General features: G+C 65.4%; 90 protein-coding genes and 1 riboswitch. Of the genes, 51 read left to right on the plus strand and 39 right to left on the minus strand.

The genetic code is table 11. From position 1 onward, the window contains the following. The coding region (locus ACH13J_RS06880; protein ID WP_397542581.1) for an ABC transporter transmembrane domain-containing protein at nt 1-986 on the minus strand (986 nt) is incomplete at its 3' end. A 172-nt stretch (nt 987-1,158) separates the two neighbouring features. On the opposite strand from ACH13J_RS06880, the gene ACH13J_RS06885 reads away from it, so the two are divergent. Together ACH13J_RS06885 and ACH13J_RS06890 are read left to right on the plus strand one after the other, a co-directional pair. Beyond that, nucleotides 1,159-1,968, plus strand: coding sequence for an MlaA family lipoprotein (locus tag ACH13J_RS06885; protein WP_397542582.1), 810 nt, complete (start codon nt 1,159-1,161; stop codon nt 1,966-1,968). Beyond that, nucleotides 1,946-2,563, plus strand: coding sequence for an ABC transporter substrate-binding protein (locus tag ACH13J_RS06890; RefSeq protein ID WP_397542583.1), 618 nt, complete (start codon nt 1,946-1,948; stop codon nt 2,561-2,563). Before ACH13J_RS06885 ends, ACH13J_RS06890 begins: the two co-directional genes overlap by 23 nt. A gap of 4 nt (nt 2,564-2,567) precedes the next feature. On the opposite strand, the gene ACH13J_RS06895 is transcribed toward ACH13J_RS06890, so the two are convergent. Next, nucleotides 2,568-4,706: a PBP1A family penicillin-binding protein gene (locus tag ACH13J_RS06895; protein ID WP_397542584.1), complete on the minus strand. Its 2,139-nt coding sequence runs from the start codon at nt 4,704-4,706 to the stop codon at nt 2,568-2,570. Nucleotides 4,707-4,951: 245 nt separating this feature from the next. Between ACH13J_RS06895 and ACH13J_RS06900 the strand changes: the two genes are divergently transcribed. From ACH13J_RS06900 to ACH13J_RS06910, 3 genes are all read left to right on the plus strand, one after another. Beyond that, nucleotides 4,952-5,290, plus strand: coding sequence for a P-II family nitrogen regulator (locus ACH13J_RS06900; RefSeq protein WP_397542585.1), 339 nt, complete (start codon nt 4,952-4,954; stop codon nt 5,288-5,290). A 20-nt stretch (nt 5,291-5,310) separates the two neighbouring features. Next, nucleotides 5,311-6,648: an ammonium transporter gene (locus ACH13J_RS06905; protein ID WP_397542586.1), complete on the plus strand. Its 1,338-nt coding sequence runs from the start codon at nt 5,311-5,313 to the stop codon at nt 6,646-6,648. Nucleotides 6,649-6,788: 140 nt separating this feature from the next. Beyond that, a complete protein-coding gene (locus tag ACH13J_RS06910) occupies nt 6,789-7,064 on the plus strand; it encodes a hypothetical protein (protein WP_397542587.1) in 276 nt (91 codons plus the stop codon). Nucleotides 7,065-7,077: 13 nt separating this feature from the next. Here ACH13J_RS06910 and ACH13J_RS06915 read toward each other — a convergent pair whose 3' ends face one another. Further along, nucleotides 7,078-7,455, minus strand: a complete 378-nt coding sequence (locus ACH13J_RS06915) for a rhodanese-like domain-containing protein (RefSeq protein ID WP_397542588.1) — start codon at nt 7,453-7,455, stop codon at nt 7,078-7,080. A 14-nt stretch (nt 7,456-7,469) separates the two neighbouring features. Continuing rightward, nucleotides 7,470-8,369: an MBL fold metallo-hydrolase gene (locus ACH13J_RS06920; RefSeq protein WP_397542589.1), complete on the minus strand. Its 900-nt coding sequence runs from the start codon at nt 8,367-8,369 to the stop codon at nt 7,470-7,472. A 143-nt stretch (nt 8,370-8,512) separates the two neighbouring features. Here ACH13J_RS06920 and mutL point away from each other — a divergent pair, with 143 nt between their 5' ends. After that, nucleotides 8,513-10,360 carry a DNA mismatch repair endonuclease MutL gene (gene mutL, locus ACH13J_RS06925; protein WP_397542590.1) on the plus strand — a complete coding sequence of 616 codons (1,848 nt, stop codon included), beginning with the start codon at nt 8,513-8,515 and terminating at the stop codon, nt 10,358-10,360. Nucleotides 10,361-10,441: 81 nt separating this feature from the next. Next, complete coding sequence (gene rmuC / locus ACH13J_RS06930) at nt 10,442-11,845, plus strand: DNA recombination protein RmuC (RefSeq protein WP_397542591.1); 1,404 nt, start codon at nt 10,442-10,444, stop codon at nt 11,843-11,845. Between the two features lie 48 nt (nt 11,846-11,893). Here rmuC and ACH13J_RS06935 read toward each other — a convergent pair whose 3' ends face one another. The 6 genes from ACH13J_RS06935 to ACH13J_RS06960 all read right to left on the minus strand — a co-directional run bounded on the left by ACH13J_RS06935 (nt 11,894) and on the right by ACH13J_RS06960 (nt 18,076). Further along, nucleotides 11,894-12,346 carry a transglycosylase SLT domain-containing protein gene (locus ACH13J_RS06935; RefSeq protein ID WP_397542669.1) on the minus strand — a complete coding sequence of 151 codons (453 nt, stop codon included), beginning with the start codon at nt 12,344-12,346 and terminating at the stop codon, nt 11,894-11,896. Between the two features lie 155 nt (nt 12,347-12,501). Beyond that, the gene (locus tag ACH13J_RS06940; RefSeq protein WP_397542592.1) at nt 12,502-12,879 is read right to left on the minus strand and encodes a hypothetical protein; all 378 of its coding nucleotides are present in this window, start codon (nt 12,877-12,879) and stop codon (nt 12,502-12,504) included. An 11-nt stretch (nt 12,880-12,890) separates the two neighbouring features. Then, nucleotides 12,891-13,664 (minus strand): DUF6478 family protein, encoded by a 774-nt coding sequence (locus ACH13J_RS06945; RefSeq protein ID WP_397542593.1) that lies wholly within the window; start codon nt 13,662-13,664, stop codon nt 12,891-12,893. A 100-nt stretch (nt 13,665-13,764) separates the two neighbouring features. Further along, nucleotides 13,765-14,460 (minus strand): hypothetical protein, encoded by a 696-nt coding sequence (locus ACH13J_RS06950; RefSeq protein WP_397542594.1) that lies wholly within the window; start codon nt 14,458-14,460, stop codon nt 13,765-13,767. Further along, entirely contained in the window at nt 14,441-16,198 is a 1,758-nt protein-coding gene (gene ilvD, locus ACH13J_RS06955; protein WP_397542595.1) for a dihydroxy-acid dehydratase, read from the minus strand. The genes ACH13J_RS06950 and ilvD overlap by 20 nt, the downstream gene beginning before the upstream one ends. A 207-nt stretch (nt 16,199-16,405) precedes the next feature. Further along, complete coding sequence (locus ACH13J_RS06960) at nt 16,406-18,076, minus strand: tetratricopeptide repeat protein (RefSeq protein WP_397542596.1); 1,671 nt, start codon at nt 18,074-18,076, stop codon at nt 16,406-16,408. 111 nt (nt 18,077-18,187) lie between these two features. On the opposite strand from ACH13J_RS06960, the gene ACH13J_RS06965 reads away from it, so the two are divergent. The 3 genes from ACH13J_RS06965 (at nt 18,188) to ACH13J_RS06975 (ending at nt 21,385) form a co-directional block, all read left to right on the plus strand. Continuing rightward, complete coding sequence (locus ACH13J_RS06965) at nt 18,188-19,069, plus strand: CPBP family glutamic-type intramembrane protease (protein ID WP_397542597.1); 882 nt, start codon at nt 18,188-18,190, stop codon at nt 19,067-19,069. Between the two features lie 61 nt (nt 19,070-19,130). After that, nucleotides 19,131-20,114 (plus strand): acetyl-CoA carboxylase, carboxyltransferase subunit beta, encoded by a 984-nt coding sequence (gene accD / locus ACH13J_RS06970; RefSeq protein WP_397542598.1) that lies wholly within the window; start codon nt 19,131-19,133, stop codon nt 20,112-20,114. Continuing rightward, nucleotides 20,111-21,385 carry a glutamate ligase domain-containing protein gene (locus ACH13J_RS06975; protein WP_397542599.1) on the plus strand — a complete coding sequence of 425 codons (1,275 nt, stop codon included), beginning with the start codon at nt 20,111-20,113 and terminating at the stop codon, nt 21,383-21,385. Before accD ends, ACH13J_RS06975 begins: the two co-directional genes overlap by 4 nt. A 15-nt stretch (nt 21,386-21,400) precedes the next feature. On the opposite strand, the gene ACH13J_RS06980 is transcribed toward ACH13J_RS06975, so the two are convergent. Both ACH13J_RS06980 and ACH13J_RS06985 read right to left on the minus strand, forming a co-directional pair. Then, nucleotides 21,401-22,258, minus strand: a complete 858-nt coding sequence (locus tag ACH13J_RS06980) for an SDR family oxidoreductase (protein ID WP_397542600.1) — start codon at nt 22,256-22,258, stop codon at nt 21,401-21,403. Nucleotides 22,259-22,267: 9 nt separating this feature from the next. Then, nucleotides 22,268-22,714, minus strand: coding sequence for a VOC family protein (locus ACH13J_RS06985; RefSeq protein ID WP_397542601.1), 447 nt, complete (start codon nt 22,712-22,714; stop codon nt 22,268-22,270). 112 nt (nt 22,715-22,826) lie between these two features. Here ACH13J_RS06985 and ACH13J_RS06990 point away from each other — a divergent pair, with 112 nt between their 5' ends. The 3 genes from ACH13J_RS06990 to ACH13J_RS07000 all read left to right on the plus strand — a co-directional run bounded on the left by ACH13J_RS06990 (nt 22,827) and on the right by ACH13J_RS07000 (nt 25,682). Next, nucleotides 22,827-24,296, plus strand: a complete 1,470-nt coding sequence (locus ACH13J_RS06990; RefSeq protein ID WP_397542602.1) for an AMP nucleosidase — start codon at nt 22,827-22,829, stop codon at nt 24,294-24,296. A 130-nt stretch (nt 24,297-24,426) separates the two neighbouring features. Continuing rightward, a complete protein-coding gene (locus ACH13J_RS06995; protein ID WP_397542603.1) occupies nt 24,427-24,714 on the plus strand; it encodes an HU family DNA-binding protein in 288 nt (95 codons plus the stop codon). A gap of 80 nt (nt 24,715-24,794) precedes the next feature. Next, nucleotides 24,795-25,682 (plus strand): EamA family transporter, encoded by an 888-nt coding sequence (locus ACH13J_RS07000; protein WP_397542604.1) that lies wholly within the window; start codon nt 24,795-24,797, stop codon nt 25,680-25,682. Between the two features lie 24 nt (nt 25,683-25,706). Here the strand turns inward: ACH13J_RS07000 and ACH13J_RS07005 are convergent, their stop codons facing one another. The 8 genes from ACH13J_RS07005 to ACH13J_RS07040 all read right to left on the minus strand — a co-directional run bounded on the left by ACH13J_RS07005 (nt 25,707) and on the right by ACH13J_RS07040 (nt 31,870). Continuing rightward, the gene (locus tag ACH13J_RS07005; protein ID WP_397542605.1) at nt 25,707-26,693 is read right to left on the minus strand and encodes a hypothetical protein; all 987 of its coding nucleotides are present in this window, start codon (nt 26,691-26,693) and stop codon (nt 25,707-25,709) included. A 68-nt stretch (nt 26,694-26,761) separates the two neighbouring features. Beyond that, nucleotides 26,762-27,703, minus strand: coding sequence for an AEC family transporter (locus tag ACH13J_RS07010; RefSeq protein ID WP_397542606.1), 942 nt, complete (start codon nt 27,701-27,703; stop codon nt 26,762-26,764). Further along, entirely contained in the window at nt 27,700-28,806 is a 1,107-nt protein-coding gene (aroC, locus tag ACH13J_RS07015; RefSeq protein WP_397542607.1) for a chorismate synthase, read from the minus strand. Before aroC ends, ACH13J_RS07010 begins: the two co-directional genes overlap by 4 nt. Before the next feature lie 428 nt (nt 28,807-29,234). Then, the gene (locus ACH13J_RS07020) at nt 29,235-29,792 is read right to left on the minus strand and encodes a F0F1 ATP synthase subunit B (RefSeq protein ID WP_397542608.1); all 558 of its coding nucleotides are present in this window, start codon (nt 29,790-29,792) and stop codon (nt 29,235-29,237) included. Nucleotides 29,793-29,796: 4 nt separating this feature from the next. Continuing rightward, entirely contained in the window at nt 29,797-30,357 is a 561-nt protein-coding gene (locus ACH13J_RS07025) for a F0F1 ATP synthase subunit B' (protein ID WP_397542609.1), read from the minus strand. Between the two features lie 85 nt (nt 30,358-30,442). Further along, nucleotides 30,443-30,679: a F0F1 ATP synthase subunit C gene (locus ACH13J_RS07030; protein WP_397542610.1), complete on the minus strand. Its 237-nt coding sequence runs from the start codon at nt 30,677-30,679 to the stop codon at nt 30,443-30,445. Nucleotides 30,680-30,726: 47 nt separating this feature from the next. Beyond that, complete coding sequence (locus ACH13J_RS07035) at nt 30,727-31,518, minus strand: F0F1 ATP synthase subunit A (protein WP_397542611.1); 792 nt, start codon at nt 31,516-31,518, stop codon at nt 30,727-30,729. Further along, nucleotides 31,508-31,870, minus strand: coding sequence for an AtpZ/AtpI family protein (locus ACH13J_RS07040; protein ID WP_397542612.1), 363 nt, complete (start codon nt 31,868-31,870; stop codon nt 31,508-31,510). The genes ACH13J_RS07035 and ACH13J_RS07040 overlap by 11 nt, the downstream gene beginning before the upstream one ends. A gap of 261 nt (nt 31,871-32,131) precedes the next feature. Between ACH13J_RS07040 and ACH13J_RS07045 the strand changes: the two genes are divergently transcribed. Next, nucleotides 32,132-32,461: a metalloregulator ArsR/SmtB family transcription factor gene (locus tag ACH13J_RS07045; protein WP_397542613.1), complete on the plus strand. Its 330-nt coding sequence runs from the start codon at nt 32,132-32,134 to the stop codon at nt 32,459-32,461. Further along, nucleotides 32,451-33,449 carry a glycosyltransferase 61 family protein gene (locus ACH13J_RS07050; protein WP_397542614.1) on the plus strand — a complete coding sequence of 333 codons (999 nt, stop codon included), beginning with the start codon at nt 32,451-32,453 and terminating at the stop codon, nt 33,447-33,449. The genes ACH13J_RS07045 and ACH13J_RS07050 overlap by 11 nt, the downstream gene beginning before the upstream one ends. Before the next feature lie 96 nt (nt 33,450-33,545). Here ACH13J_RS07050 and ACH13J_RS07055 read toward each other — a convergent pair whose 3' ends face one another. Together ACH13J_RS07055 and ACH13J_RS07060 are read right to left on the minus strand one after the other, a co-directional pair. Then, on the minus strand, nt 33,546-34,433 hold the full coding sequence (locus tag ACH13J_RS07055; RefSeq protein WP_397542615.1) for an EamA family transporter: 888 nt from the start codon (nt 34,431-34,433) through the stop codon (nt 33,546-33,548). Continuing rightward, complete coding sequence (locus ACH13J_RS07060) at nt 34,430-35,311, minus strand: LysR substrate-binding domain-containing protein (RefSeq protein ID WP_397542616.1); 882 nt, start codon at nt 35,309-35,311, stop codon at nt 34,430-34,432. The genes ACH13J_RS07055 and ACH13J_RS07060 overlap by 4 nt, the downstream gene beginning before the upstream one ends. 122 nt (nt 35,312-35,433) lie before the next feature. Between ACH13J_RS07060 and ACH13J_RS07065 the strand changes: the two genes are divergently transcribed. Continuing rightward, nucleotides 35,434-36,024 carry an NAD(P)H-dependent oxidoreductase gene (locus tag ACH13J_RS07065; protein WP_397542617.1) on the plus strand — a complete coding sequence of 197 codons (591 nt, stop codon included), beginning with the start codon at nt 35,434-35,436 and terminating at the stop codon, nt 36,022-36,024. 21 nt (nt 36,025-36,045) lie between these two features. Here ACH13J_RS07065 and ACH13J_RS07070 read toward each other — a convergent pair whose 3' ends face one another. Beyond that, nucleotides 36,046-36,804: a hypothetical protein gene (locus tag ACH13J_RS07070; RefSeq protein ID WP_397542618.1), complete on the minus strand. Its 759-nt coding sequence runs from the start codon at nt 36,802-36,804 to the stop codon at nt 36,046-36,048. A gap of 277 nt (nt 36,805-37,081) precedes the next feature. On the opposite strand from ACH13J_RS07070, the gene ffh reads away from it, so the two are divergent. The 12 genes from ffh (at nt 37,082) to ACH13J_RS07130 (ending at nt 44,971) form a co-directional block, all read left to right on the plus strand. Further along, on the plus strand, nt 37,082-38,578 hold the full coding sequence (gene ffh / locus ACH13J_RS07075) for a signal recognition particle protein (protein ID WP_397542619.1): 1,497 nt from the start codon (nt 37,082-37,084) through the stop codon (nt 38,576-38,578). Then, entirely contained in the window at nt 38,575-39,144 is a 570-nt protein-coding gene (locus ACH13J_RS07080; protein WP_397542620.1) for a GNAT family N-acetyltransferase, read from the plus strand. The genes ffh and ACH13J_RS07080 overlap by 4 nt, the downstream gene beginning before the upstream one ends. After that, nucleotides 39,141-39,665, plus strand: coding sequence for a GNAT family N-acetyltransferase (locus tag ACH13J_RS07085; RefSeq protein ID WP_397542621.1), 525 nt, complete (start codon nt 39,141-39,143; stop codon nt 39,663-39,665). Before ACH13J_RS07080 ends, ACH13J_RS07085 begins: the two co-directional genes overlap by 4 nt. Nucleotide 39,666: 1 nt before the next feature. Beyond that, a complete protein-coding gene (locus ACH13J_RS07090; protein WP_397542622.1) occupies nt 39,667-40,272 on the plus strand; it encodes a GNAT family N-acetyltransferase in 606 nt (201 codons plus the stop codon). Beyond that, on the plus strand, nt 40,265-40,561 hold the full coding sequence (locus ACH13J_RS07095; RefSeq protein ID WP_397542623.1) for a chorismate mutase: 297 nt from the start codon (nt 40,265-40,267) through the stop codon (nt 40,559-40,561). Before ACH13J_RS07090 ends, ACH13J_RS07095 begins: the two co-directional genes overlap by 8 nt. Nucleotides 40,562-40,610: 49 nt before the next feature. Beyond that, complete coding sequence (gene rpsP, locus ACH13J_RS07100; protein WP_397542624.1) at nt 40,611-40,982, plus strand: 30S ribosomal protein S16; 372 nt, start codon at nt 40,611-40,613, stop codon at nt 40,980-40,982. A 19-nt stretch (nt 40,983-41,001) separates the two neighbouring features. Next, complete coding sequence (bluB, locus tag ACH13J_RS07105) at nt 41,002-41,631, plus strand: 5,6-dimethylbenzimidazole synthase (RefSeq protein WP_397542625.1); 630 nt, start codon at nt 41,002-41,004, stop codon at nt 41,629-41,631. A gap of 1 nt (nt 41,632) precedes the next feature. Next, on the plus strand, nt 41,633-42,136 hold the full coding sequence (rimM, locus tag ACH13J_RS07110; protein ID WP_397542626.1) for a ribosome maturation factor RimM: 504 nt from the start codon (nt 41,633-41,635) through the stop codon (nt 42,134-42,136). Nucleotides 42,137-42,182: 46 nt separating this feature from the next. Beyond that, complete coding sequence (gene trmD, locus ACH13J_RS07115; protein WP_397542627.1) at nt 42,183-42,989, plus strand: tRNA (guanosine(37)-N1)-methyltransferase TrmD; 807 nt, start codon at nt 42,183-42,185, stop codon at nt 42,987-42,989. 348 nt (nt 42,990-43,337) lie between these two features. Next, nucleotides 43,338-43,730, plus strand: coding sequence for a 50S ribosomal protein L19 (gene rplS, locus ACH13J_RS07120; RefSeq protein WP_397542628.1), 393 nt, complete (start codon nt 43,338-43,340; stop codon nt 43,728-43,730). An 11-nt stretch (nt 43,731-43,741) separates the two neighbouring features. Next, nucleotides 43,742-43,963 carry a 50S ribosomal protein L31 gene (gene rpmE, locus ACH13J_RS07125; protein ID WP_397542629.1) on the plus strand — a complete coding sequence of 74 codons (222 nt, stop codon included), beginning with the start codon at nt 43,742-43,744 and terminating at the stop codon, nt 43,961-43,963. A gap of 198 nt (nt 43,964-44,161) precedes the next feature. After that, a complete protein-coding gene (locus ACH13J_RS07130; protein WP_397542630.1) occupies nt 44,162-44,971 on the plus strand; it encodes a division plane positioning ATPase MipZ in 810 nt (269 codons plus the stop codon). A 12-nt stretch (nt 44,972-44,983) separates the two neighbouring features. Here the strand turns inward: ACH13J_RS07130 and ACH13J_RS07135 are convergent, their stop codons facing one another. The 4 genes from ACH13J_RS07135 to ACH13J_RS07150 form a co-directional block, all read right to left on the minus strand. Next, nucleotides 44,984-45,847 (minus strand): EamA family transporter, encoded by an 864-nt coding sequence (locus ACH13J_RS07135; RefSeq protein ID WP_397542631.1) that lies wholly within the window; start codon nt 45,845-45,847, stop codon nt 44,984-44,986. A 93-nt stretch (nt 45,848-45,940) separates the two neighbouring features. Next, entirely contained in the window at nt 45,941-46,513 is a 573-nt protein-coding gene (locus ACH13J_RS07140) for a DUF308 domain-containing protein (RefSeq protein ID WP_397542632.1), read from the minus strand. A 136-nt stretch (nt 46,514-46,649) separates the two neighbouring features. Then, the gene (locus ACH13J_RS07145; RefSeq protein ID WP_397542633.1) at nt 46,650-47,060 is read right to left on the minus strand and encodes a VOC family protein; all 411 of its coding nucleotides are present in this window, start codon (nt 47,058-47,060) and stop codon (nt 46,650-46,652) included. Beyond that, complete coding sequence (locus ACH13J_RS07150; RefSeq protein WP_397542634.1) at nt 47,057-47,473, minus strand: VOC family protein; 417 nt, start codon at nt 47,471-47,473, stop codon at nt 47,057-47,059. The genes ACH13J_RS07145 and ACH13J_RS07150 overlap by 4 nt, the downstream gene beginning before the upstream one ends. A 75-nt stretch (nt 47,474-47,548) precedes the next feature. Here ACH13J_RS07150 and ACH13J_RS07155 point away from each other — a divergent pair, with 75 nt between their 5' ends. From ACH13J_RS07155 to ACH13J_RS07180, 6 genes are all read left to right on the plus strand, one after another. After that, the gene (locus tag ACH13J_RS07155) at nt 47,549-48,319 is read left to right on the plus strand and encodes an aldolase/citrate lyase family protein (protein WP_397542635.1); all 771 of its coding nucleotides are present in this window, start codon (nt 47,549-47,551) and stop codon (nt 48,317-48,319) included. After that, entirely contained in the window at nt 48,312-49,256 is a 945-nt protein-coding gene (locus tag ACH13J_RS07160) for a glucokinase (protein WP_397542636.1), read from the plus strand. Before ACH13J_RS07155 ends, ACH13J_RS07160 begins: the two co-directional genes overlap by 8 nt. Before the next feature lie 132 nt (nt 49,257-49,388). Continuing rightward, nucleotides 49,389-50,174 (plus strand): hypothetical protein, encoded by a 786-nt coding sequence (locus ACH13J_RS07165; RefSeq protein WP_397542637.1) that lies wholly within the window; start codon nt 49,389-49,391, stop codon nt 50,172-50,174. 83 nt (nt 50,175-50,257) lie between these two features. Further along, nucleotides 50,258-52,216 (plus strand): DNA topoisomerase IV subunit B, encoded by a 1,959-nt coding sequence (parE, locus tag ACH13J_RS07170; RefSeq protein ID WP_397542638.1) that lies wholly within the window; start codon nt 50,258-50,260, stop codon nt 52,214-52,216. A gap of 2 nt (nt 52,217-52,218) precedes the next feature. Next, a complete protein-coding gene (locus ACH13J_RS07175; protein ID WP_397542639.1) occupies nt 52,219-52,698 on the plus strand; it encodes a hypothetical protein in 480 nt (159 codons plus the stop codon). Nucleotides 52,699-53,008: 310 nt separating this feature from the next. Further along, nucleotides 53,009-53,683 carry a hypothetical protein gene (locus ACH13J_RS07180; protein ID WP_397542640.1) on the plus strand — a complete coding sequence of 225 codons (675 nt, stop codon included), beginning with the start codon at nt 53,009-53,011 and terminating at the stop codon, nt 53,681-53,683. Between the two features lie 44 nt (nt 53,684-53,727). Here the strand turns inward: ACH13J_RS07180 and ACH13J_RS07185 are convergent, their stop codons facing one another. Both ACH13J_RS07185 and ACH13J_RS07190 read right to left on the minus strand, forming a co-directional pair. Beyond that, nucleotides 53,728-54,132, minus strand: a complete 405-nt coding sequence (locus tag ACH13J_RS07185; protein ID WP_397542641.1) for a c-type cytochrome — start codon at nt 54,130-54,132, stop codon at nt 53,728-53,730. Nucleotides 54,133-54,193: 61 nt separating this feature from the next. Beyond that, nucleotides 54,194-55,768: a lysine--tRNA ligase gene (locus tag ACH13J_RS07190; RefSeq protein ID WP_397542642.1), complete on the minus strand. Its 1,575-nt coding sequence runs from the start codon at nt 55,766-55,768 to the stop codon at nt 54,194-54,196. 121 nt (nt 55,769-55,889) lie between these two features. Between ACH13J_RS07190 and ACH13J_RS07195 the strand changes: the two genes are divergently transcribed. The 3 genes from ACH13J_RS07195 (at nt 55,890) to ACH13J_RS07205 (ending at nt 57,044) form a co-directional block, all read left to right on the plus strand. Then, the gene (locus ACH13J_RS07195) at nt 55,890-56,315 is read left to right on the plus strand and encodes a tellurite resistance TerB family protein (protein WP_397542643.1); all 426 of its coding nucleotides are present in this window, start codon (nt 55,890-55,892) and stop codon (nt 56,313-56,315) included. Then, the gene (locus tag ACH13J_RS07200) at nt 56,315-56,728 is read left to right on the plus strand and encodes a L,D-transpeptidase family protein (RefSeq protein WP_397542644.1); all 414 of its coding nucleotides are present in this window, start codon (nt 56,315-56,317) and stop codon (nt 56,726-56,728) included. The genes ACH13J_RS07195 and ACH13J_RS07200 overlap by 1 nt, the downstream gene beginning before the upstream one ends. A 79-nt stretch (nt 56,729-56,807) precedes the next feature. Beyond that, on the plus strand, nt 56,808-57,044 hold the full coding sequence (locus tag ACH13J_RS07205) for an Lrp/AsnC ligand binding domain-containing protein (RefSeq protein ID WP_397542645.1): 237 nt from the start codon (nt 56,808-56,810) through the stop codon (nt 57,042-57,044). A 20-nt stretch (nt 57,045-57,064) separates the two neighbouring features. Here the strand turns inward: ACH13J_RS07205 and ade are convergent, their stop codons facing one another. Continuing rightward, a complete protein-coding gene (ade, locus tag ACH13J_RS07210) occupies nt 57,065-58,759 on the minus strand; it encodes an adenine deaminase (RefSeq protein WP_397542646.1) in 1,695 nt (564 codons plus the stop codon). A gap of 145 nt (nt 58,760-58,904) precedes the next feature. On the opposite strand from ade, the gene ACH13J_RS07215 reads away from it, so the two are divergent. The 4 genes from ACH13J_RS07215 to ACH13J_RS07230 are packed head-to-tail and all read left to right on the plus strand — an operon-like array spanning nt 58,905 to nt 62,822. Next, nucleotides 58,905-60,341 carry a UbiA family prenyltransferase gene (locus tag ACH13J_RS07215; protein WP_397542647.1) on the plus strand — a complete coding sequence of 479 codons (1,437 nt, stop codon included), beginning with the start codon at nt 58,905-58,907 and terminating at the stop codon, nt 60,339-60,341. Continuing rightward, the gene (locus ACH13J_RS07220) at nt 60,338-60,769 is read left to right on the plus strand and encodes a GtrA family protein (RefSeq protein ID WP_397542648.1); all 432 of its coding nucleotides are present in this window, start codon (nt 60,338-60,340) and stop codon (nt 60,767-60,769) included. The genes ACH13J_RS07215 and ACH13J_RS07220 overlap by 4 nt, the downstream gene beginning before the upstream one ends. After that, nucleotides 60,766-62,088, plus strand: coding sequence for an FAD-binding protein (locus ACH13J_RS07225; RefSeq protein WP_397542649.1), 1,323 nt, complete (start codon nt 60,766-60,768; stop codon nt 62,086-62,088). Before ACH13J_RS07220 ends, ACH13J_RS07225 begins: the two co-directional genes overlap by 4 nt. Next, a complete protein-coding gene (locus tag ACH13J_RS07230; protein WP_397542650.1) occupies nt 62,085-62,822 on the plus strand; it encodes an SDR family oxidoreductase in 738 nt (245 codons plus the stop codon). Before ACH13J_RS07225 ends, ACH13J_RS07230 begins: the two co-directional genes overlap by 4 nt. A gap of 9 nt (nt 62,823-62,831) precedes the next feature. Here the strand turns inward: ACH13J_RS07230 and ACH13J_RS07235 are convergent, their stop codons facing one another. Beyond that, entirely contained in the window at nt 62,832-63,902 is a 1,071-nt protein-coding gene (locus ACH13J_RS07235) for a tetratricopeptide repeat protein (RefSeq protein WP_397542651.1), read from the minus strand. Between the two features lie 274 nt (nt 63,903-64,176). Between ACH13J_RS07235 and ACH13J_RS07240 the strand changes: the two genes are divergently transcribed. Next, nucleotides 64,177-65,607 (plus strand): hypothetical protein, encoded by a 1,431-nt coding sequence (locus ACH13J_RS07240; protein WP_397542652.1) that lies wholly within the window; start codon nt 64,177-64,179, stop codon nt 65,605-65,607. A 65-nt stretch (nt 65,608-65,672) separates the two neighbouring features. Here ACH13J_RS07240 and ACH13J_RS07245 read toward each other — a convergent pair whose 3' ends face one another. The 8 genes from ACH13J_RS07245 to ACH13J_RS07280 form a co-directional block, all read right to left on the minus strand. Continuing rightward, nucleotides 65,673-66,659 (minus strand): SUMF1/EgtB/PvdO family nonheme iron enzyme, encoded by a 987-nt coding sequence (locus ACH13J_RS07245; RefSeq protein ID WP_397542653.1) that lies wholly within the window; start codon nt 66,657-66,659, stop codon nt 65,673-65,675. A gap of 14 nt (nt 66,660-66,673) precedes the next feature. Continuing rightward, nucleotides 66,674-68,410, minus strand: a complete 1,737-nt coding sequence (locus tag ACH13J_RS07250) for a hypothetical protein (RefSeq protein ID WP_397542654.1) — start codon at nt 68,408-68,410, stop codon at nt 66,674-66,676. Between the two features lie 528 nt (nt 68,411-68,938). Continuing rightward, a complete protein-coding gene (locus tag ACH13J_RS07255) occupies nt 68,939-69,703 on the minus strand; it encodes a 3-oxoacyl-ACP reductase (RefSeq protein ID WP_397542655.1) in 765 nt (254 codons plus the stop codon). Continuing rightward, entirely contained in the window at nt 69,700-70,389 is a 690-nt protein-coding gene (gene tenA / locus ACH13J_RS07260) for a thiaminase II (RefSeq protein ID WP_397542656.1), read from the minus strand. Before tenA ends, ACH13J_RS07255 begins: the two co-directional genes overlap by 4 nt. After that, entirely contained in the window at nt 70,386-71,189 is an 804-nt protein-coding gene (gene thiD / locus ACH13J_RS07265) for a bifunctional hydroxymethylpyrimidine kinase/phosphomethylpyrimidine kinase (protein ID WP_397542657.1), read from the minus strand. Before thiD ends, tenA begins: the two co-directional genes overlap by 4 nt. Beyond that, nucleotides 71,186-71,797 carry a thiamine phosphate synthase gene (thiE, locus tag ACH13J_RS07270; protein WP_397542658.1) on the minus strand — a complete coding sequence of 204 codons (612 nt, stop codon included), beginning with the start codon at nt 71,795-71,797 and terminating at the stop codon, nt 71,186-71,188. Before thiE ends, thiD begins: the two co-directional genes overlap by 4 nt. Then, nucleotides 71,794-72,582 carry a hydroxyethylthiazole kinase gene (gene thiM, locus ACH13J_RS07275; RefSeq protein ID WP_397542659.1) on the minus strand — a complete coding sequence of 263 codons (789 nt, stop codon included), beginning with the start codon at nt 72,580-72,582 and terminating at the stop codon, nt 71,794-71,796. The genes thiE and thiM overlap by 4 nt, the downstream gene beginning before the upstream one ends. A gap of 61 nt (nt 72,583-72,643) precedes the next feature. After that, nucleotides 72,644-72,742, minus strand: a riboswitch (TPP riboswitch). A gap of 41 nt (nt 72,743-72,783) precedes the next feature. Further along, nucleotides 72,784-74,226 carry a DUF6880 family protein gene (locus ACH13J_RS07280; RefSeq protein ID WP_397542660.1) on the minus strand — a complete coding sequence of 481 codons (1,443 nt, stop codon included), beginning with the start codon at nt 74,224-74,226 and terminating at the stop codon, nt 72,784-72,786. A gap of 219 nt (nt 74,227-74,445) precedes the next feature. Between ACH13J_RS07280 and ACH13J_RS07285 the strand changes: the two genes are divergently transcribed. The 9 genes from ACH13J_RS07285 (at nt 74,446) to ACH13J_RS07325 (ending at nt 90,441) form a co-directional block, all read left to right on the plus strand. Further along, nucleotides 74,446-75,600: a tyrosine-type recombinase/integrase gene (locus ACH13J_RS07285; protein WP_397542661.1), complete on the plus strand. Its 1,155-nt coding sequence runs from the start codon at nt 74,446-74,448 to the stop codon at nt 75,598-75,600. Nucleotides 75,601-75,720: 120 nt separating this feature from the next. After that, entirely contained in the window at nt 75,721-76,593 is an 873-nt protein-coding gene (locus tag ACH13J_RS07290) for a WYL domain-containing protein (protein ID WP_397542662.1), read from the plus strand. Beyond that, complete coding sequence (locus ACH13J_RS07295; RefSeq protein WP_397542663.1) at nt 76,590-77,198, plus strand: DUF1819 family protein; 609 nt, start codon at nt 76,590-76,592, stop codon at nt 77,196-77,198. Before ACH13J_RS07290 ends, ACH13J_RS07295 begins: the two co-directional genes overlap by 4 nt. Nucleotide 77,199: 1 nt before the next feature. Next, nucleotides 77,200-77,802 carry a DUF1788 domain-containing protein gene (locus ACH13J_RS07300; protein WP_397542664.1) on the plus strand — a complete coding sequence of 201 codons (603 nt, stop codon included), beginning with the start codon at nt 77,200-77,202 and terminating at the stop codon, nt 77,800-77,802. Nucleotides 77,803-77,806: 4 nt separating this feature from the next. Further along, nucleotides 77,807-81,322 carry a BREX system P-loop protein BrxC gene (gene brxC, locus ACH13J_RS07305; RefSeq protein ID WP_397542665.1) on the plus strand — a complete coding sequence of 1,172 codons (3,516 nt, stop codon included), beginning with the start codon at nt 77,807-77,809 and terminating at the stop codon, nt 81,320-81,322. Continuing rightward, nucleotides 81,322-84,819: a BREX-1 system adenine-specific DNA-methyltransferase PglX gene (gene pglX, locus ACH13J_RS07310; protein ID WP_397542670.1), complete on the plus strand. Its 3,498-nt coding sequence runs from the start codon at nt 81,322-81,324 to the stop codon at nt 84,817-84,819. The genes brxC and pglX overlap by 1 nt, the downstream gene beginning before the upstream one ends. Further along, nucleotides 84,816-87,311, plus strand: coding sequence for a BREX-1 system phosphatase PglZ type A (gene pglZ, locus ACH13J_RS07315; RefSeq protein WP_397542666.1), 2,496 nt, complete (start codon nt 84,816-84,818; stop codon nt 87,309-87,311). Before pglX ends, pglZ begins: the two co-directional genes overlap by 4 nt. Before the next feature lie 8 nt (nt 87,312-87,319). Next, nucleotides 87,320-89,419, plus strand: coding sequence for a BREX system Lon protease-like protein BrxL (gene brxL / locus ACH13J_RS07320; protein WP_397542667.1), 2,100 nt, complete (start codon nt 87,320-87,322; stop codon nt 89,417-89,419). Beyond that, nucleotides 89,416-90,441, plus strand: coding sequence for a DUF4236 domain-containing protein (locus tag ACH13J_RS07325; RefSeq protein ID WP_397542668.1), 1,026 nt, complete (start codon nt 89,416-89,418; stop codon nt 90,439-90,441). Before brxL ends, ACH13J_RS07325 begins: the two co-directional genes overlap by 4 nt. The last annotated feature ends 333 nt before the right edge of the window (nt 90,442-90,774 follow it).

Consider the following 90,774-nt stretch of genomic DNA (forward strand, 5'->3'; position numbering starts at 1 on the left):
GGCAACGCGGTTCGCGCCGGCGGGGGCGGCGCGGCGGCCAGAAGCTCCACCAGGTTGCGCCACCCCCCTGCCGCGGCCTGTACCGTCGGCCACTGCGCCACGGCCTGTTCGACCGGGGCCAGCGCGCGCCCCAGCAGGATCGACCCGGCGATCATGGCACCGGCGGTAAGCTCGTCCTGCAACACCAGGTAAGCGCCCAGCCCCAGCATTGCGGATTGCAGGAAAAGACGAAACACACGCGCGGCCATCGTGAACGTCCCGCCAAGGTCGGCGGTCGCCACCTGTGCCGACAGGGCGCGACGGCGCGCGGCCTGCCAGCGTTTGTAGCCGGCATCGCGCATGCCCATGGCCTGCACCAGCTCCCCCTGCGCACGCAGCCGGCCGGCCATCGCCTCTGCCTCGGCGCTGGCGTCGGCCGCGGCATGCGCCGGGCGGCGGGTGCCCACCTGGTTGAGGATCGCGAAGAGCACCAGCACGCTCCCGCCGGTCGTGGCCAATGCGCCCAGCCACGGATGGAACACGAAGATCCCGGCAAGCAATACAGGTGTCCACGGCAGATCGAAAAATGCCAACAGGACCGGAGACGCCATGAAGCGCCTGATCGACTCGAGATCTGTCAGACCCGTAGCGCAGCGCGCGTCTGCCCGCGGGGCCGATGTTTGCATGACCGCGTCGAATACCCGCCGCTCCAGCCGGGATTGGAACCTTGCGGCGGCACGGTTCATGATTCGGCCCCGGGCGTAGTCGAGCACGCCCATCATGGCGAATAGGAACACCACCAGCACCGAAAGCGCCACCAGCGTCTCGATGGACCGGCTGCCCAGAACGCGGTCATACACCTGCAGCATGTACAGCGGGCCGCTGAGCATCAGCAGGTTCACGAAGACGCTGAACAGGCCCACGGCCCAGTAGAGCGCGCGGCCCTCGGCCCGGGCGGCGCGGAGCTCGTCCCGTGCCACGCTCAGTCTTCGGGCAGGTGGGGGCATGGGGGCGTCCATCCTTTCGGTCCGCACCGTGCGTGCTTGCAAAAACGCCGGGCGCCTGCGATAGAGTCGCTGTCGCCCGAGTGCCACAGTCGCGCGGCGTTCCGGTGGCAGTGTCTGGGTCTCAGGCTTCAACAATTTATCTGATGATTCCGTTAATCCGCGGCCGTTCCATTTGACCGATATCGCATCTCTCCGGCCCAGAGGCCCCGCCCGCCGCCTTCTCGCGGCGCTCGCGCTTGCGACGCTGCCGGCCTGCACCACGCCCGGCCCCGGGCATCCGCCGGGGGAACCCTTCGACCCCTACGAGGAGAGCAACCGAGAGGTGCATGAGTTCAACCGCGGCCTCGATCGCGCGCTGATCCGTCCTGTCAGCCGCGGATACAGCCGCGCGTTACCCGACGACATCGAAACCGCGGTCGGGCGGTTCGCCTCGAACCTGTCGCTGCCGCAATCGGTCGTGAACAACATACTTCAAGGCAACATGCGCGGCGCCACCGAGGATACCTATCGGTTCCTCGTCAACACCACCGTGGGGCTGGGCGGGTTCTTCGACCCGGCGACAGAGCTGGGCATGCCCGAGGCGACAGAGGCGGATTTCGGCCAGACCCTGCATGTCTGGGGCGTTCCCGAGGGGGCGTACCTCGTATCGCCCGTGCTGGGCCCCTCCACCGAGCGGGCCTCGGCCGGCAAGCTGGTCGATCTCTTCACCAATCCCCTCGGCTACGTGATCGACACGCCGGAGCGCTATTACGGGACCGCCGCGCGCATCTCCAACGGCCTCAGCCAGCGCGCGCGCTACAGCCAGACCATCGACTCGGTGCTCTACGACAGCGCGGACGGCTATGCGCAGATGCGGTCACTTTATTATCAGAACCGCAGGTTCAAGCTGGGCGGATCGGCAAACGGTGCCTATGTAGAGGACTACGATGACCCCTATGGCGCGACCTACGAGGATCCCTATGACGACCCGTACGCCGACTGAGCTGTCCCGCCGGCACCTGATCGTGACCGCCGTCGCCTCGGCCGGCCTGTCCGCGGCTCCACGCCCGCTGCTGGCGCTGACCGATTCCACGGCGCGCGCCCTGATTGACAAGGTGGTGGCGGAAATCAACGCCGTCATCGGGTCGGGCAAATCGGAATCGGCCATGATCCGCGACTTCGAGCGGATCTTTGCCCGCTATGCCGATGTGAACATCATCGCGCGATCGACACTCGGCGCCGATTCCCGCCGCGCCTCCGCCGCGCAGATGAACGCCTTCGTCGATGCATTCCGCGGCTATGTCGCGCGGAAATACGGCAAGCGTTTCCGCGAATTCATCGGCGGCGAGATCGAGGTCGAGGCCGTGCGCAAGGTCAAGTCGTGGCACGAGGTGAAATCCACGGTCTACCTGCCCGGCCAGAAACCGTTCGAAGTGCTGTTCCTCGTTTCCGACCGCTCGGGACAGGATCTTTTCTTCGACATGGTGATCGAGGGCGTAAGCCTGCGGCTGAGCGAACGCACCGAGATCGGAGCGATGCTCGACGCCAACAGGGGCAGCATCGACGGGCTGATACAGGATCTGCGCCGGGCGGGCTGACCCCTCAGCGGTCGCCGCCTCCGCCCAGCAAGTTGCGCAGGATACGTTCCACGGCATTGCCGCGCGGCTGTCGCTCGCGCTGACCCGTGCCTTCCATCTCCTCCCGGCGGTCCAGTTCCGACGGGCGCTGCATCGGCAACGGGCGCGGCTCCAGCCCCTCGTGCACACGCTGCATCGTCTCGCGCCATATCTCGGCGGGCAACCCGCCGCCGGTCACGCCGGTGAGCGGCGAGTTGTCGTCGTATCCCATCCACACACCGGCGACGTAGTCGGCGGTGAAGCCCAGGAACCACGCGTCGCGCGCGCCCTGTGTCGTGCCGGTCTTGCCGGCGGCCTGAACATCGGGCAGACGCGCGCGGCCGCCGGTGCCGCCCTGAACGACCTTGTGCATCATCCATGTCAGCTGTCGCGCGGCGTCCTCGCGGATGACGCGCTCGCCGATCCCGCCACCCGCGCCAATGAGGGGCGTTTGCTCGCCCAGCAGCTTCAGCTCTATCAGCCCGTAGGGCGTCACCGATGAGCCGCCGTTCAGGATGCCGGCATAGGCGCCCGTCATCTCCAGCAGGGTACTCTCCGACGCGCCGAGCGCCAAGGCCGGGCCGTCGGCCAGATCGCTTTCGATCCCGAAATCGGAGGCGACCTTGCGCACCTTTTCGCGTCCCACCGATTCGGACACCTTTACCGCCGGCACGTTGAGCGAGCGGCTGAGCGCCTCGGTCAGCGTCACGCGGCCGTAATGCTCGCGGGTGTAATTCTCGGGGCACCAGCGCCCGGACCCGGGAATATCGAGGCAATAGGGCTCGTCCACCACCGTCGAAAGCGGGCTGTAGCCCAGCTCCAACGCGGTTGCGTAAACGAAAGGCTTGAACGCCGATCCGGTCTGGCGGCGGGCCTGCGTGGCACGGTTGAACGCACCCGTCACCCTTGTCTTGCGACCGCCGACCATCGCGCGCACGGCCCCGTCCGCCGACATCACCACGATCGCCGCCTGCGCCTCGGAGCCTTCCTTGACCTTCTCGTCGAACACGGTCTTCATCGCATCCTCGGCGGCGCGCTGGATGCGCTGGTCGAGCGTGGTTCTTATGATCACGTCCTCGGTGGTGTCACGTGTAAAGAAATCGGGGCCCGATTCCATGACCCAGTCCGCGAAATAGCCGCCGGTGCGCGATTCGGCGGCCTCGGACAGGGTCGCCGGGTTATTGCGGGCCGTGCGCGCCTCGGCCTCGGTCAGGTATCCCTGCTCGGCCATAAGGCGCAGCACCGTCGCCGCCCGGTCGCGCGACCGTTGCAGGTCGGTCGTCGGCGCCAGCCGCGACGGCGCGGTCAGCAAGCCGGCCAGGATTGCGCTCTCCTGCGCGGTCAGCTCGGCGGCATGCTTGCCGAAATAGCGCTGCGCAGCAGCCTCGGCACCGAACGCGCCACTGCCCATGTAGGCGCGGTTGAGATAAATCGACAGGATCTCGTTCTTGGTATACTTGGCCTCCATCGCCAGCGCATAGACGGCCTCCTTGGCCTTGCGCCAAAGCGTCGTCCGGCGACAGTCCCGGACGTATTCCCGCCGGGTTTCCCATTGGTCAGGGTCGTAGGCGACCCCTAGGCACAAGAGCTTGGCCGTCTGCTGCGTGATGGTCGACCCGCCGTGGCCGCTGAGCGGCCCGCGCCCCTCGGCCAGGTTGATACGGATGGCGCTGGCGATGCCCCGCGGGCTGATGCCCACATGCCAGTAGAACCGCTTGTCCTCGGTCGCGATCACGGCATTCTTGAGATGCGGGCTGACCGTGTCGGCGGTGACCACCCCGCCGAATTGGTCCCCGCGCCAGGCGAAGACCTCGCCATCGCGGTCTCTCAGCGTGACGGAGCCGCGCGCCCGCCCGTCCAGCAACTCTCGCACGTCCGGCAACGTGGTGTAGGTGTAGAATACCGACAGCCCGACGATGAGCGCCACGACCATCGTGACCCGCCATGTCAGCCCCCAGAGGATGCGGCCGAAGAAACGCAGCAGCGCGCCGACAGGCCCGGAAGACCGGCGCGGGCGGCGCGCCGGCGCCTTCTTGCGCCCGCCGCGACGGGTCTTTTTCGGCGGGGTTTTCTTGCGTCGTTTCTCCGCGACGAGGCGCGGCGTCTTGCGACCGGTCTTGCTCATGCTTGCCCCATTCGGATCCTGCCCGACGCACCGATACTAACCACCGCCGTTCCCAAAGTTGAGCCTGCCTTCCGTTTTTGAGATGCCCGCTTATTAGGCATTTGGAAATTTAAGACCAATTTTTGTGCAATTTCCACCGGCAATCCGGGCCAGAACCGGGGCTGTGTCTTTCCGGCGCCGCGGCACCCGGCTTTTCTGCAAGTGCGAAATTAACCCTTGCCCAAAGAATCCGAAAGGGGTGTCAAGTGAAACTCATCATAGCGACCATCAAGCCGTTCAAGCTTGAGGATGTCCGCGAGGCGCTGACGGAAATCGGCGTGCGCGGCATGATGGTGACCGAGATCAAGGGCTTCGGCGCCCAGTCCGGTCACACCGAGATATACCGCGGCGCCGAATACGCCGTGAACTTCGTCCCGAAAATCAAGCTCGAAGTGGCCGTGTCCGACGCGATGGTGGACCAGGTTCTCGATGCCATCGCCAAGACCGCCCGTACCGGCAAGATCGGCGACGGCAAGATTTTCGTTCTCGACCTTCAACAGGCCATGCGCGTGCGCACCGGCGAAACCAACGAAGACGCGCTTTGACGCGCGCGGGGGAAATGACAATGACCATCACACGTTTCACGAAACTGGTCCTGACGGCGGGCGCGCTCATCGCGCTGCCGCAGATCGGCGCCGCACAGGAAGCGGCCGCGCCCGGGTTCGACGAGATCGGCCCGTATATCATGACGACCCTGCTGTTCTGCATGGCGGGCTTTCTGGTGTTCTTCATGGCCGCCGGTTTCGCCATGCTCGAGGGCGGGCTCGTGCGTTCCAAGAACGTCACGATGCAGATGACCAAGAATATCGGCCTGTATTCGCTGGCCGCGATCATGTACTGGCTGATCGGCTTCAACCTGATGTATCCGGGCGACGGCTGGATAATGCAGGGCTGGGTCGGTCCGTTCTTCTCGACCACCGTGCTTGATCCCGTGGGTGTCTCGGCGGCGAACGCGGCGCTCGATTATGCCTCGATCGGGTCGGACTTCTTCTTCCAGCTGGTGTTCGTGGCCGCCACGGCCTCGATCGTTTCGGGCGCGCTGGCCGAGCGGATCAAGCTGTGGCCGTTCCTCATCTTCGTCATCCTGCTGACCGGTGTTCTCTACCCAATCTCGGGGTCGTGGCAGTGGGGCGGTGGCTGGCTGGCCGAGGCCGGCTTCTCCGACTTCGCCGGCTCGACCGTGGTGCACTCGGTGGGCGGCTGGGCCGCGCTGGCCGGTGCCATCGTGCTGGGACCGCGCCTTGGCAAGTACGGCAAGGACGGCAAGGTCAACCCGATCCCGGGCTCCAACCTTGCGCTGGCCACGCTTGGCACCTTCATCCTGTGGCTCGGCTGGTTCGGCTTCAACGGCGGCTCGCAGCTGGCCATGGGCACGGTCGGGGACGTCTCGGATGTCAGCCGCATCTTTGCCAATACCAACATGGCCGCAGCCGCGGGGGCCGTCGCCGCACTGATCCTGTCGCAGGTGATGTACAAGAAACCCGACCTGACGATGACGCTCAACGGTGCGCTGGCGGGTCTGGTGTCGATCACGGCCGAACCGCTTGCGCCGACGCTCTTCGGCGCCCTGTGGATCGGCGCGATCGGCGGCGTGATCGTGGTGCTGACGGTTCCGATGCTCGACAAGTTCAAGATCGACGATGTCGTGGGCGCGATCCCGGTGCACCTCTTCGCCGGTATCTGGGGCACCATCGCGGTGGTCTTCTACAACGACGCGGCGAACATCGCCACGCAGCTTCTGGGGATCGTCGCCTACGGGGTCTTTACCTTCGTCGCCAGCCTCGCGGTCTGGTTCGTCATCAAGGCCGTGATCGGCATCCGTGTCGAGGAAGAGACCGAGATCAACGGCCTCGACATGAGCGAGCTGGGCATGGAAGCCTATCCGGAGTTCTCCAACGCCTGAACCGGGCGTCTTTCCTGGAGCAACTTCAGCCCGGGCTTCGGCCCGGGCTTTTTTTGTTCACTCCCCCTGCAGCGAATTGTCGCTGGCCCGACACCGGGAGCGCGTTAGCTTTCGCGAACGCAAAAAAGGGAGATGGCGGTATGGATGGAAGCATACTGGGACAGGATGACGCCGCGGCAGAGGCGCTGCGCCAGCAACATGTGCACGACCGCGCCCTCGCCTCGATCCGGCAAGAACAGCGCCGGAACGAGGCGGGAGGCTATGCCGTGATGGGCGCCGCTGCCGCCTTCGGCGAAGCCGTGCGCCCCGGTCGCTGGCTCGCCCTTGCCGCGACCGCGGCAAGGGTCTTCTGCATCGGGCTGATGACCGCGGTAATCCCGCTCTACCTGTTTTTGACAGTGTCGCCCGGCGGGTGAGGCGTGTCTGTGCTCACGGCTCGATCAGCTTGGGAGAGCCGGTCGCAAGGTCGGTGCCGACATAAGGCAGCTTTGCCTCTTTCCACGCGGCAAACCCGCCGCCCATATGCGCGACTTTCTTGAACCCGGCCTCGATGCACTGGCGCGCCACCTTCTCCGAGCGGACCCCCGACCCGCAGTGAAACACCAGGCGTTTGTCCGACTGCCCGGGCAGCTTGCGCGCCTCGAAGAAGGGCAAGGGCAGCAAAAGCGCGCCGCGTATGTGCTCGAAGGCGTATTCCTGCACGGTACGGACGTCGATCAGCGCGATCTCGTCCCGGTCAAAGGCCGCGGCGACCTCTGCCGCGTCCCATGTCTCCAGCGTTGCATCGCCCACGGTCTCGGTTTTCATTGCGTTTCTCCCGATCAGAACTTGTTGGCAGGTATCTTGAAGTAGCTGTGCCCGTCGGACTCTGCCTCGGGCAGGCGGCCGCCGCGCAGGTTCACCTGCAAGGCATAAAGCATGCGCCCCGGCAGCGGCAGGGTCTCATCGCGCGCATCCCGCAGCTTCACGTAATCTTCGCGCGGTGCGCCCCCTCCCACATGCGGGTTGTTCGCCCTGTGCTCGGCCACGGTCGCCTCCCACGCCGGGTCGGTACGATCGCCAACCGGCGGGTAGTCGTGCCCGATGAAAAGGCGCGTATCGTCCGGCAGCGCAAGGATCTGCTGCAGGCTGTCGTAAAGCATGTCGGATGACCCGCCTGGGAAATCCGCACGGGAGGTGCCCACATCCACGTGCATGAAGGTGTCATGCACGAACGCGGCATCCTTGCCCACGACATAGGTGATAGACCCAAGGGTGTGCCCCGGTGACAGCATCACCCGCACGTCGAGATTGCCGATCCTGAACGTGTCGCCGTCGGCGAACAGACGGTCGAAATCGCGGTTGGGGTCGAACACGTCGTGAAGGTTGTAGTAATCCCCCCACAGCCCGGCGATCTCGTGCACTTTCTCGCCTATGGCATTCGGGGCGCCGGTCTTGTCGCGCAGCCAGTGCGAGGCCATGAAATGGTCCGCATGCGGGTGAGTGTCGAGAACCCATTCAACCTCGAGCCCATTGTCCTTGACGAAATCCAGCGCAGCCTGGGCGCTGTCTGTACGGGTGCGCGCATGCGCGGGGTCGAAATCCAACACCACGTCGATCAGCGCGGCCTTGCCGGTTTCCGGGTCGGCGGCCACGTACTGAATGCTCCCGGTGTCCGGGTCGTGAAAGCCGGTGACCTCGGCAGATCCCGCACCTTTCGACGGGCTTGTGCGATGGAACATCTTCAACTCCTTTCCTGCTTTCGAATTCACGTAATTGAATGTGGCTCCGATCCAACCCCTCGCCACGCGGAATTTCAGTTCGCCCCGGTCCGGGCCAGATGCTATCTGGCAGAATCGTCCGGGAACATGCTAGGTATAGCGCAATGAACAACATGACGCGCAACATAAGCCACGGCCGACCCGTCATCCGCCAGCTGGACGAGACCGCCGCGAACCGGATCGCCGCCGGTGAAGTCGTGGAACGCCCGGCCTCGGCCGTCAAGGAACTGGTGGAAAACGCACTCGATGCGGGGGCCACCCGCGTGTCGGTGGAGTTTGCCGACGGCGGAAAGACACTCATCCGCGTTGCCGACGACGGGTGCGGGATGGCCGCTGGCGACCTGCCGCTGGCGCTGGCGCGGCACGCCACGTCCAAGATCGACGGCTCGGACCTGCTCAACATCCGCAGCTTCGGCTTTCGCGGCGAGGCGCTGCCCAGCCTTGGTGCCGTCGGGCGGCTGACCATAACCTCGCGCGTCGCCGGGCAGGAGGCGGCCGAAATATCCGTGTCCGGCGGCCGGGTGAGCGGCCCGAAACCCGCCGCGCTGAACACGGGCACGACCGTTGCTTTGCGCGACCTTTTCCATGCCACGCCCGCGCGGCTGAAATTCATGCGCTCGGACCGGGCCGAGGCGCAGGCGATCACCGACACGGTCAAGCGTCTGGCGATGGCCGCGCCCTATGTCGGGATCACCCTGCGCGACGTGTCGGGCGGGGCCGAGGGGCGCGTGACCTTCCGTGCCGATCCCGAAACCGGCGACATGTTCGACGCGCTGCACGGCAGGCTCGCCCGTATCCTCGGCCGCGACTTCGCCGAGAACGCGCTCAGGATCGACGCGGCGCGCGACGGCCTGCGCATGACCGGCTTCGCCGCCCTGCCGACCTATGCCCGCGGCTCGGCCGTGGCGCAGTATCTCTTCGTCAATGGCCGGCCGGTCCGCGACAAGATGCTGACCGGGGCGTTGCGCGCCGCGTACCAGGATCTGCTCAGCCGCGACCGGCACCCGGCGGCCGCGCTTTTCATCGACTGCGACCCGACGCTGGTGGACGTCAACGTCCACCCGGCCAAGTCAGAGGTGCGTTTCCGCGACCCCGGCGTGGCGCGGGGACTGATCGTTTCCGGCCTGCGCCATGCGCTGGCCGAGGCGGGGCACCGCGCGGCCTCCACCGTTTCCGACGCGGCGCTTGGCGCAATGCGGCCCGAACCGGCCGCGCCCCGCGTCTACCAGATGGACCGCCCGTCGCCCGCGGCGCTCGCAACGGCCCGCGAGGCACAGGCGCCCGGCTTTGCCGAGCTGCAGGACAGCTACAGCGGTCGGGTCGAACCGGCCGAAACCATCGCGCAGGACTCCGGCACGCTGACGGAACAGGCCCGGCCGCTTGGCGCCGCAAGGGCGCAGCTCCACGAGAACTACATCGTCGCCCAGACAGAGGACGGCCTGGTGATTGTCGACCAGCACGCCGCGCATGAACGGCTGGTCTATGAAAAGCTGAAACGCCAGATGGCCGACAACGGGGTGCGCGCGCAGGCGCTGCTGATCCCCGAGATCGTCGAGCTTTCCGAAACCGGGGCCGCCCGCCTGCTGGACGAGGCCGAGGAGCTTGCCAAGCTCGGCCTGACGGTCGAGCCCTTTGGCCCCGGCGCCATCGCCGTGCGGGAAACCCCGGCGATCCTCGGGCCTTGCGATGCGGGCGCGATATTGCGCGACATCCTCGACGAGCTGACGGACGGAGACGACAGCCTTACCCTACGCTCGCGTATCGAGGCGATCCTGTCGCGTATCGCCTGTCACGGCTCCGTGCGGTCCGGGCGGCGCATGTCGGCCGACGAGATGAACGCCCTGCTGCGCGAGATGGAGGCGACCCCGCATTCGGGCCAGTGCAACCACGGCAGGCCCACCTACGCCCATCTCAGGCTGTCGGACATCGAGAAGCTCTTCGGGCGTACATGATTTCCGCTCGCCCTTGGCAGGCTGGTTGACTTTGACGTGCGCCAAAACGATTTTTGCCAGCATCGCTAATGGAGTTTGCACGTGCAGGTTGAATTGCTTGATTTCGATGTGGTGAACGGCTTCGCCCTCGCAGGGTTGGTCCTTGCCCTTGTCATACTGCTCATGGCGGTCAGGGCGACCAACCGGCAGCGCGATACCATCGCGCGGTTGCGCGAGGAAATCGCCGGACAGAAACCCAGCGTCGATCGGCTCCCGGAAATCGAACAGGAACTGCGGACGGCCAACGAGGCGCTTCAGGAAAAACGTATCGAGAATTCCCAGCTCGAGGGGCAGCTCGAAACGCTGCGCAAGAGCCACGAGGCGCGACTCGAGGAAATACGGGTAATGAAGCGGGAGCTGGAAGAGAAGTTTTCCAACCTCGCCTCGGGTGCTCTGAAATCCAATTCCGAGCGTTTTCTGGAGCTGGTTTCCGAACGCTTCAAGCAGCACAATTCCGCGGCCGAGGAAGACCTGACCAAGCGGCAGACCGCGATCAAGGAGCTGGTGAAGCCGCTCGATGAGAAGCTCGGCAAGTTCGACCAGCGCATCAGCGAGATCGAGAAGGCCCGCAACGAGGCCTACGGAGCCATCAAGACGCAGGTTCTCGAACTGGCGGAAAGCCAAAAGATACTGGGGCAGGAAACCCGCCGCCTGGTCCAGGCGCTGCGCGCGCCCAAGACCCGCGGACGCTGGGGCGAGATGCAGCTTCGACAGGTTTTCGAGATGGCGGGCATGGTCGAGCATGTCGATTTCCTGTCCGAAAGCTCGGTCGAGACGGCCGAAGGGCTCCGCCGGCCGGACGCGATCGTGAACATTCCCGGCGGAAAGAACATCGTGATCGACGCCAAGACCCCGCTGGAGGCGTATCTCGACGCGCTCGAAAGCCCCACGCCGGAGCAGCAGCAGGAAAACATCGCCCGCCATGCGGCTCAGGTGCGCCAGCACGTCAAGCTTCTGTCGTCCAAGTCCTACCAGGAATCGATCCAGACGACGCCGGATTTCGTGGTGATGTTCATTCCCGGCGAAACCTTCGTGGCCGCGGCCGCCGAGAACGACGCGGGGCTGATCGAATATGCCTTCGAGAGAAAGGTCCTGATCGCATCGCCGACCACGCTCATGGCGCTGATCAAGGCCATCGCCTATGGCTGGCAGCAGGAAAAGATGGCCGAGAATGCGGCCGAGGTACAGAAACTGGCCAAGGACCTTTACGACCGGCTCGGCACCTTTGCCGAACATCTTGAAAAAACCGGCAAGAGCCTTCGTCAGTCCGTCGACAACTATAACAAGGCCGTCGGCTCGCTAGAGGGGCGGATCCTCCCCGCGGCACGCAAATTCGAGGCCATGGGCGTGGTGGCCAACAAGTCTGAGATCGACGCGCCACGCATGGTGGAACAAGAACCGCGCAGCCTGACCGCCGCCGAGTTCAACGAGATCGACAACAAATAGAAACCGCTGCCCGCATCGGCAGGATCGAAACCTGTTTGGAGGGCCGCTTCACGCCCGGCAATGCCGGGCGATCTCGCGGTCGCGCAGGCCGGTCTCGACCAGCAAGCAGCGGTCGCGCGCCTCGTAGTAATAGCCGCGCGCATACCACATGACGGCCTCGTCCATGTCACCGTCCGACACCATCCATGCCCCGCGCAGGTATTTCACGCCCCATTTCAGGTTCGTGGCGGGGTCGAGAAGATCGGCGTCCCGCCCGGCAAACCCGATACCGCGCGCCGTCTCGGGCAGGATCTGCATCATGCCGTAATAAGGGCCGTTGCGCGCCCGCGGGCGATAGTCGCTTTCGCGTTGCACCACCTTGTGCACCAGCGCGCGCGGCACCTCATAGTCATCGGCATAGGCATTGATCAGGGCGCGGATCCGCGGCGTCTCGCCGGGATAGAGCGGCGCCGCCGCCCGCGTCGAAAGCTCGGGGTCTCGTGCCCCGCCACACGCCGACATGGCCGAAACGGCGAGAAGCACAAAGGCATGGCTGATCTTCACTGTCCGGTCTCCCGTTGCCGTCCCGCACGCAGACAACGATGAAATCCGGCCGCGTGGCAAGAGGCGTGTGGCGCATGGCCGGGGCACGGCAGGTTTCCGCCCGCGCGTGGCGGTCAGGTCGTCTCCAGGCAGTGCCGGCGAAAGGCGCGTTTGAGCAGATCCAGTTCCTCGCGCAGCAGCGTGACCTCGGCGCGGATGTCATAGCTGAGCGCATCCCCCGACATCAGCGAGAAACTCCCGATCGTCTCGCCGTCGGCGCGGTCCTGCATGACAAAGGTCTGCACCCCGTCGGCGATCACGCGCGGGGGTATCGGCACGCGCAGAACCCACAGCCCCTCGTCGGGGCGCGGGATCACCTCGACGCCCTCCAACGGCTCCTGCAAGTGGGTCACCACGACATCGGGGGGCTCCGTCCCTCCGCCCTCGCGGGTCAGGATGCCCTCCCACACGCCTTCGAAAAGCCGGGTCTTGGTCAGTGTCAGGTCGCTCATCGCTTGCCCCTTCAGAATTCCGCCCGCGGCCGCCGGCTCAGCGTCAGATCACGCACCGTCACCTGGCTCATCTGCGGGTTCTCGAAGATGAGATCGATCCACGCACGTTCTATCCGCTTCTCGTTGAGCTTGGAGTATGCAAGGTCGAACTCGACCATGACAACCTCCTCGGTCAGCGGCAGCTCGCGCACGATCTGCTCGGTGTTCGGTCCGTGCTTGATGTTGAGCCGCGCGAATATCTCCAGCGGCTTCTCCATCTCGACGATCGTGTCCACGCGGATCAGGTGGGAGCGCGTCAGCCCGTCCACCGCCGCCTGCGGCAGGTCGAGCACGAGCGACAGAAAGGATCCGTCAAAATTGAACACGTCCATGCGCAGCCCGAACGGCGCAAGATCCTCCTCCCGCCGGTTTCGGATCTGGCGCAACGACAATTCCGAATGGCGGCAGTCATGGAACAGGATCAACTCGTCGCCAAGCCGTGTATTGCTCTCCACCGAGGACCGGCCCGGCACCGCCAGCGGCTCGCGCCATAGTGCCGGCCGCCATGCCCAGTCCGTGCCATGCGGCTTGGGAAAGGTTCTCGTGCCGATGACCGGCAGGGCCAGCCTGTAGTCGGCCGCCGCGATGAATTCATTGAGTTCGTGGCGCAGCCTGCGCGCCTCCGCGCGCTTGCGTCTCAGCTGCGCGACGGGATAGGCGCCGGCATGCTTGGCGGCCCGGCGCCAGAGGGTCAACGCCCTCCGGTTCGCGAACCATTCTAGCCATGAGCCGCCGCTGTCCGCCATTCCGGGTCCGCTCTTCCAGTTCCGCCCGCCTTCGCTGCCGATCCTGTCATAGCATCATTGCGAATCCTGAAACAATCTGTGTCGAACGATCCGCGCGCGGTCAGGTCTCGTCCTTTTCCGGCGCCGGTGTGTCCCCGGATCGCGCGGGCACAAGCTCCGGGCTGGCTTGCCGCATCCGGCGCGCCACGTCGGTCAGAAGGCCCCGCCCCCCCGGTCCGGCCATCGCGCTGTCCGATTTCGCGTAAAGGGCCAGCGCGACCAGATGACCGTTGAGCCGCATCCCCGCGCGCCAATGACGGGCATCACCCCCGGGCAGGATCCGGTCGCCCCCGCTGGCGAACTGCACGACCGTCAACTCCGCGCTCTCATGCGCCGCCAGAACCTCGGCCGGCGCCATGCTGCGCGCGATCTGCTGGGCGGTCGGCGCCGCGGGCACCTCCCCGTCCGGCGGATCGGGCAGGACCGAAACGGTTATGAGCACCGGCTCCACCGCCTCTCCGCGCATCCCGCTCAGCGACTCGCAGCTGGCAAGCAGCACGAAACCGCCATTGTCCCGCCGGCGCAGTGTGCGGCGGTCGATGCAATAGCCCCGCGGTCCGCGCACAACCACGTCCCCGTCGTAAAGTGCAACCTTGCGCAGCACCTTTCTTCCCTCGTCCTCCTTGCCGGAGGCGAGAAAGCCAAGCGCGCCGGTGTCGGAGCCGAGGCAGCCGGCAAGCAGCAGCACCGAGGCCAGCATCCCGGCCCTGAGCATCCCCAACGCGCCGGGCCGTCTGTCAGATGTCCATGTAGACATGCCGCTCGGCCTTGCCGCCGGGATGGGTGACCGCGCCCTTGTAGGTCTCGCCCACGAGCCGAGCGAATTTCCAGATCGCGCCCGAGGCATACATCGTCTCGCGCGGGCCGGCCCAGCCCTGCTTGCGCCGGGCCAGTTCTTCGTCGGACAGGTCCACGCTCAGCTCTCCCTTGATGGCGTCGATGGTGATGACATCCCCGGTCTCGATCAGCGCGATCGGACCGCCATGCGCCGCCTCGGGCCCGACATGGCCCACGCAGAATCCCCGCGTCGCGCCGGAGAAGCGCCCGTCGGTAATGAGCGCCACCTTCTTGCCCATGCCCTGCCCGGACAGGGCGGCGGTGGTGGCCAGCATCTCGCGCATGCCGGGGCCGCCCGCCGGCCCCTCGTTGCGGATGACGATCACCTCGCCTTCCTCGTACTGCCGTGCCTTCACCGCCTCGAAGGCGTCCTCCTCGCATTCGAACACCCGCGCCGGCCCGGTGAAGACCTGGTTCTCCGCAGCGATACCGGCCACCTTGACGATGGCGCCGTCGGGGGCAAGGTTGCCCTCCAGCCCCACGACACCGCCGGTCCTGGTGATCGGGGCGTCGATGGGATGGATCACGCGGCCATCGGCCTCGCGGTCGATCCGGTCCAGCTCCTCTCCTATGGAGCGTCCGGACGCGGTGACGCAATCCTCGTGGATGAGACCCGCCTTGCGCAGCTCCTTCATCACCACGGGGATGCCGCCGGCATCGAACAGGTCCTTGGCCACGAACTGCCCCCCCGGCTTGAGATCGACGAAGTAGGGCGTGTCGCGGAAGATCTCGCACACGTCCTGCAGGTAGAAGTCGATCCCCGCCTCGTGGGCGATGGCCGGCAGGTGCAGCCCGGCATTGGTCGACCCGCCGGTGCAGGCCACCACACGCGCCGCGTTTTCCAGGCTCTTGCGCGTCACCACGTCGCGCGCGCGTATGTTGCGGTCCAGCAGGTTCATCACCGCGTGGCCCGACGCCTCGCCATACTGGTCGCGGCTCTCGTAAGGCGCGGGCATGCCCGAGCTGTTCATCAGCGCCAGCCCGATCGCCTCGCTCACGCAGGCCATGGTGTTGGCGGTGAACTGGCCGCCGCAGGCCCCCGCGGAGGGGCAGGCCACGCGCTCCAGCATGGCCAGCGCCTCGTCCGACAGCTCCTTGTTCTGGTGACGGCCCACCGCCTCGAACATGTCCTGCACGGTCAGGTCGCGGGTGCGGAAATCCTCGGGAATCTCGTCAACCTGCGGCGCCTTGCCCGGCAGGATCGAGCCGCCGTAGATGAACACGCTTGGCACGTTGAGCCGCACCATCGCCATCATCATCCCCGGCAGCGACTTGTCGCAGCCCGCCAGCCCCACCAGCGCGTCGTAGCAATGCCCGCGCATGGTCAGCTCCACGGTGTCCGCGATCGCCTCGCGGCTGGCCAGCGACGAGCGCATCCCCTCGTGGCCCATGGCGATACCGTCCGTGACGGTGATGGTGGTGAACTCGCGCGGCGTGCCATGCGCCTCCTTGACGCCACCCTTGACCGCCTGCGCCTGCCGGGCCAGCGCGATGTTGCACGGCGCGGCCTCGTTCCAGCAGGTCGCCACGCCCACCAGCGGCTGGTGGATCTCCTCCTCCGTCATCCCCATGGCATAGTAATACGACCGGTGCGGCGCCCTCGCCGGGCCCTCGGTCACGTATCGGCTGGGCAGCTTGCTCTTGTCGAACTTCGTCATCTGGGGACCTCCTGGAGCGTGATCGCAAAAGGTCTAGGATAGAGCCGCGCGGTGGGCAAGCGTGTTATCCCTGCCCCGGCGCACGCCCGCGGCCTCGGACCCGGGCATTTCCGCGACGGCGGCAAGGCCCGGCCGCGCGCGGGCATCTTCTTGGCCGAAATACCCCGGGGGTGAGGCCGCAAGGCCGAGGGGGCAGCGCCCCCTGCCCTACTCCGCCGCCCGCAGCGCGGCCTGCGCACAGAAGCACGAGGCGGCAACCGTCCTGTCCGCGCGGGCCTGCGCGAGGTCGAGGCGCTGGCGCACCTGCACGATCTCGACCGTCTCGCCACGCGCCTTGAGGCAGTCGTGCAGACCCTTCAGGCTCCAGACATTGTCGGGGTGCACCGTGGCGCGCGACAGCTGCCCGCCCAGCCCGAGATCCTCGCGAAAGAGCGCCTCGGCCTCGGCCACGCGGTCCTGTTCCAGCAGCAGCGCGCCCAGCGCGTGGCGGGTGGGCTGCATCCAGCCCCACGGCTCGTCGTAAGGCAGGGTATCGTCCAGCGCGACCGAGCGGCGCAGCGCCGCGAAGGCCTCGTCATACCGCCCCTCGCGGTAGAGGATCTCGCCGCGCAGCATCTCGGCCCCGATGGCCAGCAGGTCGACCACCTTGTTGTTGTGCACCAGCCGGCTTTCCGGCACGCGCGCCATCGCCGCGTGGTAAAGCTTCTCCTCGGCCAGCGCCGCGTCCACCTCGCCCAGCGCCGCATGGCCGATACCGCGCGCGTAATGCACATGGGCGGCCAGAGTGCAATAAAGCTCCGGGTCTTCCGGCAAGGCCAGCTCCGTCGCCTCGCGCCACCGGCCGAAGCGCACCAGAACATGCGGCTCGAAGCTCAGATACGCCTCGAAGTAATCCGCCATCGGCGGGCTTTCCATGCGCAGCATGTCCTCGGGAACGGTCGCCTCGGCGCCCCGAACGGCCCGCAGGGCGGGCCCGATCTGGCCCAGCAACATCGCGCCGTAGATGACGAAATGGTAATCGTGCAGCCGATAGCCAGAATAGATGTTGAACGCGCCTTTCTCGCGCCAGTATTTCTCGTCAGCCGCGACAGCGGCCTCGTTCCAGTCCACCACGTTCTGATACTGGCCGCACAGCACGTCGATATGGGTGGGCATGTGGATGAGGTGGCCGGCATCGGGCACCAGCCGGCGCAGCACGTCCGCCGCCTTCAGCGCCTTTTCCGGGTGCGGCGACATCTCCATCAGGTGGACATAGAGATGCAGCAGGCCGGGGTGGCGCATCGCGCCGGGGCGCCGCTCCATCGCCTCTTCCAGCACCTTCTGCGCCTCCTCGGTAAAGGCGCCCTCGGCCGGACGGCCGGTGGGCAGGTCCCACATCTTCCACGGGGTAAGGTTCAAAAGCGCCTCGACGAAAACCGTGCATATGTCGAGGTTGCCGGGATGCGCCGCGTGAACCGTCCTCATTGCGTCGGCGAAATCCCTGTCCCAGCTCTTCATGGTGGCGATGTCGGCCATTCCGGCCTGCGGATAGCGCGCCGGCAGCGCCCGGATCATCGCCGCCTCCCAGTCCGAAACGCCGTCGAGGCGCGTCATGGCGGCCATTGCCGCCTCGTGCCCTGCCGCCAGCGCCGCGGCGCGGCCGGCCTCGTCGAAAAGCTCCCAGTCCATGTTGTAGTTGGGACCGACGGCATAACCGCGCCCCCAATGGGCCATGGCGCAGGCGGGATCGGCGGCGATGGCGTTGTCGAAACAGCTCACCGCCTCCTCGTGGTTGTAGCCGTAGGTCCACAAAAGGCCCCTGTCGAACCAGAGCTGCGCCGCGTCGGAGTCCGTCGTGACGGGAAAGCTGTGGTCCCCGAGGTCGAAATAGCTCTCCACGGGTGCGCCTCCATTTGATCGTCACCAGGCTACCACAAAAACCGCCGGCGGCGGAAACCTTTCGCGAGACGCCGCATTGTCCCGGCCCGGCGCAGCGCCTAGCTTGGCGCCATGCGCACCGCTTACGACGCCTACGCGCCGCTGGTCGCCCCGGCGCGGCCCTCTTCGCATCCGCTGCGGCTGATTGCCGGGGCCGGATTGACCGTCCTTCTGTTCATCGCGCTCGGCTTCGCCTACGCAGCACTCGTGCCCGTTCTCGTGGGATACGAGGCGGGAACGGCGAAATCCGCGGTCGGCCAGCCAGCAGGGGTCGTCCTGCTTCTCTTCCAGTTCGTCTGCCTCGTCCTTGCGTTGTCGATCGCGCTGCGGCTTGTGCACCGGCGCGGGCTGGCCGGCCTGATCGGGCCTTTCCGCCGCGCGGCCGCGCAATTCCTGCGCTGCACGCTGCTGCTGCTGCCGCTCTACCTGCTGCTGTTCGTCGTTCCCGTGCCCGACGAATATGCGCCCGACCCCAACATGACCGCCACCGCCTGGCTTTCATGGCTCCCGCTCGCACTGCCTGCGATCATGGTCCAGATCACGGCCGAGGAGCTCGCTTTCCGCGGCTACCTTCAAAGCCAGCTCGCCGCACGGTTCCGCCACCCTCTCGTCTGGATCGGCCTGCCCGCCGCCCTTTTCGGCGTGGTGCATCTCGACCCCGCCATCGCGGGAGAAAACGCATGGGTGCTGGCGGTCTGGGCCACGCTCTTCGGCGCGGCCGCGGCCGACCTGACCGCGCGCAGCGGCTCGCTCGGCCCCGCGCTGAGCCTGCACTTCACCAACAATGTCTTCGCAATCCTTGTCACAGCGCCGGAGGGCAGCCTCGACGGTCTTGCGCTCTACACCATCCCGCTCGACCTGGCGGCGGAGGGACTCGCATGGTACGTGCTCCCGGTCGAGGCGTTGTTCACGCTCTGCGCTTGGCTCGCGGCCCGGCTGGCGCTGCGCGTCTGATTGCATTTGCCGCGGCCAACGTCTATTTCGGGCGCGACATCAGAAACGGGAATGTCCAAGCATGAACTGGATCACAAACTACGTGCGCCCGCGGATCAACTCGATCTTCTCGCGCCGTGAAATCCCGGAAAACCTGTGGTCCAAGTGCGATGGCTGCGGCACCATGCTCTTTCACCGCGAGCTGAGCGCGAACCTGAATGTCTGCACCGGGTGCGGACACCACATGGCGATCACCCCGCGCGCGCGATTTGGCGCGTTGTTCGACGGCGGCACCTTCTCGGAGGTCAGCGTGCCCCAACCCACCGCCGACCCGCTGCATTTCCGCGACCAGAAGAAGTATCCCGACCGCATGCGCGCCGCGCAGAAATCCACCGGCGAGAAAGAAGCGATGATGGTCGCCATGGGCGAAATCGGGCGCACGCCCGTCGTGGCCGCGGCGCAGGATTTCTCCTTCATGGGCGGTTCCATGGGCATGTATGTGGGCAACGCCATTATCGCCGCGGCCGAGACGGCGGTGAAACACGAGCGCCCGCTGATCCTTTTCTCCGCCGCCGGTGGCGCCCGGATGCAGGAGGGCATCCTGAGCCTGATGCAGATGCCGCGCACCACCGTCGCCGTTCAGATGCTGCGCGAGGCCGGTCTGCCCTATATCGTGGTGCTCACCAACCCCACGACTGGCGGGGTGACGGCCTCCTACGCCATGCTGGGCGACATCCACATCGCCGAACCGGGCGCCCTGATCTGCTTTGCGGGGCCGCGGGTGATCGAACAGACGATTCGCGAAAAACTGCCCGAGGGCTTCCAGCGCGCCGAGTACCTGCTGGACCACGGCATGATCGACCGTGTGACCAAGCGCACGGACATGCGCGACGAGCTGATCACGATCATACGAATGCTGATGGGCCTGCCGCCCGCGGTGAAAGGCGATCTGCCGCCGCCTGCCGACCCTGCCGAGGCCAGCGTTGCCGCGTTGCAGGAGCCCGGAACCGAAGAAACGGCCAAGCCAGACGCGCCGGACACGTCCAAATCCTCTGCCAAGACATGAGCGCCCCGGCCTCCGACGTCATCCTTGAACGGATGATGTCGCTGCATCCCAAGATCATCGATCTCACGCTGGACCGGGTCTGGCGTCTGCTGGACAGGCTGGGCAACCCGCAGGACGCCCTGCCGCCGGTCATCCATATCGCCGGCACCAACGGCAAGGGCTCGACCCTGGCGATGATCCGCGCCGGGCTGGAGGGCGCCGGCCACACCGTCCACGCCTACACCTCGCCACATCTCGCCCGGTTCCACGAACGCATCTACCTCGGCGGGAGCCTGATTTCCGAACCCGACCTCGCGGTGGTGCTCGACGAGTGTGAGGCCGCCAACGGCGGCGCGCCCATCACCTATTTCGAGATCACGACCTGCGCGGCTCTGCTGGCCATGGCGCGACGACCGGCGGATTACACGTTGCTGGAGGTCGGCCTCGGCGGGCGTCTGGACGCGACCAACGTGATCCCGGCGCCGCGGCTGACCGTCATCACGCCGGTGTCGATGGACCACGAGGGCTTTCTTGGCGACACGCTGCCCGAAATCGCCGGCGAAAAGGCGGGCATCCTGAAACGCGGCGTGCCCTGCATCGTCGGCCCGCAGGCGGAACCGGCAATGGAGGTGATCGAGGCCGCCGCGGCCCGGGCCGGCGCCCCGCTGCTGGCCCACGGCCAGCACTGGCACGTGACAGCGGAGCGGGGCCGCCTTGTCTACCATGACGAAACCGGCCTGCGCGACCTGCCGATGCCGAACCTGCCGGGTGGGCACCAGCTCGACAACGCGGGCATGGCGCTTGCAGCGCTGCGCCATCTGGGGGCGGGCGACGCGGCGCTGGACGCGGCCGTTACCTCCGCCCGCTGGCCCGCCCGGATGCAACGGCTGACCGCCGGCACGCTGGTCGATGCCGCCCCGCGGGCCGAGCTTTGGCTGGACGGCGGGCATAACCCCGCCGCGGGGCAGGCACTCGCCCGCCACCTCGACAGCCTGCCGCCCCGTTCCACGCATCTCGTTTGCGGAATGATGAATACCAAGGACGTGACCGGCTATCTCGGCCCGCTTGCCGCGCATGCGCGCAGCCTGACCGCCGTGCCGATCCCCGGCGAGCCGAACACTCTTTCGGCCGATGCCACAGCCGAGGCCGCGGCGGCCGTGGGCCTGCCCGCAGCCACCGCCGGCACCACACTCGAGGCCGTCACGGCAATCACCGCGCAAGACCCCCGTGCCCGTATCCTGATCTGCGGTTCACTCTACCTCGCCGGGACCGTCCTGCGCGACAACGGCTGACGCGCACCGCCCGGCTCAACCACCCGCGTCGAGCAGGGCCCGCAGACCCGCGCGGTAATCCGGGTAGATCAGTTCCACCCCCAGCTCCTCGCGGATACGGCGGTTGGAGACCCGCTTGGACTCCGCGTAGAAACTGCGCGCCATGGGCGACATCTCCGCGACCTCGAACGGGATTTCGGGTGGCAGGGGGCAGCCCAGAAGCTCCGCCGCGTAGCCGATAACATCCTGGGGCGGGGCCGGGGCGTCATCGCAGACATTGTAGACCGCGCCGGGGTCCGGACGGTCGATCGACGCCGCCAGAACCTGCGCGATGTCATCCACGTGGACCCGGCTGAACAGCTGGCCCTTCTTGACGATCCGCCGCGCCTTGCCCTGGCGCACCTTCTCGAACGGTCCGCGCCCCGGCCCGTATATTCCAGCCAGCCGGAAGATGTGCAGCGGCAGACCGGGAACGGATTGCCATTGCTCTTCTGCCGCCTTGCGCAGCCGGCCCCGGCGTGTCGAGGGATCGAGCAGCGTCGTCTCGTCCACCCAGCCGCCGCCGTGGTCGCCATAGACACCGGTAGTGGAAAGATAACCCGCCCATTCCAGCCGTGGCGCCAGGTCGGCGATCTCCTCGGCGAAACGTGCCAGCACCGGGTCGCCCTCGCCTCCGTCCGGCCCCACGCTGGACAGGATGTGCGTCGCGTTGCGAAACGCCTCGGACAGATCCCCGTCGGGCCAGAGTACGGGGATCACCCCCTCGGCCTCCAACGCCGCCAGCTTTTCGGGGGTGCGCGTGGTGCCGTATATCGTCCAGCCGCGCGGCAACAGCCGCTGTGCCAGTGCCCGCGCGGAATACCCGTGCCCGAAAGAGATAAACACCTTGCCCATGTGCCCGTCCTACGCCCCGGACGCGGACTGTGCAATCTCCAACGGGCGCGAGGCCACCCATGCATAGCCGTTTTCGCACAGGATGATGGTCTCGCGCAGGCCGTGCGGCTTGTCCGTTGGCGGCTGCAGCACGTGATATCCGGACGCCGCCGCGCGCCGCGCCGCGACGTCGGGATCGGTTTCATAGAGCCGCAGCTCTGCCCCTGCCCCGCGCGGCGGCGTTTCCGGCACGAGCCCGAGAAGCGGGTTTTCGCCGTATGTATGATCTCCGTGCAGCTGGAATATCGCGCCGTGATAGTCCAGGATAGCGAAATCGCGGCTCACGCGATGCGCCTCCATGCCAAGAACGTCGCGCAGGAACCGGACCTCGGCCTCGACGTCGCGCACCAGCAGGTTGAGACCGATCCCCCTGAGCGATGCGCCGAAGGCGTCCGGGCTTACCGTTTCGTAATCCATGACCCGCCCCGGCGTGCCGATACCCCTCGGGGCAGCTTGATCGCCGCCGTGGCGCGTGTCAACGTGCAGCCGAAACAACGACGTGACAGGCCTCCCCCATGGACAGACCGGCATGACGGGCGGGATCAAGACCCCTGACCTGCCCGCCCCGCAGGAGTTTACAGACGCGTCCGCGGCCGTGGCGCACCTGATCTGGTTTTACGAGACCGCGGTGGAATTCCTGCGCGCCGAGTTTGCCAACGCGCTGAAACATGGCACGCCGGGTTACCGGGCGCGCGCGTTCTATCCCGAGATCCGAATTACAACGGCAAGCTATGCCCAGATCGACAGCCGGCTGAGTTTTGGCCACGTGGCCGAGCCGGGCACCTACGCCGCCACTGTCACCCGCCCGCGCCTGTTCCGCCGTTACCTCGAACAACAGCTCGATCTGGTGATGGAAAACCACGGCGTGCCGGTGACGGTCGGCGCCTCGGCCACGTCCATGCCGATACACTTCGCCGTGGCCAGTGACCCCGGCCTGACGGTGCCACAGGAGGGCGCGACCACCTTCACCCTGCGCGACGTGTTCGACGTGCCCGACCTGACCACCACGAACGACGATATCGTCAACGGCACGTTCCAGCCCGGTGCCGATGGCGCGGGGGCACTGGCGCCCTTCACCGCGCAGCGGGTGGACTACTCGCTGGCCCGGCTGGCGCACTACACCGCCACCGAGCCCGAACATTTCCAGAACTACGTTCTTTTCACCAACTACCAGTTCTACGTGGCCGAGTTCGAGGCCTTCGCGCGACGGATGCTGGCGACACCCGGCAGCGGGTACCAAAGCTTTGTCGGCCCCGGCAACATCGAGATCACCGGCCCGGACGATATCCTGCCGCCGCCGTCCAAGCTGCCGCAGATGCCCAGCTATCACCTCAAACGGCCGGGCGCCTCGGGCATCACGCTGGTGAATATCGGCGTGGGGCCGTCCAACGCCAAGACGGCCACCGATCACATCGCCGTGCTCCGGCCCCATGCGTGGATCATGGTCGGCCACTGCGCCGGGCTTCGCAACAGCCAGCAATTGGGCGATTTCGTGCTCGCCCATGCCTACCTGCGCGAGGACCGGGTCCTCGACGCGGATCTGCCGGCATGGGTGCCGATCCCGGCGCTCGCGGAAATCCAGATCGCCTTGCAGGATGCCCTGGCACACGAGACCCGGCTGGAGGGCTACGATCTCAAGCGGATCATGCGCACCGGCACGGTGGCCAGTTTCGACAACCGCAACTGGGAATTGCGCGACCAGACCGGCCCGGTGCAGCGCCTCAGCCAGTCCCGGGCGATCGCGCTCGACATGGAAAGCGCGACGGTGGCCGCCAACGGCTTTCGCTTCCGCGTGCCCTACGGCACGCTGCTGTGCGTGTCCGACAAGCCGCTGCATGGCGAGCTGAAGCTGCCGGGCATGGCCAGCGACTTCTACAAGACGCAGGTGGCGCGCCATCTCATGATCGGGATCCGCGCGATGGAGACGCTGCGCGACATGCCGTTGGAGCGCATCCACAGCCGCAAACTGCGCAGTTTCGACGAAACCGCGTTCCTCTAAGGTGGGAAAAACCCCACAAAATGCGCCAAAAACCCTTGATTTCCTACACTATGCGTTGTGTTCAATGGCAAGATACAGTTAAATCGCGGCACGAGGCCCCTAGGAACGGGCAGTGAAAGGAGACCATGAAATGGCAAAACCGATGACGAAAACCCAGCTGGTCGCGGCCCTGGCCGACGAGATGGACAGCGACAAGAAATCCGCCAGCGCAGCCCTGGACGCGGTTGTCAACGTGATCACCCGCGAGGTATCCGGCGGCGGCGCGGTCACCCTGCCCGGCGTGGGCAAGATCTACTGCCGCGAACGGCCCGAGCGGATGGTGCGCAACCCCGCGACGGGCGAACAGATCCGCAAGCCGGCGGACAAGGTGGTGAAGATGACCATCGCCAAGGCGCTCAAGGACAGTGTCAACGGCTGACCTTGTAATCGGCAAGAGTTTCGGAAAGGGTCGCCCGCGCAAGGGGGCGACCCTTTTCAGTTACGGAGGCGCTGAGCAGCATGGACATCCGGGCAATCGTCATGGGGCTGGCCTTCGCCGTCATGTGGTCCAGCGCGTTCACGTCCGCGCGGGTGATCGTGGCATCCGCGCCACCGGTGTCCGCGCTGGCGCTGAGGTTTCTTATCTCCGGGGTTCTCGGGGTGATGATCGCGCGGTTTCTCGGCCAGAGCTGGCGGCTGACCCCAGCGCAGTGGCGGGCAACCATCGTGTTCGGCATCTGCCAGAACGCGCTATACCTCGGCCTGAACTTTGTGGCGATGCAGACGGTCGAGGCCTCGCTCGCGGCCATCATCGCCTCGACCATGCCACTGCTCGTGGGACTGGCAAGCTGGGCGATCCTCAGAGAGCGCGTCGGCCCATTGGGATTTGCAGGTCTGGTCGCGGGCGTGGTCGGGGTGGCGATCATCATGGGCACCCGGCTTCAGGGCGGGGCCGACCTGTACGGCGTTGTGCTCTGCGTGATCGGGGTGATCGCGCTCACCTTTGCCACTCTGGCGGTGCGCGGCGCCACCTCGGGCGGGAATTTCCTGATGATCGTCGGGCTGCAGATGCTGGTGGGCAGCCTCGTTCTGGGGGTCGTCGGCGCGGCGACCGAAACGATCGCGATCGACTGGTCGTGGCAATTGGTGGCGGCGTTCACCTACACCACGCTCGTGCCCGGGCTGGCCGCGACACTGGTTTGGTTCCTGCTGGTCAACCGGATCGGCGCCACCAAGGCGGCGACATTCCATTTCCTCAACCCGTTTCTCGGGGTCGCGATCGCGGCGCTCGTGCTGAACGAGCGCCTCGGGGCGTGGGACGTGCTGGGCGTTCTCGTGGTCACGGGCGGGATCCTCGCGGTACAGCTGTCCCGGCAAGAGGCCGCGGAGCGCCCGCAACCACGCTGAGCCTGCCGCCCATGGCGTGCCGTCCTAACCGGCGGACTCACCCTGCTGCTGCCCCGCGGAGCCCGCACCCGTCCACGCACCGGCGCGGTCCCCCAGCTGCTTGAACTTGGCAGAAACCCCGTCGAGCTTGGCGACCCAGGCCGGGTCCGGCGTCTGGCCGTCGGTCAGCCGGAAATAGGCCTGCAGAAGGCACGCCAAGGCAAAGGGTTCCAGAACCGCGGCCTTGACGGCCCATGCGAACAGCACGGCAAAGACGAACCCGCCGGCCGACCATGCGCCCGGAATCACGTAAACGACCGCGGCCGCGGGGGCGAGCATCACGAGGAATACGAGGAAGGCCAGCACGTAGGTCACCGCCATGATCCACGCCGCGTTGATCAGCAGCGGACGCGCGTTTTGGCCATAGAGCACCAGCGCATCGCGCGAATCCGCCCACGGGTTCCGGGAACGGTTGCGGATGAGATAGGCAAGGATCACCTCGTCGATCAGACCCACCGCCACCCGCAGGAAAGCGCGCACGACCCTCATGAGCCCGTCAAGCGCGGGGATCGGCAGGAGCGAGGCGAGCCCCTCCACCAGCCCCGTGATCGCCCGGATCACCCCGCGCACAAGCTGGTCGATGGCGAACAGAACGTTGGCCTGCCCGAAGCGCGCCCGCACCACGTCATGGGCGTGGGCAATCTGCGACCGGCCCTTCGGCAGGTCGCGGCCGTCAAGATACTCGATCATTACCGCGATGTGGCCAGCCTTGACCATGTAAAGGATGTATTCGCGCAGGAAATAAAGCACCGCCGCCGTCAGGCCAAAGCCCAGCCCCCCGCCCCAGAAGGTCGCGCTGGCACGGAAATCGGCATCCCCCATCGCACCGATGCCCCAGCCGATCCCGGCGCCCGCGCCGGTCACGAGCACGTAGGCCACGGCGATCCCGAAATACACCAGTATCCGCAGGACCACGAACGGGGCGGTCCGGCGCATGACCGCCATGGAGGCGCCGAATGAGAAATCGGTCATGAAATGTCCCTTGCCGCGGGTTTCCCGCGGCAACCTGCACGACGCCGCCGATTCTGCCAAGCAGCACCTCAGAGCGCGAACAGCAGCGCCGACAGCGTGACGAACGCGCCGCCCGTTGCCGCGAGAAGGGAGATGGACGCGAGACCGTCATGCCCATAGGGTTGTGCCAGCACGACATAGATCCCGAACATGGGCATGGCCGCCGACAGGACTGCGGCATGGCGGAACTCCGCCGTCAGGGCCGGCAGGCCCAGCCACGGGACCGCCGCAACGGCCAGTGCAGCCATTGCCGGATGCAGCAGCAGCTTGCCGGACGCGATGCCCGCCGCGAGCGCCTTGTTACCGCGCATCGGCAAACCGTGCAGCGTGCCACCGATCACGACCAGCGCCAGCGCGCTGGCCGAGGCGGCAAGGATCGACACGAACCGCTCCAGCGGTGCGGGATAAGGCACATCCAGCAGTGACACCGCCAGCCCCATGAGCAGCCCGATCACGAATGGCCGTCGCAGCACGTTCCACAGGATGCGCAGCAGGACGCGCGGCAGGTTCCGGCCCGGTGACGGCCTGGCGATTTCCAGCAGGAAAAGCGCCAGCGGGATCATCGCGAAATTCTCGACAAGGAAATTCAGCGCCAGCACCTGCCCCGCGAGATCCGGCAGGGCAAGCAACAGGGCGGGATAACCCACATAGGCCGAGTTGGGCACAGACATGCCCATTACCGCGATCGCGCGGCGCGCCGGGCCGGTTCCGGTCAGTGTCACCGCGCCGTAACCAACCGCGACGGTCGCCAGACCCGCGATCAGCATCGCCGCCATGTATCCGGGGTGGAGCACCTCGCCAAGATCCCGACCCGCCACGGCATCGAACAGAAGCGCGGGCAGCGCGATGTTGAGGACGTAGCGGCCCAGCACCCGCATCTCCCCGCCGCTGAAAAGCCCGGCCGCCACGGCGCCATAGCCGAGCGCGATGGCGCCGAACAGCGGGAAGGTGATCGAAAGAACCTCGATCAAGCCGGGCCGATACGGCCGCGCTGCCCCCCGGTCTGGGCCCGGTCGAGCAGAAGGTGATCCAGCAGCACGCAAGCCACCATCGCCTCGCCAACCGGGACGGCGCGGATTCCGACGCAGGGGTCGTGCCGCCCCTTGGTCACCACTTCCGTGGGGCTGCCATCGACGGTGATCGATCGGCGTGGCGTCAGGATCGAGGAGGTGGGTTTGACCGCGAAACGCACCACGATCTCCTGCCCCGTGGAAATCCCGCCAAGGATGCCACCGGCATGGTTGGACCCGTATTCCGGCCCATCGGCCCCCATGAAAATCTCGTCGGCATTCTGCGTGCCGGTCAGCCGCGCCGCCGCCATCCCCTCGCCGATCTCGACGCCCTTGACCGCGTTGATCGACATGCAGGCGGCGGCCAGGTCGGTATCCAGCTTGCCGTAGACGGGGGCGCCAAGGCCCGGCGGCACGCCGCGCGCCGAAATCTCGATCTCTGCGCCGACCGACGTCTTGGCCTTGCGGATCTCCTGCAGATAGGCCTCCCAGTCGGGCAGGGCCTGTGGATCGGGCATCCAGAAATCGTTGCGGTCGATGGCATCGGCGTCAAAGCGGGCACGGTCGATCTCCATCTCGCCCATGCGGGTCATGTACCCCCTGATCTCCAGCCCCGGCACCAGCGCGCGCAGTGCTGCGCGCGCCACGCCGCCCGCGGCCACGCGCGCCGCCGTTTCCCGTGCAGAGGACCGGCCACCCCCGCGGTAATCGCGGTGACCGTACTTGAGATGATAGGCGATGTCGGCATGACCGGGACGGAACGTACGGGCGATCTCGCCGTAATCCTTGGACCTCTGGTCGGCGTTCTCGATCATCAGCTGGATCGGCGTGCCTGTCGTGCGTCCCTCGAAGACGCCGGACAGGATGCGTACCGCGTCTGGTTCCTTGCGTTGCGTCGTGTGCTTGCTCTGCCCCGGCCTGCGCCTGTCGAGCCAATGCTGAAGGCCCGCCTCGTCCACCGCGATGCCGGGCGGGCAGCCATCCACCGTCGCCCCGAGGGCGGGGCCGTGGCTTTCGCCCCATGTGGTGACGCGAAACAGGTGTCCGAACGTGTTGAGGCTCATGCGCGCGCTCCTCTTGCCGCGCCTGACTTAGCCGGGCGGCGGCCATGCCTCAAGCCCAATCCCCCCGGGCATGGCGTCCATACGGCAAGCCGGCGCTGCCGCGGTCCCCGCCCGGCGCGGACCGCGCGGTTTTTGGCTGGTGCGAATCACTTCTTGTTGACCGGTTCTTGCCGATTCGACTATATCTTGTGCAAGCCGGTTCGCGGCGGCATGGAATGATCGATCCACCGGGCCGCGGCCAAGGAACATCGCGCCCCGCACAGATGCAGGGCGGCGCGCGATCCCCGTCAACGTGGCAGGAGTGATTGAGGGGCCGGTTCAACGGCCTCCTTTCATGTCGGGGCAGACCCTTTTGCCCCTCGCGAACAAAAAAACCCGGGCCTCTGGCCCGGGTTCGAGAGATTGGCGCGCGCCCCGAGGGCGCCATGTCAATGCAGCTTGGCCTCGACCTCCGAAATCGACTCGTCGATCAGCTTGTTGCCCTGCGCCGCGGTCATCTGCTTGGCCACGACATCCTTGGCGACATCGACGGCCACCGTCACGGCGCGGTCCCGCACCTCCTTGACGGCATGGGCCTCGGCCGAGGCGATCTGGTCCTCCGCGGCCTTGATCCGGCGCGCGATAGACACCTTCAGATCCTCCTTGGCCTGCTCAGCGGCCTCGGCGGCTTCTTCCTTGGCGTGGGCCACGATCCGGTCGGCCTGGCCCTTCACCTCTTTCTGCTTGCGCTCGTAGCTGGCCAGCAGGGCCTGCGCCTCCTCGCGGATCGCACGGGCCTCGTCCAGCTCGGACTTGATGCCCTCGGCCCGCTTGTCGAGCTGCGCCGCCACCAGCGACGGCACCTTGAGATAAACCAGCACCGCCACGAACAGAAGGAACGCGATCAGCACGACGAAATTGGTATTCGCCAGCGAAAAGAATGGTCCCGATGCGGCCAGCGCCGGGCCGGCGGAAAACAGGGCGATCAGCGTAGCAATTGGTCTCATGGCCCTACCCTTTCAGCCGCGCATCCACCGCGGAGGTAATTGTCTTCTCGTCGGCCTTGGCGCCCATGGCGGTGACCAGCTCCGACGCCGTGGCCTTGGCCACTTCCTTGATGTCTTCCATCGCGCTGGCGCGGATCTCGGCGATCTTCTTCTCGCCCTCGGCCGCTTTCGCGGCGATCTCCGCCTCGGCCTTTTCGTTGGCCTCGTCCAGTTCGGCCTTTATGTCCGCCTTGGTCGCCGCGATGATGTTCTGCGCCTCGGCACGGGCGTCGGCAAGCGCCTTGTTATAGGCTTCCTCGGCCTCGACGGCCTTGGCCTTGAGATCCTCGGCCGCGGCAAGGTCGTTCGTGATGGTCCCTTGGCGCTCTGCCAGAACCGCGGCGATGCGCGGCAGGGCGATGCGCGACAGGATGAAGAAGATCACCACGAGCGTGACGATCAGCCAGAAGACCTGGTTGCCTATCCAGTCAGGGCAAAGTTGCGGCATCCCTTCACCGCCGGCTTGCCCAGTGCATATACTGACGACGCCGGAAGCCTGTTCGGCTACTGTAGTTTCCGTTGCCATGTCGGCATCCTCCTCGAACCGAGATTACAACGGGTGGGTCCGGTTACTAGGCAACCCACCCGCGCGTAAGGATGGTTCGTATGGCTCAGACGGCGAACATCAGCAGAAGCGCGACGAGGAACGAGAAGATCCCCAGGGCTTCCGAGAATGCGATACCGATGAACATGGTTGCCAGCTGCCCGCCGGCGGCCGACGGGTTGCGCAGAGCGCCCGAGAGGTAGTTACCGACCACGTGGCCCACACCGACGGCGGCCCCGCCCATACCGGTACAAGCCAGACCAGCACCGATAAAGGCACCCATTTGTACGACGTCGCCTTCCATTTCATGTCTCCTTACGTTGGAATTGGCAAAAGGGGGTTGGTTGATCCCTAGTGGTGCGGATGCAGCGCATCCTTCAGGTACACGCAGGTCAGGATCGTGAACACGTAGGCCTGGATGAAGGCCACGAGCGTTTCGAGCGCGTAGATCGCCGTGATGGCGAGGATCGACAGCGGGGTGACGATGATGCCCACCCCGACGGAGATGGTGATGAGCGGTGCGAAGGCTGCGAACACCTTTATCACGGCATGGCCGGCCATCATGTTGCCCATCAGACGAACAGAGTGGCTGACCGGACGGACGAAGTAGGAAATCACCTCGATCAGCGCCAGCACCGGCCTCAGGGGCAGCGGCGCCGCGCTGATCCAGAAAAGCCCGAGGAAGCCCATGCCGTGCTTGACGAAGCCCAGAACGGTCACGGCGATGAACACGGCCAGCGCCATCACGGCCGTCACGGCGAGATGCGAGGTCGTGGTGAACGCCGTCGGCAGCAGCCCCAGGAAATTCGCCATCACGATGAACATGAACAGCGTCATGATGTAGGGGAAGAATGGCAGCGCGTCCTTGCCGGCCACGTCCTCGACCATCTTGCGCACGAAGCCGTAGGTCAGCTCGGCGATCGACTGCATCCGGCTGGGCACGGTGGCGCGGCCCGAGCTGCCAAGTACCAGCAGCGCGAACACGCAAAGCACGGTCAGCGCCATCCACAGCGTCACGTTGGTGACCGTGAAAATGCCCACCGGACCATCGCCGAAGAGCGGCTTGACGATGAATTGGTCCATCGGGTGGAAAACCAGACCACCCTCGTCCGCATGTTCGGCACCGTTCGCTTCAGTCGCCATTTCTTACCCTCTCGCCGTCGCCCGTGCCGGGCGTCTCTTCTTCGGCCTGTTCGGCCGGCTGTGCCTGCTGCACCTCCCGCGCGCTGCGCATCATGGTCTTGATGCCCGCGGCGAGCCCCAGCAACGTGAACAGCACGAGGAAGACGGGCATCGTCCCGAACAGGCTGTCCAGCCCGTACCCCATGCCAAAGCCGATCAGCAGACCGGCCACGAGTTCTATCACCATCCTCCAGGCAAGATGCGCCTGGCTGTAGTGCTCTTCCTGGTGGGGCTTGGGCGCGTCCTTCTGCTTCAGCCGCTTGATCCGGTCCTCGAGCCGCGCCAGCCGCTCGTTGTTGTCGGGATCGGACACGGTTTGCCCCTCCGGAATGGTTGCGCCTGTGCTACGGCGCGGGCGCAACTGAGTCAAGCGCCCGTATCGGCGTCGCAAGAAAGCCGTAGTAACCTGATTTTGCTTGGATTTATAAAAACCTGCGTGACGGCAACGGCGCCGTCCTGGTGATATATGCCGGGAACCGGCGGCACCTGCATATTCAACCGTCTGGTTGAGGTTGCCCCGAATGACGCGCACCAGACCGTTGACGCCGCCGCCCGGAGCAGGCTTAACAGGATCATGCCGGACGCTCTCGACATCGTTTTCGCGGCCCTTGCCGATCCCACCCGCCGCGCGATCCTCTCGATGCTGCTGGAGGACGACATGGCGGTGACGGACGTGGCCGAACCATTCGACATGTCGCTGGCGGCAATCTCCAAGCACCTTGCCATTCTCGGCCGTGCCGGCCTCATCACGCAGGAGCAGCACGGGCGCGTGAAATGGTGCAAGCTGGAGCCCGACGCGCTGCGCGATGCGTCGATCTGGATGCAGAGCTTCGGCCAGTTCGAGGCGGTCAACCTCGACGCCTTCGAGCGGTTCCTCGCCGCGGAGCTGCCGGATGACGGCTGAGCGCGTGGCGCTGTCACCCGAACGCCTGCCGCCGCCCGTGGTCGAGCGGCTGCACATGCCGCTCGTCACGCCGATGGAGCCGGGGCCTGACTGCACCTGCGGCGTGTTCCGGGCGGACGGTGGCTTTCGGGGGATGTCGCGCACGCTCCTGTCGGGGGCACGCCTGTCCGGCGTGCCCGAACTGGCCGAGACACCGGTGGCCGAGGTGATCCCCGGCCGGTGGCTCTTTGCCGGAATCGGTCGGCACCATTTCGGCCATTTCATCGTCGAGACGCTGATACGGCTCTGGGCAATCGGCGCCTACCGCGACGAACTGGACGGCGTCGTGCTGATCCCCAAGCATGGCATGGATTTCTCCGTGGCGCTGCGGCGCCGCTACGGCCCGTTCCTCGAGATGATGTGCGACGGGCTGCCGCTGCACATCGTCGAGCATCCGACCCGTTTCGAGACCCTGCTGCTGCCCTCGCCCGGTTTCGGCCCGCTCGGCTGGGTGACGGGCACGCCGATATTCCGGCGCGAGATCCGCGCCCGCATCGCGCGCCATATCCGGCCCGAGGGCCCGGCGCGGATGTACATTTCCCGCTCGCAACTGAAGAAGAGCGAGAAGCACGTGCACGACGAGGCCCGCATCGAGACGCTGCTCGCCCGGGCCGGCTATGACATCTTCCGCCCCGAACAGCACGGCATCGAGGAGCAACTCGCCCGCTACATGGCCGCAGACACGGTGATCGGCGGTGACGGCTCCGCCTTTCATCTCGCTGCCTTCGGCATGCCTCGGGGTGCGCGCGTCGGACTCATACAGCGGCGGCACCGCCCCAAGGTCTTCGACGCCTTCATCGCCCAGATGGAGGCCTTCGCCGGGGCCGAGGTGACGCCGGTGCGCCCGGTGCTGCCCAAGACCGATGACACCCCCCACCCCAGCGAGGCGGCCACGCCCATAGATTTCGAGATCGTGAAGGCCGAGCTCGACGCGGCGGGCTTTCTCTGATCGGCCGGCCGCCGCTCATCGGCCCTTGCGGGCGCTCTTCGCGAAAAGGCCCGCAAGGGCCGATGAGCGCCGCCACCACGCGGCCACATGGCGCGCTCAGGCCGGGTGCTCGTCCTTGAGCAGCAGCACCAGCGCCGCCACGGTCATCGCGATCCCCACCAGCACCAGCCCGCCCGGAACGTCGTGGCCAAGCGCGAATTCCCATCCGATCACCCATGTCGGGGTGAGATAGGTGTAGGCCATCACCTTTGCGCTCGGCAGGCGCAGGCTGGCGAACTGCAACAGCACGAACGTCACCGCCGTGGCCGCCACCGCGGTATAGAGGATGGTGATCCACACGATCGGTGGCAGCGCGGGCCAGTCGGTGCGCATCAGCCCCGGCCAGCCCGCCGCCGCCACCAGCGCGGTCGCGGCGGCCATCGTGCCGAAGGCGAACACAACCGGTCTTTCACCCCTGTTCAGCAGCCGCACCATCGGCGTATAAAGCGCATGCGCCACGCATCCCCAGAAATACACGATCTCGCCGCGCCCGACCTCGAAGGTCAGCACCGCCTGCCACTGCCCGTCGAAGATCACCCACAGCGCCCCCGCCGCACCGACGGCGAGCGCCAGCGCCATGCGGCCCGTCATCGCCTGCCGCAGCAGCACGTAGCCAAAACCGCCCGCGATCACCGGTGTCAGCGTGAACACCGCCGCCGCCGAAACCGGCGCGGCCGTCTTCAACCCCTCGAACATCAGCACGAAGTAAAGCCCCATCGCCCCGCCCAGCAGAAGGTAGCGCCAGGGCGCCGCGAAAGCGGCCCGCGGAATGCCCGCGATCACATGCGCCGCCACGCCGAGCATCAGCGAGGCCGCCAGGAACCGCACGGCATTCAGCACCGCCGGCTCGATATGGGGCGCCGCCATCCCGCCCAAGGCGAAGGACCCGGCGATGAGCGCCGAGAAGCACAGCATCGCCAGATGCCCCTTCAGCGTTTCCGTCAAAGGTCCTCCCACTCGCGCGCACGCTCCTTGAGGAAATTCAGGAACGCCTGAACCTTTGTGGTGCGGTGCAGGTCCATGTGAGTGACCAGCCAGAGCGGCGCCGACCATTCCTCGCGCGGTTCGGCCACCTCGATCAAGCCGCCCATCTCGGCCGCCTGCAGCCGCGACATGAACCCGATGCCCGCGCCTTCGCGGATCGCCCGGCGCTGCGCGTGGACATCGCTGCTGCGAAAGGTGATGCACGAATCCGGCACCGTTTCGCGCAGCCACTTCGCAAACGGCGCGCGCGATTTCGGGTCATCGGCGCTCACGAACCTGTGGGCGGCGTATTCCGACTCGTGCGCGGGCAGGCCGTGCCGGGCGGCATATTCCCTGCTGGCAAAGAGCGTGATCTTCTGCCGGTGGAAACGCTGCACGACGTTGTCGGGCTGGTCGGGCGGGCTGCCCGCGCGGATCGCGACATGGGCCTCGCCGTATTCCAGCCGGAACAGCCGGTCGCCGGTCAGGAACCGCACCAGGATGTCGGGATGATCCTTCTGGAACGCGGCCAGCACGGGCACCAGCAAATGGCTGAGCCCACCCAGCGAGGTAACCACCAGCTCGCCGGTGACGTCGTTGCCGCGGCCGCGGATGCGCCCGACGAGCTGGCTGAACTGGTCGTCGGTGGCCTGCGCGACCCGCAGCAGGTCCTCACCCGCCTCGGTGGGGGTGTAACCGCGGGCGTGGCGCTGGAACAGCTTCACGCCAAGCCGCTCCTCCAGCGCGTCTATATGGCGTATGACCGTGGCGTGATGCACCCCCAGCACCTCGGCCGCCCCGCTGACCGTGCCGACGCGGGCCACGTGATAGGCGGTGCGGATCTCGTCCCAGCTGTCCATGGCATCCCCGGTCGCCTCTGTGCGAAATTCAACACGCAATATACAAGCCGTATCGTTGCGTTTGCCTGGGCACAAGTCAATCCTTGCCGGAACCCAATCGCCCATTGCAAGGATATCAGCCAATGACCCGCACGCTACTTCACATCGACGCCTCGGCACGGCGCGAGGGCTCCGTCACCCGCGACTTGACGGCCCGCATCGTGGACCGGTTCCCGCGGGCAGCGGTCATCCGCCGTGACCTCGCCGAAAACCCGGTGCCCCAGATCACCGAGGACTGGGTGACCGCCAACTTCACCCCCGCCGAGGAGCGGACGCCCGACCAGCACGGGACCCTCGCCCAATCCGACACGCTGGTGGCCGAGCTGGAACAGGCCGACACCCTCGTCATCGGGCTGCCCGTCTACAATTTCGGCCTGCCGGCCGCGCTCAAGGCATGGATCGACCAGGTGGCGCGCGCCGGGGTCACCTTCCGCTACACGGCCAATGGGCCCGAGGGCCTTCTGACAGGCAAGCGCGCCATCATCGCCATGGCCTCCGGCGGGACCGAGGCGGAGTCGGCCATCGACTTCGCCACGCCCTACCTGCGGCACATGCTGGCCTTCCTGGGCATCACCGACGTGACCGTGGTCGCCGCCGACCGCATGGCCGTCCAGCCCGGTGAAAGCCTGGAACGGGCGCTCGCCCGGCTCGACGCGCTGCCGGAGGCGGCCTGACAGCAAACCCCTGGCCGGGTGTCATCCTTCGCTGGACGGCAGGATATCGTCCGGGCGCCACGGCGCCTCTGCACCGTGGCACGCCCACTCCTCGGCGTGGGCCGCGCGTTCCAGCCGCCGCAGCGTCTCGAGGTCGCGCACCGGTTCACCATCGCCTTGGAAATGTCGCAACAATCGGTGCGAATGCACCACCGTCGGCACCGCGTCGAGGGGCTCCCACGCATCCAGCAGCGTGACGCGGCGCAGGTTGAATTCCGGCGGCAGCACATAGAAGCGTATGCCTGTCTCCCACAACAGATCCTTGAGCGTGAGCTGGTCCCGAAACTGGCCGGCAGCGTCGTATCGGCGCTTCCACTCGGCAAAAAAGGCATGCATCTCCGCGCCGTTGCGGTAGAGCATCACGCCGGAATTGAATTGGGGAAAGGCATAGGGTGTCTCGTGCCTGTGCCCCTGCTGGATCATCTCGGACCTGCGCCGCACGTCGTGCGCGACGCTGAGCGGGAACCGGTCGGCGAGTTCGAAAAGATCACCCAGCCCGGCCAGCACCAGAACATCGCAGTCCAGGAACAACACCCTGTCGAACCGCGCCAGCGGGAGGCATTCTATCTTGGCCCGCGGATGCGTGGTGGGCACACGCCGAACCTCGTCGAACAGCCCGGCCGGCACCTCTCCCGGCGTGTCGGTGAACAGATCGACCGGCAGACCGGGATTGGTCCGGCGCAGGCTGACCGCCGCCTGGCTGGCCAGCGCCAGGTAAACCGACCCCGTCGCCACGAACATCACGCCATCCCGCATTGCCTACCCCCGCTTGCACGCCACATGGGCAAACTAGCACGGGCATCTTGACTCCCAAGAGCATGCCGACTAGTGCACTCCAAATTTCCGGAAGTCGGTCACGCTTCCGGTCCCATGGGCCAAGACCCGGGATCGCCCCCCACCAGCGCGTTGCGCCCGTGGGGGCGTGCGGCGTTTGGGCGGCCACGGGAGATTGTGGTCAGAGACGTCATTCCCCATGTTGGGATGGCAGGACGGCAACCGGCGAAAGGAGGCCTGGGCGATGTTTGAAAATCTTTCCGAACGCCTCTCTGGCGTCCTCGACCGGCTCACGAAACAGGGCGCGCTGTCGGAGGACGACGTCAAGACCGCGCTGCGCGAGGTGCGCGTCGCGCTGCTGGAGGCGGACGTGTCGCTCCCCGTTGCCCGCGATTTCATCAAGCGCGTCCAGCAGGAGGCGACCGGACAGGCGGTGCTGAAATCCGTCACGCCGGGACAGCAGGTCGTCAAGATCGTCAATGATGCGCTGGTCGAGACGCTGCGCGGCGAGGACGACCCGGGCAGCCTCAAGATCGACAATCCGCCCGCGCCGATCCTGATGGTGGGCCTGCAGGGCTCGGGCAAGACGACCACGACGGCGAAACTGGCCAAGCGGCTCAAGGACCGCGACGGCAAGCGCGTGCTGATGGCCTCCCTCGACGTCAACCGCCCCGCGGCGATGGAACAGCTCGAAATCCTCGGCAAACAGGTCGGCGTCGATACCCTGCCCATCATCAAGGGCGAGGACCCGGTCGCCATCGCCAAGCGGGCCAAGACCCAGGCAAGCCTTGGCGGCTACGACGTCTACATGCTCGACACCGCGGGCCGGCTGCACATCGACCATGAACTGATCGCGCAGGCCGCGGCGGTCCGCGATGCCGTTACCCCGCGCGAGACGCTGCTGGTGGTCGACGGGCTGACCGGGCAGGACGCGGTCAACGTGGCAACGGAATTCGACGACAAGATCGGCGTCAGCGGCGTCGTCCTGACCCGGATGGACGGCGACGGGCGCGGCGGCGCGGCGCTGTCCATGCGCGCCATCACCGGCAAGCCCATCCGCTTCGTCGGCACTGGCGAGAAGATGGATGCGCTCGAGACGTTCGAGCCCGAGCGCATCGCCGGCCGCATCCTCGGCATGGGCGACATCGTCAGCCTCGTCGAAAAGGCGCAGGAGACCATCGAGGCCGAGCAGGCCGAGCGCATGATGAAGCGCTTCCAGAAGGGTCAGTTCAACATGAACGACCTGAAGATGCAGCTTGAACAGATGCAGAAGATGGGCGGCATGGAAAGCATGATGGGCATGATGCCCGGCATGGGCAAGATGGCCAAGCAGATGGAAGGCGCCGGCATCGACGATCGCATGATCAAGCGCCAGATCGCGCTGATCCAGTCGATGACCAAGAAGGAACGCGCCAACCCCAAGCTCCTGCAGGCCAGCCGCAAGAAACGCATCGCCAAAGGTGCCGGACTTGAGGTCAGCGAGCTCAACAAGCTGCTCAAGATGCAGCGCCAGATGTCCGACATGATGAAGAAGATGGGCAAGGGCGGCATGCTCAAACAGGCCATGAAGGGCATGTTCGGCAAGGGCGGCGCGGACCCCCAGGAGATGGCGCAGGGCATGGACCCCAAGGCGCTGGAACAGGCCGCCAAGAGCATGGGGGGCGGCAAGGGCGGCCTGCCCGGCCTCGGCGGCGGCAGCCAGCTTCCCCCGGGCCTGTCGGGATTTGGAAAGAAGAAATGAGCCTCTGCCTTGCCATCCCCCGGCTGGAAACGGCCCGGTTGGTGCTGCGCGGCCCCGAGCCGGCGGATTTCGAGCCGCTTTGCGCGTTTCTCACCGATCCCGCCCGGGCCTGGGGCTTCGGCACCGAAAAGGACCGGCCCACGGCGTGGCGCTGGTTCGCGGCGAATATCGGCCACTGGGCGCTGCGCGGGCACGGCTATTTCACGATGGAGGTCAAGGAAACGGGCGCGCCCTGCGGCATCACCGGGATATGGGCGCCCGAAGGCTGGCCCGAACCCGAGCTGGGCTGGGCCGTCTTCGACGGCTTCGAGGGCAAGGGGCTGGCGCGCGAGGGCGCGCTGCGCGCCCGCGAATGGGCCTATGACACGCTCGGCCTGACCACGCTCACCTCCAACATCGTCCCCGGAAACGACCGCTCCGTGGCGCTCGCGGAACGTCTGGGCGCATGGTACGAGCGCAGCTATCACAATGTCTACATGGGCGAGGAGATGCTGTATCGCCATCCCGGGCCGCAGGATCTCGGCATCGGGTCGGATTCGGACGGAAGCGCGGAGGCGTATGCATGAGCTTCCATCCCGCCGATACCCCCGTCGTCGAAACGCCCGACCTCGTGCTGCGCGGCTACCGCGAAACCGATTTCAACGCGTTCGCCGCCTTCGCCGCCTCGGACCGGTCCTGTTTCGTCGGGGGGCCGCAAAGCCGGTTCGAAAGCTGGCGCTCCTTCATGGCGGCCATCGGGCACTGGGTTCTGCGCGGCTACGGCATGTGGATCGTCGAGCACCGCGAAACCGGCGCCGTCGTCGGGCGCGTGGGTGTCATCTTCAACGACGGCTGGCACGAACCCGAACTGGCATGGCACATCTACGATGGTTTCGAGGGACGCAACCTGGCTTACCAGGCGTCGATCGGCGCGCGCGCCCACGCCGCGCGGCACTGGGGGATGGACGGGCTGATGTCCTATATCGACCCGGCCAACACGCGTTCCGTGCGCCTTGCCGAACGGCTGGGCTGCCATCACGAAAGCGATGTCGAGGTGCTTGGCAAGCCCTGCCAGCTCTGGCGTCATCCAGAGATTGGGGTGAACTGACATGCCCGCGACCCAGATCCCCGTCCTCGAGACACGCCGCCTGCGTCTGCGGGGGCCGGAACCCGAGGATTATCCCAACTTCAAGGCGACCTTCGCCTCGTACCGCTCGCGCTTCATGGGCGGTCCACTCAACGCGTACGAGACATGGATGCTCTACGCCGCCGAGATCGGGCACTGGAACATTCGCGGCTTCGGCATGTGGATGATCCACGACCGCGAAACGGACGAGACCTATGGCATGGCCGGGGGCTGGTTCCCCGCCAAGTGGCCCGAGCGCGAAATCGCCTGGATCATCTGGCCGGACAAGGCCGGGCACGGCTACGCGCTGGAGGCGACGCACGCGGTGCGCGGCTATCTGTACAAGGATCTCGGCTGGGAGGGGGCCGTGAGCTACATTGACCCCAAGAACCTCGACTCGATCCGGCTGGCCGAACGGCTGGGCGCCAAGAAGGACCCCGACGCCGCCACCATCGACGGCAACGACGCGGTCTATCGTCACCCCGGGCCGGAGCAGCTCAGGTCCGGTCAGCTGCGCGACGGAATCGAACTGGAAATCGAGCATTACTGCGACCCGCTCTTCAAACCGAAGGGAATGCCCGTTGACTGATCAGTCCGCACGTGCCGCCGAGCTCCTCAAGGAGCATCGCGAGAGCATCGACCGGCTCGACGCGATCCTCGTCTACACGCTCGGCGAGCGGTTCAAGCACACGCAGGCCGTAGGCAAGCTCAAGGCCGCTCATGACCTTCCCCCGTCCGATCCGGACCGCGAGGCGGCCCAGATCGCGCGGCTCGAGGATTTGGCGAACCGGGCCGATCTCGACCCCGAATTCGCCAAGAAGTTCCTGAACTTCATCATCGCCGAGGTGATCCGGCATCACCAGCGGCAGAAATCGTAGGGTGGGTGCCAACCCACCTTCTACCAGCCATTCAAAAGGAGAAACGCAAATGGCCATGAAAATCCGCCTTGCCCGCGCAGGCAGCAAGAAACGCCCCTTCTACCGCATCGTCGCCGCCGATTCGCGCATGCCGCGCGACGGCCGCTTCATCGAGAAGCTTGGCACCTACAACCCGCTGCTGCCCAAGGACAGCGAGGATCGCGTCAAGATGGACCTCGAGCGCGTCCAGCACTGGCTGGACAAGGGCGCCCAGCCGACCGACCGCATCGCGCGCTTTCTCGAAAACGCGGGCGTGACCGAGAAGAAGGTGCGCAACAACCCCAACAAGGGCACCCCCGGCAAGAAGGCGCAGGAACGCGCAGAAGAGCGCGCCGAGAAGGCCAAGGCGGCCGAAGAGGCCGCGGCCCCCGCCGACGAATAACACTGCGGACGGCCCCGGCATGCCGCAGTTTTCCACGGAGTTCCGGGCGCAATTCACCGAGCTGTTGCGCTGGCGGCGCGACGTGCGCCGCTTCCGCACCGATCCGGTGGACGAGGCGGAGCTGCGCGCATGCCTCGACACCTTCGCCCTTGCGCCGTCGGTGGGGCTGTCGGAGCCGTGGCGCATACTGCGCATAGACAGCCCCGCCGCCCGCGCGGCGGTGCTGACAAATTTCGAGGCGGCCAATGCCGAGGCGCTGTCGGGCTACACCGGCGAAAGGGCCCGGCGCTACAGCCAGCTCAAGCTGTCGGGCATGCGCGAAGCGCCGGTCCAGCTTGCCGTGTTCTGCGACGAGGGCACCGGCAAGGGCAGTGGCCTCGGGGTGCGGACCATGCCCGAGATGCGCCGCTACTCGGTCGTGGGGGCGATCACCCAGTTCTGGCTCGCCGCCCGGGCACGCGGCCTCGGCGTGGGATGGGTGTCGATCCTCGACCCGCACCGCCTGGCCCGTGATCTGGACGCCCCCGATGGGTGGGTTCTCGTGGCCTATCTCTGCGTCGGCTGGCCGGAAAAGGACAGCGAGACCCCAGAACTCGAACGCGCCGGCTGGGATACCCGCCGCGGCGCCGTGCCGCTGGAGCTGCGCTGAGATGGCCGAGCGTGTCTGCGTCGGGGCCATTGCCGGGGCCTTCGGGGTCCGGGGCGAGGTGCGGGTCAAGAGCTTTACCGCCGAGCCCGACGATATCGGCGCCTACGGCCCGGTCGAAACCGAGGACGGCACAAGCCGGTTCTCGGTCACGATCACCGGTCATGCCAAGAAAGCACTGGTCGCCCGCCTGTCGGGGATCGACACGAAAGAGCAGGCCGAGGCCCTGCGCGGCACCCGGCTCTACGTCGACCGCGCCCTCCTGCCCGAGCCTGACGAGGACGAGTTCTACCACGCCGACCTGATCGGGATGGAGGTCTACGACACCGGCGGCGCGTATCTGGGCTCGGTGAAAACGGTGCTTAACCACGGCGCGTCGGACCTGCTGGAGATCCGCGCACCGGGCCACAGCACGACCGTTCTGCTGCCCTTCACGCAGGACGACGTGCCCACGGTCGATCTGGCCGCCGGCCGGATCGTGGCCGACCCGCCGGAGGGGCTGTTCTGACGGCGTGCTGCTTGCCACGTCCGGCCGCCGCCGCTATCCCGCTGCCATGACGCAACCGCCCAGATCCCACGGACGCAAGTCCATTGCTGCCTCTGCCCGGCCGCGCGACCTGATGGAAACCGCGCCCCGGCTGGTCGGCGTGTGGGCGGCACAGGTCATCACGCTCTTGCCGGGCGCCTTTCCCGGCATCCTCGGCGAGAGCCTGACCGGGAAGGCGCTGGAGGAGGGGCTCTGGCAACTCGGGACGACCAACCTGCGGGAATTCGGCGTGGGGCGCCATCGCAACGTCGACGACACCCCGGCGGGCGGTGGTGCCGGCATGGTCCTGCGCGCCGACGTGATGGGCCGGGCGATCGAGGCGGCCACCGCGGGGGCGCCGGCGGGCCGGCCGATTCTCTATCTCAGCCCGCGCGGCAGGCGTTTCGACCAGCCCACGGCGCGCGCACTGGCCGCCGGGCCGGGTGCCACCTTGATCTGCGGACGGTTCGAGGGGCTGGATGAACGCGTCATCGAACACTACGGCGTCACCGAGCTTTCGCTGGGGGATTTCGTGCTAACCGGCGGAGAGATCGCGGCGCAGGCGGTGATCGACGCCTGCGTGCGCCTGTTGCCCGGCGTGCTGGGCAATGCCGCCTCGACCGAGGAGGAGAGCTTCGCCTCCGGCCTGCTGGAACATCCGCAATACACCCGTCCCGCCACGTGGCAGGACCGGCCGATCCCCGAGGTTCTGCTTTCGGGCAACCATGCCCGGATCGCGCGGTGGCGGCAGGAACAGTCAGAGGAGTTGACCCGCACCCGCCGCCCTGACCTGTGGCAGGCCTATAACACGAAACGGGATGACACGTCGCCCTAGGGGAATGGCACATGCGGGCCTGTCGCACGCGGCTCGGCACGACGACAATGCCCGCCCCACCCCGGTGCAGCCGTGTGAATAAGTCTTGAAATGACGGGGCAAACCTGATTTATCGCCCGCATCCCGAACAGGCGTCGGCGTGCGTGATTCCCGTTTTTCTTCTGGTGGGCTCTCCGTTGCGCCCTGTCGTTCTTTCCGGGCGGGCCATCCGTTGGCCGGGTACAAGACATGACGGCGCGACCTCCGGCGGGCGCGGGCACTGCCTGCGGACCCGGACGAAGACCGGGAGCTCTCGGGCCGCGAGACACCTTTGCGGGTGAAACCGCAAGCATTGAAGGAGTTGAAGCGATGGACCTGATCGCTCAGATCGAGGCCGAACAGATTGCCTCGCTCGGGAAGGAAATTCCCGATTTCAAGGCCGGCGACACCGTGCGCGTCGGCTACAAGGTGACAGAGGGCACCCGCACCCGCGTGCAGAACTTCGAAGGCGTGTGCATCAGCCGCAAGAACGGCGAGGGCATCGCCGGCACGTTCACCGTCAGAAAGATTTCCTTCGGCGAGGGCGTGGAACGTATCTTCCCGCTCTACTCCACGAACATCGAGCACATCACGGTGATCCGCCGTGGCCGCGTGCGCCGCGCCAAGCTCTATTATCTGCGCTCGCGCCGGGGCAAGTCGGCCCGGATCGCGGAAGACACGCATTACAAGCCGAAAGCCGGAAAATCCGGCAAATCCGCATAAGGGGCCGCGCCATGAAAAAAGACATCCATCCCGAGTACCATCTCATCGACGTCAAGATGACCGATGGCACGGTCGTCCAGATGCGGTCGACCTACGGCAACGAGGGGGATACCCTGTCGCTGGACATCGACCCGACGGCCCACCCCGCCTGGACCGGCGGCGGCCACCGCCTGACCGACGCGGGCGGCCGCGTCTCCAAGTTCAAGAACAAGTACGCGGGCCTGGGCTTCTGATCGGCAGACCACGATCCGCGCCACGAAACGCCGCTCTCCGGGGCGGCGTTTTTCGTTCCGGCCGCCGCCACGGGATGGCGTAAATGCAATACTCCCGTACGAACGCGCATGTCCCGCTTCACGGCGCGCGTCACACAACATATGGTGTCGCCGGGGATACACCGGAGCGTACGATCCGGTAAGGAAGGGCAAGACCACATGGCGCACATCATCGTCGTGGGCAACGAAAAGGGTGGCGCGGGCAAGTCGACGGTTTCCATGCACGTGGCCGCGGCGCTGGCAAGGCTGGGATACAAGGTCAGCGCGCTGGACCTGGACCTGCGGCAAAAGACGCTGGGAACCTACATCGCCAACCGCACGCGGTTCACGGAAAAATCGGGGCTGGAGCTGCCGGGGCCGCGGTTCCACGAGTTGCCGGAGATCGACCAGACATCGCTGAAGCCGGGCGAAAACATCTATGACCGGCGCCTGTCGGCCGCCGTGGCCGATCTAGAGCCCGACAGCGATTTCATACTGATCGACTGCCCCGGCTCTCACACGCGGCTCAGCCAGGTCGCCCACAGCCTTGCAGACACGCTCATCACCCCGCTCAACGACAGCTTCGTCGATTTCGACCTGCTGGCGCATGTCGACAGCGACGGGCAGACCATCCTCGGCCCTTCCGTGTATTCCGAGATGGTCTGGAACGCGCGCCAGCTGCGCGCGCAGGCGGGGCTGAAGCCCATCGACTGGGTGGTGGTGCGCAACCGCCTCGGCGCACAGCAGATGGTCAACAAGGAAAAGATGGCCAAGGCACTGGAAAACCTCGCCAAGCGCATCGGTTTCCGCACAGCGCCCGGTTTCCACGAACGGGTCATCTTCCGCGAACTCTTCCCGCGCGGGCTGACGCTGCTGGACCTCAAGGATATCGGAGTGAAACAGCTCAACATCTCCAACATCGCGGCCCGGCAGGAACTGCGGGAACTCATCAAGACGTTGCATCTGCCGGGCGTCGAGGTGGAGTTCTGACCACCACGGGCGTCAGGCCATCCGGCGGCGGCGCAGCGCCACGATGTTGGACACCACCAGCGCCCCCACGACGACCACGCCGCCGAAGATGGCCCAGCGCCCCGGGTCCTCGCCCACCACGGCCCAGACGAGCAGCGGCGCGAGCACGGATTCCAGCAGGATCAGCAAGGCCACCTCCGGCGTGCTGATATAGCGCGGTCCCAGCGTCATCAGGCAGGTGGCCACCGCGATGAACGCCCCATGGCCGAGAAACAGGGGCCATTGCGTCTCGGCCGCGGGGATGGGCTGGACGAAGGGCCAGATCACCAGCGCCGCGCCGATATAGGCCAGCGGGATCGCCGGCACCATCGAGATCTTGCGAAGTCCCCGCACCGCCGTCAGTGCCCCGGCATAGGCCGCGCAGACCATTAAGGCGAAAATGTCACCCTTCCACGAGGCGATCTCGTTCTCGGCCGAGCCGTAGGCGATGATCCCCAGCCCGGCCATCACCGCGGCCATGGTCATCACCACCCGGCGGCTGATCGGTTCGCCGAGGAATATGCGGGCGAACACGGCCGAGAAGATGGGCATGGACGCGAATATGAAAACGACGTTGGCAACGCTGGTGTATGTGACCGCGAGCACGAAGCCGGGGGCGGTGAACCCTATCAGGATCATGTAGATCGCCCCGGGCCACCCGCTGCGCAGCACGAGTGAAAAACCCCGCAGCCCCTGCACCGCCAGCAACCCAAGCAGGATGATCAGGCCCGAGGTCATGCCGCGCCAGAAAGCGGTGACCATCGGCTGCGCCTCGATCAACCGGACAAAGAGCGAGTCCGGTACGACGAACAGCACACCCAGCGAGGTGACGAGAAGGCCCTTGAGATGATCGTTCATGCCGCAAGCAGAACGGCAATCCGGCGAAAAAGTAAACCCCGCCCGGCACCGTCCTTGGCGCGGGCGGGGCGAGGGCCGCGAACGGCCGGTGCGTCAGCCGATTTCCTTCTTGTAAAGGTGTCTTGCCAACGCCAGTGTCATCGCGCCGGACATCGTCAGGTCGACGGCCAGCAGGATGCCCAGGATTCCGGCGGCCGAAGCGGGCAGGCCCAGAACGATCACGATGGCCAGCGCGAGCGACATCAGCCCGGCCGCGAGAATCCAGCCCCAGCTGCCCTCGGGCCGCTCGCGCAGCGCGATGGCCACGCGCAGACCGCCCATCATGGCGAAGAATGCCGCCACCACGATCGTCAGCGTGACGAGCCCGGCAAGCGGATTCAACACCAGCGAGATCGACAATGCCACCAGCAGCGCGCCCAGCCCGCCGCTCAGCCAGCGATCACGTGTCTCCTTGGCGGAGTCGGTCACCGCCAGCCAGAGCTGGACAAGACCCGCCACGAGGAATCCGGCGCCGGCCACGACCTCGACTGTCAGCGATGCCGCGAACGGGTTCAGAAACGCGACAACGCCACCAATCACCATCAACAGGCCAAGGGCGGCCATACCTTTCCAGCCCCAATCGGGGTATTCGATCTGCAGGCCCGTGTCGTTTTCCGCGGTGGTCATAAGTCCTCCTTTCAAGAAAACTGCTTTTCTATCCGTGGGTTAAATTACGTCTTTCACCACCTCAGGTGTGAACTCCGCGGAAATCTGTCAACCGTGCCGGACACCCGTGCAACCGCGCCCCGGTGGCGCAACCCCGTTACAACGCCACCTCGTGCACCTCGATGACGTTGCCCTCGGGGTCGTGGAAATAGATCTGGCGCCACCCTGCCACGGCGGATTCGCCCCAGTCGGAGAAGGGCACGCCCTCGGCCTCCAGATGCGCCTCGAACGCGGCAAGGTCTTCGGTGCGGTAAGCTATGTGCCCGCGCATCACCGGGTTGACGATCTGGCCCGTGCGAAACCCGGCCTGAACGTCCTTGCGCGCGATGTGCAGGTGCATGTGCCCGTCCGAAAGAAAGGCCACATCGCCGGCATAGACCGCCGGGTCGCCGCGCAGCGCCGGCACGTCCTCGTCGGTCACCTCCAGCCCGAGGATATCGCGGTAGAACCCGGTCATTTCCTCGACGTTGTCGGTGGACAGGTTGATGTGATGCAGCCTCGCCTTCATGCTGCCGCCTCCCCGGTTTCGTGGACTTCGATCACGTTGCCGTCCGGATCGTAAAAGAATATCTGCCGCCAGCCCGCAACCGCCGCGTTGCCCCAGTCGGAGTAGGGAATGCCGCGGGACTCAAGGTGCGCCTTGAACGCGTCGAGATCGTCGGTCCGAAAGGCGATGTGGCCCCGCTCCACCGGGTTGACGACATGGCCCGTGGCAAATCCCGCCCCGAGGTCGCGTTGCGCGATGTGGGTCTGGATGGCACCATCCGTCAGGAACGCCACGTCGCCGGCATAACCCTTGTCTTTTTCCAGAACCGGCACTCCCTCCACCGCGCGCGCCTGTCCAAGCACCCGCCGATAGAAGCCGTCCATTTCCGCCACCTTGTCGGTAGCGAGATTGATGTGATGCAATTTAAGTTTCACCGTCACCCCCGCTGGATCATGGACCTCCAGTGAACAACAGGGTTACGGTGCTGCCAAGACGAAAGAGGAGAGCCCATGCCCGCCCCTGCAAACCGGTTCAAGTCCGCGCTCGCACGCGGCGGAACGCTCTATGGATGCTGGGCGGGATTCGCCGACCCCTACGCGACCGAGATGCTGGCCACCGCCGGCTTCGACTGGCTGGTGATTGACGGCGAGCATGCGCCAAACGACCTGCGCACGATCATGGCGCAACTCCAGGTGCTGGAGGCGCACCACTGCGCGCCCGTCGTGCGGCTGCCCATGGGCGAGACATGGGCGATCAAGCAGGTGCTCGATGCCGGCGCGCAGACGCTGCTGATCCCGATGGTGGAAAGCGCCGACGAGGCCCGCGGGTTGGTGCGCGCCATGCGCTACCCGCCCGACGGCATCCGCGGCTCGGGCGCGGCATTGGCGCGGGCGTCCCGGTTTTCCGCCATCCCCGACTATATCGCCACTGCCAACGCGCAGATGTGCCTGCTGGTGCAGGTCGAGACACGCGCAGGCATGGACGCGCTCGACGATATCCTGTCGGTCGAGGGGGTGGACGGTGTATTCATCGGCCCCTCGGACCTCGCGGCGGACATGGGACATCTTGGCGACAGTTCCGTGCCCGAGGTGCGGACGGTCATCCGGGACGCCCTGCGCCGTATGGCGGAATCTGACAAGGCGGGCGGCATACTGGCCACGGACCACGAAACGGCACTGAGCTATCGCGACTGGGGTGCACGGTTCCTCGCGGTCGGCATCGACGTCCTCATGCTGGCACAGGCCGCGCGGCAGACAGCGGCGCGTTGGCGGGATGGCTGAGCGGCAGCTGCTGGCCGATGTCGGTGGCACCAATACACGCGTGGCGCTGGCCGATGCCGGGGGTATCATGCCCGATACGATCCGCGCGTTCCGCAACAGCGGTTTCCCCGGGCTTGCGCCGCTTCTGGCCACCTATCTCGATGCGCTGCGCCCCGGGGGCGTGGCCGCTCTTTGCGCGGCGGTGGCCGGTCCGGTGCGGGGGGACACCGCGCAACTGACCAATCACGACTGGTTCATCGCGGCTCCGGAGGTGCGCAGCGCCACCGGCACGGCCGCGGTGTACCTGATCAACGACCTTCAGGCGCAGGGCCACGCGCTCGACGACCTGCCGGCCGAGCATGTGACACCCGTTCTTCACGGTCATTCCGCGCCGCAAAACGCACCACGGCTGGTGCTGAACCTCGGCACGGGCTGCAATGCCGCGGCGGTACACCGGACGGGCGGGAGTCTCTTCGTGCCCGCCGCCGAATCCGGCCATTCCGCGCTGCCGCACGTCACCGGCCGGGCGGCGGCGCTACTGGATCACCTGCGCACGCGGCACCCCCACCTGCCGGTCGAGGCGGCGCTGTCGGGGCCGGGCCTTGCGAACATCCACGAATGGGTCACCGGCACGCGCCGCACGGCGGCAGAGGTCGTCGCCGACCACGAGGCAGGCGCGGCGGACGCGCGCGACACCCTTGACCTTTTCGCCCGCCTTCTGGGAACCGTCGCCGGCAGCCTCGCGCTCCACCACATGCCGATGGGTGGCATCTTCCTCAGCGGCGGAACCGCCCGCGCCGTGGCACGGCACCTGCCGGCCCTGGGGTTTCGCGATACGTTCGAGGCCCGCGGCCCGTACACCGATATCGTCCGCCAGGTGCCGGTGTCGGTCATCACCTCGGACGACTTCGCGCTCGCGGGGTGCGCGCGGTATCTCCGCCAGACGGCGGGCGGGTGATCGCCCTGCCCCGCATTGACATTCGCCCCCCGCGGCAGAAAGCTGCCCCACGCACGCATGGCCCAGACGAAACCGGGAACCGGGCGCGCACGCCCCAGAAGCCGAGATTTCGCCAGAAAAGACCCCGTTACCATGTCCGACGTCCCGCTCCGAAAATGGTATTTCTGTCTCAACGCCAAGGGGTTCGAGCAGTCCTGGCCGCTGGTGCAGGTGGCTGTGCGGTCCTGCCTGCGCAACACGCGGCTGACGCCGGTGTGCCTTTATGACGGCCCCGAAGACAGACATGCCGCGCGCCTTGAATCCCTTGGCGCCAGCGTCGTGCGCCACACCTCCAGCCTCGCGGACGCGCTGCGGCGTGGCTACGGCGATGCATACGACACCTATAGCGGTCATTGGCTGCGCGTCGACATTCCGCTGGTCGAACACGAGGAGCCGGTCGTGCTCTATACCGATATCGACGTGCTCTTCCGCGCCCATCCCGACATGCCGCGCCGGCCGCGCACCCTTGCCGCCGCGCCGGAGCGGTTTCGCTGGCGCTGGCCGCATTTCAACAGCGGCGTCATGGTTCTCAACCTGCCCGGCATGCGCGCGGTGCATGATGATTTCGACGCCATGATCCGCGCCCGTATCGGCGCGGGGCGCTGGCCCACCGGGCATGACCAGGTCTGCTACAACGCCTTTTTCCGCTGGCGCCACACGCGCCTGCCGCACCGGCTGAACTGGAAGCCCTATTGGGGCGATCGCCCGGACGCCCGGATCATTCATTTCCACGGCCCCAAGCCCGGGCATATCGACCGGATGGCCGCGGGCGATACGGACGGCATGCTGCCCATATACCGGCACCTGTGGAACCGGAACCCGCAGGCCTATCGCCGGTTCGGCCGCGAATTCCGCGAACTGCTCGAGGATGACGCCTGACGCGCCGCGGGCCGGCAGGCCCTTTCCCCGCCCCGGGCGCTCTGTCATAATCGCGGCAACAACCAACAAATGAGCAGCAGCGCATGGCCGACGATCTTCTCTCCGCCTCCGGGTCCTCCGACTACGACGCCTCCCACATCGAGGTGCTGGAGGGGCTGGACCCCGTTCGCAAGCGCCCCGGCATGTATATCGGCGGCACAGACGACCGGGCGCTGCACCATCTCGTGGCCGAGGTGCTCGACAACTCCATGGACGAGGCCGTGGCCGGCCACGCCACCCGCATCGAGGTGGAGCTGCACGCCGACCATTCCATCACCATCCGCGACAACGGCCGCGGCATCCCCATCGAGGAGCACCCCAAGTTCCCCGGCAAATCCGCGCTGGAGGTGATCCTGTGCACCCTGCACGCGGGCGGCAAGTTCTCGGGCAAGGCGTACCAGACATCCGGCGGGCTGCACGGGGTGGGGGCCAGCGTCGTCAACGCGCTGTCGGATTCGATGGTGGTGCAGGTGGCCCGCGACCGTAAGCTCTACGAGCAGCGCTTTTCCCGCGGCAAGCCCGAGGGCCCGCTGGAGCAGGTCGGACAGGCCCCCAACCGCCGCGGCACCACCGTCACCTTCCACCCCGACGCCGAGATCTTCGGCTCTCACCGATTCAAGCCCGCGCGCCTGTTCGGCTCCATCCGGTCAAAGGCTTACCTCTTCTCCGGTGTCGAGATCCGCTGGAAATCGGCGATCGAGGACGGCGACACGCCGATGGAGGCCACGTTCCACTTTCCGGGCGGGCTGTCGGACTTCCTGCGCGAAACGCTCGGCGGCGCCGCCACCTACGCCGAGGCTCCCTTTGCCGGGTCGGTGGATTTCCAGGAACGCTTCGGCAGCCCGGGCAAGGTGGAATGGGCGATCAACTGGACGCCCTCGCGCGACGGCTTCCTGCAATCCTACTGCAACACCGTGCCCACACCCGAGGGCGGCACCCACGTCGCCGGGTTCTGGGCCGCGATCCTCAAGGGCATCAAGGCGTATGGCGAGCTGGTGAACAACCGCAAGGCCGCCCAGATCACGCGCGAGGACCTGATGGCGGGGGGCTGCGCGCTGGTGTCGTGCTTCATCCGCGAGCCAGAGTTCGTGGGCCAGACCAAGGACCGGCTGGCCACGACCCAGGCGCAAAAGCTGGTCGAGAACGCCGTGCGCGACCATTTCGACAACTGGCTGGCCTCCGACACCAAGTCCGCGGGCGCGATCCTCGATTTTCTCGTGCTCCGGGCAGAGGAGCGGCAGCGCCGCAAGCAGGAAAAGGAGACGAGCCGCAAGTCCGCCACCAAGAAGCTGCGCCTGCCCGGCAAGCTGGTGGACTGCTCCACCTCCGCGCGCGAAGGGACCGAGCTGTTCATCGTCGAGGGCGATTCGGCAGGCGGCTCGGCCAAGATGGCCCGCTTCCGCGAGACGCAGGCGCTGTTGCCGCTCAGGGGCAAGATCCTCAACGTGCTCGGCGCGGCCAGCTCCAAGCTCGGCTCCAACCAGGAGATCAACGACCTCACGCAGGCACTTGGCACGGGGCTGGGGACGAAGTTCAACATCGACGATCTGCGTTATGACAAGATCATCATCATGACGGATGCCGACGTGGACGGCGCGCATATCGCCTCGCTGCTGATGACGTTCTTTTTCAGCCAGATGCGCCCGCTCATCGACGGCGGGCACCTCTACCTCGCCTGCCCGCCGCTCTACCGGCTGACGCAGGGGGCAAAGCGCGTCTACTGCCTCGACGAGGCCGAGCGCGACGCGTGGCTGGAAAAGGGCCTCGGCGGCAAGGGCAAGATCGAGGTGAGCCGCTTCAAGGGGCTGGGTGAAATGGACGCCAAGGACCTGAAGATGACGACGATGGACCCGAAAACCCGCCGCCTGATCCGCGTGACCATCGACGAGGACGAGCCGGGCGAGACCGGCGACCTGGTGGAGCGGCTGATGGGGAAGAAACCGGAACTGCGGTTCCAGTATATCTCGGAGAACGCGCGGTTCGTGGCGGAGCTGGATGTGTGAGTGTGCCTGAGCCGACAGTCGTAGAAAATGAACTTCCGGCCAACATCATTTTTGCCATCGGAAACTATGTTCAGTTATGTGCTCGAATTGAGAAGCTTTTAATTCGCGCCATTTTGACGGTAGAAGGTCGAGAAGGCGAAGAACTCAGAGCACGATATTCTGAGCTGTCTCTCATGAGCACTCGAGAACTTATTAGCGCAGTTAAAGAGATTTCGGACAAGCTCCCTGAAGATCACAGATGGAGCAGCTACTTTGAGAAATTACGCCCTTACCTTTATAGGTTTGTAGATAATCGCCACAAAGCAGTGCATGGAATTGTCACACATCACTCTCAACTTCAAGTGTCGTACTTTGACAAAAAGTCGAGAGAGTTTGCAACAATGCCGATCGCCCCAGATGATGTGAACGAAATGCTCCAACATGCGGATCATATTACTCGAGCTTTACTCCAATTTTGTGAGGAACCCGTGCAAGATATTTAATTTTTGGAAAATTGATTACACCGCGCGGACTCAAGGCGCGCAAAGCGCGCCGCCGCGCGATCGCCAGACCGCCCGTCACGCCGGGGGCGTGCCGACCATGACTCCCGCACCTCTGGTGCGACGGGCTGGCGATTTGATCGCCGCAAGCGCGCTGCCCGGAATCCCACCGAACACGGCGCCATAAAGCGCCCCGGCCATACGCCGCATCGCCATCCCTCGGTCTGGCCATCGCGCGGCTGTCCCGCGTCGGGCGCATTTCGCCGCGCGCACCCTCTACCCGGCCTCGTGAACACTTGCTACGCTCCAGCCCATGCGCCGCGCCATCCTCCTGTTCTGCCTGCTGCTCGCCGCCTGCGGGCGCCCCCTGACGCCCGCGGAAAAGAGCTTTGCCACCCAGATCCACGGGGCCAGCATCGACGTCTCGCGCATCCGGCTGCATGACGGCGCGCTCATCGGCGAGGCCAGCTATCCGCGCCCCCGCCGCCCGCGCCTGACCTGCCGCGAGCGCCTCCTGCCGGAACCGCGGGGCGAGACGGTGACAGTCTCGCCCGCGGCGGTGGTGCTCTACAACCGCGTCTTCTTTGCACATGACTGGTACGAGGACGATTTCCTGCCGCGATACCCGGAGGTCATGAGCCTCGTGCACGCGATGCTGCTGGCGCACGAGATCACCCATGTCTGGCAATGGCAGAACCGCGGCAGGACCGGCTATTCGCCGTTCCGCTCGTTTTCCGAGCATACGCGCAGCGCCGATCCCTACCTCTTCGACGTGGAAAGCCGCGCGGATTTCCTCGACCACGGTTACGAGCAGCAGGCCAGCATCGTGGAGGAATACGTCTGCTGCGCCGCACTGGACCCCGACGCGCCGCGCACCCGCCGGATGGCGGCGATGCTGCGCGAGGCCTTTCCCCTCGGCCGGCTGACCATCCCCGACAAGGTGATCCTGCCCTGGCGGGGTGCGCAAACGGAAGGCATCTGCCGCTGACGCCGGTCTGATCGTCCGCCTGTTGCCAGCCCACGGCCCCGACCCTAGGGCCGCTGGATGCTCTCCAGATAGACCATCAGCGCCGCCAGCGGGCGCGGCGTGGGGGTCAGGACGCCATCGCCGGTATCCACCGGCACCGTGTCCCCCTCCAGCAAAGCGCCGAATTCCGGCATCTCCTTGCCCGGCAGGCCGGTGCGGTCGTAGCCGTCGATCACGCTCAGCACGTGGGTCCGGGGAAACTCTCCATCGCGGGAAAGCCGCGTCAGGTCGGAAGGCGGCGGATCGTAGGACGCGGCCCATGGCCCGTCGCCGCGCCCACCGGGCCCGTGGCACTGGGCGCAGTTCTCGACATAGATCTGCCGCCCCTCGGACGGCTCGGGCATGGACGTGACGGCACAGGCCATGACGACCGCCGTCAATCCAAGGGGAATCAATACCTTGCCACGCATGCCCTGCCCTCCTGTTTTGGCGGAAGCCTAGCAAGGCGCCGACGTCCGGGCAACGCCCGTCTCAGTCCAGCTCCCCGGCGAGCGCCCGGTCGATCAGCCCGACGGTTTCCTCCACTCCGTAAAGCGCGATGAACCCGCCGAAGCGCGGCCCCTGGCTGGCGCCCAGAAGCACCTCGTAAAGCGCCCGGAACCAGTCGCGCAGGGGGTCGAACCGATCGCGCCCGACAGCATAGACAATGGATTGCAGCGCCTCGTCCTCCACCGGCCCGTCATAGGCGGCGAGCTGGTCGCGCAACGCCATCAGCGCCTCGCGCTCCTGCTCGGTCGGCGCGCGGTAGGTCTTGGCGGGCGCCACGAAATCCTCGTAGTATTTCAGCGCGAAGCCGGCCGCGCTGTCGAGGTCCGGATGCGTCTCGGGGCTGGCATCCGGCGCGTAACGCCGGATGAATCCCCACAGCGTTTCCTTGTCATGCGCATGGGCGACAGAGGCAAGGTTGAGTAACATCGCGAAGGGCACGACCATGTAGCTTTGCGGCACGTTCCCCGCGTGGATGTGGAACACCGGGTTGTTCACGCGCTGTGCCGCGTCCTGCTTGTGATAGGCGCGTAGTTGCTGGTGATACTCGTCCACGGCCTTGGGGATGACATCGAAATAGAGCCGCTTTGCCGTCTTCGGCTTCTGGTACATGAAATAGCTGAGGCTCTCGGTCGACGCGTAGCTCAGCCACTCATCGATGCTGATCCCGTTGCCCGAGGACTTCGAGATCTTCTGCCCGTTCTCGTCCAGGAAAAGCTCGTAGGTGAAGTGCTCGGGCGCCTTGTGCCCGAGGATCTCGCAGATCCGGTCATAGATCGGCGTGTTGGTGGAATGGTCTTTGCCGTACATTTCGAAATCGACACCGAGCGCCGCCCACCTCGCGCCGAAATCCGGCTTCCACTGGAGCTTCACGTTGCCGCCGGTCACGGGCAGCGTCCATTCGCGCCCGTCCTCGTCGTCGAAGGTCACCGTCCCATCGCGCGCGTTGACCTGCTTCATCGGAACATAAAGCACCTTGCCGGTTTCGGGGTGCAGCGGCAGGAAGATCGAATAGGTCTGCTGACGCTCCTCGCGCAGGGATTTCAGCATGACCTTCATGATGTCGTCGTATCGCTCGCAGGCACGCAGCAGCACCTCGTCGAACCGCCCGGAATTGTAGAAATCCGTGGCCGAGACGAACTCGTAATCGAAACCGAAGGTGTCGAGGAAACGGCGCAGCATCGCGTTGTTGTGCGCGCCGAAGCTCTCATGTGTGCCGAACGGGTCGGGCACGCTCGTCAGCGGCTTCTGCAGGTGCTCGGCCATCATGTCGCGGTTCGGCACGTTGCCGGGGACCTTGCGCATCCCGTCGAGATCGTCCGAAAAGCAGATCAGCCGCGTTGGAATGTCCGAGATCACCTCGAAGGCACGGCGGATCATCGTCGTGCGCAGAACCTCGCCGAATGTCCCGATATGGGGCAGCCCGCTCGGGCCATAACCCGTCTCGAAAAGAACATGCCCCTTTTCGGGCGGCGCCGTTTCGTACCGTTTGAGAATGCGGCGCGCTTCCTCGAAAGGCCAGGCTTTGGAATTCAGGGCGGCGTCGCGCAACTCTGACATTGGGTGTCTCCGGTTCCGTGTTTCCGCGCGGGGATACGCGCGAAAGTCGCGAGGGTTCCTATTGCCGCGGCGCTGGACAGTCAATATTCTGCACTGCAACACCTGCCCCGGAAGGATCCCCATGAACGATCAAATCCCGCATCCGCTGAGCCCACAGGACTGTCTGCTCGCGGTCATGATCGCGGTGTCGGCCTCCGACGAGGACATACGCACCTCCGAGCTGGTGAAAATCGAAAGCATGGTCAACCACCTGCCGATTTTCGCCACCTACGATCTCGACCGGATGCGGCTGATGTCCCAGACCGTCTTTGATCTCTTCAGCGTCGAGGACGGGCTCGACGCGCTGTTCGGGCTGATCCGCGACAACCTGCCGGAACAGCTTTTCGAGACGGCGTATGCACTGGCCTGCGACGTGGCCGCCGCGGATGGCGCGCTGACCGACAGCGAATTGCGCCTGCTCGAGGAAATCAGGTTCGAGCTCAATATCGACCGGCTGCACGCCGCCGCGATAGAGCGGGGGGCGCGCGCGCGGCACCTGACCGTTTGATGCGCTGGCTGGCCGTCCTCGCCATCATGCTGGCGCCCCTGCCCGGCGCGGCGACCGAGCTGGTGGCGCGGATCGACCTTTCGGACCAGCAAATGACGGTGCTCATCGACGGCCGGGCCGTGCATCGCTGGCCCGTTTCGACAGCGCGCGCGGGCAAGGTCACGCCGACGGGGCTGTTCTACGTCCAGTCGATGAAACGGATGCACTATTCGACGCTCTACAACGGTGCCCCGATGCCGTGGTCGCTGTTCTTTTCGGGCAACTATGCCATCCACGGGACGGACCAGACCGACCGGCTGGGACGGCCGGCCTCGGCTGGGTGTATCCGCCTGCATCCCGCGAACGCGAAAACACTCTTTGATCTGGTGATCGAACACGGCCGGTCGGACACGCTGATAGAGATCACCCGTTAGCGGGGCAACGACGGCAATTTCCCGTTTCCATCCGCGTCGAAACGCGCGACTAATGGAGCGACATCACAGGAGGAACACCATGCGCTGCGTCTTCGTGAACATCCGGTGCAAGCCCGGCACGTCTTACCGCGTGGCCGAGGAGATCGCGCTCCGCGAGATCCATTCCGAACTCCATTCCACGTCGGGGCCGTTCGACCTGTTGATGAAGCTCTACATCCCCGACGGGGCGGATATCGGCCACTACATCAACGAGAACCTGCTGGATATCGAGGGGATCGAACGCACCGAGACGACCCTGACCTTCAAGGCGTTCTGAGCGTCCTGCCCGCCAGGGCGTCAGCCAATGATCTCGAACTTCGTGACGTCGACCATCCCGCGGTCGGTTATCTTGAGGGCAGGGATGACCGGCAGCGCGAGAAAGGCCATCTGCAGGAACGGCTCCTGCAACGCCACGCCGAGGCTCTTGGCAGCCTCCCGGAGGCGCGACAAGTGCTCGCGCACGGTCTCGAAGCTCTCCAGGCTCATCAGCCCCGCCACCGGCAGGGCCAGTTCGGCCAGAACGGCCCCGTCACGCGCAACGACGAACCCGCCCTCCAGTTCGGACAGCCGGTTCGCGGCCAGCGCCATGTCATCGTACTCCGCGCCCACGCAGACGATATTGTGATGGTCGTGGCAGACGGTCGACGCGATCGCGCCCGACCGCAGGCCGAACCCCCGCACGAACCCCGTTGCGATGTTCCCGTTGCGGCCGTGCCGCTCGATCACGGCGATACGCGACAGGTCGCGCGCCGGGTCCGGCCGCTTGTCGCCATCGGTGATTTCCACGCGCTCCGACAGGTGATCGGTGATGATCTTGCCCTCGATGATCCCGATGACATCCGTTTCTTCCCTGTTGCCCGCCATCCGGAAATCACTGGCTTGCACGCGCGGCGCCTTGACCGATGCGCGCCCGACCGCCGGTATCTCCTCGCGCGCGGCGAACGCCGCCGCGTCGGCCCTGACGCCGCCGCACAGGACCATCCTGGCATCGCATGCCTCCAGCGTGCCGACCGCGACGATATCCGCCCTGTAGCCCGGCGCCACCAGCCCGCGATCCTTCAGCCCGAAGGCTTCCGCCGCGGAAAGCGATGCGGCCCGGTAGACCGCCAGCGGCGAGCATCCCAGGGAAACGAGCCGGCGGATCATGTAATCGAGATGCCCGTGCTCGGCGATGTCGAGCGGGTTTCGGTCATCGGTGCACAGGCACATGTACGGCGCCGTATTGTCCGTGAGCAACGGCTGCAGCGCATCGAGATCCTTGCTCACCGATCCCTCGCGGATCAGCACGCGCATGCCGCGCTGCAGTTTCTCGCGCGCCTCCTGCGCGGTCGTCGCCTCGTGCTCGGTGCGGATACCGGCGGCGCAATACGCGTTGAGGTCTCGCCCCGACAGCATCGGGCAGTGACCGTCGACATGTGCGCCCTCGAAAAGCCGCAGCTTGGCCATCGCCCCGGGGTCGCGGTGGATGACACCGGGATAGTTCATGAATTCCGCCAGACCGATCCCCGAGGGATGGCCGCGCAGCGCGGCAATATCGTCGGCCTCGATCCGGGCCCCGGCGGTTTCCATGTCCGTGGACGGCACGCAGGAAGACAGCTGCACCCGGATGTCCATGATCGTGTGCTCGCTTGCCTGCTGGAAGTACTGGATGCCTGCCGGTCCGATCACGTTGGCGATCTCGTGCGGGTCGCATATGGCAGTGGTCACGCCCCGCGGTGCCACGCACCGGTCGAACTCGAACGGGGTGACCAGCGAACTTTCGATATGCAGGTGCGTGTCGATGAAGCCGGGCACCAGCGTCAGGCCGGTCACGTCGATCACGTCTTGCCCCTCGTAGTCCATGCCGATCCCGACGATGGTATCCCCGCAGATCGCCACGTCGCCAGGGATGCGCGCCCCTGTCACGAGGTCAAGGACCTCCCCCCCTCGCAGGACGCGGTCGGCGGGCGCGTCGCCCCGGCCCTGCGCTATCCGTTTCTCCAGATCGGCCATCATCCAACTCCATTGACGTGGCGGAGTGTGCCCGCTTCTCGCCCCGAGTCCAATCCCGGAATCCGGGCACGGCAACCGGCTTCCGTGCCCGTTGGCCGCGTGCTAAGCTCCGGCTTCTGAACTGGATAACGGGCATGGCATCGCAATGACGGCCAAGGACAGGCGTGACGGCATCCCCCTGCTGGTGGTGGACCTCGACGGAACGCTGATCCGCTCCGACATGCTTTTCGAAAGCTTCTGGGCCGGCCTGTCCGAGAACTGGCAGGCAATACCGGCGGCGCTGCGCGGGCTGGCACGCGGACGGGCGGCATTGAAACGCAGCCTCGCGGATGTCGCCAGCCTCGAGGTCGAACATCTGCCGTACAACGAAATCGTCCTCGACTATATCCGCGACTGGCGTGCATCCGGGGGGCGGGCGGTGCTCGTGACCGCATCGGACCAGAGCATCGCGGACCGGATCGCGGCGCATCTCGACCTGTTCGACGAGGTGCACGGCTCCAACGGAGAGGTGAACCTCAAAGGACACACCAAGGCCGAGATGATACGCGAACGCTTCGGTGGCACAGGGTATGCCTATATCGGCGACAGCGCCGCGGACATTCCGGTTTGGCAAGGGGCGCGGCACGCGGTCACGATGGACGCGCCCGCGGTTCTGCGCCGTCGTCTCGCCGAGGTGGGAAAGGAAACCGAGAACCTCGATTCCGGCGTCGTGCCGGCCTATGTGGCGGCGTTGCGTCCGCATCAATGGCTCAAGAACATTCTCGTGTTCGTCCCGGTCATCGCGGCTCATGCCACCGACCCGGTGGTGCTGCTCAAGGCGGTGCTTGCATTCGCGGCCTTCAGCCTTGTCAGCTCCAGCGGGTACGTCCTGAACGACCTCATGGACCTGCGGGCGGACCGCACCCACCCGCGCAAGTCGCAGCGCCCGCTGGCATCGGGGCGCGTGCCGATCGCGCATGGCACGCTCATGGTGCCATTGCTGCTGCTCGCGGGGCTCGCGCTTGCCGCGGTGGGCGGCATGCCGCTTCTGGCCGTCATCGGTGCCTACTTCGTCCTGACCACGCTCTATTCCTTCTTTCTCAAGCAGATCGCCGTGGCGGACATATGCACGCTGGCGGGCCTCTATACCATGCGGATCATTGCAGGCGGGCTGGCAACAGGGCTCGCGCCGTCCGTTTGGCTGCTGGCATTCTCGATATTCTTTTTCGTGGCGCTGGCGGCCATCAAGCGGCAGGCCGAACTGGTGGACCTGGTCCGGCGTGGCATGCCCGCCGCACGGCGGCGCGGCTATCACGTGGACGACCTGCCGCTCGTCGCGCAGATGAGCACGGCCTCGGGCTATGTGTCGGTTATGGTGCTTGCGCTCTATCTCAACTCGCCGGCAGTGCAGGAGCTCTACACCACGCCATGGCTGCTTTGGGGAATATGCCTCGTGGTCCTGTACTGGATTACCCGTATCGCCCTGATCACCAGCCGGGGACAGATGGATGACGATCCGATCGTCTTTGCAATGCGCGACCGGACAAGCATCGTGTGCATCCTGTTCATGGCGTGCTTTGTCGCCGGGGCGGCATTGATATGAGCCGCGGCGCGCTGATAGCGCGATACACGCTTTTTGCGGTCGCCGCCGTCGTGGTGAACCTCGCCACGCAGAGGCTCGTGCTGGCGATGTCCTGGCCCAGCCCCGGTTTCGGCCTTGCCGCGGCCATCGCCGCCGGCACGCTGACGGGGTTGGTCGTGAAGTACCTGCTCGACAAGCGCTGGATCTTCTTTGACCTGGATAACGGGCTGGCATCACATGGTCGCAAATTCGCGCTTTACACGGCGATGGGGCTGGTCACGACCGCGATCTTCTGGGGCAGCGAAACGCTTTTCTGGCTGATCTGGCGCACGGACGCCATGCGCGAGGTGGGCGCGGTCCTGGGGCTGACCGTCGGTTACGTGACCAAGTATCACCTCGACAAGCGCTTCGTCTTCTCTGGCGCCGGTTCGGCGCGGGCGGCGGAATGAGGCTTTCGGGTTGGGGACGATACCCTGTTGCCGACTGTGCGGTAACCGCACCTCGGGACGAGGCCGGCCTGCGCAGGGCGCAGGAAAATGGCCCGCTGATCGCGCGTGGCAACGGGCGCGCCTACGGCGACAGCGCGATGAACCGGACGAACACGATCGCCATGCACAAGTTCGACAGGATGATCGCCTTTGACGCCGCCACCGGGCTTCTCACGGCCGAAGCGGGAGTGCTGGTGGGCGACATCATCGACGCCTTCCTGCCGCGCGGCTGGTTCCCGCCCGTCACCCCCGGCACCAAGTTTGTCACCCTGGGCGGCGCCATCGCGGCGGACGTGCACGGCAAGAACCATCACCTCGATGGTGGCTTCGGCAATTTCGTGGAGTGGATCGAACTGATGGTGCAGGACGGCTCGGTGATCCGCGCCACGCCGGAAGAGAACGCCGATCTGTTCCGATCAACCGTCGGCGGCATGGGGCTGACCGGGGTGATCCTGCGTGCCGCTGTCCGCCTCCGCGGCGTCGAAACGGGGTGGATCCGCCAGACAGCGCAGGCGGTGCCGGATCTCGACGGCGCCATGGCCGCCTTCGAGGCCGCGGCCGATGCGCCCTATTCCGTCGCCTGGATCGACTGCCTGAGCAGGGGCGCGTCACTCGGCCGGTCGATCGTGATGCTGGGGGAGCACGCCACGCTGGAGGGTCTGCCAACGCGCTACAGGCAGATGCCCTTCGGTCCGCCCCCGAAGCGGAAGTTCACGCTGCCGGTGAACGCCCCGGGCTTTACCCTGAACCGCTGGACCGTGCGCGCGTTCAACGCGGCGTACTATCATGCCAACGCGCGCCGCGCGGGGGCGTCCTACGTGCCTTGGGACAGCTACTTCTACCCGCTCGACAGCATTCTGGGCTGGAACCGGGTCTACGGGCGGCGGGGCTTCGTCCAGTTCCAGTGCGTCCTGCCGGAGCCCGAGGCGCGCGATGGCCTGGCGGCGCTGCTGAACGCCATTTCCGGCGCCGGGCAGGGCTGTTTCCTGTCCGTGCTCAAAAAGCTCGGGGCGTCCTGCGGGCGCTTTTCCTTTCCCATGCCCGGCTATACGCTCGCCCTCGATTTCCCCGTTTCGGACAAGGTTCTTGACCTGATGCAAAAACTCGACCGCATAACGCTCGATCACGGCGGGCGCTTTTATCTTGCCAAGGATGCGCGGCTTTCGGCAGATACGCTGCACGCGGCAGACCCAAGGGCGGCGGCGTTCGCGCAGGCCCGAAAAGACAGCCGGGCGGCAGGGGCCTTCGCCTCGCTCCAGTCAGAAAGGCTGAAGCTATGAGCACCGAGCCGGTTCTGATCCTCGGCGGCCGGTCGGACATCGGCCTCGCCCTCGCCCGTGCCTATGCCGCCAAGGGGCACGCGATACAACTCGCCGCGCGCGACGCCGCGACGCTGGAGACCGAGAAAAACGACATTGCGCTGCGCCACGGTGTCGATGTCACCCTGCACGATTTCGACGTGCTCGACTACGACAGCCACGAATCCTTCGTCGATGGCTTGCCGGTCTTGCCCGGAAACGCCATTTCCGTCGTGGGATACATGGGCGAGCAGGACGAGAACGAGCGCGACATGGCCGCCGCGCGTCTCGTCATGCGCTCCAACTTCGAAGGCCCTGCCAACATTCTTGCCATCCTCGCCAATCGCTTCGAAGAGCGCGGAAGCGGCACACTCATCGGCATCAGCTCGGTTGCGGGCGAACGGGGCAGGGCCACGAACTATGTCTATGGCTCGGCCAAGGCGGGATTCACGGCATTCCTGTCGGGCCTGCGCAACCGACTCACCGGCAGCGGCGTGCACGTGATGACCGTCCTTCCCGGCTTCGTGGCCACGCGCATGACAGAGGGCATGGACCTGCCCGACAAACTCACCGCCGACCCTGCCGCCCTGGCGCGGCGCGTGCAGCACGCCGCCGGCAGACGGCGCAACGTAATCTACGTCAAACGGGTATGGTGGCTGGTGATGCTGATCATACGCAACATCCCCGAACCGGTTTTCAAGAAGCTGCGCCTGTGAACGGTGCGCTCAGCCGCCGGCCAGCCGCCGCGCCGCCGACAGCGTGCCCGGCCCCACCTGCGCATCGAGCGCACCGTTGTAAAAACCGCGCGCCTGCAGGATGGTCTGGAATTCCAGAGCCGTCTGAACGTCCCAGGGAACCCGGTTGCCATCGCTTCCGCCCCGCAACTCCGCCACCGGCAACTCCCCGGTTTCCAGAGCCTCGATGTAGAGTTCGGCAGCGCGCATCGGGTCGTATTCGACACCGTCGCCGCGCTCGTACATGAAACCCAGGGCGTTGATGGCCCGCGCGTCCCCCTCCTCGGCGGCGTGCCGGATCCATTTCAGCTTGGTTTCGGGATCCTCGAACTCGGCGCCGTCCTCGTAGAACCGCGCGAGTGCCGCGCTGGCGTCCGCGCTGCCTTGGTCCGCCGCCTTCTTGTAGAGTTCCGCCGCCCCAACGGGATCCGGCAAGTCCAGCCGACGTGCCAGCCCACCCGGAACGGACCGCGGGTTCATGTAAATCTCCGCAAGACGGAATTGCGCGAAGTGGTACCCCGCCTCGGCGCTCTCCTGCAACAGCTCGATCATCCTGTCGAAATCCTGCGGAACCCCGCGGCCGATCTGGTGCATGATCGCGAGCGTCGATTTCGCGGGTGCATCACCGCCATCCGCGGCCTTGCGGTATTCCGAGACAGCGCGCTCATGATCCTCGCGGACGGGCCCGATTCCGAAATTGTAGTAATCGCCCAGCTTGGTGTGCGCGGCGGCAATTCCTGCCCCCGCTGCCATGGAAAAGACCTCCAGCGCGTGTTCATGCGCGCCTTCGCGTTGCATGATCACCGCCAGGTGGAACAGGGCCGCCGGATCGGGCTGCGCGCCGATCACGGCGACCTCGCAATGCGCGCGGGCCTTGCCGAGCGTCCGGAAATGCGTCGTCAACGCCTCGCGGCTGACGGGTGCGCCGGCATCGGGCTCACCCGCGATCGCCCGGCATTCAGCCGCGGCATCGCCGGCCGACCGCGCCCCGCCGGCCCAGAACCCGGCGATCCCGGCAAGGGCCAGCCCCATAACCGCTGGAAGCATCCTGTAATTCGTCATTGCAAAACCCTCTTGTCAATCGCACCCGACACGCGCCTGCCCCCAGGTTGCCAGCCGCGCGGGCAGATTTCCACTTATTGTTAAAGCGCACGGCCCGGGCGCACGCAAACATGCACAATACGCATTCCCAATTTGCTCTTGTCTCAACGACATGCGGCAAACTCCCGCGCGTGCAAGCCTTGGCAGGCGGTTTCCTGCCGGTCCCCGGCGCTTTGCCCCGTGCAAGTTGACCGGCTTATTGCGGCGTTAAATGTTCCTCCATAAGGGACAGAGCATGACATCCGAATCCTCGCTCGAAACAAGAACGCGCCCTGGCCGCGCCGTATCCTCCATGTCAGCCTCCAAGGGGGCCATCATCATGGGGATATATCTCGTTGGAATGACGGCCATCGCGGCGGGCGCCTACGGGCTGCGCGATCATGGCCGGGCCGACCGGGTTGCGGCGCAAGAGGCTGCAAAACCGGTCCCGGTCGACCATGTCGACGTCACCATGCTGCCCTCCGTTATGGACCCGGGCGTTTCACCGCCCCGGAAACCGGAGCTGCGCGCCCGCTCCAATACCGTCATGCCGGAACTCCCCCGGCTGGCCGCGCTATATCCCGGAAACACGCGGATCGACGACGATCTCGCCTCGCCGCTGTCGCGAATCTACCATGGCGCGCCCCCGGTGGTGCCGCCCGCGCGTCCATTGCAAATGTCTCCGCAGGCGGGCGTTCAGCCCCGTGACACCGCGCCGTTGCAGGCGTCTTTGCGGCCCAGAACGCGCCCCGACGGCCTGCGGCCCGCCGCTCCCGGCCCCGTTGTGGCGCGGCTCGCCAGCACGGCGCGGACGGATGAAACCGAAGCGGCGGAACGGGCACAGCCGACGGCCCTGCCCGCGGCGCCGCGCATCGCCAAGACCTCGGGGCGCTGCCCCAGCCGGCTGGCCCGCGACATGCCCCGCCGCCCCGGCAACGCGCAGGACGCCGGAACCGTCATGACCAGCGTGCGGGGAATGGACGGCAGCAAGCGGGACCGCCATGTCCTGCGCGAAATCCTTGCCGGCAACATGCCCGGCTTTCTCCGCAGCCTCCGGCCCGTCAACATCAAGGGCACGGCGGCGGATGGCACCCCCGCCGAGATCACGATCTGCGTGACGCCGGACTACCTCGCCCTCGGGAGCGACCGGAACTTCGTGCGGGTCCCGCTCGGCCTGCGTGCAGCCACGCGTATCGGGGGGGAATTCAACATGCTGCTGCCGACACCGCGCATGGTTGACATGATCTATCGCGCGGCCGATTTGCAGCTTGCGCCGAGCCCGATGTCCCCCGGCCCGCAGATGACGTCGACCGAATACCTGTTGCGCCACAACGCCACCGTCGAGGCACAGCGCAAGCGCGCCGGCGCCGCACCGGGCACGCTGATCTCCGGCCACAAGAAGGACTTGGTGCTGACCAATCGGCTTGCGTCGAAACGCGGTCGGGTCGCGATTTATGGCTGGCACCGCCGCAACGGCCGGCCGATCCAGCCGCTCAGCACGGTTCACGGGGCGGCATATGCCGATTACAGCCACGGCGTGCGCCTTGTAAGCCGGACGGCCTTTCTCAACGGCAAACCGGTGGACCTGCGCGGCCTGATCGCCGATCCGCAGTATGCCGGGCTACTGAGTAACGAGGGCCCGGTCGGTGGGCCCCGGCTTCGGATGGCGGCGCTGGCCGCCAACTGACGACGCCTGATGCATGAAGGGCGCCCGCCGGGCGCCCTTTCATCCGGCGCCTTGGCCAGCCCTGTCTACTTGATGTCCTTGAAGCAGCGGAACCCGAGGTGATAATTGCGATGGCTGCTCGGTGACATCACGCGGCTTCCGTGCCAGTACGGCGCGCGCCACCGGCTCCAGTGCGTGTGCGCACGCACCGTGTCCCAGATAAACCAACTGCCCTTCATCTCGGTCACGCCGAGCGTCCGGCTCCCCCGGCTCGCCATTTGGTCCGGCGACAGGGGGAGGTTCATATGCTCGGCCGCGTTGCCGTCGAGGTCGTACACGCCGAGCGGGCTGCGGCATTGGGGAAAGCTGCCGGCCGGGTAGGTGTTCGACCCGCAGCCGCGGAAGCTCCCGCCATTGCAGCCGGGGCTCTTGTGGCTACCCGTCGCACAGACACCTGCACGCCAGTTCTTGCCGATGCTGTAACGCGCGCTCGACTGGTACTTGGCGTTGTGGGCCCGGCGGGCGGCCTGGACGCTCCGTCCAAAGAAATAATCCGGCGGGGTGAGCGCCCCGTGCGACGCGCCTTCCCATTCATGCGCGTCACCCATCCGTTTGCCCTCGGCCCAGCATAATTCCGCGGCTTCCTTGGCGCGCACCCATGTCACCGGATACATCCCCGGCACGTTCGGATACTCGAACATGTCTGCGCATACTGTCGCGTCCTGCGGTGTCTGGGTGGCCGGATCGTAAAGCGGCGCCATGAAGGGTTCGCCACAGATGCGCTCGAACCGGGCATTCCGGTAATAGCTGCGCGGGTCCGAGCCGAGCTTTGCCGTCAGCTGCTGAGGCGTCATCGGGTGCCGGGTGACAGCCGGGTTTCCCTGGCCGATGAACTGGGATTCGGCGAATATGGCGCGTATCCGCTTCATCTCGGCATTGCTCAGCCCACGCGCCTGCTGCATTTCGCGGAACATTTTCTCGTTGTTTTCCTGGAGCGTCTGAGCCACGGCCGGCACTGCAACGCTCAAGACCGCTAAGCCGGCCGCCAAAGCGGCTATTCTGATCTTGGCCATCGTGTTTCCCGTTTCTATTTCCTCAGCAAATAGATGAAGTCCCTGTTATCCGCGAATCCGACGAAGCGGGGGATCGGCGACCCGTCCCGCGCCCGTGAATCGATCGCCGACATGCCCCGCACGAGATGCTGGGGCGCCAGCCGTCCATCCTGTTTCTGGTAGAGCGCCATGTAGGTGTGCTCTTGGGAGTTCATATCCAGCAGCATGGCATGTTCGCAGCCATACGCCTGGAACGTGCGCGCCATGCCCGAGGGCGTAACGGTTGAAAAATAGGCATAAATCAGGAATTTGCGCCCGTTGACGGTTTTCATGCACGCGCCGGCCCTCAGGGTGCGCAATTCCGCCTTGGCCGATCCCGACCAGTTCCCGCCCAGCCAGCTGGTGACCTGCGCGCCGGGAACGCCGTTCTCGATCAGCGGCACGCCGTTCTGCCGGGCGAATTTCACCCGCGGCAAGAGTTCCTGATCCTCCTTCTGCCATTTCCGCATGTGTATGCTGCCGTCATCCAGCACGAAGATGGTCGAGAGGCCCGGATGGAGCTTGCTGAAAAGAACGCCGTTGGCGAGGAAGCCATAGTGATGCCCGTAATTCGTGAACGCCTTTTCGCCCGCGCGCCACGCCCCGTGATCGCGCTTGAAGCCGCCGGCGAATGTGGCGGCCACCTGATCGGTCAGCGCCGGGCTCAACATCCCGGTCCGCACAACCGGGTCGGACGTGTTGAACCCGTCCGGTCCGGGCAACCGCGGGTTCCTGCCCGCGCCGCTGGGGCGCGATGACCAGTTGAGCCGTGGATGGTCCGTGCCGGGTACGTATCCAAGCTCGAACCGCGACAGGTCGAACGCGACGAGGTACACGTCGGCGCGACGCTCGACCGTGTCCAGCCGGTGCGTCCGCCCGGGACCGTCAAGAACGTCGGGGTGAATCATCCCCGGCTGCATGGCGCTGGCGTAAATGCCGGGGGCATCCTTGACCGCGTACCAGCTTCCGGCTTGCGTGCCGCCCTCGGCCCCCTCCAGATCGAAGCCGAAATAGGCCCGGAACACGGGATGTTGCGATAGTTTCGCCTTGCCAAGCGCGTCGGCCACGTCACCAGCATTGCCACCGGCTATCACCTCCCCGGAACTCATGTAGGCATCCTCGTAGAAAGACCCCTTGATCAGCCCGACAATGCTTTCGCCAAAGACCACGTTGTCACGCAGGAACTCGGCCACCGCCTCGCGGCTCGTGCGCGACCCGCGGACCTCGTTACGCACGAATGCTTGCTTGTTGCACACCGGGGCGAAAGGTAAACGCGACTCCCGCGCCTGCGCCAGTTCGGATGTTCGCCCCGCCCAAGGCGTGCAACGCTCGGTGACGCCGTCACGCTCGAAAATCAGCGCCGGCACGTCCCCGGCCCGCAGCGAAAGGGTGGTTTCGGCCGGGTCCGTGAGTTCCAGATGATAGGTGCGGCTTTGCCCATACCCGGTGCCCGTCGCGATATCGAGCAGGAACCATGTATTGAACCCCGGATTCAGAGAGGTCAGCTTTATCTCCGTACCGTCGGCGGCGGTGACCGCCGCGGCGCGGCGAAACGGTTGGATCTCGAGAATGGATTTGGGCCTGTCGGCCTCGTATTCGGCCCACTGTCGCGCAAGCAGTTCGCCGTCGGCGCGCACGAGGTCAGTGGCATGCCCCTCTCGCGGACTGCCAAGCGAGACCAAGCTTGCGATGGCTGCGATCAGGACTGGTTTGAAACACGACGTTTTCGGCACGAAATCCTCTCCCCGGCACAAATTCCAGCCGCCGACATCCGTTCGGGCGCTGCTTTAGCTATCCAAATTCCCGGGCCGGCAGCGCGCGCTGCCACCGTCCGGGTGTTAATGCTATTGTGGAGGCCCAAACTTCTCAAGATGTTGATTGCAGGCTCAGCGCATTACCAAACCGCCGCGAACACCGCGCGCGCCACCGTAATCGGTTCAAATTTTTCACGCCGATCCGATCCAACACACGAAAAAGGCCGCATCAACCGATGCGGCCTGATCTGTTGGTTGCGGGAGCAGGATTTGAACCTACGACCTTCAGGTTATGAGTCGTGGCGAACGAACCATGAACAATCACGCGGAACCGCGAGTTCTTGCGCAGTTTCCGACACTTGCCGATCCCGGAGGCGCGGTTCCGCTGCGCACGATCTGTCGGGATTGCGCAGCGTTTTTCGGCCTCGTGCTTCCACAATGCTTCCAAGGGGCCGAGACCTGATTTTCCGGTAGCACGACCATCACGCTTGCTGCTCCAGTGCGGTATCAATCGAAAACCAGCCCGCCATCCACGATCAGGTTCTGACCGGTGACCGACCGCGCCCATGGCGACGCGAAGAACAGGGCCGCATCGGCCAGCTCCTCCGGCGTCGTCACGCGACCGAGTGGGGTCTGCCCGGCGACGATGTCGAATACCGCATCGGGTGTCGCGGCGCTGGCGTCGGTGGTGCGCAGCAATCCGCCCGAGACCATGTTGACCGTGACGCCGAGAGGGCCAAGCTCCTTTGCCGCGGTGCGCGTGAAGGCCAGGAGCGCACCCTTGGCGGCCGTATAGTCGTGATAGGGCACCACCGGGTTCTGCAAAAGGTTCGTGCCGATGGTCACGACACGCCCGAAGCCTCGCGTCTCGAAATGCGGGCGCAGGGGCTGAATGCAGTTGAGCGCGCCCCCGACCGCTGTTTCCGTCTGTCGCGCGATCTCGGTCCAGGTCAGGCGCTCGAGATGCGCCCGCGCATCGCCGTTAAAGGAGAAGTCGGCGAGTGCGTTGTGCACCAGAACGTCGGGCGGGCCGAGCCTCTCGACGATCTCGTCGACCATCCGGGCGACCGCCTGCGCATCGGTCACGTCGGCGACAAACGCTGCGACGCGCGGGCCGAGATCGGACGCGAGCGCGTCGGCCGCCTCCTTGCTCCTTCGGTAGTTGATCGCGACCTTCGCCCCCTCTCGCGCAAAGGCACGCGCGAGTGCGGCGCCGAGGCCGCGGCCCCCGCCGGTAATCAGTACAGTTTGTTCGTTCAGTGGCAGGGTCATGCTGTTATTCCTTCTTTCGGGGTTGTGTCGGGCCAGGTTTCCAGCCGCCAGGCACTGTCCCAGAACATCCATTCCAGAAGCGCGCTTTTCGTGAAGGCCGCTTTCATGCGCGCCAATTCCGTGGCGCTCGCGGCCGCACCAAGACGGTCGACCAAGGCGCACATGCGGGTGACAGAAGCATCGAAGTCTGCCCCTGCATAAGTGTCGATCCAGGCGCGATAGGGGTTGTCGGCGCCGGCTTTTGCATGAATGTCGTTGCCGACATCGCGATAGACCCAGAAACAGGGAAGCAGGGCCGCCACGGCCTCGCCCACACTGCGCGTTGCGGTCGTAGCCACAAGGAAGCTGACATAATGCGCGCAAGCCGGGCTGGGCGGGGTGGCGGCAAAGGCCGCGGGGTCAACCCCGAACAGGCCCATGTAATGCGCGTGCAACTGCCGCTCGACTGCAATGGCTCCGGCGCCGGAGCCAGCGAGTTGGGCCACGGCCTCGGCATCTGGGGCGCTGGTCGCAGCAGAGGCAAGCGCTCGCGCAAAGCCCTCGAGGTAATGCGCGTCCTGAATGATATAGTGGCGGAACACCTCTTGCGGCAGCGTGCCGTCGGCCAGCGCGCGGTTGAACGGCATGGCGCGGATATCGGCACAAAGCTGGGCGTTTTCTTCCAGCACGGTTTCGGTGAAGCTCATGGCCTGACCTCCTTCATGATGTGGAAATGGTGCGTCGGCCCATGCCCGTGTCCGACCGTCAGCGCATCAGCCTCAGCGATGGCGGCGGCGACGTAAGCCTTGGCCTCTGCTGCCGCGCGGCCCAGGGGCAGGCCATGTGCGAGGAACGTCGCGAGCGACGACGAGAGGGTGCATCCCGTGCCATGCGTCTTGTGCGTAGCGTGGCGCGAGCCGGGCAGCCAGGTCAGACCCGTGGCCTCGACCAGCAGGTCGGGACAGTCTTCGCCGCCGAGGTGCCCGCCTTTCAGAAGCACCGCCTCGGGGCCGAGATCGAGGAGCGCACGCGCCTGCGCCGCCATGCCTTCCCGCGTCGTGGCCTCTTTGGCTCCCAGCAGATCGGCAGCCTCGGGCAGGTTCGGCGTGATGACCGTGGCGCGGGGCAGCGCGTCGCGCAGGGCGGCCACCGCCTCGGCTTCGAGCAGGCGGTCGCCGCTCTTGGCCACCATCACCGGGTCGAGTACCACCGGCGCCTCAAGTCCCTCCATCGCAGTGACGACCGACGCCACGGTCGCGGCGCCCCCAAGCATGCCGATCTTGACCGCGTCGATCCGGATATCCGCCCGGATCGCGGCGATCTGGGCGGCGACAAAATCCGGGGCCACCATCTGCACTCCGCTCACGCCGCGGGTATTCTGTGCCGTCAGCGCAGTGATCGCGGCCATTGCATAGCCGCCGCAGGCCGAGATCGCCTTGACATCGGCCTGGATGCCGGCCCCACCCGAAGGATCGGAGCCCGCGATGGAAAGGACGTTGGGGATCATGCCTGCCTCCATTCCTGCAACAGGGCACGGGTCGCCACTTCAGGGTCGGGCGCGCGCACCACGGCCGAAACGACGGCGAGTCCCGCCGCCTCTGCGCGCCGCACCGGTTGCGCATCGCCGAGGCCGAGGCCACCGATCGCCACCGCCGGAACCCGCGACCGGGCGGCGATACGCGCGAGGCCATCGAAGCCTATGGGGGCGGCATGATCCGGCTTGGTTGCCGTGGCCCGGATCGGCCCGGCACCGATGTAGTCGACACCGGAAGGGATCGCGGCACATTGCTCGGCCGCCTCGACCGACAGTCCGAGGATCTTTCCCGCGCCGAGACGGGCGCGCACCGCGCCCGGATCGCCATCGCCCTGGCCGATATGCAGCCCGTCGGCGCCGGAGGCCACCGCGACCTCCAGCCGGTCGTTGACGATCAGCTTGACGCCGAGCGGAGCAAGCTCGGCCATCAGCATGCGGGCAAGCGCCACCAGATCGGCATCCGACGCAGTCTTGTCGCGCAGTTGCACGGCCCAGGCCCCGCCGCGCGCCGCCGCGCGCGCCTGGTCGGCGACCGCGTGCGGGGCGCCCGGATCCGTGATGACGTAAACGGCGCCGATCATGCCGCGCTCACCCTGGCGCCAGCGTCGAGCGCCTCTGGAGTCAGCGCCGCCAGCGCATCGAGGAAGGCCGGCTGAAAGCTGCCCGGGCCTTGGGCATTTCCAGCAGCATGCTCCCCGGCCAGACCGTAAAAGGCGAGCGCCGCCGCGGTCGCCTCGAGCAACGGTTGACCCACGCAGAAGGCCGCGATCACACCGTTGAGCGAGCAACCCATCACCGTGACACGCGCCATGAGCGCATGCCCGTTGGCCACCCGATACCCCTTCGACCCGTCGGTGACGTAATCGACCGGGCCGGAAACGGCGACGACGCCACCCGTGCTTTGCGCCAGCGTCCGCGCCGCCTGCATCGCCGCCTCGACACTGTCGCCCGCATCGACCCCGCGCGCCGCGCCTGACAGCCCCGCCAGCGTCAGGATCTCGGAGGCGTTGCCGCGGATGACGCTCGGCCCGAGGTCGATGAGCCTTTGCGACAAGTCCCTCCGGAAGCGTGTCGCCGCCACGCCGACCGGATCGAACACCCAGGGCCTTGCGGCGCCGTTCATCACGACGGCGGCCTCCTCCATCGCGGCGCCCCAGTCGGGGTCGGCTGTGCCGATATTGACCGTGAGCGCCTGCGCAAGACCTGCGAACTCCGCGGCCTCTTCGCGCGCATGCACCATCGCCGGGGACGCGCCCGCGGCAAGCAGCACGTTGGCCATGAAATTCATCGCGACGAAGTTGGTGATGTTGTGCACGAGCGGCGCGGTGTCGCGCATGCACGCAAGGTGATGTCCGGGTGCGTCCATGTTTCTCCCTGTCCTGACGCAGGGAGACGCGATACGGGGAACGGATAAGCACTTGGCCCTGTTCGTCGCACCGCGGACTTCCTACGCCAGCATGATCTGGTTCAGGTTCGAAGGGTGCTTCTCAGCCCGCGGTTATCCGCGAACGCCCCTGTCCGTGCTCGGACAATATCGCAAACTGCTATGAGGTCAATGCCTTGCCATCTAGACGTCGGCGGTGAGGGACCAGAAGCCGAACTTCCTGTCGTGCTCCTCCTTCAGCCGGGCGACGTAGGCGTCGTGCGTCTCGAACGCGCCGAAATCCGGGATGTCCCGCGCGAGCCGGGCGCAGGAGACCAGGTGCTCGGCGGCATAGCGATACCGCTTCGCCCGGGATCTGGTGAGCGTGAAGTCGATCATCGCGCGGAGAACCAGCGTTGCAGCCAGCGGATGACGTTCTGACAGGGCCTCCGCCGCGGGGGCGAGATACTCGTAGTGGTCGCCGTCGATCTCATCATGCCGGGCCACCAGGAGGTCTGCGGCGCGATCCAGCGCCGGCCAGTCGAGGAAGAACTGCAGGGCGTGAAGAAGGCTCGGATAGGCCATGGCGTGCGCCATTGCCCGCTCCTCGGCCTCGATGTCGTCGAAGTCGGGAAGCCGCTTGAGATAGGCCCTCAGGTAGCTGTCGGAGAGCGTGCGCTCGAAGCAGTCCCACCGGAACGCCTGCGCCTCCTCGCCGCGACCCAGCGCCTCCAGCGTCTGCAGGCGAATGTCCTGCCACGCCAGCGGAACCCGCAAGCCGTCGCCGAGCTCCGCGCGCTCGAGGAACCCCAGCGCCTCGCCCGCCCTGCCGGCCGCGAGCAGGCGCTGCGCGATCTCGGCAGCGATCTGCGGCACCTTCCGGGTGTTCGGATCGTACTGGGCGATGAAGCCGTCGACGTCGCCCTGCGCATCGGCGATGTCCTTGAGCGCCATGGCGACCGTGCTCGCGCGCTCGCGCGCCCGCATCTCGTGCTCGTAGGTGGTGCCGCCCGGGCCCCAGCCCACCGCCTTCCACTGGTCCTTCGGCGGCACCGGCGCGGGCGAGCGACCGAGGTCCTCGGCCAACGATTTCAGTCCCGCCAACCCCTCGTCGCCGAGCGCTGGCGCCATGATGCCGACCAGACCATCATACTGGCCATAGCCGTTGTCCTGCAGCGCATCGAGAACAGTGCCGGCGAGTGCCTGCGGATCAGGCCGGACCGTTGCCGCGAGCTGACCCAGATCGGCGCAGGCCTGGTGGAAGATGCCGATGACGGTGCCGCTGGAGTCGTCGCAACGCTCGAACACCGGCGTGGCGAGCGCCATGAACCGCCACATCAGCGCCAGCGCCTCGTCCGGATCGGCGGGCGCAATCTGCTCGACGATGGCGCGCCGCTGGGTTTCGAGATCCGTGACCAGCGCCTTGCGGTTCTTCCAGGTGATGAAGCTGCGGGCGCGGGCGATGCTTGTCAGCCGCTTGGTGATCTCCCGCGCGGCCTCCCTCGGGCTCTGGGCGCCCGCCAGCGCCAGCCGCAGCTTGCGCTTGGCAGCCGCGTTGCCGGTGCTGACCTCGATCAGCAGCTGCGCCAGGCGCTCGGCGCCCAGCGCTTCGAGGTTCTTCGCATTGAGGGTGGTCTTGGAAGCCATCGGATCGCCAGTTTCTTTTCCCCGAGCCTATCAGCGGGCCGCGGGCACCGGAACCTGCGTTCTGATTCGAGCGGCTCGTCGATTTCCCGCGCCAGTGCGCCGAAACGCCTTGCGCGGAAACGCGAGGCATTTCCTTTTTCTTCGCGATTTCAATGTGTTCGTTGACTGTCGCCCGCACTTCAGCACTGTGGAACTTTGAGAGAACCACCGAAGAGTGCCATGCCCAGGATCACCAAACGCCTTGTCGACGCCCTCGAGCCCCGCTCCGCCGAATACTTCGTTTGGGACAGCGAGATCCCCGGCTTCGGGCTGCGCGTGCTGCCAAGCGGACGCAAGGGCTACGTGGTCCAGTATCGCGCCGGACGCCGGTCCCGGCGGATCAGCCTCGGGCCCAGCACGGTCCTGACCTGTGAGCAGGCCCGCAACCGCGCCATCTCCATTGTCGCCGCCGCGCGCAATGGCACGGACCCCGCCGCCGAGCGGGACGCGGGGCGCAGGGCGATCACGGTGAAGGAGCTGGCCGAGCGGTTCGACAAGGAGCACATCGCGATCCGCGTGAAGGCGAGCACGGCAAAGGAGTACCGCCGGAACCTCGAACGTTTCATCCTCCCTGCGCTCGGGCAACTCACGGTCACGGGCATCACCCGGGCGGACGTGGCGAAGTTCCATCACGACATGCGTCACATCCCCTATCAGGCGAACCGCTGCCTCGAAGTGGTCTCGAAGATGTTCAGCCTCGCCGAGATGTGGGGCCTGCGTCCGGACGGCACCAACCCTCGAAAGCACATCCGGAAATACCCCGAGGAGAAGCGCGAGCGCTTTCTCAGCGCTGCGGAACTGCGCCGGATCGGTGAGGTGCTGCGCGAGATGGAGGCGGAGGGCATCGAACTGCCCTCGGCCATTCTCGCCGCCCGCCTGCTCATACTGACTGGCTGTCGGCTGAACGAGATCATGACGTTGAAATGGGCATACGTCGATCTGGCCGAGCGTGTTCTGCGCCTACCGGATTCCAAGTCCGGCGCCAAGGTCGTCCATCTCGGACAGCCCGCCGTCGACCTGCTCCGCGACGCCCCGCGCATCGAAGGCAACCCGTGGGTCATCTTCGGCACGCTACCGGGCAAGCGCCTGAGCGATCTCCAGCCCTTCTGGCAGCGCGTTCGCGCCCGCGCCGGGGTGAAGGACGTCCGTATCCACGACCTGCGCCACACCTTCGCGTCGACCGCCGTCGCCTCGGGTCAGGGCCTGCCCATGATCGGCAAGCTGCTCGGCCACACGCAGGTCCAGACCACGGCCCGCTACGCCCATCTTGCGGCCGAGCCTGTAAGGACCGCAGCAGATGCGGTGGCGCAGAACCTGCGGCAATCCTTGGGATAATCGCGCCCCGCCACGTCCCTTTTCGATTGATCGCGCAGCTCCGCGCGGCTACCTTTCGGGAAAGCCCAGAAATTGGACGCGCACAATTCGCGTGCGCGCAGGGCCGGGCGGGAGCGCAACGTGGACAGGGACAAGGCCGGACTACGCTGGGGGGTCGAGCAGCGCCTCGAGTTCATCGAGTTCCGCCTGTTCTGGGAGGGGCACGTCAATCGCATCGATGTGATGCAGCAGTTCGGCGTCTCCGTGAACCAGGCCTCCTCGGACCTGAACCGCTACATCGCGCTGGCGCCGGACAACATGGTCTACGACAAGAGCGCGCGCACCTATGTCCGCGGGCCCGACTTCGACTGCAAGTTCCGCCCGCCAGACGCCGCGCACTACCTATCGCAACTCCGCCTCGTTGCCGACGATGTGCTGGAGCGCGATGATTGCTGGATCCCTGACCTGCCGTCCTATGCATCCGCCCCGACGCCAGTTCGCGGTGTTGAGCCAGTGACACTTCGCTCGGTCGTCGGCTCAATCCGCCGGTCCGAGGCGATCGAGGTGAAGTACCAATCCCTCTCCAGCCCGGAGCCGCGCTGGCGCTGGATCGCGCCTCACGCGATCGCGTTCGACGGGTTTCGCTGGCATACGCGGGCGTTCTGCCTGACCGACGATTGCTTCAAGGACTTCCTGCTCTCACGGATCCTCGGCATCCGAGGATCGCGGGAGAGCAAAACGTCGGCCGACGAAGATCGCGACTGGCATTCAGAAGTCACCCTGGAGGTCGGACCACACCCCGATCTCTCGGAGACGCAGGCGAAGGTCATCGCGCTCGACTACGGCATGCGTGGCGGCAGGGCGAAGATCAAGGTGCGACGCGCGCTCCTCTACTACGCGCTGAAGCGGTTGGGGCTCGATACGGATCCTGCAGCAAGGGAGCCGCATGACCAGCAGATCGTGCTGCTGAACGCAGGCGAAATCGCTCACTCTTCCGGAGGGGAACGTTCGTGAGAAAGCTGCAACCCTATAAAATGTCCTTTGGCACAGGTGGGCTGCTGCTGAATGAGAGCGTTGAAGTCGCGCGCCTTCATGAAACTGACGAGCCTTGGGAAGATACCATTCGTCGGGCAATCGAGGCAGGCACGACTTCGCTGCCGAAAGCCGCCTCAAATCGTCGAACCCTTCGGGAAATTTCCAATCGGCTTCTCACCCTGACAGATGCAGAGCGCGGCTTCCTGATCGAGCAGGCGGATCGCGCCGACCGACAAGCTCTACTGTGGCTGGCAACCTGCCGAGCTTATCGCTTCATCCGTGAGTTTGCCGTCGAAGTGATCCGGGAGCGATACTTGTCATACCAGTACGATCTACCGCTCGAGAGCTTTGACATTCTGCTGGAGGCCAAGGCTGAATGGGATGAGCATCTGGCATCCTTGACCTCCTCGACGCGCTTGAAGCTCCGCCAGGTCCTGTTTCGCATTATGCGGGAAGCCGGCGTCATTTCCGAGACTGGTCAGATACAGGCAGCGCTGCTTTCCAACCAGCTGAAAACCATGATCGAGGAACGCGCGCCGCGGGACCTTGCAGTGTTCCCGGGCGTACCCGCCGACGGAGCGTAGTGTGAAGAGAGTGTTCAACAGAAAGGACCAGGCGGAGCATCTCTACCGGGTCGTGACCAGCGAAAGGTTTCTCAGAAAACAGGGGCTGGGCAACGAGGTGCCATTCTTCATCTGTCCGTTTCCGGCAGAGTTCGCGGTCGGAGTGGAGGACGACCGCCGGGACCTCGTGACCCGGGCCGAACATGCCGGCGTGAGAGTGCTGGATCTCAGCCTCTACGATTTGGCCATCGAGATCCTTCGTGAACGCGACATCCTAGATCAGATCATCGAGGTGGAACAGACCACCGAGAAGTCTGAACTCAAAGAGCTGCTCCAGGGGGTGCTAGACCCGCATGCGCACCTGATCCCAAAAATCGGCGCCGCGATCGAGGCGAGCCCGCACGACGTGATCTTCCTGTCCGGCGTGGGTGAGGTCTACCCGTATATCCGGTCGCACAACGTACTGAACAACCTGCAGAGCACGGCCAAAGACGCCCCGACAGTCCTGTTTTTCCCTGGCAGCTACACGCATGAACTCGCGACAGGCGCTTCGCTCGATCTCTTCGGTCGTCTGCACGACGACAAATACTACCGCGCCTTCAACATCCTGAATTACGAGGTCTGATCCGATGACCGAGCTACTCCAAGACATTTTCGAAAAGCCGGTTGATCGCCCCATCGATGGTGTCATCAAGGCAGACGACGAGGCCAGCCTAGGCGTGGAGCTGGACGAGTATGTCATTACCGATGAGATCGCCCGGCGGCTGGAAGACTTCCTGCATGCGTACAACAACTACGACACATCGAACGGCGTCTGGATCTCGGGCTTTTTCGGATCGGGCAAATCGCATCTTCTGAAGATGCTGGCCCTCGTGCTGGAAAACCGCGAGCTGGATGGGCGCCGAGCTGCCGACATCTTCGGTGATAAGCTGAAAGACCAGCCTATGTTGAGCGGGGCGCTGCAAAAGGCTGTCTCAATCCCGTCCCGGTCAATCCTGTTCAATATCGACCAGAAGGCCGATGTCATCTCCAAGACCGATGTCGACGCGCTACTTTCGGTGTTCCAGAAGGTTTTCGACGAGTCCTGCGGGTTCTACGGCAAGCAACCGCATATCGCGCAGTTCGAGAGGGACCTTCACGGGCGCGGCTTATTGAGCGCCTTCCGCGACGCGTTCGAGGCAGCTGCCGGGAAGCCCTGGGAACGTGGCCGGGAACAGGCTTTGCTGGAAGCTCCGAACATCGCGAGTGCCTTCGCGCAGGTCACCGGGGGCGATCCGGCCGACGCCAAGGACATCCTCACTCAGTATCGCAAGGATACGCGTGTCTCGATCGAGGATTTTGCCGGAACAGTGAAAGATTGGATTGATCAGCAAGAACCGAATTTCCGGCTGAATTTCTTCGTCGATGAGGTCGGGCAGTATATCGCCGACAACGTCAAGCTCATGACAAACCTGCAGACGATCGCGGAGAGCCTGAACACGAAATGCAAAGGCCAAGCTTGGATCATCGTTACCGCGCAGCAGGAAATGTCCTCGGTCATCGGAGATCTCACCCAGCGGCAGGAGAACGACTTTTCGAAGATCCAGGCGCGTTTCAGCAACCGGATCCCGTTGAACTCCGCCGATGTGGCAGAGGTCATCCAGAAACGTCTCCTCGCCAAGACCGACAGGGGAGCGGTGACCCTCGGGAACCTGCACGATCGCGAGGAGAACAATCTCAAGACGCTGTTCGATTTTGCTGACGGGTCGATCAAGCTCAAGAACTATCGAGATCGCGATCACTTCATCTCCAGCTATCCGTTCCCGCCCTATCAATACACGCTGTTCCAGATGGCCATCACTGGACTGTCGCAGCACAACGCATTTGAGGGGCGGCACAGCTCTGTGGGGGAGCGGTCGATGTTGGGCGTTTTCCAGCAGGTGGCCAAAGAACTCAAGGAGCAGCCGATCGGCGGGCTAGCGACCTTCGATCTGATGTTTGAAGGGATCCGGTCGGCACTGAAATCATCAGTGCAGCAGAGCATCCAGATTGCTGAGCAGAACCTCGACGATCCTTTTGCAGTTCGCGTTTTGAAGGTCCTGTTCCTTCTAAAATACGTGAAGGAATTCAAGCCGTCCGTTCGCAATATAAGCGTTCTGCTCCTTTCGGAGTTCGACGCGGATCTGGTCAAGCAAAAGCGCCAGATCGAGGAGGCTTTGGGCGTTCTGGAGCGCAACACGCTGATCCAGCGCAATGGCGACGTATATGAGTTCCTGACGAACGAGGAAAAGGACGTCGAAGCCGAGATCAAGGGGCTCGACGTTGATCCGTCAGAGGTCTCAAAAGAACTCGAAACACTCGCATTCGACACGGTCCTGCGTCACCGCAAGATCAAGCACCTGGCCACCGGGAGCGACTATCCGTTCACTCGCAAGCTGGATGATCATGCTGTTGGGCGGGAGTACGAGTTGTCGATCAACCTAATCTCTCCGTTCAGCGATGAAGTTGATCACGCTGAAGCAGTGCGGATGAAGAGTATGTCCCACGAGGAGCTGGTCATTCTGATGAAAGCGGATGCGACCTTCGTGCGGGACCTCATTCTCTACAAGCAGACCGACAAATTCATACGCCAAGCGCGCAGCGGCTCGCCCCAGCCCGGGCGCGATCGTATCGTGGCGGAAAAAGGGGAACAGAACGCGCGCCGGGCGAAAGACCTCGAAATGCGACTGCGCAAACTCATGGGCGCCGCGCGGATGTTCGTGCGCGGGGATGAGCTGGATATCGGCGGTGAGGATGCGCAGGATCGGATCCTCAAGGCGTTCCAAAGCCTTGTCGACAAGGTTTATACCAACCTGCCGATGCTGCGCAGTGTCAGCTATACCGAGGCGGACATCAACAAGGCCGTCCAAGCGGAAAGCGGGCTGTTCGGCGAGGATGGCGGCGGCGTGAATGAGGCCGAACAGGATGTGCTCAGCTTCATCAACGCGCAGGCGCGCAACGGCGTGAAGGTCTCGGCGAAATACCTGACCGAGCGCTTCACCATGAAACCCTATGGCTGGCCAATAACGGCGGTGCTCTGTCTCGCCGGCAGCCTGGTCGCAAAGGGCAAGATCGAGGCGCGGGTCGACAGCACAGTGACCGAAGGTCTCGATCTGGCCAAGGCGCTCTCCAACAGCCATGCATTGCCCAATATCCTGCTCACCCCGCAGGCCGAGTTCAGTGCCGCCCAGATCCGCAAGGCGAAAGATCTCTATCAAGAACTCTTCTCGAAGCCCGCCGGGGGCACCGATGCGCGCAGCATCGGCGCCGAGTGGGCGGCGAGTGTCGATGAGCTGGAGGCCGAGGTCGATGACCTCACGCGCCAGAAACACGACTACCCCTTCATGACGGCGCTGGAGACATTCCGCGACCGGCTCAAGGCCATGAAGGGCAAACCCGCGGTGTGGTACATCACCGAGCCGGCAAAGGCCGAGGATGAACTTCTGGACGCCAGGGAGGACGTCTACGACAAGATCAAGTCCTTCATGGCCGGCGCGCAGAAAGGCATCTACGACGATGCGCGGGGCACGCTCACGCGGCAGGGCGCGAACCTCGACTATGTCGATGCCGAGGCGGCACAGGCCCTGCGCAGCGTGCTGAACGATCCAGAGTGCTACAAGGGCACCGCGATCCAGTTGCTCAAGACCGATCTCTATGAGCTGAAGACCAAGGTCGATCACAAGGTCCTCGAGGAACGCAAGGCCGTCGAGACGGCGGTGGACGAGGTCGCGGCCAAGGTCACCCAGATGGCGGAGTTCCAGGCGCTGCCAGAGGCGAGCCAGCAACAGATCACCGCGCGGATCGCGTCCCGTAAGACGGGGTTGGACCGGGTCGACCTCATCCCTGTCCTGCGCGACAGGTCCAACGACATCCGCAACAATCTGTTGGCGGAGGTCATCGGCGAGATCGACCGGATGAACCGCCCCGCGCCTCGCCCCACGCCGAGCGGCGTCAACGAGGCCCCCGGCCCGGCCCCGCAGCCGCCCAGCTACGTCAATGCCTCACAGGTCAAGGTGACGTTCGCCAAGCCGTACCTGGCCGACGACGCGGACGTGGACGCCTATGTCGAAGAACTCAAGAAGACCCTGCTGGCCGAGATCCACGCGGGCAAGAAAGTGATCGTGTGATGGACACCAACGCGCTCAAATCCTTCGCGCAGGCGGCGCGGAACCTGCTCATCGATCAGGTCACCTCGAAGCTCGATCTCGTTCTGGCCGAGGGCGCGCCGGCGCGCCGCGAACACCCACGGGCCGTGAAGGATCTGGAAAACGCCATCCGTCGCGACGGACGCAGCCAGGTCATCGAAAAGGTCGCCTACACCTGGTTCAACCGCTTCACCGCCCTGCGCTTCATGGATGCGAATGGCTACACGCAGGTGCGGGTGGTCTCCCCGGCCGACGGCGCCACCCGGCCCGAGATCCTGACCGAGGCGTTGGCCGGCAACATCCCCGAAGGCGCGCCGGGCGGCATCGCGGCGCTGCTGGACGGGCGCACGCCGTCGAGCGATCCGCAGGGCGAGGCCTACCGCCTCCTGCTCGTCCACGCCTGCAACGGCTGGCACAAGCACATGCCGTTCCTGTTCGAGAAGATCGACGACTACACCGAACTCCTGATGCCCGAGGATCTGCTGTCGCAATCCTCAATCCTGGCCGAGCTGCGCCGCGTGATGACGGATGACGCCTGTAGGGACGTCGAGATCATCGGCTGGCTCTACCAGTTCTACATCTCGGAGAAGAAGGATCAGGTCTTCGCGGGGCTTAAGAAGAACCAGAAGATCACGGCCGAGAACATCCCGGCCGCTACCCAGCTTTTCACCCCGCACTGGATCGTCCGCTACCTGGTCGAGAACTCGCTGGGCCGCCTGTGGCTGCTGAACCGGCCGGGGTCGAAGCTGGCGGAGCGGATGGACTACTACATCGCGCCGGAAGCGCCCGAGACGGACTTCCTGAAGATCGGCAAGCCGGAAGAGATCAAGGTCTGCGATCCGGCCTGCGGGTCGGGGCATATGCTGACCTATGCCTTTGACCTGCTCTACGCGATCTATGAGGAAGAGGGGTATGAGGCCGACAGGATCCCCGCGCTGATCCTGAAGCACAACCTGACAGGGGTGGAGATCGACGACCGCGCCGGGGCGCTGGCCGCCTTTGCGCTGGCGATGAAGGCGGCGGCGCGGCTGGGGCGGCGGCGGTTCCTGCGTATGGAGGCGAAGCCCGACATCTGCGTGTTGCAGGATGTGAGCTTTACCCCTGCCGAGATGCAAGACGTGGCCGCCGTGGTGGGCAAGGATCTGTTCACCGATGAGCTGCGCCAGACGCTGGGGCAGTTCGAGCAGGCCAAGAACTTCGGCTCGCTGATCGTGCCGAAACTGCGCGATCCGGCAGAGACGCTGCGGGTGGCGCAGGCGCGGGATTTCGGCAGCGACCTGCTGCTGAAGGAAGTGCAGGAGCGCGTCATCGCCGTGCTGCGCATGGCCGAGGCGCTGTCGCCGAAGTATCACGTAGTGGTGGCCAACCCGCCGTATGCTGGCGCAAGCGGTCTGAATCCAGCACTCAAGTCGTGGACGGCTGCAAACTTTCCCTCGGCCAAGGCGGACCTCTTCGCCATGTTCATGGTCCGCGGAATGAGCCTCTGTCGCGATCTCGGCGTGTTGTCGATGATTAACATGCAGTCTTGGATGTTTCTTTCTGCTTTCGGGAAACTTCGTTCTGATCTTCTGAGTAGCGCGACAATCCTCTCACTTGCTCACGTTGGTGAGCGAGGTTTCGACTCCATAGGTGGCTCGGTGGTTTCGACGGTAGCTTTTGTTGCGCGGAAAGGGGCGGATAGCTCTTTCGTTGGAGATTTCATTCGGCTTGTGGACGGCCGCAACGAACGTGAAAAAATGGAGGCACTGAAACGAGCCTCTATTGATGGGAAGTACCGGGTGCCCTCTACCGCTTTCAACTCTATTCCCGGCAGCCCGATCTCTTATTGGTCAACCCCTGAAGCGCTTCAGACCTTCGCGGCGCACGCCCCACTCGCCGACAAAGTGGATACAAGGATCGGCCTGATTACCGGCGATAACAGCCGGTACATTAGAAATTGGTCAGAAGTTTCGTTCTCAAATGTTGGCATCGGCTTGGACAGGAAATCTGCCTCGACCAGTGGGAAAAAATGGTTCCCTCAGTCTAAGGGCGGCGAGTATCGCAAATGGTATGGCAACCATGATACTCTTCTTGACTGGTCGAATGATGGGCATGAGTTGCAATCCCGAATGCACTCCTCAGGAACGCGCACACTGGCTCACAATTTCAATCTGGACAAAGTCTTTCGTGGTGCAGCGACTTGGACGAAGATCTCTACAGGCCCAATCTCCGCTCGCATTCAGCCAGATGGCTTTCTGTTCAATGACGCCTCAGCAAATGCTTTTTCAGCGGGCAACACATCAGAAGCGGCTGTTGTGGGGTTACTTTGCTCGAAGATTACAACCTGCCTGCTGCCGCTCGTGAATCCCACGCTCAACTATCTTCCTGGCACGATTGGTGCTTTGCCCGCTGCCCTCTCCCTTGAAAAAGGCTCACTGGCTGAACTCCGAGCAAACGCACTCATTTCGATAGCCAAATCCGACTGGGACGCCTGCGAAACCTCCTGGGATTTCACCTCGCTCCCGCTGCTCTCGCCCGATCATAGGGCCGGGACGCTGGAGGCCACCTATGCCCGCCTGCGCGCCCACTGGCAGGGCATGACGGATGAGATGCAGCGGCTTGAGGAAGAGAACAACCGCATCTTCATCGACGCCTATGGCTTGGCTGACGAGCTGACCCCCGAGGTGCCGATCGAGGAGATCACCCTCACCTGCAACCCCGCCTATCGCTATGGCGTGAAGGGCTCCGAAGAGGACCGCGAAAAGCGCCTCCTCGCCGACACCATGGCCGAGTTCCTCAGCTACGCCGTGGGCTGCATGTTCGGCCGCTACAGCCTCGACGCGCCGGGCCTGATCCTCGCCAATCAGGGCGAGCGGCTGGAGGATTACCTCGCCCGCGTGCCGAACCCGAGCTTCATGCCTGATGCCGACAACGTCATCCCTGTGCTCGACGAGAACTGGTTCCCCGACGACATCGTCGAACGCTTCCGCCTGTTCCTGCGCACCACCTTCGGCGAGGCGCATTTCCGCGCGAACCTGAAGTTCATCGAGGATTCCCTGGGCAAGGACATCCGCAAATACTTCACCCGCGACTTCTACGCGGCCCATGTCCAGCGCTACAAGAAACGCCCGATCTACTGGATGTTCTCCAGCCCCAAGGGGACCTTCAACGCGCTTATCTACATGCACCGCTACCGGCCCGACACGGTGTCGGTCCTGCTCAACGACTACCTGCGCGAGTTCATCACCAAGCTGGAGGGCGAGCGCACGCGGCTGGACAAGCTCGCCGACGATCCGACCGCCACGCAAGGCCAGCGCACCAAGGCGGTGAGGGAGGCGGGCAGGCTCGCCACCCAGATCGACGAGCTGCACGAATGGGAGCGCGAGGTCGTCTTCCCGCTGGCTCAGCAGAAGATCGAGATCGACCTCGATGACGGGGTAAAGGCGAACTATCCGAAGTTCGGCACGGCCCTGAAGAAGATCCCGGGGTTGAGCAAATGAGCGACCGGATCGCCAACGGACTGAAGCGCCTGTTCGAGGAGCACCGGATCGTCTTCTGGTACGATGCCGCGCGCGACATGCGGAGCGCGTTCGAGGCGTTGGATCTGGACGGGGTCGAGAAGGTCGAGATCGCCAACAACGAGTTCGGGCTGAAATACCGGATGCTGCGGCAGGAGCCGAAGCAGCGGTTCCTGGCGTTCCACGAGGGCCCGGAGCCGGAGATGACCGACAACTGGCTGCTGGACCTGCAGCTGGCCCATGCGGTGTTCAAGGCGGACCAGGCGGCGATCTGGCTGGCCGAGCTGGGGCTCCCTGCCCAGTTCGAGGATGTCGTGCGCGACCACATGGAGTTCTACCGCTCCAGGCACCGGATCGAGCATCTCAAGCGGCTGATCACGCCGTCGGACACGAAGACGGATGTGCTGCGCCGGATGCTGGCCGTCTGCGCCGGCGCCGATGGCGCGCTGGACACCGTGATCGAGGAGTTGCTGGGCGAACTGGCCGATGGCCGCGACGACGCGATGCGCCTGATGGAGCGGGCCGGGCTATCCGAGTTCTTCTGGAAGCAGGTCGAGAACGCCTATGGCTATGCGCCCGACGAGCCCGATTTCGAGGACTTCGCGATCACCCTGTTCCAGTCGGCCTACCACCGCGCGCTGGAGGAGGATGGTGCGCTCAATCCGGAAGCGCTGCTGGTCTTCCGCCGCTGGAAAAACAACCGCCACTGGGGCGAGGCCTTCGAGACGCTGAGCAAGCGGTATCAGGACATCCTGAAGATCCCCGAGGATCTGGCAAACCGCGAGGTTCGCGCCCTCCATGGCGTAGATCATTTCGAAGAGATCGACCGCCACGTGATCCGCTCGCTGGTTTCGGCGATGGCGGAACAGACGGTGAGTTCGGCGGATGTGCTCAAGACCGTCCGCGCGCGTCGGCAGAGCCACTGGTACGGGACCTATGCGGATATCTACCAGGCGATCGGCTATGCCACCGAGTTCCAGCAGGCTCTGGCCGAGGCGAACCTTGGGATGACCAGCCCCGAGGAGGGCGTGCAGCGATATGTGGTGAGCTGGTACAAGCTCGATCAGCTCTACCGGAAGTTCATCTACCACATGCAGAAGAGCGGGCAGGCATCGCTCTTGGGCGCGCTCTTCGAGAGCGTCGAGAACAGGTACACGACCAGCTTCCTGCTGACGGTGAATGACGCGTGGCAAGACCAGGTGGCGCGGCTGTCCGAGTGGGCTGTGCCAGGATTTCCCCGGCAGGTCGATTTCTACCGAGAACAGGTGGCAGACTTCCGACGGCGCGATCAGAAGGTCGTTGTGATCATTTCCGACGCCCTGCGCTACGAGGTGGCCGAGGAGTGCCTGCGCGAGATCCGCAAGCTGAACCGGTTCGACGCGGAGTTGAAACCGATTATCGGGGCGCTGCCGAGTTACACGCAGTTGGGCATGGCGGCGCTGCTGCCCAACAAGGACCTGACCCTGTCAGAGGATTCCAGCGTCTCCTCATTCGGTGAGCCGACCCAAGGCACCGTGAACCGGGAAAAGGTGCTCGGCCGCGGCCGCGAAAAGGATCGTGTGAAAGCCATGAAGGCCGACGCCTTCATGGCGCTGAAGGCGGATGACGGAAAACAGATCTTCCGCGACCACGACGTGCTCTATCTGTACCACAACCGCATAGACGCAATGGGTGACAAACTCGCCACCGAGGAGCGGCTGCCCGAGGCAGCGGAAGACGCGATCGAGGACCTGACCAAGCTTGTCCGGAAGCTAACCACTGCGAACTTCTCGAACATCCTGATCACGGCCGACCACGGGTTTCTCTACCAGCACAGGGCGCTCGACGATGCTGAGTATTCTGTCGCCGATCCAACCGGCGCGGAAATCCTGGTCAAGAACCGCAGGTTCGTGATCGGTCGAGCACTCAACGAGACAGCGGGGATGAAGCTGTTCCGGACCAATGACCTGGGGCTGTCCGGAGACGTCGACATTCTGATCCCGAACTCGATCAACCGAATGCGGGTCAAGGGGGCTGGGAGCCGCTTCGTCCACGGAGGCGCAACCCTTCAGGAAACCATCGTGCCGGTGCTACGCGTTGGCAAACAGCGCGAGGCTGATATCGGCAAGGTGGAGGTCCAGATAATCGTGCCGGGCCGGAGCCTGATCTCATCGGGGCAGACTGCCGTCACATTCTATCAGGCGCAGCCCGTCTCGGAAAAGTTGCACCAACGTGAGCTGTCTGCCGGAATTTTCGCCATGGATGGCACCCTAATCTCAGACGAGCACGATCTGGTTTTCGACTTCGCGTCCGACAACCCGCGTGAAAGGGAGCAACCTTTCAAGTTCCTGCTGTCCCGCGAGGCCGACAACTTCAACAACCAGGACGTTTTCCTGAAGCTGCGAGAGCGTGTCGGCAAGACCCGGCATTTCGAGGACTACGCCAGCCACCGGTTCCAGCTGCGGCGCGGAATTACAACGGATTTCGATTTCTGAGAGGCGGGATGGGCACGTTAGACGAAAAAATCAACACGGAGTTTGCGGGCTATGTTGTCCGCAAGGACCTCGTGAAGGCCGTCAAGGGCAACGCCATCGTTCCCACCTATGTACTCGAGTATCTGCTGGGCCAGTACTGTGCGACCGATGACGAGACATCAATCTCGACCGGCATCGAGACCGTCAAGGACATCCTGCGCAAGCACTACGTGCATCGCAACGAAGCCGGCCTGATCCAGTCCACAATCAAGGAGAAGGGGCGTTACAAGGTCATCGACCAGATCAGTGTGAGCCTGAATGAGAAGACCGACAGCTACGAGGCTACTTTCGACAATCTCGGGATAAAGAAAGTTGCGGTGGATAGCGGCACCGTAAAGGCACATCCCAAGCTCCTCGTGACCGGGGTCTGGTGCATCGCCGACGTCCAGTACGAGTTCTCCGAAGACGCCCGCACCGCGCCTTGGATCCTCGACGCGATCAAGCCCATCCAGATCGCCAAGGTGGACTACGAAGGATACAAGGAAGCCCGCGGACGATTCACCAAGGATGAGTGGATCGACCTTCTCATGCAGTCGATCGGCCTCAACCCCGAGGCGTTCGGTCGGCGCAGCAAGCTCCTGCAGCTTATGCGCCTGATCCCCTTTGTGGAGCGAAACTACAATATCATCGAGCTCGGCCCCAAGGGAACGGGCAAGTCCCATATCTATTCAGAGTTCTCGCCGCATGGTCAGTTGATCTCAGGGGGAGAAGTCACGGTTCCAAAACTGTTCGTGAACAATTCAAATGGCCGGATCGGCCTCGTGGGATACTGGGATGTCGTTGCGTTCGACGAATTCGCCGGCCGTGAAAAAAAGGCGAACAAGGCTCTTGTCGACATCATGAAAAACTACATGGCCAACAAGACCTTCTCCCGAGGCGTCAGTCCAATGGGGGCCGAGGCCAGTTTCGCCTTCGTGGGCAATACCGATCACAACGTGCCCTTCATGCTGAAGAACAGCGACCTGTTCGAGGCTCTCCCTGCCCAGTTCCATGACTCGGCCTTCATCGACCGTCTCCATGCCTACCTTCCCGGGTGGGAAGTTGATGTTATCCGCGGTGAAATGTTCACTTCGAACTTCGGGTTCATCGTGGACTATCTCGCTGAAATTCTTCGCAATCTTCGGCAGGAGGATTTCTCGAACCGAGCGCGCGCGCATTTCGAGTTCGGTAAGGGAATTTCAGAACGAGATGAAACAGCCGTCAGCAAGACGGTGTCCGGCCTTCTGAAGCTGATATTCCCGAACGGAGGGGAAACCCCTGATGAGGTCGAGGAACTTCTGCGACTTGCAATGGAATGCCGCAAGCGGGTGAAGGATCAACTCTTCCGGATCGATCCGACTTATCCGCCGGTGGAGTTCTACTTTCGGGGACCTGACGGCCAGAAAACGCATGTCCGAACAGTCGAGGAGGATGAGTTTCCACAGTTCTATCAACTTAAGCCAGCTCAAGATCCGAAACAGCAGACACAGTCGGACGAGAGGGGAGATCCCGTTGTGGTCGAGCCTGACGATGAGGAGGTCATCGAGACTACCGGTGTTACTGCAGTGGTGCCCGGTTCTAAGCCAGAAGAAGGTCACCACGTTTTCTCCGAAAATCGAAAAGGGGTCAGCTATGACAAGCTGTTCGGCCCGTACATCGATGGCGCGACCCGTATTGTCGTAACCGATCCATACATTCGAATTTTTTATCAGATCCGAAACATGATGGAATTTGTCGAAATGGTCATCCGGCGCAAGGCGCCAGAGGATCAGGTAGCCGTTCACTTGGTGACTGGCCCAGATGACGGCAACCTTATACGGCAGCGGGAACTTCTCGATAGTATCACGGAAGCCTGCACAGGAACCGGCGTCGAGTTCACCTGGGCATTCGACAACAGCGGCTCAGCCCATGCCCGGGACATTGTCACCGATACGGGCTGGAAGATCGTACTTGATCGTGGGCTCGATATTTTCCAGCCACCAGTGAAGCGGGACGGGTTCAACCTTGGTGATCGGCTTCAAGAGCATCGTATGGTCAAGAACTTCTACGTGACGTATGTGCCCATAACGACAGCCGACGGTGCGGCGTGAGTTTCCGTTTCTGGCGCCGCATCCGCCTCGCCCCGGGCGTCACCCTGAACCTGTCGAAGTCGACGGCCTCGCTGTCTATCGGGCCGCAGGGCGCGAAATACACCATCAGCCCGCGCGGCAATCGGGCGACGGCAGGGCTTACCGGGACGGGGTTGTTCTATACCGTTCATGATCGCAAGCGGGCGGGCCGCGGCGGCGCGGCCCCTGCACCAGAGGTGGCGGCGCAGGACCGGTTGACCCTTGGGTTCTTCCAGCGGCTTTTCACCCCGGCGGACGAGAAACGCTTCGTCGACGGCCTTCGCGCGCTGAACGAGGGCGATCAGGAGGCGGCGCTGGCGGCGCTCGAGGAGGCGCGCGATCTGCCTGATGCGGCCTGGATGGCTGGGCTGATCCGGCTGCGCTGTGAGGAGTTCGGCGCTGCCAAGGCCCATTTTGACCATGCTCTGGATCGGCTCGCCGATCTCGGCGCGCTGTTCGAGAAATACGAGATCGCCGCGCAAGCCAGTCTGCCGATCACCGAGGATATCTTCGCCCACATCCTTCCGCGCGAACGCGGCACACGGCTGGCCCTGCTGGAGATCGCGCAGATCGAGGGCCGCCATGACGACGCCATGGCGCATGTCGAGCGGCTGATGGACCTCGACCCGACCGATCCGGTGGTGCTCCTGTCCTTCGTGGAACTCGCGCTCGACACGCCCGATGATCGGGCCCTCATGGACCGGGTGGTGCGCGCCACGGTGCATGTGGAGAACGAGACCCCGGTCGACACGGCGATCCTGCTCTATCGCGGCCGTGCGCTCGACGCGTTGGGGCTGCCCGATGCCGCCATCGACGTGTTCACGCTGGCCAACCGCCGCCGCAAGGACCGGCCCGACGGGCTCTTGCATCAGGTCCGCTACGACCGGGCGGTGCTCTACCATGAAACCGGCCAGCGCGCCCGCGCGCGCCGGCAGTTCGAGCGCATCTATGCAGCCGATCCGGGGTTCGAGGATGTGGCCGAACGGCTTGGCGTGGGGGGATAACGATCGCCGCCTTGGCGCTGGACCGGCCAGACAGTTGTGCAGCCTGGCGGCAGAGGCTCAGACCCTCAAAGGCAGTGCCGTCAGACGATCTTCACGCCCCGGAACGAGGGCGAAGTAGCGGCCCGGGGCACGGAGAGGCGTGGAAATCCCGCGACCCGCGCCGCTCCCGCCCCGCGCACGAAAAAGGCCCCCCGGCGCGAGCCGAGGGACCAGTCGTTGCGGTGAGCGTTTCAGGGCCGGTCACGAGATCGCCGCCCGGTCGGTCACGCGCCGCCAGTCGGTGCCATCCGAAAAGGCCAGCACCGCGCCCCCGGCCTCGTCCGACACGAAGAT

The sequence above is a fragment of the Roseovarius salis genome, assembly GCF_044472985.1.
Taxonomy (GTDB): domain Bacteria; phylum Pseudomonadota; class Alphaproteobacteria; order Rhodobacterales; family Rhodobacteraceae; genus Roseovarius; species Roseovarius salis.

Bases quoted from the DNA above. Each gene is read 5' to 3' on its own strand.
- bluB (WP_397542625.1), top strand. From the start codon at position 41,002: ATGCCGCAGTTTTCCACGGAGTTCCGGGCGCAATTCACCGAGCTGTTG.
- ACH13J_RS07065 (WP_397542617.1), top strand. From the start codon at position 35,434: ATGACCCGCACGCTACTTCACATCGACGCCTCGGCACGGCGCGAGGGC.
- ACH13J_RS06905 (WP_397542586.1), top strand. From the start codon at position 5,311: ATGACCATCACACGTTTCACGAAACTGGTCCTGACGGCGGGCGCGCTC.
- ACH13J_RS07135 (WP_397542631.1), bottom strand. From the start codon at position 45,847: ATGAACGATCATCTCAAGGGCCTTCTCGTCACCTCGCTGGGTGTGCTG.
- ACH13J_RS06945 (WP_397542593.1), bottom strand. From the start codon at position 13,664: ATGGCGGACAGCGGCGGCTCATGGCTAGAATGGTTCGCGAACCGGAGG.
- mutL (WP_397542590.1), top strand. From the start codon at position 8,513: ATGAACAACATGACGCGCAACATAAGCCACGGCCGACCCGTCATCCGC.
- ACH13J_RS06940 (WP_397542592.1), bottom strand. From the start codon at position 12,879: ATGAGCGACCTGACACTGACCAAGACCCGGCTTTTCGAAGGCGTGTGG.
- ACH13J_RS06985 (WP_397542601.1), bottom strand. From the start codon at position 22,714: ATGGATTACGAAACGGTAAGCCCGGACGCCTTCGGCGCATCGCTCAGG.
- accD (WP_397542598.1), top strand. From the start codon at position 19,131: ATGAACTGGATCACAAACTACGTGCGCCCGCGGATCAACTCGATCTTC.
- ACH13J_RS07045 (WP_397542613.1), top strand. From the start codon at position 32,132: ATGCCGGACGCTCTCGACATCGTTTTCGCGGCCCTTGCCGATCCCACC.
- rimM (WP_397542626.1), top strand. From the start codon at position 41,633: ATGGCCGAGCGTGTCTGCGTCGGGGCCATTGCCGGGGCCTTCGGGGTC.
- ACH13J_RS06920 (WP_397542589.1), bottom strand. From the start codon at position 8,369: ATGTTCCATCGCACAAGCCCGTCGAAAGGTGCGGGATCTGCCGAGGTC.
- ACH13J_RS07245 (WP_397542653.1), bottom strand. From the start codon at position 66,659: ATGGCCAAGATCAGAATAGCCGCTTTGGCGGCCGGCTTAGCGGTCTTG.
- ACH13J_RS07025 (WP_397542609.1), bottom strand. From the start codon at position 30,357: ATGGCAACGGAAACTACAGTAGCCGAACAGGCTTCCGGCGTCGTCAGT.
- ACH13J_RS07240 (WP_397542652.1), top strand. From the start codon at position 64,177: ATGACATCCGAATCCTCGCTCGAAACAAGAACGCGCCCTGGCCGCGCC.
- ACH13J_RS07005 (WP_397542605.1), bottom strand. From the start codon at position 26,693: ATGACCGATTTCTCATTCGGCGCCTCCATGGCGGTCATGCGCCGGACC.
- ACH13J_RS07020 (WP_397542608.1), bottom strand. From the start codon at position 29,792: ATGAGACCAATTGCTACGCTGATCGCCCTGTTTTCCGCCGGCCCGGCG.
- ACH13J_RS07085 (WP_397542621.1), top strand. From the start codon at position 39,141: ATGAGCTTCCATCCCGCCGATACCCCCGTCGTCGAAACGCCCGACCTC.
- ACH13J_RS06980 (WP_397542600.1), bottom strand. From the start codon at position 22,258: ATGGGCAAGGTGTTTATCTCTTTCGGGCACGGGTATTCCGCGCGGGCA.
- ACH13J_RS07160 (WP_397542636.1), top strand. From the start codon at position 48,312: ATGGCTGAGCGGCAGCTGCTGGCCGATGTCGGTGGCACCAATACACGC.
- ACH13J_RS06965 (WP_397542597.1), top strand. From the start codon at position 18,188: ATGCGCACCGCTTACGACGCCTACGCGCCGCTGGTCGCCCCGGCGCGG.
- ACH13J_RS07035 (WP_397542611.1), bottom strand. From the start codon at position 31,518: ATGGCGACTGAAGCGAACGGTGCCGAACATGCGGACGAGGGTGGTCTG.
- ACH13J_RS07205 (WP_397542645.1), top strand. From the start codon at position 56,808: ATGCGCTGCGTCTTCGTGAACATCCGGTGCAAGCCCGGCACGTCTTAC.
- ACH13J_RS06935 (WP_397542669.1), bottom strand. From the start codon at position 12,346: ATGTCGGCGTGTGGCGGGGCACGAGACCCCGAGCTTTCGACGCGGGCG.
- ffh (WP_397542619.1), top strand. From the start codon at position 37,082: ATGTTTGAAAATCTTTCCGAACGCCTCTCTGGCGTCCTCGACCGGCTC.
- ACH13J_RS07080 (WP_397542620.1), top strand. From the start codon at position 38,575: ATGAGCCTCTGCCTTGCCATCCCCCGGCTGGAAACGGCCCGGTTGGTG.
- trmD (WP_397542627.1), top strand. From the start codon at position 42,183: ATGACGCAACCGCCCAGATCCCACGGACGCAAGTCCATTGCTGCCTCT.
- ACH13J_RS07285 (WP_397542661.1), top strand. From the start codon at position 74,446: ATGCCCAGGATCACCAAACGCCTTGTCGACGCCCTCGAGCCCCGCTCC.
- ACH13J_RS07155 (WP_397542635.1), top strand. From the start codon at position 47,549: ATGCCCGCCCCTGCAAACCGGTTCAAGTCCGCGCTCGCACGCGGCGGA.
- ACH13J_RS07235 (WP_397542651.1), bottom strand. From the start codon at position 63,902: ATGACGAATTACAGGATGCTTCCAGCGGTTATGGGGCTGGCCCTTGCC.
- ACH13J_RS07215 (WP_397542647.1), top strand. From the start codon at position 58,905: ATGACGGCCAAGGACAGGCGTGACGGCATCCCCCTGCTGGTGGTGGAC.
- ACH13J_RS07230 (WP_397542650.1), top strand. From the start codon at position 62,085: ATGAGCACCGAGCCGGTTCTGATCCTCGGCGGCCGGTCGGACATCGGC.
- ilvD (WP_397542595.1), bottom strand. From the start codon at position 16,198: ATGACGAAGTTCGACAAGAGCAAGCTGCCCAGCCGATACGTGACCGAG.
- ACH13J_RS07180 (WP_397542640.1), top strand. From the start codon at position 53,009: ATGCGCCGCGCCATCCTCCTGTTCTGCCTGCTGCTCGCCGCCTGCGGG.
- rpsP (WP_397542624.1), top strand. From the start codon at position 40,611: ATGGCCATGAAAATCCGCCTTGCCCGCGCAGGCAGCAAGAAACGCCCC.
- ACH13J_RS07050 (WP_397542614.1), top strand. From the start codon at position 32,451: ATGACGGCTGAGCGCGTGGCGCTGTCACCCGAACGCCTGCCGCCGCCC.
- ade (WP_397542646.1), bottom strand. From the start codon at position 58,759: ATGGCCGATCTGGAGAAACGGATAGCGCAGGGCCGGGGCGACGCGCCC.
- ACH13J_RS06995 (WP_397542603.1), top strand. From the start codon at position 24,427: ATGGCAAAACCGATGACGAAAACCCAGCTGGTCGCGGCCCTGGCCGAC.
- ACH13J_RS07030 (WP_397542610.1), bottom strand. From the start codon at position 30,679: ATGGAAGGCGACGTCGTACAAATGGGTGCCTTTATCGGTGCTGGTCTG.
- ACH13J_RS07185 (WP_397542641.1), bottom strand. From the start codon at position 54,132: ATGCGTGGCAAGGTATTGATTCCCCTTGGATTGACGGCGGTCGTCATG.
- tenA (WP_397542656.1), bottom strand. From the start codon at position 70,389: ATGAGCTTCACCGAAACCGTGCTGGAAGAAAACGCCCAGCTTTGTGCC.
- thiE (WP_397542658.1), bottom strand. From the start codon at position 71,797: ATGATCGGCGCCGTTTACGTCATCACGGATCCGGGCGCCCCGCACGCG.
- ACH13J_RS07145 (WP_397542633.1), bottom strand. From the start codon at position 47,060: ATGAAGGCGAGGCTGCATCACATCAACCTGTCCACCGACAACGTCGAG.
- ACH13J_RS07165 (WP_397542637.1), top strand. From the start codon at position 49,389: ATGTCCGACGTCCCGCTCCGAAAATGGTATTTCTGTCTCAACGCCAAG.
- aroC (WP_397542607.1), bottom strand. From the start codon at position 28,806: ATGAGCCTCAACACGTTCGGACACCTGTTTCGCGTCACCACATGGGGC.
- ACH13J_RS07090 (WP_397542622.1), top strand. From the start codon at position 39,667: ATGCCCGCGACCCAGATCCCCGTCCTCGAGACACGCCGCCTGCGTCTG.
- pglX (WP_397542670.1), top strand. From the start codon at position 81,322: ATGGACACCAACGCGCTCAAATCCTTCGCGCAGGCGGCGCGGAACCTG.
- ACH13J_RS07060 (WP_397542616.1), bottom strand. From the start codon at position 35,311: ATGGACAGCTGGGACGAGATCCGCACCGCCTATCACGTGGCCCGCGTC.
- brxC (WP_397542665.1), top strand. From the start codon at position 77,807: ATGACCGAGCTACTCCAAGACATTTTCGAAAAGCCGGTTGATCGCCCC.
- ACH13J_RS07280 (WP_397542660.1), bottom strand. From the start codon at position 74,226: ATGGCTTCCAAGACCACCCTCAATGCGAAGAACCTCGAAGCGCTGGGC.
- ACH13J_RS07190 (WP_397542642.1), bottom strand. From the start codon at position 55,768: ATGTCAGAGTTGCGCGACGCCGCCCTGAATTCCAAAGCCTGGCCTTTC.
- pglZ (WP_397542666.1), top strand. From the start codon at position 84,816: ATGAGCGACCGGATCGCCAACGGACTGAAGCGCCTGTTCGAGGAGCAC.
- ACH13J_RS07140 (WP_397542632.1), bottom strand. From the start codon at position 46,513: ATGACCACCGCGGAAAACGACACGGGCCTGCAGATCGAATACCCCGAT.
- rplS (WP_397542628.1), top strand. From the start codon at position 43,338: ATGGACCTGATCGCTCAGATCGAGGCCGAACAGATTGCCTCGCTCGGG.
- ACH13J_RS06990 (WP_397542602.1), top strand. From the start codon at position 22,827: ATGACGGGCGGGATCAAGACCCCTGACCTGCCCGCCCCGCAGGAGTTT.
- ACH13J_RS06975 (WP_397542599.1), top strand. From the start codon at position 20,111: ATGAGCGCCCCGGCCTCCGACGTCATCCTTGAACGGATGATGTCGCTG.
- ACH13J_RS06915 (WP_397542588.1), bottom strand. From the start codon at position 7,455: ATGAAAACCGAGACCGTGGGCGATGCAACGCTGGAGACATGGGACGCG.
- ACH13J_RS07225 (WP_397542649.1), top strand. From the start codon at position 60,766: ATGAGGCTTTCGGGTTGGGGACGATACCCTGTTGCCGACTGTGCGGTA.
- thiM (WP_397542659.1), bottom strand. From the start codon at position 72,582: ATGGACGCACCCGGACATCACCTTGCGTGCATGCGCGACACCGCGCCG.
- ACH13J_RS07000 (WP_397542604.1), top strand. From the start codon at position 24,795: ATGGACATCCGGGCAATCGTCATGGGGCTGGCCTTCGCCGTCATGTGG.
- ACH13J_RS06910 (WP_397542587.1), top strand. From the start codon at position 6,789: ATGGATGGAAGCATACTGGGACAGGATGACGCCGCGGCAGAGGCGCTG.
- parE (WP_397542638.1), top strand. From the start codon at position 50,258: ATGGCCGACGATCTTCTCTCCGCCTCCGGGTCCTCCGACTACGACGCC.
- ACH13J_RS07220 (WP_397542648.1), top strand. From the start codon at position 60,338: ATGAGCCGCGGCGCGCTGATAGCGCGATACACGCTTTTTGCGGTCGCC.
- ACH13J_RS07195 (WP_397542643.1), top strand. From the start codon at position 55,890: ATGAACGATCAAATCCCGCATCCGCTGAGCCCACAGGACTGTCTGCTC.
- rpmE (WP_397542629.1), top strand. From the start codon at position 43,742: ATGAAAAAAGACATCCATCCCGAGTACCATCTCATCGACGTCAAGATG.
- ACH13J_RS07255 (WP_397542655.1), bottom strand. From the start codon at position 69,703: ATGACCCTGCCACTGAACGAACAAACTGTACTGATTACCGGCGGGGGC.
- ACH13J_RS07200 (WP_397542644.1), top strand. From the start codon at position 56,315: ATGCGCTGGCTGGCCGTCCTCGCCATCATGCTGGCGCCCCTGCCCGGC.
- ACH13J_RS07070 (WP_397542618.1), bottom strand. From the start codon at position 36,804: ATGTTCGTGGCGACGGGGTCGGTTTACCTGGCGCTGGCCAGCCAGGCG.
- ACH13J_RS06950 (WP_397542594.1), bottom strand. From the start codon at position 14,460: ATGTCTACATGGACATCTGACAGACGGCCCGGCGCGTTGGGGATGCTC.
- ACH13J_RS07130 (WP_397542630.1), top strand. From the start codon at position 44,162: ATGGCGCACATCATCGTCGTGGGCAACGAAAAGGGTGGCGCGGGCAAG.
- ACH13J_RS06895 (WP_397542584.1), bottom strand. From the start codon at position 4,706: ATGAGCAAGACCGGTCGCAAGACGCCGCGCCTCGTCGCGGAGAAACGA.
- thiD (WP_397542657.1), bottom strand. From the start codon at position 71,189: ATGATCCCCAACGTCCTTTCCATCGCGGGCTCCGATCCTTCGGGTGGG.
- brxL (WP_397542667.1), top strand. From the start codon at position 87,320: ATGGGCACGTTAGACGAAAAAATCAACACGGAGTTTGCGGGCTATGTT.
- ACH13J_RS06890 (WP_397542583.1), top strand. From the start codon at position 1,946: ATGACGACCCGTACGCCGACTGAGCTGTCCCGCCGGCACCTGATCGTG.